Source organism: Acinetobacter sp. GW821-FHT09D10 (assembly GCF_059416285.1).
Genome location: NZ_JBWKOW010000003.1, coordinates 57,672 through 173,014 on the forward strand (window position 1 = coordinate 57,672; position 115,343 = coordinate 173,014).

The following is a 115,343-nucleotide window of genomic DNA, read 5'->3' on the forward strand; positions in this document are numbered from 1 at the left end:
GAACAAATTGCAGCTGAAGCTAAAGCACGTGCAGAAGCTGAAGCTAAAACACGTGTAGAACAGCAAACGCGTGACACTGCACAGCAAAACGCGCGTCTTCAAACAGAGCAAAAAGCAAAAGCAACTTTAGATGCTATGCGTGTTGCTCATCAACAAGATAGCGCTGCACAGACAGCTCCTAAAGCTGCTGTAGTCGTGAAAAGACGTGGTGGTGGTACAGTAAAACCTGCACCAAAACCAGCAGAAACATTAGAGCAAAAGAAAGCGCGTGAAGCACAAACAGCTCAGTTAAAAGCGACTGAAGAAGCTGCGCGTCGTAAAGCGGCTGAAGAAGCTCAGCAACGTACACTTGAACAAATGCGCAAAATGGCGTCTAAGTATTCAAATGACGAAGCTACTACTACAATTCGTGTGATTGATGACTCTCCACTTGCTTCAGGTCTAGTTGGCCAGGCTTATGAAGATTCATTTAAGCAAGAAGACCGTGAAATTAAACGCGGTGGCGCAACTACTAACCCACGTGCGGGTAAAAAAGGTGGTCGTCGTGGTCAAGAAGAGCAAAGCTTTGTTAACCATAACAAACGCGGTTTAAAATCAAGCCAAGCAAATAAGCATGGATTTGAAAAGCCAGTTAAAAAGCAAGTTTATGATGTAGAAATCGGTTCAAGCATTGTTGTTGCCGATCTTGCTCAAAAAATGGCGATTAAAGTACGTGAAGTTATCAAATCACTTATGAAAATGGGTGAGTTGGTTAATCAAGAACAAGCTATTGATCAAGATATAGCAGCACTTGTTGTTGAAGAAATGGGCCATAACCCTGTTTTAGTTTCTGATACACAAGCGGAAGATAACTTGCTTGAAGCGGCTGAAGAAGCACGTGGTGAGCAAACAACTCGTCCGCCAGTTGTTACCATTATGGGTCACGTTGACCATGGTAAAACATCATTGCTTGACCGTATCCGTCGTTCGAAAGTGGCGGCAGGCGAAGCAGGTGGTATTACCCAGCATATTGGTGCATATCACGTTGAAACAGACAAAGGAATCATTACATTCCTTGATACACCAGGACATGCTGCGTTTACTTCAATGCGTGCACGTGGTGCTAAAGCAACGGATATCGTTGTATTGGTTGTTGCAGCAGATGACGGTGTAATGCCACAAACTGCAGAAGCAATTGACCATGCGCGTGCAGCAGGTACTCCAATTATTGTTGCAATCAACAAAATGGATAAAGAATCTGCTGATGTAGACCGTGTGTTAAATGAATTAACAACGAAACAAATCGTTCCAGAAGAATGGGGTGGTGATGTTCCGATTGCTAAGGTTTCTGCACACAGTGGACAAGGTATTGATGAACTCCTTGATTTAATTCTTATTCAGTCAGAATTGATGGAATTAAAAGCATCTGCTGAAGGTGCTGCGCAAGGTGTTGTTATTGAAGCGCGTGTTGATAAAGGCCGTGGTGCAGTAACTTCTATTCTTGTTCAAAACGGTACATTAAACATTGGTGACCTTGTTCTTGCAGGTTCATCATATGGTCGTGTCCGTGCAATGTCTGATGAAAATGGTAAGCCTATTAAATCAGCAGGACCATCTATTCCAGTAGAAATTCTGGGTCTTCCAGATGCTCCAATGGCAGGTGATGAAGTTCTTGTTGTAAATGACGAGAAGAAAGCACGTGAAGTTGCGGATGCTCGTGCTGACCGTGAACGTCAAAAACGTATTGATCGTCAAAGCGCAATGCGTCTTGAAAATATCATGTCGTCAATGGGCAAAAAAGATGTTCCTACAGTGAACGTTGTTTTAAGAACTGACGTACGTGGTACTTTAGAAGCATTGAATGCAGCTTTACATGAATTATCTACTGATGAAGTAAAAGTTCGTGTAATTAGTTCGGGTGTTGGTGCGATTACTGAGTCTGATGTGATTCTTGCTGAATCTTCAGAAGCTGTATTGTTGGGCTTTAACGTTCGTGCTGATACGACTGCTCGTCAGAGAAGTGATCAAGACGGTATCGATATTCGTTACTACAGCATCATCTATGAATTGATTGATGATGTGAAAGATGCCATGAGTGGTAAACTTGCTCCTGAACATCGTGAAACTATCTTAGGTGTTGCTGAAGTACGTGAAGTATTCCACTCAAGTAAGTTTGGTGCAGCAGCAGGCTGTATGGTACTTGAAGGTGTATTGCATCGTAATAAGCCGATTCGCGTATTACGTGATGACGTGGTTGTGTTCCAAGGTGAGCTTGAATCTCTTCGTCGCTATAAAGAAGTGGTTGAAGAAGTTCGTGCCGGTATGGAATGTGGTCTTGCGGTGAAAGGTTATAAAGACATCAAAGTGAAAGATAAGATCGAAGTCTATGATGTTCAATTGATTAAACGGAGTCTTTAATGGCGGGTAGCCAACGCTTAAAGCGCATGGCGGATTCAGTACAACGTGAGTTGTCTGAGCTGATCCGTCAGGAGCTTAAAGATCCTCGCTTAGGTGGTCTAGTGACCATCTCTGCGGTGAAAGTCAGTGCAGACATGGGTTATGCTGAAGTTTATGTCACTGTAATGGGACGTGAGCTTGGTGATGAGCAAAGTGAAGCAGCAAATAAAGAAACTTTAGACGTATTAAATAAAGCTTCTGGTTTCTTGCGTCATGAATTGAGCCGTCGTATCAAGACACGTATTACGCCAAGATTGCGTTTCCATTATGATAAGACTAATGCGTATGGTAACTATATGTTTGGTCTGATCGAGAAAGCGGTAAATGATTTACCGAAACGCGAGTCAGATGACGAACAGTAATATAAATTAAAAATAAAAAAGCCACCTTTGGGTGGCTTTTTTATTGGTTGGTTTTTTCGCCTACTCTTTAGGAGGGTCCATAGGAGGTTTATTTTGCGAGAAACGCTGTCCAATTTTATAACGATCCCAAGGCAAAGGGCGTTCAATTGCTTCAGGAACTTCTCCACTAAGCGAGCGCAAACGTAAATGTAGCGCAGCTTGAGCAATTAAATTTGCTGAAACCGGTGCGGTAATAAAAGCTAAAAGTGTAATCAGTAGCTCGGCAAAACCAAAGCGACCTTGAAAAGCAAAAAAGATCATGGAAGCAATCAAGAAGCTGCCTAATCCTAACGTACTCGATTTTGTGGGTGCATGTAAGCGCATGAATAAGTCAGGTAAGCGGACCATACCAATTGAGCCGACTAACATAAAGAAAGCGCCAAAAACCAGAAAGACCGAAACAATAATTTCCATTACAAACTGCATTTTGATCTCTCCTTAATCGACAACATGGCCGGTTGTGAAGTAACGAGCTAAAGCTGCTGTAGACACGAAGCCTAGCATAGCAACCAATAGCGCTCCTTCAAATAAAGAGGTCGTCATCCAGTAAATGCCTAGCACAACAATGAGGCAAGTTGCATTTAAGAAAAGAGTATCGAGTGCTAAAAGTCGATCTACAATTGATGGACCGATTACCATTCGGAAAAGACAAAGTAGCATAGAGATTGTAATGGCAATTAAGCTAATACCTAGAGCATAGGGTAGGATTGTCATACACTTGCCTCCGTTTCGCTTTTTACATCAAAAATTTCCATAAGTGGAATTTCATAGCGTTGTTTGATATCTTGAATGTCAGATTCGGTATCATCCGTGCTCAAGGCGTGAACCAAAATATCTCCACGTTCCTGATCAATACCCGCAGAGACAGTACCTGGCGTTGTCGTAATGATCATCGCCAGTAATGTATTGACCTGCTCATGTTCCGTTTCTAGTGGCACACGATACCATTTAGGGTGTAAATTTTTGGTAGGCCCTAAAACGAGCTTTGCTACTCGAAAGTTAGAAATGACAATATCCCAAAGAACTACAAAGCATAATTTAACAGCAGGTTTCCAGTGAATATGCGGTGTGCGGGTAATGAACGGTTTGACTAAACGAGGAATAATCAAGCCTAAAAGCACAGCCGTCAAAAGATCACTGGCATCAAGACTATGTGACAGCATGAGCCAAAACAAAACAATAAGAACTGAAACAAATGGATGTGGAAACCAGCGTTCAAGCAAATGAGATAACTGCATTGTTATGGCTCCATAGGTTTCAATTGACTTTCATCAATAATGGTAGGCGTTTGTAGTTTGTCCTGTTGCTGAATTTGTCGATGTTTATATTCTGAAATATGTTCACCATTGAAGGTATCTTTCGAAATAATATCAGGAATGAGGTAAGCATTATGATCTTCAACTTCACCCCCATATTTAGTTTCTGGTAGGTAAGCGGGATCAAATGGTTGCACGCTGATAAACTCACCATTTTGATCTACTTTAAGAATAGTACGTTGGTAAAGCGCATGGTCTTGGATCTGCTGGGCAGTACTTAATGTGTAATGCTGAATAGGTGCAGCAAATACGACATAAGCCATTAAGCCAGCAAGTAATACATAGATGACTTTATCATTGCGGGGTGGTGCTCGTTCTGGTAGGGCCTGATAAAGAATATAAGCAGGATGGATTGGATCTTGTTCAGGAGGTGTTGCTCGCCAGAACAAGATAAAACCAACACGTGTGAGAGCAATAATACTTAATAGGCTTACAACAAGCACAACACCAATAATCCAGCCTTGGTAGCTGGTTTCAACTGTCGCTTGCAAAATAAATACTTTTCCAAGGAAACCACTAAAAGGTGGTAAACCTGCGAGCATCATGGCAATCAAGAAATAAGTCAGCATAGCCGCTTTTTCTTGTTTGATTCTTGGAGCGACTTTTAAGTGATCTTTAAAATCTCCACGTTGTGAGGTTATCCATCCACAAAATAGATAAAAAGCTGCTCCAATCAGCGTACTGTGCACTAAGTAATATAATGCGCCAGACCATGCTTGTGTATTCGACATGGCAATTGCCGTGAGCAAGGTGCCAATTGAAGAAAGCACCATAAACCCGACAAAGCGACGTAATCGATCTGCTCCAATTGCTCCAATCACACCATAGAGTGATGTAATTAAACCAATCGGAAGTAACCAGCTTTTTAAGATTTCTTGGCTAAGCACATCGTCAAATACAGTTCCATTCACACGCAAAATCGAATATATACCGACCTTGGTCATAATGGTGAAAATTGCAGCCACAGGTGTACTTGCAACAGCATAAGTTTTTGGTAGCCAAAAACCTACAGGAAGCATGGCTGCTTTAATGCCAAACACGACAAATAAAAGTAAGGCACCTGCTACGGCTAATTTATGTTGATCTGCTTCGAGTGTGGGGATAAGACGTGAAACATCCACCATGTTGAGGCTACCCACACTACCATAAATCATACCAAGGCCAATTAAGAATAGGGCAGAGGCTAATAGATTGATAATGACGTAGTGAACACCCAGCTGAAAGCGTGGCTTGCCTTGCCCATGTAAAAGCAGAACATACGAAGCCATCAACAAGATTTCAAAAAAGACGAAAAGGTTAAATAAATCGCCTGTTAAAAATGCTCCGCAGATACCCATTAACAAGAAATGAACCATGGCATGAAAGTAGCGACCACGGGTATCCCAATTGTCGCTTGCATACCATAAAACCGGCACTGCTAATGCATAGGTCAGTACCAGCATAAAAGCAGAAAGACGATCTAATACGAGTACAATGCCAAACGGTGCTGACCATTCACTCAGTTGGTAAATGGTAATCTGGCCAGTGCTTGCAAAGCTCAAATATACAATTGCGGTAATTAATCCAGCAATTGCTGAAACAAGACTAATGCCACGACGCCATGGTTGTCGCCAGTCATCTTTTAAAGCACCAGCTCCAGGGTTGCCGAGCAGTAATAATATAAAAGCAGTAAATGCCGGGATGAGAATGCTAAAAATAGGCGCATGTTCTTGCCAGAAAGATAAAAAATCAAACATTACGGCTCATCCTCGCGTGGGTCGTATGTTGGAGAGATGTCTTCTTTAGCATCAACATGATCACTACCTGACTCATAACGGCTACGCAGCGCCAGTTGTACAATAAAAGCTGTGGTTGCAAAACCGATCACAATGGCTGTTAACACCAGCGCTTGAGGAAGTGGATCGGTTATTTTTGTTGTTTCGGTTAAAATTGCTTGTGAGCTGATTTGTAATCGGCCCATAGCAAATAAAAATAGGTTTACAGCATAGCCAATTACAGCTAATCCAAGTACGACAGGGAAAGTACGAGCACGTAAAATCAGATAAATACCTGTGGCAACAAGTAAACCAATAGCAGAAGCCAATAAGAATTCTAAACTGATCATGATGATTCCTCCCGATGTGGTACTACAGGACCAGACATACTTGAGTGGCGAGAGTCTCCCAATACAGAGATGAGCAACATCGTTGCACCAACAACGGTGATATAAACACCTAAGTCAAAACTTGCAGCTGAAGCCAAATGTAGTTTTCCTAAAATTGGTAATTCAACATACACGTGCGCGCTGGTGAGGAATGGGCGTAACCAGAACCATGCTGCTACACCAGTAAGCCCAGCAATTGTTAAACCTGAACCAATCCAGACTTCGTAAAGACGCCCTGATTTTGCTTTGAGTAATTGTTCAGTTTGGTCTTGACCTAGTGCAATATATTGGATGATTAGCGCCATTGAGGTAATTAGACCTGCAATGAAGCCACCGCCCGGATAGTTATGGCCGCGCATAAAGATATAAACACTCACGACAAGCGCTAATGGCAATACCCAAGAGGCTGTAATACGGAACATGAGCGGAGATGGATTAAAACGGTAGGTGAGGCCTTGGGTCATGGTTGTACCATGTACACGCATGCCATCCATGAGGCAAAGTGAACCAATAGCCGCAATTCCTAGTACCGTAATTTCACCAAAGGTATCGAAACCACGGAAGTCAACTAAAATGACATTTACAATATTTGAACCACCACCGAGTGGTAAAGATTGCTGGGCAAAGAACCATGAAATCGAATTGTGATCACGGGTTAAAATCAGCCACGTAATCCAGCCTATTCCTAAGCCTCCAACAATAGCTAAAGCGGCATCTCTTAAACGTCTTGAGCGAAGAGACTCATAAGGCGTTAGCTGTGGAAGTAAAGATAAACTCATTAATAAAAGAACAGTGGTTACAACATCCACAGTAATTTGAGTCAATGCCAAATCTGGAGCTGACATGGTGACAAATACCATCGTTACAACCAGACCAATTGCACCACTAATGAGGACTGCCTTAATACGCTCATGGTGGAACCAGAGCATCATCCAGCAACCCGAGAATAAGGTTAGCCAGAGAACGATGGCAATCCATGGAGCATGAGTGAGTTCACGTGTGCCTGTAGTAAGCCCTTGATTAAGTAGCGGCATGGTGACCATGATGATGCTAAAAGCAATGATCAAGAACAAGTAACTTTGCAATGAGCCATTTTCAGTTTTTTGTTTGATTTTTCGGCTGGTGAGCAACAGATGTTTTAAAAATAAATCAAATAAAATACGGCCTTGTAACCTGCCAAGACGTGGGTCAAGGTCAATTTTACGAATCATGCCATCTTTTGCCAAAGCAAAATAGAAGAGTGAACCGCCCACTAACGCAATAATACTCATAATGAGAGGAGCATTGAATCCGTGCCAGATTGCAAGATGAGTTCCTGCAAATTCTGGTTGCATCAAGCTTGCTCTCGTTACGCTATTGACCAGTGGTTCTACCAATAAAGAAGGTAGAATTCCAACCAAGATACATAGCACAGCAAGAAGAATGGCTGGCGAACGCATGCCGATCGGGGGTTCATGTGCATTTTTATTTGGAACTTGTTTACCAATTGGGCCATCAAAAAATACGCCGTGCACTAAGCGAATTGAATAACTTACTGCAAAAATACCAGCCAGAGTTGCAATAATGCTGGCAAAGATAACAGTTGAACCTGAAAGATTCGCCAATAGCTCGGTAAAGAACATCTCTTTAGAAATAAAGCCATTGGTGAGTGGTACCCCTGCCATAGACGCAGCGGTGATCATGGTTAATGTGGCTGTAAAAGGAAGTAATTGCCAAATACCACTGAGTTTTCGAAGATCACGTGTACCAGTTTCATGATCAATAATCCCTGCAAGCATGAAGAGCGCTGCTTTAAATGTCGCATGGTTAATAATATGAAAAATGGCAGCAGCAACTGCTAAAGGCGAACCGATGCCTAGCAAACAGACAATAAGCCCTAAATGGCTAATTGTTGAATACGCCAGTAGCCCTTTTAAGTCTTCTTTGAAAATGGCAAAACATGCTGCCATACAAAGTGTAAATAGGCCGACAAACGTCACGATATTGTGATAGATCGCAGCCCCTACAAAAATTGGCAGTAAGCGCGCAAGTAGAAAGATCCCGGCTTTTACCATGGTTGCAGAGTGTAGGTAGGCAGACACCGGAGTGGGCGCAGCCATTGCATTGGGTAACCAAAAATGAAATGGAAACTGAGCACTCTTTGTAAATGCACCAAGCAAAATAAGCAATAACATTGGAATAAATAGAGAATGGGCTTGAATGGCATCTTTCATGCCCATGATGTCATTAATTTCATAGGTTCCAGTGATTTGTCCTAATAGAACAAATCCACCCAATAACGCCAAACCGCCCATCCCTGTAATGGTGAGTGCCATTCGAGAGCCGCGTTGAGCAGCTTCATAATGACTCCAATAACCCACTAATAAAAAAGATGAAATACTGGTGAGCTCCCAAAAGACTAATAAAATAATAAGATTATTAGAGAGCGAAATACCCAGCATTGCTGCCATAAACAGCATGAGTAAAGCATATAGTTTGCTTAAAGAATTTTTAGGGCCAAGATAGTAGTAGGCGTATATATAAATGAGTGTACCGATACCGGTAATAAGTAGAGAGAATAGTAAACCAAGAGCATCGAGTCTGAAGCTTAGATTAATTCCTAATTGAGGTAACCAATCCCAGCTCTGTTGAATGCTTGCACCACCAAGCACAGTTTTTGCTTGAGCCAGTAATAAACCAAAACTGGTTAAACTGACTCCGATTGCCCCTAAAGCCGTTACTCCACGTGAGAACCGTTGAAGCAATGAAACAAGGGTGGTGCCTAATATTAACGGTAATAAGATAATTATCGGTAGCACACTCGTATCCATATGTGATTTAGGCCGAGACCTAAAAGTGAAATTTTAATTTCAGAACAGATAGGAATTCAAAGAGATTTCCAAGGCTTGTATTCTGAAAAGCCCAACCAAATTAGAAAATAAAGCGAGAAACAAGTTGTATTGCGCAACTTGAAGAATAAAAACGCAAAATGAAATTTATTGTACACTAAAAAAGCAGTAAAAATCTGATGTTATTACATGTAGTAACAACATCTAGTGATTTTAGAGCCTAAAAATCCTGCTTAAACTCTATATTGTGTGAAGCCGAATTTCATTATAAAAATAGAGTAAATAGGTCATAAAATTTAAACAGAAGGGCTTTCTTCTGGTGTGTCTCCAGCATGAATCATGCGGAGCAATTCATTTTTTTGTTGCTCATTTAGATTTTGGATTTGCTGAAATAAAACACCAATTTGTGCTGGAGATGGTGTTGGATCAATTAAGCTAAGAGGTTGTGCCTCTATAGACTGCGTTAATGGTTCGCTTCTTTGCAGCAATGTATAGATGTTTTCAAGCTGTTGCTTAGTTGTATTTAAATCAAGATGGCTAATTTTACCATTTTCTAATTTTAAACATTGATAGTTGGAAGCATGTTCAAGTAATTCCTCACGACTTCCTGTTGCAATAATTTGTAAGCGTGGGAATGCCTGATGAAGCCGATTCAAGATTTCTGTGCAATGTGTGGAGTCGAGCTGTGCATCAATCTGATCAATCAATAAAACCCCGTCACCTTCGAGGCAAGGATTTAAACTTAAGGGATTAAGTAAACAGAGTCTACGCGCTACATCGCCTACCAACGCAATCCAAGTTTTTGTGGTGTTGGAAAGCTGCTGAAACGGCAGGGTTTGACCTTCATAGTCAACCATGAGCTGGAGCCGAGGTTGATATTGCAAATATAGATCTTTCAGTTCAGGCAAAACAATATTTAATGCATTTTTAAGTGCATAGAGATTCGGAGAGGTGAGCTGTTTAGGCTGCCCAGATAACTCTTTTTGAAGCTCATTTAATAGTTCTGTTTGATCTTGCTGATCTGATTGTTTGGAAATAATACGTTGTACGAGATGTGCAGCTTGAGCATTTTCGATATCGCTAATTTCGCGTAGCCATTCAAAAAAACGGGTAAATGTTGTAAATGGCAGTGGGCTAATGTCATAGGCTGAAATGGATTGGGTAATGCCGGGTAAATTTTTATTCAGCAGATTAATATCATTTACAAATCGCTCGGCTGGGTAGTAAGCGACTAAGGGCAGTCCTTGTAGTGGATCTTTTTTTGTGACTTGTTGATAAAGGGCCATAGTTTGATCAAGTTGCTGCGTTTCAACTTGGCTTATCCCAATACCACTTGAATTTAGAGTTTTAAAAAGTTTCCAGCTACATAGTGAAGAATCCACCTGTTGGGCAGAGGTAGATTCTGGTAAATGACCAATTTCTGCTGGAATTTGAATGGTCACTTCGATTCTTGATTGTAGGCGCGACTGAGTAATGTCTTGATCAGGCATGACAATACCAGGGCTACGTAAATCTTTAAGACGGGCAGGGAACCAAGTTAAAGCATGGTAAGTATGTTTGAGTAACATACTTTTACCAGTTGCTTGTTCACCTAAAATTAAGGTAATAGGCTGTTTTTCATATTGAAACTGTATTTTAAGATCTTGAAATAAAGCAATATGTTTAAATTGGATCGATTCAAGTTTCATAGGCTCACCTAAGTATGAGCGCTTCAACCAACCGATTGACGAAGACTTAAAGGCGCCCTTAGTTTTAATTGTTGTATCAGATCATAAAGATGATGAATATTTAGACTTACTTTAGCACGAGTACAGGCAACGTAAAGTAATCTTAACTCTTCATCTGTAATCTTGTGTTCTAAGCCATTAATTTTAAATTGATAGTCATCTTCAATATGAACACGGTTCCATTCTAACCCTTTAGCTTTGTGGGCTGTAGAGATGACATAATCAGCTTGCTCAATGGGTGTAATCTTTGCAAGTGCTTTCTTTAATGGGTCAGTGCCGTGATCATCAACCAATTTAACCAAAGGTTTAATGTCACTACCTTCATTGGTTTCACAGTATTCATGAACATCATGCCATGAATTGAACCATGCTAACTCAGGAACATCGGTGACACGTTTGCCTTGTTTCAAGAGGCTTGCAGCATCTACAAAACGGTTTAGTTTTTGATGGTCTGCTTGCAAACTCACTTTATCGCCATGAACTAATCCTGCCAACAAAAGTTCCATTGCACGGGCATTGGTGCGGCATAAAATTGCGTCACGCATTTTAGTGTGAGGTTTATTAACTACACTTGATTTCTGGTTCGGATTGCCAAGTAGAGGAACAGTCTCATTTAAGCCGCCCAGCAAAGCATTGGCAACGTCAGCAATCGTTTCCCCAAAACGAAAAGACGTGGTTAGACGAGATTCAGGTAATGGTAATTGCTGCATAGCATTAATCGCACCACGCCATGCATAAATTTGCTGATGAGCATCGCCAACATAAATGACCTGCGTATTTTTTTGTCGAAGCAAAATACCCAGCATTAAAGGGTCGGCATCTTGTGCTTCATCAAATAACACATAATCACTAGGAATGTTCGGTTCAGATAATGCCCAAAGTTTAAGGTAAATATCATGGCCAATTCCGGCTTGATGATTCGGGTCAATTGACTCTAGCCAACGACGTTCCACAGCAGGATAAAGATGCTTTTGTAATTCGATAATATCATCTGGATGTAACCAATTCGGTGCTTGAATATGGCGAGGTGCAGGGTATTGAGAACTCGTTGAACAGAAGTAACCCACCGCATTTGCGACAAGACTTGCTAGTCGGCTTGGCATTAAGACATATTTCTCGTAACGCCCACCCATCATTCGTCGTAAAGTAATCGGCTCTAGTCGATATTCTTTAGCAATAAAACTTGGACTTAAGCGCGGTAGACGTAATTTGTCAGTTACACCACGGGGCACACTACGAAAGGCAAGTGAGTGAAAAGTACGGCAGTCCACATTACGATGAAATTTGTTTTGAGCTTCACCAGCAATCGCTTTGTTAAATGCCAAATACATACCGCGCCGCTCAGGCATGGCATCGCTAATCATTTGTAAAGTAGTGGTTTTACCTGTACCTGCATAGGCAATCACTTTAAATGATTGCCCAAGACGTGCGTTGTCTATGGCAATCGCTTGCTCATAGGTAGCTTTAGGTTTTTCAATATTCGACACTGAGTGATTTTATACCTTGTTACGGTTAGCTTTTTCAACTAAACCAGATAAACCCTGACGACGAGCTAATTCGTCAATAATAAGTTGTGGATTAAGATCGAAATAACCCAACATGACAATAGTATGGAACCACAAATCCGCTGTTTCATAAACGAGATCGTTTAAGTGAGCTTCTGAATCTTGAACTGCAAAATCTTTAGCAGCAATAATGGTTTCTACACTTTCTTCGCCGACTTTTTCTAAAATTTTATTGATGCCTTTTTTATAGAGGCTGGCAACATAAGAAGTATCTGCTTTCGCTTGCTTCCGCTCTTGCATCAATTGACCTAAATGAGCAAGTACATCAACCTGTTCAGTGGTGTGGGCGTGATCGTGAGCTTCTGTTTTAGCATTTTCACCGTAAATTGCAGTAGGGTCTTTTAACTGTGCATCGACAATTTCCCAGCCCTGTGGGGTAAGTTTACGGTAGAAACAAGACTCACGACCTGTATGGCATGCAATACCGCCGTGTTGTTCAATTTGTAACACAATGACATCGGCATCGCAGTCCAGACGAATTTCATAAACTGTTTGGAAATGGCCTGATTCTTCACCCTTGTGCCAGAGTTTTTGGCGAGAGCGAGAGAAGTAAACGGCCTGATTTTTTTCCGCTGTTAACGCGAGTGCTTCACGGTTCATCCACGCCACCATCAAAATGCGTCCGGTTTGATGATGTTGAGCAATGGCAGGGATAAGACCTTGTTCGTTAAATTTTACTTCATCGAGCCATTGCGTGTTATTCATGAGGAATCACCAAAGAAATATGAACTATAAATTGATTTAAGTCAGATGCTAAAAAATAGCTTGTATAGTGTACGGCATGAACGTCACTTTGCGGAAAAATTCTTTACGCTTTTTCTCTGTGTCAGGCTAACAAACAGCTTACTCTCATTACTTGTCAGTACGTTATTTAGATATTTCTGAAGTGAGAATATTGGAAATCTCAATCAAATTTTGATCTGGATCACGTATATAAACTGAGAGAATAGGGTGCATTGCACCAGTACGTTCAACGGGGCCTTCTTCAATTTGAATATTTAACTGATCAAGGTGTCCAACCACTTCTGAAATAGGAGTATCTGAAATAAAACACAGATCAGCAGATCCAGGAGTCGGTTGTAATGCCTTAGGTTCAAATTCATTGCCTAGTTGATGCAAATTAATTTTTTGATGCCCAAACTTTAAAGCTTTTCTGTCACCTTTAAACGTAATGACCTCAAACCCTAATACTGTTTGATAGAAATTACAGGTGTTTTCAATATCTGCAACGGTTAAAACGAGATGATCAAGGTGGCTGATTTTCATATATAACTCGCTATTCTTTTGTGAGGTTAATAGTCGGGAAGAGATTCACTTTTTGAATTAAGTACATTTTCTTTTTCGCAATATTGAGCAATTTTCTGATAATCAAGTTGTTGAAATGGACCTGTTTTTAAGCCAGAAACTGTGATTGCCATTTCTTTTCGAAAATAAGGGATCTGATACATCCAAGGGAAAACGAGATCTCTTACACCTCCCGCCCACCAATGGTCAGATTGATAAAGTGGTGTTAATAAGCGACTGAGGAATTGATAAAACTGGGTGGAAGAGCAGCGATGTTGATGATAGTGCTGCCAGAGGAGTGACCAGTTAATATTTTGGTTCTTTTGGGCAAGTTGCAATGATTGAGAAAAAGCCCAAGCATCCAGTAAAGCCATATTTGCGCCTTGTCCCAGTTGAGGGCTCATAGCATGAGCAGCATCACCAATAACACCAATTCGGCCTTGCCCAAATTGAGTCATCACCACATCACGGTATTGGGCAGATAGCCATTTAGGTTGAATTTGATTGTTGTACAAAATCTGTTTTAACCATTCTGCTACATCAGGCCAGCGCTCTGAAACTTGGTTTAACCAAGTCTGTTTTGACTGCTCATCTTTCAAAAATGTAGGTAATTGTGCAGTAGGCAGGCTCCAAAATACACTCGCAAGTCGTTGCTCGGGTGCAGAAGGGATTGCCCCTGTAGGTAAAATCCCCATCATGATTTTGGAGCGATCATAAAATTGATGCAGAATTTGGGGATTCAGTGCTAAACATTCAGGCACGATACTCCAAGCAGCACCCCATGGATAAGCTTGATCGACTTTTACCCATGCTTTTGGTCGCAATTGACTACGAGCGCCATTGGCAATTAAGACCGCATCAAAGCAATCATCAAACTTTTGGTTGTGATTAAAGCCAAAGACCCTAATTTCATTAGGGTGTTCTTCAAGTCTTTCAATTGTGTGGTTCAGACGCCAAGTAATGTGACTTGAATATTGAGAAAGTTTTTGAGTAAGAACGTGACATAAAGTAGAACGGTGAATACCTAAACCATAAAGATTTGTTGAAGCTTCATGATAGTGACTATTTACTAAAAGGCGTTTATCAGGAAGTTGCCCTTCTAAACCTGTGACTTTTGCACCTAGTGTTAAGGCTTCATCAAGTACACCAAGATGCTCAAATACGGCTAACCCTGCAGGTTGGAGTAAAAGACCTGCACCTACCGGAGATAATTCATCAACTTGTTCAAAAATAGTCACATTATTGCCTTCGCGGGCGAGCAAAATCGCAGTTGCTAAACCTGCTGTACCAGCACCGATAATGGCAAAATGAGGTGTTTTCATTGTTTATTCTTTTGAAGTATTTATAGGTTCAATTTAACAATGAACTTATCAGTGATCTAGAAAATTTTTTTAAAATTAAATTATTGTCATAGAAAAATCCCTTGCGATTGCAAGGGATTTAGAATTTATTTCAATATACGCCAAAGCGCTAATAAGCTACTCAGCACAATCAAAATAACCGAAACAAACCAAGGACTAATAATAGCGATGGTGAGCAAAATCAGCATAGTACTGCCGAACATCCAACTGCGGCGTTGTTGATGTTCCATTTGCAAACGAAGTTGCTGCATTTCGCGTAACTGACGGTCTTGCCAAGCAGACTGATTTTTTAAACCATTTAAACTATCAACAATTAAGCTTGGGAAATCTTGAGCACCTAAAAGCAGGTCAGGTAGTTGCTGCCCTAACTCTTTTATATTTTTGACTGGGTTCATGTTGGCTTTGACCCATTCAGTCAAAATTGGTTTTGCCAATTTCCAGATGTCGAGCTGCGGATAAAGATCGGTCCCTAGGCCTTCAACATGCACTAAAGTCTTTAGCAACAACATGAGTTGCGGTGGAATCTCTAAATGGAAGCGACGGGCAATATCCATCACTTGAATTAAGATGCCAGCAAAATCAAGTTGATCCATCGGTTTAGACACCATTGGTCCAACGGTGCGACGCATTTCACGCGATAGCGCGTCTTGGTCTGTACCCGGTGGAATCCAGCCAGCTTGGTGCACAATTTGAATGAGCTGCATAAAGTTGCTGTTCATTACAGCAAGCAACATGCGGGCAATCGTCATCTGGTCATGCTTAGATAACTCGCCCATAATTGCACAGTCCAACGCAATAAAGCGTGGATTGCTTGGGTTAATTGTTTCTACAAAGACATTGCCGGGGTGCATATCGGCATGGAAAAAGTTATCGCGGAATACTTGCGTGAAGAAAATGGTTAATCCTTTTTCTGCAAGTTGTGCGCGGTCCATGCCTAGACGGTCAAAAGTCGCCGTATCTGAAATAGGAACACCTGTAATACGCTCTGCCACCATGACATCTTTGGTGTCCATGTAGACTTCAGGCACATACATCATGGTTGAGCCAGTAAAATAATGGCGCATACGACGGGTGTTATCTGCCTCAATACTCAAGTCCAGCTCATTTAAGATAATCTGGCGATAGTCTTGAATAATTTCGCTTAAATGCAACGCACGCGCAGCTTCAAGGCGGCTTTCTAGTGTGTTGCCTAACCACGCCAAAATTTCAAAGTCTTGCAAAATTTGGTTGCGAATGTCAGGACGAGTCACTTTAATAACGACTTCACGACCATCATGCAAAGCAGCAGTATGAACTTGTGCAATTGACGCAGCAGCTAATGGCTGATCATCAAAGCGAGCAAACAAGGTATTTACGTCAGCTTTTAACGAATCTTGAATACGTTGTTTGGCAACATTGCTATCAAAAGGTTTTACCTGATCTTGAAGTAAGACCAATTGAGCGAGTATTTCAGGTGGAATCAAATCACGTCGGGTTGACAGTAATTGCCCAAGCTTAATTGCAAGCGGCCCCATCTCTTCCAAAGCTTCTTTGAGCTTTAAAGGATTTTTACGTTCACGACTAGACCATGCGGCTGGGTGCATTTTAATAACACTTAATGCACGTTGAGCTTTAACTGGTAATTCATCCGCAGGGAACAACGTATCGAGTCTATAGTGCGCTGCAATACGCCAAAGTTCGAGTAAACGTGAAACGTGCGGAATCATATACAGTCTTACCTAGTCTTGAGAGGGTTGTAGTTGTGCGTTGAGTTGCTGCAATCTTGCTTCTAGACGGTCAATGTCTTGATTAAGCTTGCGCGTTGCTTGGCTTAAATCGTCCATTTCCCAGCGAGGGGCAAATAGACCGCTATCTTCTTTTAATGCATCTTCAGCAAAAAATAGATGACTTTGAAGAGAGCGTTTTAAATGTTTTGGTGCAAGCTGAATCTTGCCAATTTCGTGGGCAAGTTGAGGACCCACCCATCTTGATAAGTGCGCAGCTAAATCTGGTTCAGCTTGTTGCATGATTTTTTGAATATCCTGTAACAGGTGATAATCACCTTGCAATGGGATATTGCCAATCTGATCTGGATCGCTGACCAATAGTTTGATCAGCTCAATGACATCTTTAACATGCAAAGTTGCTGTAGCTTCAGAAATTTTGAACTGCTCATCAAAAGGGCGTTGTTCAAAAATAGAAGGCTTTTCACTATGCCCTGTTGCGGTAGGTTCAAGACGTACTTTTTCTTGATCAAAGAATACATCAACAGAAAGTTGCGGACTGTTGATTACGACACGCAACATTTTGCCCTGTAACTGATTAAGCTGAATGCGAGTAACCGCATCAAGATCGATCAGATGATGAATGATACGTTCGACTGCACCGAGTGCCAGAATCGACCACATATCGTTAACCCTTACAGTTTGAAGCCACGGTGAACGGCAACGATACCAGCAGTAAGGTTGTGATAGTCACAGTTCTGGAAGCCAGCATTTTCCATCATACCTTTTAAGGTGCGTTGGTCTGGATGCATACGAATTGATTCAGCCAAATACTTATAACTCTCTGAATCATTGGCAACTAATTTACCCATAATCGGTAAAGCAGTGAATGAGTAGAGGTCATAAAGTTTTGAGAATGGCTCAAATACAGGCTTAGAAAATTCAAGAATAAGCAAACGACCGCCTGGCTTTAACACACGGAACATAGAAGCAAGTGCTGCATCTTTATCAGTCACGTTACGTAAGCCAAAACTAATGGTGAGTAGATCAAAGCTGTTATCTGCAAAAGGTTCTAACGTTTCTGCATTGGCAAGTACGAAGTCGACATTGGTACAGCCTGCATCAATCAAACGGTCACGGCCTACATTGAGCATAGATTCGTTAATGTCTGAAAGAACGACATGGCCTTGAGGACCAACTTCACGGCTGAATACTTTCGCTAAATCGCCTGTACCACCAGCAATGTCCAACACATGTTGACCACGGCGTACACCTGACATGTTGATTGCAAAGCGTTTCCAAAGGCGGTGAATACCAAATGACATCAAGTCATTCATCAAGTCATATTTGCTTGCAACCGAATGGAAAACTTCTGCAACTTTTTGAGCTTTATCTTCAGTTTTAACAGTCGAGAAACCAAAGTGTGTGGTTTCTCCCACGTTGCCAGTATTGCCAGCACCACGTGGTAAATTGTATTTCGGTACAGAACCGTTAACCGGTGTATCAGTTAAGGTTTGTTGTAAAGTTTGTTGTTGCCCTTGAGGGGTACCTTGCGGTAAAGGTGAGCTTAGGAAAGGGCTAACTTTGTCTGAACTTTGTGCCTGCTCAGTTGGAGATGTTGGCTTTTGGTTTTCGTTAGACATATTGTCTCTCCTAGACTCAAACTCAAGTGAAACGGAATAAGTTCTGCATGATGACAGATTTTGTCTATTTTTACAGGCATCATCATGCAAATATAATGAATAAAATCTCAACTTCGTAAGGTTGATTTTTTCTCTGTGCCGACCTTATCACACTCTAAACGGATTCGGATGCCCTGAATGTACATTTTCAATAATCTGGCGTTCTTTTTCAGTAAAAGTCTTGATAAACGTCTCGGCTGATTTTAACGGTTTCATCGCGCTAAAACCATCTTGGATAAAATCATACATCAATTCGAAGTGATATTTTTGGGCAATGCCTTTACACATTTTAAAGGCCGTAAACATCATAAATGAGCGCATATATTTATCGAGTGCTGTACCTAAATCATCAAGAAGAGCAAGTTGTTGATAACGAGCTTCTGCCTGATCAAGTTTGGTTAGGGTTAAGCGCATGATTTCATCGGTTAATACCGTGTCAGCCGGATAATCCTCAAGAAGCTGTATCGCCACTTGTTCATCAAGCTGAGTGGCAAGCACCGCCAAACTTACCGATTTAGTTCCAGTTTTAATCGCATTCTCAGGCAATACTTTTTCGGCTTTATGTGCATATTTCAATAGGCGTTCAATTTGCGTTGCAAGGGCATCAAACTCTGGACCACCATATAAACGATTTAAAAAATACTCTGCCATCAGTTTATGTTCAGGCAAGTTGAAAAATTCATGATGTGTATCTTTCATCCGCTCTTTTAGCCATGTTTGTACATCTTGCAAACGTTGGGCAAGCACCGGATTGTCGTGATAATTAAATGTTTTATATTGTTGTAAAAGTTCATCAAAAGCAGCGAGTTTAGACATGTAAGACTCTAATATTGGGCTATTTACAAAAAATCATAAGAGGCATTGTAACCTTGTACTATGGCGAGAAGATGTAAAAAAAATGATTCATGCGTCAATTTTTAGATGGAATTTGGACGCAATGACATAATTTGTATAGCAATTCATCATTTAACCGCATAAGTTGAATATCAACGAAATTAAACAATAAATGATTAGAGTCGTGGACTATGAGTGAACAACAACCAAAATTTGAAATTCGAGATGAAGAACAACTTTCAGTCGATTTGATTGAAGCACAATATGCTCTAAAAGAAAGTCGAGGGAAGCCGAATGCTAAAAGTACACTCATTTTAATGAGTGGTATTGAACTGGCTGGAAAAGGGGAAGCCGTTAAGCAGCTTCGCGAGTGGTTAGACCCAAGATATTTAAGAGTAAAAGCAGATGCACCACGTGTGCTGACAGATACAGAAGCATTTTGGCAATCTTATTCGGAGTTTATTCCTACTGAAGGTCAAATTGTGGTGATGTTTGGCAATTGGTATAGTGATTTGCTTGTTACGGCAACGCATGTGTCTGAACCTTTAGATGAGACGCGATTTGATGCTTACGTTGAAAGTATGCGGGCATTTGAACAAGATTTAAAAAATAACTATGTTGATGTGGTCAAAGTCTGGTTCGATCTTTCATGGAAATCACTGCAAAAACGTTTAGACAAAATTGATCCGTCAGAGCAACATTGGCATAAGCTCCACGGCTTAGACTGGCGTAATAAAAAACAATATGACACTTTGCAAAAGTTACGCCGCCGTTTTACCGATGATTGGTACATTATTGATGGCGAAGATGAAACACAACGCGATCAGTTTTTTGCTCAATACCTTTTGCAACACATGCGTCAACTTCCTGACCATGAAACTGAAGTTAAAGGAAAATGGCAACAAGCTAAAATTCCAGAGAGTTTATTAAAACCTTCTAATGAGCCACTTGAAAAAGCTGAATATAAAAAAGAGCTCGATAAACTAAGCAAAAAAATTGCTGATGCAATGCGTTTTGATAAACGCAATGTCGTGATTGCTTTTGAGGGAATGGATGCTGCTGGTAAAGGCGGTGCAATTAAACGAATTGTTAAAAATCTAGACCCGCGTGAATATGATATTCACTGTATTGGAGCACCTGAACGGTACGAGGCACGTCATCCTTATTTATGGCGTTTTTGGAACCGTATTAATGAGGCTGAAAAAATCACGATCTTTGATCGGACATGGTATGGGCGAGTACTCGTTGAACGTGTTGAAGGTTTTGCTTCGCCTTTAGAGTGGCAGCGTGCCTATGATGAAATTAATCGTTTTGAAAAAGATTTATTTGATAGTCAAACAATTGTGGTAAAAATTTGGCTGGCAATTAGTAAAGATGAACAAGAGCAACGTTTTAAGGCCAGAGAAGAGACACCGCATAAACGCTTTAAAATTACCGCAGAAGATTGGCGTAATCGTGATAAGTGGGATGACTATTTAAAAGCGGCAGCAGATATGTTTGAGCGAACCAGTACTGAGTATGCGCCTTGGTATATTGTCGCAACTGATGATAAATATACTGCACGTCTAGAAGTATTAAGGGCAGTTTTAAAACAGCTGAGAGCAGATTAAGCTCTCAGCCATAAGGTATCTACTAATTTACAATAGTGGTACGGCTTTTTTGCTGAATACGTTTTGCAAGATTGTAACTGTCATTCAGGTGAGTTTCTGCTATTTTTTTCATCATGAAATAGCCTAAACTTGCTGCTACAATTTGTCCGCCTAGCGGTATAAATTTAGTCACCTGTTTCGTTACGATTTTGCCCAAAAAACCATTAAATGTTTTTTTAACAGTAGTACGCGCCACTACAAAACCTGAAAATTCAAAACCGCGTTTACGTAATTCATCCCAATGAATTGTTTTAGTTTTTGGGTCGTAAACACTAACGTGCTCAGGTGCTAAGCCAAAACGGGAATTGATATCTGGAATAAGGTACGACAAAATTCCCAAATCTATCACCACGTCTAAAAAAGGAATGGGTACAATTGCCGCTCCTGCTGAGACGTAAGCTCTTTTTTTGATGAGGTCATGACACTCATCGCGAATTTGTTCCAGATTTAGGCTAGGATCAATATAGTCAGGAATGTTATCAATTTTCATAATGTCTACCTGTGTAAGTTTCTTGATGGCGTCATTTAAACCAAGTGTAAGTGACACCTAAAGTTAAATTATGCTGTGTTTAAACCAACGTGACATAGTCAGATTCAGTTGTATAGTAATGAATGTTTATGATTTTGTGCATAAATTATGCAAGCAGGATATGAAATAAATGGGGATTCATGTTATTCAAAGCCAACGTATTGATGTGTTGTTGCAAGGTGTATTAGCGTCTACATCGCAAACTTCAACGCATCCTTTACAGGTTTTGAAAACACAGCATTTTGTTGTTCCAAGTCCTGCGGTTGAGCAGTGGCTAATACAGAAACTTGCAGAACAACAAGGCATGAGTGCCAATTACCAGTTTCATCAACGGGTACGAGGTTTCCAGTGGTATGCCTATCAGCAAGTTTTAACTGCCCATAAAGAACAGGTTCGTAAAGCGAACATCCCCCGTTTAATTTTTAAATGGCGGGTCCATCAGGCTTTGTATGAATTTATACAATCTGATGCAATTAGCATAGATATCTCACATCCTCTCCATTCTATTGTTCAGCGCATTTATGACAGCGCAGACCGACTTGAGAAAGGCATAGATAAACAACTAAAAAAACAAAAAATGCTGTATTGGGTAGCGGAGCAGGTTGCCGATCTATTTAGTAACTACATGATTTATCGTGGACAGTGTCAGCGTGGTTGTGAAAATAGTTGTACGTGTCCAGAGAACTGGTTGGCTGCTTGGGGGCAAGGGCGAGCGCTCGATATTGAAAAATATATTGTGCAAAAAGACGAAGAGGTTACTGCTTTTGCATTGCATCAAACTCAAGAGTTAGAACGTTGGCAGCGGTGGTTGTGGCAGCAACATTTTCATGATGACTTTTTGCAGATGCAGCAAATTGATGCGCTGTTTTGGCAAGAAATCGAACATTCAGATCGCAGTAAATGGGCTATTTCAAGATTACCTCATCAGGTGGTGATCTTTACATTATTGGATTTACCGCCAAGCCAGTTACAGTTCTTGCGCCGTTTAGGGCAATATATTGATGTGCTAATTTTGCACTATAACCCTTCGCAAGAATATTGGGCAGATAGCGTCGATCCACTGTGGAAACAGCGTTATGACTTAGGGGTGAAAGAGCGCTTTATTGCGAAAAACCCTAAGGCAACGGATGCTGAAATTAGCGATTTCTTTAATAAATTTACACTCAACTTTAATGCTGAGGCACGTGAGTCCAGACATCCACTGTTAACAAGATTGGGTAAACAAGCCCGCGACCACTTTTCGCTATTATCAAATTTATCTACGGGTGAAGAGGGTAAATGGGTTGATGCTTTTGTGGATGATTTCCCTGAAAATTTACTCGGTAAAGTTCAATCCGATATTTTGCATTTGGTGGAACCCCAAGCTAAGCAATATGAGCTTGCTCCAGACGATGACTCTATTCAGATCCATGTTTGCCATTCTACTTTACGTCAGCTTGAAGTACTAAAAGAGCAATTGATTGGTTGGTTGGCCCAAACATATGAGCAGCCGCGTCGTCCAAATGATATTTTGGTTTTAGTTCCTAATTTGACCGACATAGAGCCTTTAATTCGGAGTGTATTTCCTGCAACTGCCACTGAGCAGGGTGTGCATTTACCAGTTAAAATTGCAGGAGTTGCCTCACTCGATGCATTAAATGCTTGGCGTGCCGTGATTGGACGTATTCAGCTCATGCAAGGACGTTTTAGCTTTGATGATTTTGCTGACTGGTTAAGCTTGCATGCGTCTCAGCAACGATACGAACTTGAATATGTTCAGGTTGAGCGAATTTTAAATTTACTTGCCGATGCAGGGTTTAAACGAGGGCTTGATGCAGAGCATCTCAAGCGCAGTTTGTGTGAGGGTGATGACGATTATCGATATAGCTTTAAATTTGCTTTAGAGCGATTGGCGCTTGGTATTGCTGTGCCTGTACATGAGACATTTAATCAGGTGCTGAGTTATGCCAAAGTTCAACCCGGTGATTTTGAATTGATTGGTACACTCATTCAGATTTATCAAGATTTGAATGAGCGCCGTGATTGGTTAACTCTACATGAACAGGGGCAAGTCTATACGGTTGAATATTGGCTCCAAGTACTGGGTAAAGATATTGTCGAATTTGAGCAGGTGGGTGTTGCTGCTTTAAAAGCTGTTCGGGAAATTGTCAAAAAACAAGAACGAATGTTGACGCTCGCAAGCTATTACGCAGAGACAGAAACAGGAACTTTGCGCAAAATTACGTTGCCTTTGCCTTATATTATTGAAGAAATTCAACGGACCTTAGAAAGCCAAAGTGCACAAGCGGAACCGACTGGGCAGATTACCTTTGCCCAAATTGGACACATTCGGCCATTACCTTATCGCTTAATGGTCATGTTAAATCTTGATGCAGGGCAATTCCCAAACCGTGATACACACGTTCCATTTGATTTGATGGATGCATTGCGTCAACAGTTAGGCGACCGCTCTCGTCTTGAAGATGATCAGGGTGCTTTTTTAGATGCTTTATTATTAGCCCAAGAAAATTTATGGCTGTTTTATAACGGGTTTGATGTGAACGATGGCGAGGTGAGAGAACCTTCCAGTATTCTTCAAGAGTTCCGTGAACACCTTGCCTTGATTGTAAAAGCCGAAGACGATGTACCTGAAAATGTAGTTGTTGAAGGGATCGAGATCCCAGTTCAGTTAAAACAACTGTATCACCTCCATCATTTACAGCCTTTCGATCCGAAAGGTTTTTCTGTAGAAAAAAGTGGTGTTCGTTACCAAGATCATTGGTTTAAGGTTGCTTCACAAATTCAGCAAGTCTCAGGAAATCGTCAACCTTGGGCGAATACGACCTATCCGCTGCAAGCCCCTGAGATGTTGGTTTTAGATAGCCAGCAATGGATACAGGATGTGACGTTCCCCGCACGACTATATTTGAAAACCTTGGGTGTCGAAAACTTAGGAAGTGTCGGACTGCTCGACCAAAATGAACCCTTATTACTAGATGGTTTAGGTCGTTATGCAATTCGACATTTTTTACAGCAATCGGATCAACAAGCACAACCTGAGGTATTACTTGATCAATTGCCTGTTGGTAAAGTCAAATATAGCGCGTGGCAGCAAGGTGTTTTTGAACAAGAATGTTTGCTTGAACGCCTCCATCATTATGCACCAGCGGTAACTGAAACGACCCAGCGAGTTTGGCGAATTGCTAAACAGCTTCATATGAATATTACTGTTCCAAAGTCTGAAACTCAGGATTGGGTCAGTATGGAACCTTCAAGCGCGCGGGCAAAAAGACGTGCGAAAGTCTGGTTAGAATACCTACTCTGGTTGGCTTATCTTAATGAGGGAAATGCAGGAGCTGAAAAACGCCGTATTGTGATTTTTAGTGATCAAACCGTGATTTGTAGTGGAGTGAGTTCTGAACAGGCTCGGCAATATTTACAACCATGGTTTAAAATCTGGCGTTACGCACAACAACAACCACTAGTTTTGCCAGCAGCCTTATTATTAAAACCACTAGAAAAAGCCAAAGCATATCAGTGGGAAACAGTAAATCAGGCAGAAAAAGCAAAACTGGATGAGAAGAGCTATGCTGAGCTGTTAAAATACTGGAATGAAACAGGGTCATTTACCACGATGGATATGACTCAAAATGAAGCTTGTAAGCTGCATAAAGACTGGAGCTTTATTTTACAAGAACAAGATGCGCAAGCTTTGCTTCAACATGCTTGCGATGAATTTGCGTATGATCTGTATCATCCAGTTTTTCAATTTCAACATTCGGAGTAAGACATGAACTCAAGAGTACAGGTGTCTTATCAACCTATTATTGATATTGATTTTAGTGGATTACACTTAATTGAAGCTTCAGCAGGTACAGGAAAAACTTATACTTTATCGAGCTTGATGGTCCGTATTTTTCTTGAAAAATACTTACCTCGACAAGTGATTGCGACCACGTTTACCCGTGCTGCCGCTGCTGAGTTAAAAAGTCGTATTCGTGCCCGCTTGGTCGAAACGTATCGTTACTTAGAGACCAAGCGCAGTTTTACAGAACACGAATTAATTACGCAGGCCGAGCAAGAGCCTGATTTGTTACTCCAACACATTTTAAAAAGCTTTGCGACGCGTATTGCCTATGCGTGTGAGCGTTTAAAACTGGTTATAGATCAGTTAGACGAGCTATTTGTTGGAACACTCGATAGCTTTAGCCAAAAACTATTACGTGAGTTTGCTTTTGAGAGTGGCAAAATTGAACGTGCTCAAATTACCGACGATGCAAAAACCTATAGCCGACAACTCATTCATGATGTTTTACGTGAATGGATACAGTCTCAGCCTCAAACCGTGATTGATGCTTTGTATCTGGCAGGTGAACTCAAGAGTGTAGATAGTTTTGTCAAATTAGTAGAAGACTCGCTTAATTTTAGTTCTGCACATTTTAAACTTCCCGCAAAACCCACTATTCAATTTGAACAACTTGCACAGCTCAAACAGCTAGCGACAGAAATTGACTTAAGCCTTTTAGAGCACTATTACCAGCTCGATGGCGAACATTATAAGCATGTGAGCGGTACGGTATTTCGAAACGGCGCTTTTAATAAATTATTTAGTGAATGTTTACCGCAGATACTGCAAGTTTTAACGCAAAGCGACAGTATTTTAGTTTTTGATGGATCGCTATCAGCACAGCGTGAACTTGTTTTTAAGTTTTTAGGTCAAATTGCCGATCAGAAAGTTTTTAAAAAATGTCCGGCCGAAATTTCAGATGGATTCTATCAACACCCTACAGTTCAGCAGATCCAGCAACTCTTTAGCCTGCTTAAAAACTATGCTGAGCAGTTCGACCAGCTTCATATTTATTTGAAGGCCTATTTGTGTGTCGAAGTTAAAAAACGACTACCGCAGGTTTTACAAAATAAAGGCGAAACGACCTTTTCTCAGCAAATCCGTACACTGTCTGATGCTTTAAAAGGCGAGCAGGGGCAACGTTTTGCAGTATTTGTTCAGGCGCGCTATCCCTTAATTTTGGTCGATGAGTTTCAGGACACTAACCAAGATCAAGACGATATGCTGGCTAGTATTTGGCGTCATCCGCAGCGCTATCAAAAAGGCTGCATGATTATGGTGGGTGACCGAAAACAGGCAATTTACGGTTTCCGTGGTGGGGATATGCTCACCTTCCTAAATGCCTATAAAGATATTCAAGCCAAACATGGGCGCGAATATAAGTTAATTCATAACCACCGTTCGGTAGCCGATCTGGTTGAAGTTGTTGATGCGTTATTTCAACGGCAAATCGATTTTGGTGAACAGGTTCAATATGACCCAATTCGGGCAGGGACTCGGCCTCATCCTGCGCTGATTGAACACAACAATAATAATCCTCATCCTTTGCGCTGGCTGATGCTTAAAGATAAAGGAACAGAGGCTCAGCAAGTTGCATGGAAGATTCGGGATTTACTCAACCGTTCTCATGAGGGTCATTTATATTTTCAAAAAGATTCTCAGACTCAAACCTTAAACGAAGATGATATTGCGGTATTGTCTCGTAATCATGATGGGCTTGATAAAGTTCAATATGAGCTAGAGCGTTTAGGCATTCGGGTTAATCGTCCATCGAAACGAAGTGTTTTTGATTGCACGATTGCTCAAGACGTCGGTGCTTTATTGACAGCAATACTTCATCCTTATGATGAGGCTAAAGTGAAACGCGCTTTAATTAGCCGCCTGTTTGCCATGGACTTGAAGCAACTAATGCAACTTGAGCAGACAGCAGAAGGCTTAAGTCAGTTCATGACTGGTTTTGATAGCATTAGAGAGCTGTGGTCTAGTCAGGGCTTTTTAGTTGCATGGCAACAATGTTTAAGCCAGTTTGATATCTGGCAAAATTTGGTGGCTGCTCAAAGTAAAGATAATGAACGGGTTGTGGTGAACTTGCGTCATTTAACTGAAATTTTGAGTCAGCACAGTGAGAAATACTCAGGGGCACAAAACCTTTATCATTGGTATCTCAAACAGTTGCGTTCTCCTCTTGATCGTGATTGGGAGCTGGAACGTAAATTGTCGAGTGAAGCTGGCGTTCAGCTCATGACAATTCACCAGTCAAAAGGACTGGAGTTTAAGATTGTTTTTTTGTTGGGGGCAGACAAGCCGTTTCGAGAAAATAATAAAACTCTGAATTTTTCCACCCAAGATGTAGTCCAGCCAGACTCAAGTCAGATGTTAACTCAACGTGTAGTTGCCATTGCTGACAAGACATATTTGAATGAAATTGAACTTAAGCAGCATGAAGAAAGAGCGCTCGCTGAACAGAATCGCCTTTGGTATGTGGCTTTAACGCGAGCAAGCCACCGCGTGTATGCCATTTTACAAGATGCTGATGCTAAATCAGTTTCAGGCTTAGCTTTCTGGAAAAATAGGAATGAGCCTTTTCAGCACCATTGCTGTACAGATGAAATGGTTTTGGAGCAGATGCCTCAAGCAATTCATTTAGCTAAGCAAACCAGTATTATTGAACTACAAGCACAACGGTTTCCTGAACAACGTTTTTATTCTCGTGGTAAAACCAGTTTCAGTTACTTGGCGCAGCATTTAAAACATAAGGTTGGCACAGATTTATTGGCGAGTCAGAGCAATGATGCTGTATTAGCAGAAGATGAGTTAGACTTAATTAACACTGCTGAAGCAAGCAGTGCTCAGCCGATTGACTGGATAAAGAGTAACTTTCCGCGAGGAACGCTTGCTGGTAATTTCCTGCATGAAATTTTTGAGCATATCGATTTTCAATGTTCAGATGACTGGGTCATAGAAATACGTCGTCGTTTTAAAAATGACTATAGTAGTCTCTGGCTAGATTTAATCAGTAAATATAAAGAGAGCTTTCCAGAGGAAGAAGACGCCGAGAATCTGCTTTATCAGTCAGTTGCACAGTGGTTGCAAGATGTTTTACGAACGCCACTCTATCAGGGCTTCCGATTGAACCAACTCCAACCAGAGCAGCATTTGTCGGAGTTTCCTTTTTATTTGGCATTGTCGGATCGGGTTTTAGCCATGACTCGTGTTCAGCAGCTCTTTGCTGAATATGGCCTAAATATGCCGGAGCTACTTGAAGCGCGTTCGGCCCGTTATCTCAATGGTTCTATCGATTTGGTTTATTTTGATGGACAGCGCTATCACATTGCCGATTATAAAAGTAATTATTTAGGAGAAGATCTTGCAGATTATCGTAGCGATAACATTGCACAAAGCATGTCTTTGGCAAGCTACTGGCTACAGGCAGGTCTATACTTGGTGGCATTACATCGCTATTTGCAAGTCAAAATGCAGGATTACCAAATTGAGCAACATTTAGGTGGGGCGACTTATCTTTATTTGCGTGGCATGAATGGTGAAGCAGAGCAGGGGTATTATTACTGGCAACCTAGTATTGAGTTTATTCTGCGTCTTGATGCCATTTTGGGGTATTTTGCTGAGGATAAAATCGCATGAAAAATGCTGATAAGTTAGGTAATTCTAAGATTAACAAATATTTGGCATGTGGATAAACCTGTCTACAACCATGTGGACAAGCGTGTGGAAAACTAGGTGGATAAGTGTGTGGACAATCTAAATAGCCCTGAACAAGCTGATTTAAGCTGGTTAACAACGTGGAGTAACTTCTTAAATCAGGCTCCATTTACTGAGCAATCACAAGTGCCAGATACCGCTTCTTATTTGCAGCAGCTTATTGAAGCTAGCTTGCAAGGTGATAGCTGTATCGATGTCAGTCCAGAGCAAATTGCAGCACTTGGTCAACTTGCTATATCAGCCGATCAAGCGACTTCAAAAGTTGCACCATGCGTCTACGATGAGCAGGGGTTGGCATTATACCGATATTGGCACCTAGAGCAACGCCTTGCAGAACAAATTTGTCGATTAAAGCAACAATTAATTCAGCCTGTATCTTGTGATGACTATATAAGCTTACTCACAGACCCTCATCAGCAGGCAGCTTTACAAATGGTTGCTCGGCAGAGCCTCAGTATTATTACGGGTGGGCCGGGTACAGGTAAGACCTATACACTTGCACGTATTATTGCTGTACTTAGCCAAGCAATTCCGCATATTCGTGTGGCGATGGCTGCTCCAACGGGTAAAGCGGCACAGCGCATGCAAGAAGCGCTACAAAACTCATTTAATGACCCTAAATTGCTTGAGTCTGGATTAATCAGTGAAGAGCTCAGAAATCAGGGAACACAAACGATTCATCGGTTGTTGGGAATGGGGCATGGGCAAATTCCTCGGTTTAATCAAAAACAACCGCTTCCTTACGATGTGATTGTGGTGGATGAGGCCTCCATGCTGGATTTAAATCTAGCCACTCTTCTGTTCGAAGCTGTGCCAGAGTCTTGTCGAATTATTTTATTAGGAGATGCAAATCAGCTCGCTTCCGTCGATGTAGGGGCAGTACTTGCTGATTTGCAACAAATACAGGCACTAGCAGACAACAGAGTACAATTACAAACCAGTCGTCGTTTCGCTGAAGGGGCGTTGATTGGGCAAGTTGCTAAATTTATTCAGGCACAAACCTATCAACAAAATCATGAAGTGGTTTTGCAGCAGTTTGAGATTGATATTGTTGAGGTTTCTGAATTAAAGCCTATAGTTTTACAAAATGACATGCCAGATGTGGTTCAGCTTGAGTATTTACCGGAAGGGAATCACACAGAAGTCGAAATTTATTATCAGAAACTCATGTTAGGTTTCCAAGGCTATGTAAAGAGCCTAAAAAATTATTTAAAAGAAGAACGCTCGATTGAACAGGTTCAAAACGTAGTAAGAGCATTCGATGACTACCGTATTTTAACGGCGGTCCGTCATGGCCCATTTGGCTTACAACAGTTAAACCAGTATGCGCAGCGCTGGTTACAACAACAGTTATCAATAGTTACAGTGGGTGGATGGTATGTAGGTCGTCCGGTGATGATGACTTATAACGACTATCAACTTGGTATTTCAAATGGAGATATTGGCCTGTGTTTTGAGCATAGAACTCAGCCACAGCAATTTGAAGTATATTTTCCAAGTTTAAATAAGTGGGTGGCGGCAAACCGATTACCTAAAAGTATTCAAAGTGCATTTGCTTTAACAATTCATAAGTCGCAAGGATCTGAATTTACACACACTGCTGTGGTTCTTGATCAGGCTGCAAAGAATTTATTAAGCCAAGAGCTCATTTACACTGCGATTACACGAGCTAAAAAAGTAGTGAGTCTTTTGGTTCATCCAGAAGCTTTAGTTCAGGCATTTACAGTTCGTACTACACGAAAAAGTGGTTTAGTTCAGAAAGTTAATCGGTTAGTTCGTTAAGACAAACTTAATATTTTTACCCTTGTAAGAAAAAGCTTACATAGATTCGAGATATTTGCTGCTAGAGTACACCCCACGTTTTTGAGATTATAAACACACAACGAGCTTGGCACGGAATGTCGGGCAAAATCGCACAATAATAATAGCTTAAGTCGAGAGACTGCGAACTTACAATGATGTAGGTGTATAAAGAGGAAACTTACAGCCGCTAAGCCTTGTAGTTTTGGGAGAGACTACAGGGCTTTTTTATATTCACGTTTTAATTTACTTCTAAAAAATTATCAAAAAAGATCTGTTTTAGACCTCTATTTAATATGTTTTCTTTTAAAAATTAATATCAATATATTTATCTGTAATATGATTTTTAAACAGCCATTTTTCCTGTGAATTGTTAAGTTATATGTTATACAGAACTGTACGTTAAATGTTAAAAATGGTTATTTACTAAATATTATACAGACCTGTACGTTTTTACTTACATGATGATAAGAAAAATACTACTTTTCTTCATAATTGGATGTGTCACAATACATCACATAAGGAAATAGAAACAAAGACACTGGAAGTGAGTTAAAACAACAAGAAGGATGTGACTAGCATCTCACCAACGATAATAAAAACAGAAATAACACGATAAACAAAAACTACAGCGCAAAAAACCCAAGCAGAAATGCTTGGGTTTTTTATTTGCTTTTACACTAAGTTAGTTTCGTGTGAGTCGCTACCAAACAAAGATCGGCGCTGGTCTCTAGGGATGCGTGGACATTGTGTTGAAATCTGATAAAGCACGTTGGCTAAAGCTGGAAGGTGTGTTCCAACTACAGATTTGCCCGTTGTTAACAGAGACACACTAATATCTCTTTCAGGGTCGGCCCAACATAGAATATTGGAGAACCCTAAATGGCCAAAAGCTTGTCCTGTCATTGGACCAAAAAGACCTACAGGGTTACTACCTAACATTGGTCCTAAGGCATAGCGCATTGGAATTAATAAAGTACGATCAATGTTAACGCCTGTAGTCGGCAGTGTTGCCCTGAAAATCGTTTTCTCATTGAAGATTTGCTGACCGCCATAGCTTCCTCCACTTAAAAGCATTTCAAAGAAACGTCCAGCTTGTTCTGCGCTGGTATAGATGTTTCCGGCTGGGCAAATTGTGTCCATAAAACGGTTATCGTTAGTGACATCAACTGCAAGTTGTAACCCTCCACCTAATACATGGTTCAGGTAGTGGTCGGTACCAAGGCGAGGGTGTAGACCCGTTGCACAGTTTAAAGCAACCTCTGAGCGGTACTCTGGTTTTAAACCATAGTTGAAATAAGGCATTCCCATCGGTTTTTCGATAGTTTGATGCACAAATTCACGTAAATCTTGCCCAGTTACTCGCTCAATCACTTCTCCTAAAATATAACCTGCCGTAACAGCATGATAGGCAAGGTGGTTACCAGCAGGGGATACAGGCTTGGCAGCATATAAACGTTTTAAAATTTGATCTTTATCGAAGAGTAATTCTGGTGTGACATCGCCGTCTATATAGGGAATGCCGCCACGATGTGCTAATAAATGAAAGATAGTCGCACGGCGTTTACCATTTACGCCATATTCCGGAATATAGTAGCTCACAGGATCAAGCAAATTGATTTCGCCTTTTTCATCTAATAGATGAATTAACATGGCGGTGATCATCTTTGATGCTGAAAACAGGCAAACAGGTGTATCTGGAGTCGCAATCAAAGCATTCTCTTGTAGTCCTGCTGGAGAGTTCCCCTGAGCATATCCAATGCTTCTGTTCAGTAGAACTTTACCTTGTCGACGTAGACAAAAAGTAATGAGTGGATAATTTCCGGTTTTATATAATGCTTCTACACTGTTCCAGATTTTTTGAATCTGGCGTTCAGTCATTCCACCCTGTTCAGCAGCAACCTCATCTTTACGACGAATAACTTGCTCAATATTGTCCGGTACTGGACAAGTGTTGGTTGAAAAAATTTTCACACGTTCCTCGCGCTTATTTCTTTTTATTCAAGGGTAGTGTGCAGCGTTAATATGCTCATGTCAGTGTCTAAAATGACAAGTTACTGAAAACTATTTTGCAATCCACCTATAGATACCTTAAAATAGGCGACTTGCTGTAGTGATGCACGGCAGTCAGTTGCCTCAACTGATTCATATCGTTTACTTTTTTTAAGCATCTCGGAGAAATCGAATGGCTTTAACTAATGCAGACCGCGCAGAGATCATTGCTAAATTTGCTCGCGCTGAAAATGACACTGGTTCACCAGAAGTACAAGTAGCTTTATTGACTGCTCAAATCAATGATTTACAAGGTCACTTTAAAGCTCACAAACACGACCATCATAGCCGTCGTGGTTTGATTCGTATGGTTAACCAACGTCGTAAATTGCTTGACTATTTAAATGGTAAAGACCACGGTCGTTACACTGCTTTGATCGGTGCTTTAGGTTTACGTCGTTAATTCGATTTTCACTTTGTTTTCGCTATTTCGCATGTCGCAATGCTTTATCGCTGAAAAGAGAGTTTCACTTAATTTTAGATTAAGTGATTTTTAGAAGGGGCGCTTGTGCGCTCCTTCTTTGCGTTTAACTTTTAACATTATTTAAAATTTTTGGCCTAGTGTGATGGCTTCTAAGCTTTGTCATTTATCTACCAATCGGTGTAGTCTGAATGCCAAACCTTAGGGGTCTCACTAGAATAAAATTAGGAAAATACAATACATGTCAATGTTTAATATCGTTCGTAAAGAATTCCAATATGGTCAACACACTGTTGTTTTAGAAACAGGTCGTGTTGCACGTCAAGCAAATACAGTTTTAGTTACAATGGGCGGCGTAACTGTTTTAGTTGCAGTAGTTGCTCAACCTAAAGCAAAAGCGGGTCAGGACTTCTTCCCGTTAACAGTTAACTATCAAGAAAAACAATATGCTGCGGGTCGTATCCCAGGTGGTTATGGTAAACGTGAAGGTCGTCAGTCTGAAGCTGAAACTTTAATTTCACGTCTTATTGACCGTCCAATTCGTCCATTGTTCCCAGAAGGTTTCTATAACGAAATCCAAGTGACAGCGACTGTTGTTTCTTCTGATAAGACTATGGATGCTGACATTGCTGCAATGATCGGTGCTTCAGCTGCAATGTCAATTGCAAGTGTTCCATTCCGTGGTCCAATTGCAGGCGCACGTGTTGGTTTAATCAACGGCGAATACATTCTTAACCCAACCCACGAACAATTGAAAGAAAGTGATCTTGATCTTGTGGTTGCGGGTACTGAATCTGCAGTACTGATGGTTGAATCTGAAGCGAAAGAACTTTCAGAAGACCAAATGTTGGGTGCTGTACTTTTCGGTCATGACGAAATGCAAATTGCTGTTCAAGCAATTAAAGAATTTGCTGCTGCTGCTGGTGCAGTTGAATCAACTTGGGTTGCTCCAAGCAAAAACGAAGCTCTTCTTGAGCAATTAAAAGCAGCTTTCGAAGCTAAAATTTCTGAAGCATATACGATTGCGGTTAAACAAGATCGTTATGCAGCACTTGATGCACTTTATGCAGAAGCTGTAGCTCAGTTCGTTCTTGAAAATGACGAAACTGGTATTGCTGACGAAGTAAACGAATTATTTGAAGAACTTAAATACCGTACAGTACGTGACAACATCTTGTCAGGTAAACCACGTATTGATGGCCGTGATACTAAAACTGTTCGTGGTATCGACGTTCAAGTTGGTGTATTAGACCGTGCTCACGGTTCTGCATTATTTACACGTGGTGAAACTCAAGCGTTGGTAACAACAACTTTGGGTAATACTCGTGATGCACTCATGGTTGATACATTGTCAGGTACTAAAACTGACAATTTCATGTTGCACTACAACTTCCCTGCATACTCTGTAGGCGAAACAGGTCGTGAATCTGGTCCTAAGCGTCGTGAAATTGGTCATGGCCGTTTAGCACGTCGTGGTGTTCAAGCAGTTCTTCCTGCTGCTGACCGCTTCCCGTATGTTATTCGTATTGTATCTGACATTACTGAATCTAACGGTTCATCTTCAATGGCTTCTGTATGTGGTGCATCATTATCACTTATGGATGCGGGTGTTCCACTTAAAGCACCAGTTGCTGGTATCGCAATGGGCTTAGTGAAAGAAGGTGAGCGTTTTGCAGTACTTTCTGACATCTTGGGTGATGAAGATCACTTAGGTGATATGGACTTTAAAGTAGCAGGTTCTGCAAACGGTATTACTGCACTTCAAATGGACATCAAGATTGAAGGTATTACTGAAGAAATTATGGAAGCTGCATTAAACCAAGCATTTGCTGGTCGTATGCACATCCTTAACGAAATGAATAAAGTCATTTCACGTGCTCGTCCTGAAATCAGCGCTCATGCACCGACATTTGAAGTCATTAACATCAATCCAGACAAGATCCGTGATGTTATTGGTAAAGGTGGTGCAACGATTCGTGCCATTACTGAAGAAACTAAAGCTGCAATTGATATTGAAGACAATGGTACAGTTCGCGTATTTGGTGAAACTAAAGCTGCTGCTCGTGCTGCGATTGCAAAAATTCAAGCACTTACTGCTGAAGTTGAACCAGGTAAGATCTATGACGGTAAAGTAATCCGTATTGTAGAATTCGGTGCGTTTGTAAACATCATGCCGGGTACTGATGGTCTTCTTCACATTTCGCAAATTTCAAATGAACGTATTGCGAACGTAACTGATGTTCTTAAAGAAGGTCAGGAAGTGAAAGTACAAGTTGCTGATGTTGATAATCGTGGTCGTATTAAATTGACTATGAAAGACATTGAACAAGCATAATTGTTCTAGTGACATGAAAAAGTCCGCTTGATGCGGACTTTTTTTATGGCATGATGCAAGTAATACAAAAAAAGATCGTTGTGGTATGCAGGTTTATTACTTTTATCGCCATCAAGCTGAGGGTTATGTCTTTTTAAGCCGTGAACAGCATAGTGAGCATGTCCTAGAGTTTTTCTGGATTGATAGTCTCAGAACGGACGTGGTTAACCATAACGAAGAATGGCAACAAGAGATTCAAAAGCTTTCAGGCGTGGTTATTAATGAGTTTCATATGCGGGATATTGCGAATATTGAACATCCTTGCGCCTTTGACACGCTTGAAGAATATGACCTATTAATTTTTAAGAAGCTGGTTACGCCTGATGATGAAATTAAACCTGCTGAATCCCAAGACAGTGTTTTTGGTTTGGCAACTACACCAATTAGCTTTATTTTGACGCCAGATGTGCTGATTAGTGTGCGTGAGCAGGGAAATAAGTCGATTGAAAATTATGTTCAACGTCTTGATAACATTTTATGTAGAACTTTAGAAGAGCAAAATAAAACCCGTAAATTACCAAATTCACCGATCGATTTATCGTTACGGCTGTTAAACAGTATGATTGATGGCTATCTTGATATCCGCTCGCCATTGACGAGAAGAGTCGAGCATTGGCAACAGCAATTGCTTCAGGGTAATCGTCGTTTTAAACAATGGCATCAATTATTTCATGAGAATATGGCATTTCAGCAAGTGGAAAATCTATGTGAGGAGCAAATTGAAAGCTTGCAAGAGTTTAGAGATGAAATCGTTGAAAATTACCACCATGTGATTGGCAAGCATATCCATAATTCACAAGATATTTTACTGGTACGTTTAAATGATTTAATGAGTCATGTTGAACGTATTCAAAAACATACTTTGCGATTGCGTAGCGCAATTCAGTCCGCAATTGATCTGCATTTTTCAGCCATTGCGAACCAGACCAATGAAAACATGCGGATTCTTGCAATTATCACCGCCGTTTTTGCGCCTCTTACCCTTTTAACTGGTATTTATGGAATGAATTTTGAGTTTATTCCTGGTCTTAAATCGCCAGTTGGTTTCTGGATTATGCTCGGGGTCATGCTGCTGAGCACCATTGTACTGTTGTACTATTTCTATCGGCAGCATTTGGTGGGGCGAGGTGAACGAAGCGTCATTGATTTATTGGCCCAGCAACACCGTCAAGATCGGATGAATTTATTTTGGTTTTTGGAATATGAACCGATTAAGCAGACTTTGAAGGAAGTGGAGAAGATTACTCGGTTGAAATAATTTTTATTTTTGCACGACGGAGTCTTCTCATTAATATATCAAATAGTTATAGCTAATTCGTTACTTTGGTTTCGCCCAAAGTAACCAAAGGCATTTGTCATCCTTAGAACCTGTTCACTACCAGCATCTAACTAATTTTATTGCAAAAACAATATTATTTAGATAATGGGCAGGCTAAGGATGACCTTTAGCTCAAGCTATGCTTCAAAAAATCTTAATGAAAATGCTTCAACTCTTTCCTTAATTGCTGTACTTCATCAATCAAATCTAACATCACTGCAACTGCTGCCAAACTTGCGTCAAAGTCACGTTGTAGACGATAGGCTTTACGGGCGCGAGAGACATCTTCGCCCATAAACTGATGGGTTTCAGGTGCGGTATTGACCGATAAAATATCATATTCAATTAACTGAATAATCCAGTCGGGACTTTGACCACAAGCTTGTGCGAATTGTTGTAGATCAAATGTGGATTGTTCATCAACGACCTCAGCACTAAAGGTATGGCCGTCATATACAATTTCTCGATAATGAATGGTTGTCATAATCTTGCTCCCTAATGAGATGAACGAGGTTCGAATGAAGCAAAGGCTTCTGCCAGTTGCTGATAGGCTTGTTTTTCTTTTTCAGAATGTGCAGGTGGAAATACAATATTTAAGATTAAGTATAGATGCCCTGGTGTTTTATTAGGTATCCCTTTGTCTTTTAAACGTAGCTGTTGTCCTTGTTTTGCATTGTGAGGTAAATTGACATGCAAAGATCCAGCTGGTGTTTTTACTTCAATACCTTGACCTAGCGCTGCTTCCCACGGAGCGACATCTACAGTCAAATATACATCACTGCCTTCGACATGAACGCGGTCTGTATCTTTATACTGGATTTCAATATAGAGATCGCCGTTAGCACCTCCATTGATACCACTTTGTCCTTGTCCACTTAAGCGGATTTGCTGACCTTCTTTCATGCCTTTTGGTATTTTGACTTGAAGGGTTTTACGTTGAACTTCAGGTTCGCCATAAGCATTTACGGTCGGAATTTGCAGGGTAATTTGTTGCGTTGATCCATGATAGGCAATATCAAGATCGACCTCTATGCTGGCATGTTGATCTTCACCGCGATAACTACGCTGTTGTCTCTGATGTTGCTGTTGACCACCACCAAATCCTGCACCAAAGCGACCAAATAAATCTTCAAAACCGCTAAAATCTGCTTGTTCACCACCAGTAAAGCCTTGACGATAAAACTGTGCTCCATCAAAACCACCTTGCGCAGCACCTTGACCAAAGTTATTAAAACCTTGTGGATGATCTAACATCTGATCATATTCAGCTTTTTTTTCTGCATTGCTTAACGTGTCGTAGGCAACATTAATAGCCTGCATCTTTTCTTCGGCATCTTTTTCTTTGCTGATGTCAGGATGATATTTACGAGCTAATTTTCGATAAGCTTTCTTAATTTCATCAGCAGAGGCTTTGCGTGTAACCCCTAATTCTTCATAATAATTTTTAGCCATAATGTTTTATCAGGATGGTGTGGTTTATTTCATTATGAAACGATTTTTAGAGTTTTCAATAAGCTAGATTGTATAAGAGTTGTTCTATTAAAAAATAAAATTGAAAGAAAGAGGTATAGATGGATTAGGGCTATACCTCTCATTATTTAGATAAAAGTTTGGTACAAGCCGTAAATAGCAATCAATAGAAGTAATAGGCCACAAAGTCCTAATATTTTTGGATATAAATGGCTATTAGAAAGACGGCGGAAAAATACATAAACCAGAGATAAAGTTAAGAAGTCTAAAACAATCCATGTCAGCGTGAGTATGGTTAAACTTAGGTTGAGCTGTGGTGTAATAGAAACAAATTGCGGGAAGAATGCCGAGAAGAAAATAATATCTTTCGGGTTGGAGATTCCGACAAAAAAGCCCTTTTTGAAGCCCCCATTTTGTGCCGAAACTGTTTGTATTGCTTCGGGATGAGGTGCCTGAATGACTTCTTTAAGAATAGTGAAACCTAAATATCCAATATATAGACAGCCTAAGATACGGATAATATTGAGATAACTATCGTTAACACTCAGTACTCCCTTTAAAACGAGTACCGAAATAAAAATTAAAATAAGTGAGGCTAAATTGGTCCCAAAAATCGTTTCAAGTGCTTTTCTATATCCACCTTTAAGTCCAGCGCTTGCAACTAAAATCATGACAGGGCCGGGGGTAGCAATCATAATAATGACGCTAAAAATAAATAGAAAATAATCAAAATAATTCATGGAATATAAGTATCTTATTTATCAGGCTATAAAGTAATCTTATATTATCTTATTTAAAATAAGATATTGAAAATGATCATCAAAAAAATAAGGATAAATAAAAAGGCGGTATATCCGCCTTTTTATAAAGTTTAACTACTAACTCAAATGCTCACCAAATAACGCTAAAGCTTCTTCAGCGGTAAAGGTATATTGCGTGTTACAGAACTGACAATCCATACGAATAGGGTTCTGGTCTTCTAATGTTTCATGAACAGCATCTACACCAATTTGAATCAGCGCATTAGCACAGCGTTCTTTTGAACATGTACAGCCAAATTTGAGTGCTTCAATTTCTGGTAAACGAACTTCTTCTTCATTATATAAACGATATAAGATTTCGGTTGCATCTAAATTGGTGAGCTCTTCAGCTTTTAATGTTTCGGTCAACATGGTCAAGCGTGGCCATAAATCTTCATCAACCAGCTTTTGCTCTTCGTCATCATGACGTGGTAAAAGCTGAATGAGTAAACCACCAGAGCGCTTAGCAGTACTCGCTAGCACAATTCGAGTTGGAATTTGTGCAGATAAGTCGTAATACTGCATGAGGCAACCCGCTAAATTTGCCTGATCAAGAGGTACAATACCTTGATAACGCTCGCCAAATTCCGGTTCAATATTGATAAATAAAACGGGATTAACTAAAGCGCCGAGAACTGTACTGCTGTCTGTTGCTTCAATGAAGCGTGGATCAGTTTCATAATCGGCGAGAGCACGAACTTCACCTAAATGATTACATTCAGCCATTGCCCACTTAAAGGTGCCGCTAGCCTGGATTTGCAAGCTGATACGGCCTTTGATTTTTAGTGTACTTGCAAGTAATGCAGTCGCACTCAACATTTCACCTAGCAGAATTTTAACCGCAGGCATATAGTCACGTTGAGCTAAGATAGTTTGTAGTGCTTCTTCTAGATGAACGACTTCCCCACGAACTGGAAAGTTCTCTATATAAAAGCGTTGGCGTAAATCAGACATAATATTCTCCAGGGCCCTAAGCAGATTATAACAATTTCTTTTTAATCAAGCTTCGGGAATGCAGCGAAGCCGCAAGTAGGACAAAGGACAGCTTGGTGTCCATTGTCCAATTATTTAGGCAATGTGAATAAGTCCTTAATATAGCCATTTTTTGAAATCTCAAGTTATTCTAGATGATCTCGTGTAATGTCGATGCGATTTGGTTGTAAATGACGCTTTAAATTCACATCGTGTTTTGATGTGGCTTGTTGTTGAGCATCACTTTCAAATAGATGTTCAAGTTCGGCTAGAGCGTTACGATGTGTCTCAAAGATCTTTTGTTCATCAGTATAAATACTTTGCTGTTGTATGAGCAATTTCTCATCATAATCCCGAAAGATTTCGATATTGTTATAGGCTTGCTCGTCAGAGATACCGAGTTCTCGTAAGGCGCGATAAGCCATTCCTAATGAAGATAAATACGTCTCACGCCAAATATATTCAACACCTACATCTCTTAAAAGATGTACATGATGGCGGTCACGAGCGCGAGCCAATATTCTTAAGTTTGGATAATTTAATCTGAGATGACGTGCTACATTCATAGAGTCTTCAACATCATCAATCGCTAAAATAAATACTTTGGCTTTTTCAATACCCGCAGAACGCAGTAAATCTGGTTGGGTCACATCGCCATAATATAGTGATCCGCCATATCGTCTGACAAAGTCGACTTGATGAAGATTGTTGTCAATTGCGGTAAACCCTAGATGTTGCAGGCGGGCAATACGCGCAATAATTTGTCCAAATCGACCAAAACCAGCAATGATAATCGGGTTTTCTTGCTGAGGAATTTCATCATACTCAGGCGGGCGTTCTTTATTAAACAGTGGAATGACCTTGTATGCCATCAACCAGTAAATCACTGGCGTGAGTACCATGGACAAAGTCACAATAAGCGTCACAGGTTCTAATAAAGCTTGAGTTAAAATCTTTTCACTTTTAGCTAAGCTTAAAATGACGAAAGCAAATTCACCGCCTTGAGCTAAACAAGTTCCTAATAGTAGGCTGTTATTCCAACTGTATTTTTTATAGCGTGCAATGGCGGTCAATATCAGCGTTTTAATCACCAGTAAGCCGATTGCTCCACCAATAATAAGCCAAGGCATTTCAATGAGTAGTGACATTTGAGTAGTCATACCCACAGTCATAAAGAATAAGCCAAGTAGTAGGCCTTTAAACGGTGCAATACTGGCTTCAACTTCGTGACGAAATTCGGAATCTGCTAATAATACGCCTGTGAGGAAAGCACCTAATGTCGTGCTAATACCTAACGTATCCATCAGCAAGACAACAGCAAGAATAATAAATAATCCTACCGCCGTAATGAGTTCAGTTGCTCCACTTTTGGCAACAAAACGGAAGAACGGACGCATCACATAACGGCTAAAAAGAAATAAGCCAGTGAATGTTGCGATAATAGCCGCAAAATAAGCCACACCATGATGGGTAGATTCTGTTCCTGCGAGTAATGGAATAATTGCAAGTAGTGGAATCGCAGCAATATCTTGGAATAGCAAAATTGAGAAAGACTGCTGACCATAGGTCGTGTTGAGTTGCTGTTTTTCAGTCAGAAGCTGTAATACAAAGGCTGTAGAAGACAGTGCCAGCGCAAAACCAATCACAAAACTGACAGCAAGTTGCTGTTGAAATAGTAATAGTACGATCAGCATAAGAACGCCACCGCTAATAAGAACTTGCAGACTTCCCATCACAAAAATGGAGTCGCGCATTTCCCACAAACGCTGTGGTCTTAATTCTAAACCAATCAGGAACATCAATAAAATGACACCGAATTCGGCAAGTTCCATAATTGCTTCAGGGTCATGAGCAATATTTAAAACGCTAGGACCCAGAAGTATTCCTGTAAATAAATAACCTAAAACTGTTGCAATCCCTAGGCGTTTGCCAAGAGGGACTAAAATCAGAGAAGCTCCAAGAAAGATAGTTGCTTGCAGTAGGAATGACATCCATTGCCTCGAATGTATTAGTCTCTTTTAAGTGTAAAACGAAAAAGACGTCTTCACACCATGATATTCAAATCATCTAATTAAATTCTTGCGGATCGACATCAATTGATAGCCTGAGTTGATGCTGTCTTGGGGCATGAACCAATTGAGACCACCATTGTCGTAAGTAAAAATGTAGGCGAGCACGGTCAGCAGATAAAATCACCATATGGGCACGGTAGCGTCCCGCTTTACGTTCCATCGGTGCTGGAATAGGTCCCCAAATATCCACAATCTCACCAGCCACTTGACGAAGTTGCTCGGCAGCTTCATTTAAAAATTGTAAGGTATAGTCACGATCTTTCGACTCTGCACGTATGAGTACTGCATAGCGATAAGGCGGCAGCAAAGCAACTTTACGTTCAGCCAGCGTTTGTTTGGCAACCGCGCGATAATCTTTTTCGATGAGTGTGGTTAGTAACGGATGATCAGGTCTTAAGGTTTGTAAATAGACATGGCCTTTGTGTTCACCACGACCTGCACGACCAGCGACTTGCACAATCAGCTGCGCCGTACGTTCTGGTGCACGGATGTCTACACTGAGTAAACCTGCATCAATATCTAAAATGGCAACTAATGTGACATGTGGAAAATGATGGCCTTTTGCCAACATTTGCGTACCGAGCAAAATTGTTGGCTTGTTTTGATGAATACGATCATAGATTTTTTGCCAGCTTCCGACACGACTGGTACTGTCACGATCAACCCGAATCACGTCATGCTCTGGAAATAATTCTTGTAAGTGTTCTTCGACCTTAGCTGTGCCTGCGCCTAGTGTTTTTAAGCTCTTTTGCTGACACTCAGGACAATGATCAGGTAAGCGATGAATGGTTCCGCAGTGGTGGCAATGTAAATAAGAATAAGGCTGAGTATGCAAGGTAAAATGTGCATCACAATGTGGACAATTGGCTTGCCATCCACAGCTTTCACAGACCAGTACAGGTGCATAACCACGACGGTTTAAAAAGATTAAAACCTGTTCTTTTCTAGCTAATGTATGTTTGATTTGTTCAATGAGAGGCTGGCTAATTCCATGCTGTTTTTTGACAATTTTAAGATCAATCAAATGCATTTTAGGCAAAAGTGCATGTCCAGCACGTTTGTTGAGTTGCAGTGAAGTTAACTTGCCAGTTTCGACCAAATAATAACTATCGATACTTGGTGTTGCCGAACCTAAAATAACAGGGCAGCTTTGTAAGTGCCCTCGGTACAGTGCGACATCACGTGCATGGTAACGGAAGCCTTCTTGTTGTTTATAAGACAGGTCATGCTCTTCATCTAAAATGATTAAGCCCAAACGTGGCAGCGGTGTATAGATGGCAGAGCGTGTCCCTAAAATAATAGATGCTTTTCCGGTCTGTGCCTGCTGCCATGCTTGTAACCGCTTGGAGTCATTGAGGCCAGAGTGCAATAAAGCAATATCACAATTAAAACGAGACTTAAAACGAGAAATGGTTTGAGGGGTTAAACCAATTTCTGGCACCAAAACCAGTACTTGTTTACCTTGCTTTAGCACCTCATGCATGATGTGTAGATAAACTTCGGTTTTACCGCTCCCCGTTAAGCCATCTAGCAAGAATGCTTGGTATTGATGCTGTGCTTTAATAACCTGTTGGGTTGCTTGCTTTTGGTCTTCATTTAGCGTGAGCGGCATTTGTGCCAATTGAACAGGTGTAGGGCTAAAGTCGTGTGGTTCAAGCGTACATTCAACCAAACCTTTCTTTTCTAGCGCTTTAAGTGTTGCCGTTTCTACACCACTTAAATTGAGAATGTTCTCTGTTGTTCCGGCCGGATGTAACTTTAAAATCTGATAAGCATCTTGTTGCTTCACCGAACGTTTAAGCAGTGCTTCAACATTGTTGCAAGGAGTAATTTTCCAAAGATGGAACAAAACGTCCATCGGTTTGCCCTGACGCAGTATGGCCGGGAGGGCGGTTTGCATGACCTCGCCAACTGGAAATTGGTAATATTGTGCGGACCATGTCAATAAACTTAAAACTTGTTCATCTAAAATAGGTTGTTCATCTAAAAGTTCAGAAATGGCTTTAAGCTGAAATTTGCCTGTAAATGGCTCATGTGGATTCACTTTTTCAGTGATGATACCAATTAGGTTTTGTCGCCCAAATGAAATAGCGACGCGTGAGCCTACTTGAGCCCGTTCATATTGTGCTTCGGTGAGTGTATAGTCAAAAGTGTCGTACAGATGCACAGGTACGGCAACACGCACACGATAAACAACTGAATCAGGCTTTGGCGTTATGGTCATAGAGGCTCATTTCGTCAATTTTAAAAAACGGCATAGCGTCGTGAAGAGGACTTGGGTATTCTACACAGGCTATAGAATGAATATGAATGATTGCGTAGCATAGATGCAACAGCAGCGACTATTATTTTTGGAAAATTAGAACATTACCATGCCTGCATATCAATTTACTGCCATTGATGCTTCAGGGAAGCAGCAAAAAGGAGTGCTTGAGGGAGACTCAGCACGCCAGATTCGCCAACAATTACGCGATAAAGCATGGACACCAATTAGCGTTGACCCTGTTGAACAAAAAGATAAGCATCAAAGTCAGGGGTTATTTCAAAAAAAGTTCAGTGCCTATGATTTGGCACTCATGACCAGACAACTTTCTGTTTTGGTTGCAGCCGCAATTCCTTTAGAAGAAGCTTTACGTGCGGTGAGCAAGCAAAGTGAAAAAGCGCATGTGCAAAATCTTTTATCGTCTGTTCGTTCGCGAGTTATGGAAGGGCACTCATTGGCTCAAGGTATGCAGCAATCTGGACGTTTTCCAGACCTCTATATTGCAACAGTTGCTGCAGGTGAACGTTCGGGGCATTTAGATCTGATTTTAGATCAGCTCTCGGATTACACCGAAAACCGTTTTGCCATGCAAAAGAAAGTTCAGGGTGCCATGATTTACCCGATCATTTTAATGCTGATGTCATTTGCTATTGTGATGGGCTTAATGACTTTTGTTGTGCCAGAAATTGTTAAAACCTTTGATCAAAACAAAGATGCACTGCCGTGGATTACGGTCGCTTTAATGAAAGCGAGCGATTTTATTCGTCATGCGTGGGTGTTTATTATTATTTTTGCAGTTGTGGGAATTGTCGCATTTGTACGGTTTTTAAAAACTACGGCTGGGCATTATGCTTTTGATCGATTAACACTCAAATTGCCATTATTCGGTAAACTGTCACGTGGTATTAATTCTGCACGATTTGCCAGTACCTTATCTATTTTGACCCGTTCAGGCGTGCCGTTGGTCGATGCATTAAAAATTGGTGCAGCCGTCACCAATAACTGGGTCATCCGTGATTCAATTGCCCAAGCGGCTGAGCGTGTTACAGAAGGTGGTAACTTGGGTACGCAGCTTGAGCGCAGTGGTTATTTCCCACCAATGATGGTACAAATGATTCGAAGTGGTGAGGCATCAGGTGAGCTCGACCGCATGCTAGAACGAGCATCGACCATGCAAGACCGTGAGGTTACAACATTTATTTCAACCTTACTGGCATTACTTGAACCGCTTATGCTGGTTGTAATGGCAAGCATTGTACTGGTTATTGTAATCGCGGTTATGCTGCCAATCGTAAATATGAACAATATGATTTAATAACTTTGATATTAGAGATAATGATGAAAGTAAAAAATATTCAAAGCGAAACAGCGATGGAACAATACAGTGAATCTGCGGTTTCAAATCAGTTTGAGCCAACGTGCCATTCCGAGCATAGCTCTCCATCTTGCGTTCGGGCAAAGCTTCGCTTTGCTAATCCTCACTCAGGCTTTACCCTGATTGAAGTTATGGTTGTGATTGTAATTTTAGGTGTGTTAGCAGCGCTAATCGTACCAAATGTCATGGGGCGTAGTGAAAAAGCTAAAATTGATACCACTCAAATTACATTAAAAGGTGTAGCTGGTGCTTTAGATCAGTACAAGCTCGATAACGGTCATTTCCCAACAATGCAAGAAGGTGGATTAGATGCTTTAGTGAATCAGCCTGCTACAGCAAAAAACTGGATGCCGGGTGGATATGTTAAAGGTGGTTATCCTAAAGATAGTTGGAAAAATGATGTTCAATATGTAATTCCAGGTGCAGATAGCCGAGCTTTTGATTTGTACTCGTTTGGTGCAGATGGCAAAGAGGGCGGTGAAGGTAATGATGCAGATATTTATTACCAACCTTAATTAAAATATAATGGAGATTATCAATTCGGTTAAAAAGATAAACCGATAAATACGAATTGATAATCTTTCTTAATCACGAAAAATATAGTAAGTTTTTGAAAAATATAAAATAAAGTTAATAGTTATATTTGAGACTTATAATAAGAATTATTCCCATATTTAATAGTTACAAGAAAGTTAAAATGTAGAGAAAAATAAGCTATATATTTAAATAAAAGCTTTGCATAATAAATAAAAAGCACTTTATTACATTAAAAGGAGAGATTAAATGAAAGCATTTCTCATAGTAGATGAACTGACTCAGTTTCATTGGGTAATGCTGAAGTCTGTCCTATTGATTTTGGGTTTATTGCCGATTGCCGAAGTTTTTTTAAAGCTATGGCTTAATACTGAGGGAAGTAGCCAAATCATGATTGGTTTCTTTGCATTAAGTATTGTGAGTGCATGGTTAATGGTGAGCTTCTTTACTGCATTAAAAGCGAGTGTCTGGCAAGCTAAACAAATATCCACTAAATATGAGCAATTGCTTTTTAAAGCCTATCGTTATGTGCCGATGGTCTTTTTATCGAGTCTAGTTGCATATTTATCTCTGCAATTCTCGATCGCTTTTTAATAATATTTTAAAACCAAATTTTTAGATAAAACGTAGACTGAATATCTACGTTTTATTTTTTTAATTTAAGCAGGCTGTTGTACTAGCATTGCTGTAATTTTACGAACGATAGGCAGGATGAAAAGTAGCGTTGGGAAAGCAATTAACCAAGAAATAGCCCATGCAGACATCCATACATAAATGGAAAATTCTTCTAATCCCAAACTTCGTAATGTACTAATCATTGAAACCACAAACGTCATAATGATCGATAGAAGAAAGGGTAAAACAATAGATGTATCGCGATTTGGAAGTTTTTTAAAACTAAACAAAGATTTTGAGTTTTGCATTTTGACTCCGTAAACCAACAAACGCCAGTGCCATTCAAAAATATAAAAATATTTTGAACAAATAGCTCCAAGCATTGTTGGAGGTATGTTGGCACGTTGATTGACGTAAACGTTTACGGCTTTTTGATGAGCAGATTTAATTTAGCACGAATTTTTCAAACTGAAAATAAAAAGAAGGTGTTTCTTTATTTGTACATATTATATGCTTCAAATCAGATGTTTAAGAACATGAGAAAAAGTAAATGGAACAAATCGAGTGGAATGATTTTTTAAAAGTAGAGCTTCGCGTGGGTAAAATTATTGAAGCTGAAGTTTTCGAAAAGGCACGTAAACCTGCCTATATTCTGCATGTAGATTTTGGCGAAGAGCTAGGGATACGTAAATCGAGTGCGCAGATTACTAAACTTTATCAGCCACAAGATTTAGTTGGTAAGTTGGTGGTTGCTGTAGTGAATTTTCCCAAAAAACAAATTGGACCTATTCAGTCAGAATGTTTGGTGACAGGATTTCACAATGCAGATGGTGATGTAGCACTTTGTATCCCAGAGTTTGAAGTGCCTCTGGGTACAAAGTTATTGTAAGTTAGCGGCGGGATTTAAAAGAAACGTCAACTTTACGCGGACGATAAACCCAACCTAAAACCAGCAGTAATACTGCAAATCCTAAAACTGGATAATCACCTAAACGGTTATAAAGGGTTTGACCTTGCATGGCTGGTAAATCGCCTCTCAAGACAAACTCTTTATCGATCGGTGCTTGTTCAGTGATATGACCATTTTGATCAATAAAGGCAGTTACACCTGTATTGGTTGCACGGATAAACCAACGGCCATTTTCTTTAGCTCGCATTTGTACCATTTGTAAATGTTGCAATGGGCCAGCAGTGCCAGTAAACCAAGCATCATTAGATACAGTCACTAAGAAGTCGCTGTCTTGTGCATTACGTCGGGTGAGGTTTGGATAAGCCACTTCATAACAAATCGCAGCAGCAAGCGCGTGCCCTTTAATCATAAGTGGTTTCTGGTCCCTCTCGCCACGTGTAAAACCGCTCATGCTAATATCATTTTGCATGGCCGGTAATACCCAAGAGAGTAGACCTGAAAGAGGGATGTATTCACCAAACGGAACAAGACGCTGCTTTTTATAGAGACCACTGGCATCGCTTCCAGAAGCCATAATACTGTTGTAATACAGTGGGCTACCAACTTCATGTGATTTGGTAACATCCCAGTAAGGAATTCCGGTTACCCATGCAGTGTGGTTCTTTTTAGCTTGTGCATCCATTGCATCCAAAAACGGTTCGATATCGGTTTGGAAGAGTGGAATTGAAGATTCAGGCCATACAATTAGGTCACGGCCCCATTCAGATTGAGTCAAACCAGCATAAATTTCTAATGTTCTAACTTGATATTCGGTTAGCCATTTTAAATCTTGTGGAATGTTACCTTGAATGAGAGAAACACTAAGCGGCTTAGCAGCTTTAGGTTTTACAAACTGTATATATGATGCTCCCCACGCGCCTAAAACTAACAGGGCAGAAGGGATAACCCAGAAAATACGCTTACGTAGAACTTCAACTAAAGCACAGGCTAATACAATGACGACGAAGGAAATTGCATAAATACCGAATAGAGGCGCATAACCATCGAGTAAACGTTCGGTAAACGCATAACCTACAAACAGCCATGGAAAACCTGTAAATACCCAAGTTTTTGCCCACTCAAAAACAATCCAGAGTGGTGCGAAAGTCAGCGGTGTTTCAGGGAAGAAACGTCGGTAAACCCAAGTCTGGAATGCGGTAAACAGGCCCATGACAAGGGCCATAATGGCAATCATACAAACGCTTAGAAACGCATTGGTATCGCCATATACATGAATGGACGTGTAGAGCCAGAAAGCTCCCACAAACCATAAACCGAAACCATAGCTCCAGCCAATAGCAAAAGCTTGTTTGGCTGAACGTTTATGTAATGATGCATAGAGTAGGGCAGGAGATAATATTGCCAACCACCACCAATAATAAGGTGCCAGTGAAAAACTGAATACGGCACCTGAAAATAAAGCAATGAGTAAAGGAAAAATTAAAGGAAGCTGTTTTTGTTGTTGCGAAGAATCTAACAGCTTTTCAAAGTATGCTCTCATTGACGTACAGCTCGAATCAGATGAATAGTGCGGGCATCTGCTTCAACAATTGTAAATAACCAATTTCCAAGCTCAACAGTTTGACCTTGTAAATCACTTACCAGACCAATCTCTTGAAGCAATAAACCGCCGACAGTTTCTACTTCATCGTCAGAAAAATCAGCATCTAAAACAGTATTGAAATGTTCGATTGGTGTAAGTGCTTGCACCATCCATGCATTTGCTACCGTATGGTCATTGTCCGGAACAATGTACTGAGCATCTTCATCAGCAGTGTCATGTTCATCTTCGATTTCGCCAACGATCTCTTCAAGAATATCTTCAAGCGTAACAAGACCTGCGGTTGAACCATATTCATCAATCACAATCGCAATGTGAGTCTGAGTATGTTTCAACATGCGTAGTACCTGATCGGAACGCGCACTTTCTGGAACAAATAAGGGTTGACGCATAAGAACTCGAATATCGACTTTGGTATTCGGTTCAGTCAGAAATGGCAACAAATCTTTTGCGAGCAAAATCCCGACAACATTATCAGGCTGATCAGAAGAGAAGACTGGAAAGCGTGAGTGAGCAGACTCGACCAGTACATCAAGAATATCAAGTAACTGATCATCTTCTTGCAAACTGATCATTGCTGTTCGTGGTGTCATGACTTCACGAATTTTTGTAGCAGGAAGGTCAAGAACACCTTCAAGCATGGCAACAGTATCTGGTTCTAAAAAGCGGCGTGAATTTTGGACTAATTTTAATAATTCATCACGGGTTTCTGGTGCTGTACCTAACCATTTACGTAAGCCTCGCATTCCCCACGATGGACTTGGTTCCTCTTGCATGATCTTTCCTAAAGACTCAATCTATCAAATGAATACTTTGAATCATACCGAAGAAAAGATGCATATGCATCTATAAAACCAGCTAAAAGACAAAACGCATATTGTTATGTAAAAGCCAGTTACAGTTAACAGGTCAGTAATTTGTTTATGCTAAAATGTGAAAATTCTATTTGTTCGAGTTTGTTATGTCGGAACAATCCATTTCACCTACTGTCCAAATTAATACACGTGGTTTACGTTGTCCTGAACCTGTCATGATGTTGCATCAAGCCATCCGCAAATCTAAATCTGGCGATGTGGTTGAAGTCTTCGCAACAGACAACTCGACCTCGTGGGATATTCCTAAATTTTGTATGCATTTAGGCCATGAGTTGCTTTTGCAAGAAGAACGCTTAGATGAAAATGGTCATAAAGAATTTCATTACTTAGTGAAGAAAGGGTAATAGAATAATAAGGCTTCTAATAAAGACTATTAGAAGCCATTAATAATTCAAATTTAATTTGAAATGATAATTTTTTACAAATAAGAATCATTATATAATCTATAAAGTGATGTATATAAATGAAGCATAAAAATGAAGCATAAAAATGAATGAATATTTTGTGAAACGAAGCTTATTTATTTTTCTTTGGTTTTTCTGCATTGCTGGTTTATTACATATAGAAACTTCTTGGTTATCTGAAACTGTTGCTACCATTATTTTAGTTACTATTATTATTTTTGGCTCAATTCTATTGGGTTATAGAAATACATATTTTGCTCCCGAACCAAAAATAAAGATGAGTCTGATTTTACATACAAGCTTTATGGGGCTTATGTTAATTATTGATTTATTGTTTGGTAAATCGGATTGGTACTTCGATTTAGCGCGAAACTTTGGTTTTCTTGGCCTATTTTTATTAGGCACATTTATTTTTTATAAAAAGAATCTTAATTTAAACGTAGCAAAAATACCGCCTTTTCAATAAGCGAATTCCAATAAAAAGCCCCGAATAATCGGGGCTTTTTATATTACATGTTTGGATAGTTAGGACCACCACCACCTTCAGGTGTTACCCATGTGATGTTTTGAGATGGGTCTTTAATGTCACAGGTCTTACAGTGAACACAGTTCGCTGCGTTAATCTGGAAGCGTTTAGAGCCATCATTATCTTCCATGATTTCGTAAACACCAGCTGGGCAGTAGCGCTGTGCAGGCTCATCCCATTTCGGTAAGTTCACATTCACTGGAATTGAAGGATCAGTCAACTTCAAGTGAGCTGGCTGGTTTTCTTCATGAACCGTGTTTGAAATAAACACAGAAGATAAGCGGTCAAAAGTCAACTTGCCATCTGGTTTTGGATAGTTTGGCTTGAAGCTGGTTGCATCAACGGTTTTCAATGCAGCGAAATCTTGCTTCAAGTCATGCAAAGTAAATGGCACTTTAAAGACATTCTGGTCGATAAAGTTAAATGCACCACCAATCCACTGACCAAATTTATGCATTGCTGGGCCAAAGTTACGAGAGTTGTAAAGCTCTTCTTTTAACCAGCTGTTGTTAAATTTGTCAGTGTATGACGTTAATTCTTTAGTGAATAAATCTTCGCCTTCGGTAACACGTGCAATGGCAAGGTCACCGCCTTTTTCTACACCGGCAGCAATGGCTTCAAATACAGCCTCACCACATAACATGCCTGATTTCATGGCAGTGTGAGAGCCTTTGATTTTTGCAAAGTTTAAGAAACCTGCATCATCACCAATTAAGCAACCGCCTGGGAAAGTCAATTTAGGTAATGAGTTAAAACCGCCTTTCACTACGGCACGTGCGCCGTAAGAAATACGCTTACCACCTTCTAAATACTGTTTAATCAGTGGGTGAGTTTTCCAGCGCTGCATTTCCATAAATGGATACATGTGTGGATTTTCATAAGACAAGTCCACAATCATACCCAAAGTCACTTGGTTGTTTTCAGCGTGGTATAACCACCAACCACCAGAAGAAGCTGTTTCAGCCAATGGCCAACCTGCACCGTGCATGACTAAGCCCGGTTTATGTTTTGCAGGGTCGATTTCCCAAAGCTCTTTAATCCCGATGCCGTAGTGCTGAGGATCAACATTTTTATCGAGGTTATATTTTGCAATCAGGCGCTTGCCTAAGTGACCACGGCAACCTTCAGCAAAGAGGGTGTATTTAGCGTGAAGTTCATAGCCTGGTGTAAAGTTATGCGTTGGTTCGCCATCTTTACCAATACCCATGTCACCAGTTTGAATACCTTTTACAGTACCGTCTTCGTGGTAAAGCACTTCAGATGCAGCAAAGCCAGGGAAGATAGATACTTCTAATTCTTCAGCTTTTTGACCTAACCAGCGAACCACGTTACCTAAAGAGATAACATAGTTGCCATCGTTATGCATGGTTTTAGGAACCATCCAGTGAGGCACTTCTTTAGATGTGGTGTCTGATAACAAGAAGAAAGTTTTGTCTTCAGTTACAGGTACGTTTAAAGGCGCACCTTCTTCCTTCCAGTTCGGGAAAAGTTCGTTGATGGCACGTGGCTCAAGCACAGCACCAGACAAGATATGCGCACCTACTTCAGAGCCTTTTTCAACTACACAAACAGAAAGATCGGGTAAGTTATTTTCAATCGCTAATTGACGGATCTTAATCGCAGCAGATAGACCTGCAGGTCCTGCACCTACGATGACAACGTCAAACTCCATCGATTCACGTTCGATGTGTTCCATGTAGGACTCCTCAATACTTAAAGGTGGCAACCGTCATATTCAGAAATTCGGTGCTGCCGTGAGTGTTTTAATCCATAGGCGCAAATATGCTATTGTGCCTTTTATCGTTTTGGCTAGTATAGTTTTAAACCATGATCTAGCCAATTGGCTGAGTCGTCATATTTTTTCGTCAGCAAGGCATAAACTATGGTAAATCAAAATAATTCCCCATCGGATATGGGAAAAATACCGTTATCTGATGATAAAAACTTAATGAACATTGCACAATACTTAAAAGGTGTACAGCAAAGTCACAAAAGGTCAATTCCACCTTTAGAGCAGTGGCATCCAAAGCATTGCGGCAAAATGGATTTGACGGTTAAAGCCAATGGAGAATGGTGGCACGAAGGTCAATTGATTAAGCGCCAAGCCCTATTAGATCTATTTACCAAAGTCCTATGGAAAGAAGAGGGTAAATTCTACCTGAAAACCCCCGTAGAACAAATTGAAATTGAGGTCGAAGATGAACCTTTATTAGTCAATCAGGTAGATCAGGTTGAAATTTCAGGTGATCAGTTTTTACAACTGACTACGACGAATCAAGATGTGATTTTGGTCGATGCTGAACATCCAATTTTTATGCGTGAATATGACGGGGAATTGCGTCCTTATGTGCATGTACGTTTTGGAATTAACGCCCTTATTCAACGTCAGTCTTTTTATCATTTAGTGAACTATGGAACACTCATTGAAAAAGAGAATGGTGAAACCATTTTAGAGTTAAAAAGTGGTAATTTGCTCTTGCAATTAGGCACTTGAGGTTTAAGCTTTAGGAAGTGAAAATTTCCGACACTTCAGTACAGCCATGACAGCCATACAACCTCTATTTACCGATCTAGAACCTATGCCTAACGCATCTGCTGATGCTCCAATTGGTATTTTTGATTCGGGAATTGGAGGAATGTCAGTTGCAGCAGAAATTGCCCGATATTTGCCAAACGAACGTATTGTGTATTATGCCGATACTGCCTACGTTCCTTATGGCCCACGTTCTGATGAAGAAATTAGAGAGCTCACGGCGCGTGCTGTTGACTGGTTATACCGTCAGGGTTGCAAAATTGCGGTTGTAGCATGCAATACCGCTTCAGCATTTAGTCTTGACCATTTACGCGAGCATTATGGTGAACACTTCCCAATTGTTGGGTTAGTTCCAGCATTAAAACCTGCCGTATTGCAAACACGCTCTAAAGTGGTTGCCGTGTTGGCGACACCTGCTACTTTTCGAGGACAACTCATTAAAGATGTTGTTGAAAAGTTTGCTATTCCAGCGGGTGTTAAAGTGATGACTTTAACCAACCTCGAACTTGTTCCTTGTGTGGAAGCAGGGCAGCAAATGGGGGAGGCATGTTTAAACGCATTAAAAGAGGTTTTACAGCCTGCCGCTGAGCGAGGTGCAGACTATTTAGTGCTCGGTTGTACTCATTATCCTTTCTTAAATGAAGCAATTCATCATCTTTTTGATAACCAATTCACACTGGTTGATTCGGGATTAGCAGTAGCCCGACAAACAGCCCGTATTTTAATAAAAAATGCGTTATTATGTGACCAAATAGGTCAGAATGTTGCACGTATTGAATGTTATGTCAGCGGAAATAATGCCGAGGCACTGCAACCTGTTTTACAACATATGATTCCACAAGAGTTAACTTGGACACTTCATAATCTGAACTAATTTTTTGGCATCGTTTAGAAAGTAGTGTTTTTTAGATTTATTATTTTATTTGGGGCGGTTCATGATCTTGGCTGATATTAAGTCAAGTACAGGTCATGGAGCGAAAGGGTATTGTTATGCTCGATACACGCTATCAGATTTTTATTTCAACGTCTGGCCGCGATATGCAGCCAGAGCGAATGGTTTTGTCTCAAACCTTGGTGGGGATGAGTTTCTTTGCTTGGGGACTAGAACATCGAACACCTTTAACCACTACACTTGCACGTCGACAGATTGATGAATGTGATTATGTAATCCTACTTTTAGGCAGCCAGTATGGGGAACAAGCGATTTCTGGTGTGAGTTATCTGTCTTTAGAATATGAATATGCGTTAAGTCAGGCTAAACCTATTATTGTGTTCATGCATGAACAGCCTGAAAACCGTGAAATAGATTTACAAGAAACACATCCACAACTTAAAGATAAATTTCTCGCATTTAGAAAAAAATTATTACACGAAGCAGAGCATATTTTTTACTTTAAAACTCCACGTGAACTGGAGTTGGCTGTCCGTTTAAATATCCCTTTAATGATTGAGCAGTATGGGGGAGAAGGCTGGGTTCCTGCACATCAAGCTCATCACTTAGAAGATGAAATTAAGCTATTAAAAAGTAAAATTTCGCAGTTAGAGCAGAAACTAATCGAGCCGTCAACAAAGTTAAACGAAGTTGCGCCGCAAGATATTTTTGCATTTGAATATCAGATTCGAGCATTTCAGGATGGCAACTTTAAAGAGCTTAAACGTCAACGACAAATGACTTGGTCTCAGTTGTTAAGCGTGCTGGCAAAGCGCTTTGAAACAGCGATGCCAGAAGAGAATTTTGCAGCGTGTCTGAATGAATATTTAAATCAGGCTGGCTTAGAAGATGCTCGTCAGGAATTACCTCGTGCGCATGCGGTTGCCTGTGCACAGATTAATCATAAGGCACTGTTCCGAATTAAAAATCAAATGCAATCACAAGGCTGGATTGTTCCAACTCAAACCGAACAATCATATGGCTTATGGAAACTAACCACTAAAGCTCAAAAGATATTGCTGAGCTATAAATGGAATCATCGGGGCGTTCGATTAAAAGCTTAGAGCGATTCAATTTATATATGACAATGAAAACTGTTACATTAGTGTCATAAGATGAACTGAAAGGCATTTACACATGTCGTTTGAACAAAAACCGAAAGTTACTGTCATTTTAGCGAATTTAGGCACACCAGATGAGGCGACTGTGCCTGCGGTGCGCCGTTTTTTAAAACAGTTTTTATCTGATTCACGCGTGATTGAAATACCGAAACTGATCTGGTGGATAATTTTAAATCTGTTTGTTTTGCCTTTTCGCCCGAAAAGAGTGGCGCATGCCTATGCCTCGGTATGGTCCGCAGATTCGCCAATGCGTGAAATTGTGTTTGAACAAACCAAACGTGTGCAGGCTTATTTAGAGCGTGAAAATAAACAGTTTGATTTAACTGTGGTACCCGCAATGACCTATGGAAATCCGGGGATTGATGCAGTTTTAGAAAAATTGGCGGCTAACCCGCAAGAACATGTCATTTTATTACCTTTGTTTCCTCAGTATTCCGCAACATCTACAGCGCCGTTATATGATGCGTTTGCCAAATGGATTCCTAAACAGCGGAATTTGCCGGGGCTGACGATTATTAAAGACTATTATCAGCATCCAATGTTTATTCAGGCATTGGCAGAAAGCGTTTTAGCTTACCAAGAGCAGCATGGCAAACCTGAAAAACTATTGATGTCATTTCATGGAATTCCACAGCCATATGCAGACAAAGGTGACCCTTATGCAGACCGTTGTCGAATCACAGCAAAGTTAGTCGCTGAAGCCTTACATTTAAAAGATGATGAATGGGCAATTAGCTTCCAGTCACGTTTTGGAAAACAAGAATGGGTGAAACCTTATACCGATCAGCTTTTACAAGATTTGGCGCAGCACGGCGTTAAGTCTGTTCAGGTATTAAGCCCAGCTTTTTCTGCCGATTGTCTAGAAACGCTTGAAGAATTAGCGATTCAAAATGCTGAACTATTTCAACAAGCCGGCGGTGGAAGCTATGCTTATATTCCAGCTTTAAATAGCGATCAGGCTCATATTGATTTGCTTGCAGGTTTAGTTCAGGCTAATCTTGATGCCCTTACTTATACCTTAGCCCACCGTTAATTGTGTTTTAGCCAGAGGTTTTTATGCTGCAAGTCAAAATTGTTCCAGTTACTGCATTTGCTCAAAATTGTTCCCTCGTTTGGGACAGTGAAACGAAAGAAGCAGTTTTGATTGATGCTGGTGGTGACGCTGCTGTTTTGAAAAAAGAAGTTGAAGCTTTAGGTCTAAAAGTGAAGGCCCTGTGGCTGACTCATGGGCATTTAGATCATGCTGGAGCGGTGGGTGAGCTTGCTAAAGAATGGAGCGTTCCAGTTATTGGTCCACATAAAGAAGATCAATTCTGGTTAGACATGATTCAGGAAGTATCAGCACGGTATGGCTTCCCAATTCCGCAGCCTGTTAAAGTCGATCAATGGCTTGAAGGTGGCGAAGTGCTAAAACTGGGTGAAGATGAGTTTGAGGTGCGCTTTGCACCGGGGCATACACCAGGACATGTTGTTTTCTATAATAAAAATCATGGCTTACTTTGGACAGGCGATGTTCTGTTTAAAGGTTCGATTGGACGAACAGATTTCCCGCGAGGCAATCATGATCAGTTAATTGAATCGATTAAACGTGAATGTTTTAGTTTGCCAGATGATACTCAGTTTATTTCTGGACATGGCCCGATGAGTACCATTGGCTATGAAAAACAATTTAACCCGTTTGTCGCTGGTAAAGCAGGTTAATCCTCATAATCATCTTCATTTTGACTACCCTTGTTTTGCTGAGGAGCATCTTGGGTAGGCAATTTATATTCATCGTTTGCCCAAGCGCCTAAATCAATTAATTTACAGCGTTCTGAGCAAAACGGGCGAAACTCATTACCTTCCCAAACACTTGGTCCACCACAACGTGGGCAGGGAAATGTACGTGGCATATAGCGATATCCTCAAAGTGAAGAGAAATAGATTAGGCAAAAGTCAGGTGAGTTGTTAGACTTATGCCGATTTTTATTTAGTTTGATGTGATTATGCCGATTCGTCAATTTCAAGCACAACGTATGCAAGCGCCTCGTGATTTTACCCCAATTGAAAATACACCGATTTGTGTTGAAATTGGTGCTGGCAAGGGTAAACATGCTTTGCTCTTTAGCGGCCAACAGCCACAGCATACGTTATATGCAATTGAACGAACCCGAGAAAAATTCTTGGCAATGCAAAAACAGCATGGTTTGGAACCAAGAGATAATTTGGTACCTGTACATGCAGATGCTTTACCTTGGGTTGTACACGCTTTACACCCTGCTCAAGTTGAACATTTCTTTATACTCTATCCAAATCCAGAACCACATAATCCGGCACAGCGCTGGTTGAATATGCCTTTTTTTGAGTTCTTAATCTCACGCCTGCAAACAGGTGGAACCATTACATTGGCAAGTAATATTCCTGAATATATTGAAGAAGCAGAACAGCAGTTAATTCATGTGTGGAAGCTGCCTTATCAAAAAGAAAAAATTGCCCAAACCTCTGCACGTACTCATTTTGAAATTAAGTATTTAGAGCGTGGCGAGCTTTGTCAGCAACTCATTATGACCAAGCCTGAAGGCTACAGCACACGTTTTGATGATTTTGCGCCGCTGCAAGGGCAAACACATGGCGAATAAGCGGGTTGCTATTATTGGGGCAGGCCCAGCAGGTCTTATGGCTGCTGAAGTATTAAGCCAATATGCTTATGATATTGATGTGTATGAACAAAAGCCTTCAGCTGCGCGTAAGTTTCTTATGGCAGGTAAAACAGGGTTAAATATCTCACACGCTGAACCATTAGCACAGTTTATTGAGCGTTACGACCATTCAGAATGGCTAAAACCTTGGGTTGAAAAGTGGGGTGCCCTCTGGATTCAAGACTGGATGAAAAGTATTGGAATTGAGTCTTATGTGGGCAGCTCTGGTCGTATTTTTCCGGTCGAAATGAAAGCAGCGCCTTTACTGCGTGCTTGGCTAAAACGCTTGGCAGAGCAGCAAGTTAAATTCTTTTATCGTCATCGTTGTATTGATTTGCAAGGTACAACAGTGACTCTACAAAATCAGAATAATCAAAACGCTGAAACTTTTACCCAGCAGTATGATGCTGTGGTATTGGCATGTGGGGCTGTGTCGTGGTCACAATTAGGTAGTGATGGTGCATGGCAGCAATGGATTCATCAATCTAGTATTGAGCCTTTCCAGCCAAGCAATGCAGGGGTGTTGCACGCTTGGTCTACTTTTATGGAAAGTTGTTTTGGTGAACCCTTAAAACGCGTCCATGCATGGGTCGATCCTAGCCAAATTACACATGGTGATATTGTGATTACTCACTATGGTTTAGAAAGTGGGGTCATTTATAAACTCGGGCGTGCTTTACGAGAACAGCAAAAACAAGGACAAAGCTTAAATCTATTTTTAGATTTATTGCCTGATGTAGAGTTGTCACAGTTAATTAAAAAATTGCAGGCTGGCAAAAAACAATCGCTCACCAATATCTGGCGTAAAGCAGGCTTAGACACAGCCAAAATTAACTTAATTAGAGAAGTCGTTGATAAAGCGCTATGGAACCAACCAGACGCTATGGCTCAGCAAATCAAAGCGCTTCAAATCAAGTTAGAGGGCTTTAGACCCATTGAAGAAGCGATTAGTTGTGCAGGAGGTATTAAGCAAGAAGCACTTTCCGAAAGTTTAAATCTCAAAGAAATATCAGGGGTGTTTTGCTGCGGTGAAATGCTGGATTGGGATGCACCTACAGGTGGTTATTTACTTACAGCATGCTTTGCCACAGGACGAGCTGCGGGACAGGGCGTGCATTCATTCTTGGAGCGATAAGTGCTTCATTTGGCGCTATGTTTGATAGGTGAAAAGTGTTATTTTTGACCGATTAATAATAATAGGAGTTGCGATCACATGTCTCAAGCATCACCAGTCTATCAGGGAAGTTGTTTATGCCAAGGTATTCGCTATGAAATTAAAGGCGATATCGGAGATATTATTCAGTGTCATTGCCAACGATGCCGAAAAGCCAATGGAACAGCATTTGCCACGAATGCTCCTATTAAAAGTGCAGATTTTAAAATTACCCAAGGCGAAGAATTAGTCAAAAAATTTGCTGTGGAAGGTGTGTATCGTTGGTTCTGTAGTGAATGTGGTTCACCTTTGATTAGCTCGCGTGATGGACAGCCTGAACTATATCGTTTAAGAATTGGTACTCTGGATACACTATTAGATCAAAAACCAACGATGCATATTTTTGCTGCTTCAAAAGCAGAGTGGGATTGTATTCTGGATGATTTGCCGCAGTATGCTGAACGTCCATGATTTAAAAAAGTATATTTCAATCAACTTTTAGATGGACTAATATAATTAAAATAGGGAGATGGCATTCTTCCCTTGAAAAACCGCCGTATTGGCTAATGATGCCTACGTTACCCTCATGTATTTATATCGCTGGGTACGTAGGTTATTGCGTACTTTGCTTATTTTTGGAGTACGCCATGTCACATTTACCTTCATGTTTTTTTACTCTTTTAGCGTCTATCTAAAGGGGTGGTCCTATGTATTACTCTCTACTTTCAATTGCTCTAGGTTCCGTTCTAGGGGCATGGTTACGTTGGTTTTTAGGCTTAAAGCTCAACCCGATTTATCCTCAAATTCCACTGGGTACTGTCACCGTTAATTTAGTAGGTGGGTTTATTATTGGTTTTGCGATTGCCTACTTTGCCCATAGTGATTTAAGTCCAAACTATAAACTTTTTGTGATTACTGGTTTTTGTGGTGCTTTAACCACCTTTTCAACGTTCTCAATTGAGATCGTCACGTTGTTGCAAAGTGGTAAATTGGGAATGGCGATCTTGGGGATTTCTATTCATTTAATTGGGTCGTTAATTTTTACGTGTTTGGGTTTGGCGACTTATTATTGGGTAGCAGGCAACTGATTATTCAGATGTTTAAGGCACGATATATATGGCACGGCCTCTGTTTTACAATATTCTCCAGCACTATTTGTATAGGCATACCTTACTTTTGAAAGATCAAAAGTAAGCAAAAATCTTTTGTTTCGCTGATGCTACATCCTTATAGCACAGCGAAACAGCGGCATCCTTGCCGCTTGTCACGATAGTAAATGACTAATTATTATTTAAATTATAAAAAGAAAATTATCTGATTTATTCTTTGATTTGATACGCGTTAAAGTCATCAACAGCCTGACTGAAATCAGAGATATATTGTTTTTGCAAAATATTGGATAAGTACAAACAGATAACAGGTTCTGTTGATGAAAATGGTTTTGCCTACTTTTCCCAAAAGAAAAGTAGGTCGAGCTGAAGGCTAATCTAGGTATAAAATCTAACTGAAAAAACTCTGTTGCGACAATCCTATGATTTGAGGCATTAGCTACTAAAGCTTATTATTTTTCAGCTAAAGCCTGACCTTCAAACTTTACACCATCCCAACCATTTTGCATAAACTGACGGATATTTTGGTGATCAGTTCCCTCAGGTGTAGCCAATACAGATGCATAGTGTTCTGCAAATAAACTTAAAGTTTGTGCTTGGTCTAAATCTTGTAATTTGGCAAAAGAGAAAACTTTTGCACTGCCTTGATTTTCAGTAGCAGCGTTATGCTGTGCGCCATTTTGAAAAGCTGTTGGAGTATGTTGGTAGCGTGCTTCAATATGAGCTAAAACGTCTGAAAATTTTGCTGTGCCTGCTTGTAATTGGGCAAGTAACTCTTGTGCCATTATCTTAAACTTCCTATCAAATGAGGGTTTAAGCATAGCATCGAATAGAAGCTTTGGAAGCTTGGCGAATACAAAAAATTGATGAGTTGTGGAAAAAATAAGAATAGTTTTTACATAAGTTGTGGATAAGTTCTCTTTTATACACAACATAAAAAGATCGAAAAAACGGACATAAAAAAAGAAGCCTAAGTGGAGGAGATAGTCTTAGGCTTCCAATGATTTAAGTGTATTGATCAAACCTTAACGTAAGATTAACTCTTACGATTAAAGCGAGCGAAACGTTTATTAAAGCTTGCAACACGGCCTTCGTTACTTGCTTGACGTACTTCACCTGTATAGAAAGGGTGTGATGCACTTGAAATATCAAGGGTGACATAAGGATAGACTTGACCTTGATATTCTTTAGTTTGTTTCGTCTGGAGAGTACTGCCAATTAAGAAGTACACATCTGCATTGGTATCATGAAATAACACTTGTTGATAAGCAGGATGAATATCTTTACGCATGAGAGATTGTCCTAAATTATTTTTGATTAAAGAAATGTTATAACATAACAATTAAAAAGTCAATGTATCCCCTAAAGGTCACACTGACTCAAAATTTAATTAGCTAGATGGCGGGACCAGTTCTTCAAATAAATCACTGAGATTGTCATGTACTTTTAAGTGAATCAGGTTCCAGTAGTGTCCTGAAATTGTTCTATTGACCATCAGCGTATCTGGTGAAGGTTTAAAGACATCCCAATACTTTAAAGATTTTTTCACAAGCAACATGCCATCATGATGTGATGAGTTCTCGGCAAAATCATAAGTGGTATTAAGCGGGCGTAATAACACTTCAATCCATAGCTTATAAAGATCACTTGGGAACTTGCCTTTTTCAGCAATGGAGTGTAGTTCGAGTAGCTCTGTTTCAATCAGATCAATATTTTCATGGCGAGCTGCATTCACTAAACGCTTGAAGTGCTGAACGATTTCATTTGAAAGGGTTTTAACACTACCATAGTCATAAATAATTACACTGCCGTCTTGGCGGAAAGCGAAATTTCCAGGGTGAGGGTCACAGTGAAAACGTTTTAAAAAGAACATTTCCTGACCTAAAGCACGTATTAGGCGGTTTCCAATTGTATTTCGAATTTCGAGCGGCCAAGAACTTGCAGTTTCAATGCTGTCACCTTGTTCGAGGCTTAGGGTCAAAATACGTCTTGAAGAGTAATCTTTATAAACAGTTGGAATGATAATTTTGTCATCTAACTGACTATGGAATGTTTTAAAGACCTCAAGATTTTGAGCTTCAATTTCATAATTGAGTTCTGCTGAAAGGCTATCCTGAATTTCTGCAAAAAGCTGATCTTGTAGCTTTTTATCAATTTTAAGTACGCCCATTAAGCGAAGGGCTAAACGTACTTGTTTTAGGTCACTTTCACAGGCTTCATCAACACCTGGATATTGCACTTTAACCACGACTTGTTCGCCACTAGGCAGAGTAGCTTTGTGAACTTGCCCAATCGATGCAGCAGCAAAAGGTTCACTATCAAAAGATTTAAAAGCCACATTAAGCGGTTTCCCAAGCTCTCGTTCAATTTGCTGTTGAATCGCAGCAAAAGGCATGGCTGGGGCTTGGCGTTGTAACTTTGAAATTGCTTTAGCGACTTCAGGCGGGAAAATATCTTTATATTGCGATGCAATTTGCCCGACTTTCATGACGGCACCTTTCATTTCTCCTAAGGTGTCGGCAATTTGCAAACCAATATCCTGAAATAACTTGGTTTTTGAAGCCAGCTTTTGCTCTTCATCTGCGGTCAAGTTTCGAATCGAGTTAGAAACGGTTTTCGTTGCAATGCTCGCGGTCATTCCTGCAAGTTTCATAAAACGTTTGCCTGGTGAACTTGCATTCTTTGCCATATCTTCGATACCTCATTGACTACAACATAATATTGCTTAGTTTTGATCATAGGTGACAAAGCTTAAAAAGCCTATACGAAATTGTTTATCTCATGTAAGAAAATTTTCGAAAAACAAAATGTTATTTTTATAGTAAAAAATATGAAAAGCTTGTGAAAATCCATTTCATAAACAAAGCTTTAATATCTATAAAGTCTCTATTTTTTTAGTGCTAATGTGAATGACAGGTTAAATAAATATAGAGATAACAAAAGCTATGACAAGTTTAAATTCGGCCCATGGACGATCTCAAGCGGTTCCTTTATCTGTATTTGAGCAGTCGAAAGATGCACATATTATTCGCTCCGATGAAGAGGCAATCCAGATTGCAAAACAACTTGCACAAGAGTTTGCACAAGAGGCATCAGAGCGAGATAGAGAGCGCCGTTTACCCTTAAATGAAATTCAACAGTTCTCACAAAGTGGATTATGGGCCATTACAGTTCCCAAGCAGTTTGGTGGTGCACAAGTCAAATATCGAACGTTGGCTGAGGTCATCAAAACCATTGCGAGTGTTGACCCCTCTCTTGCGCAGCTTCCTCAAAATCATTTGGCTTTTATTGAACATTTGCGTCTTGATGCAGGCCCAGAACAACAACAGTTTTTCTTTAATTTAGTGTTGAGAGGAATCCGTTTTGGAAATGCCTTTTCGGAAAAACATAGCAAAACGGTTGCTGACCTCACTACAACATTACGAAAGACTGAGCATGGTTATGAAATTAATGGCAAGAAATTCTTTGCAACTGGTGCCTTACTAGCACATTGGATTCCGATTGTCGCGGTGAATGAACAAGGGCAGCCTTATGCAGCACTAGTCCCTCGGGAAACTTCAGGGGTGAATATTATTAATGACTGGTCTGGTTTTGGGCAACGAACTACGGCTAGTGGCACTGTTGAACTTAATCAGGTTCCAGTACGTGAAGAATATTTAGTTCCGATTTATCAGGCTTTCGAGCGTCCTACTCCAGCAGGGGCAATTTCACAATTTATTCAAGCTGCTGTCGATGCAGGTATTGCACGTGGTGCCATTGAAGAAACAATTCACTATGTCAAAAATCATAGCCGCGCATGGGTCGACTCAGGTTTGGAAAAAGCCAGTGATGATCCTTACACGATTGCAAACATTGGTGATTTAAAAATAAAACTGCGTGCAGCAGAAGCCGTATTAGATTTGGCAGGAGATGCGATTGATCAAGCGATTGCCGACACGACAGAAGAGCATGTAAACCAAGCGACATTGCTGGTTGCTGAAGCAAAAGTACTCACCACAGAAGTTGCGATTTTAGCAGCCAATAAGCTTTTTGAGTTGTCTGGAACAAGATCTACTTTGTCTGAGCTTAATCTAGATCGCCATTGGCGTAATGCTCGTACCCATACCTTGCATGATCCGGTGCGCTGGAAATATCACATTGTCGGTAATTATTACCTCAATGGCGTGCATCCGCCCCGTCATGCATGGAGTTAAATTGAAGAAAAAATAAGATTAGGAGAATAAAGATGACAATTACCCAAATTGAATTAGAAGAACTGTCCGTAGGCGCTGATTATGAAAAGGTAGCGAGTAGATTTCGTCCAGTTTTTGAAAAAATTGCACAAGGCGCAATTCAACGAGAAAAAGAACGAATCTTACCTTTTGAACCGATTCAGTGGTTAAAAGAACTGAAATTAGGTGCGGTACGTGTACCTGTTAAATATGGTGGAGATGGGGTGTCATTACCGCAACTTTTCCAGCTTTTAGCAGAGTTAGCACAAGCAGACTCGAATATTGTGCAAGCTTTGCGTGGACACTTCGCTTTTGTTGAAGACCGTTTAGTTGCCCATAAAGAGCATTCGCAGGAGGTTTGGTTTCAACGCTTTGTACAAGGTGATTTGGTCGGGAACGCATGGACCGAAGTTGGAAATGTACAGATAGGTGACGTCGTTACACGAGTAACCAAAGATGCTTCGGGCAACTTGGTGGTGAATGGTGAAAAGTATTATTCAACTGGAAGTATCTTTGCAGACTGGATAGACCTATTTGCTTATGATGAAGTGAATGACCGCCATGTAATTGCTGCTATTTATCGCCATGAAACAGGGGTAAGTGTGATTGATGATTGGGATGGTTTTGGTCAAAAGACAACGGGCAGTGGCACCTTAAAAGTACATCAGGTTCATTTGCCAGCTTCGCACCTCATTCCATTTGATCAGCGTTTTAAATATCAGACTGCTTTTTATCAGGTCGTACACCTTGCAACCTTAACCGGGATTGCACAGGCAGCTGTAGAAACTTTTAGCCAAGAAATTCGTGAGCGAAAACGTATTTTTAGTCATGGTAATGGTGATCTGGTTCGTCACGACCCACAAGTTTTACAAGTGGTGGGTAAAGCCTCTGCTCAAGCCTACGCAAGTCAGGCAATTACCTTAAAAACGGCGGAGGCATTACAAAAGGCTTATGAAAGTCACTTTAGTGAGTTAGAGGTAAAAGAACATCAGTTTAATGTAGATGCTGAGCTTGAGTCCGCACAAGGGCAGGTGGTGATTTCTAACTTGGTACTGGATTTAACCAGCCAGTTATTTAATGCTTTAGGCGCGTCAGCAAGTAGTCAGGTCAAGCAACTCGACCGTTTCTGGCGTAATGCGCGAACAGTGTCTTCACATAATCCACTTATCTATAAAGAAAAAGTGATTGGTGATTGGGAAGTGAACCGTACGGATTTACCTTTTGTCTGGCAAATTGGAGCAAGTCCTAGAGCAAAATCTGCATAGTGTAAAAGAGCCGATATTTTATCGGCTCTTTTTTATTAGGTTTGGCTTAAACGTTTGGTATTTAAATAAAGCCGTGAGAGTAATAAGACACAGGCAATGCTTAAACCAATAATTAAGCCTAGCCATACACCTGCTACCCCCCAATGGGTATAACGTGCTAAATAAAGTCCGATAGGAAAAGCAACCACCCAATATGCCATGAGCGTAATCCACATCGGTGCTTGAGTATCCTGCATACCTCTTAAACAGCCTGCGGCACTTACTTGTAACGCATCCATCAACTGATATGCCATTGCAAACCAGAGTAAATACATCGCAACAGGAGCTACGGTTAAGTCTTGAGTATAAATCGAGATAATTTGTTCACGGCCTAGAGCAATAAAAGTCATGGTTAATATGGCAAAAAATATTGCTGTGCTCAGACCAATCTTTTGTACCTGATACATTGCAGCCCAGTTCTTTTCACCATAATAAGTACCGACACGGATGGTTAAGGCAATGGCTAGTGAAAGCGGAATCATAAACAGCACAGAGGTAACGGAAATTGCGACTTGGTGTGCGGCAATAAACACTTCTCCAAGTGGGCTAAGGACCAATGCACCTGTACTAAAAATACTAATCTCAAAGAACACAGCTAAACCGATTGGTAGACCAAGCTGTAAAATTCTTTTAACCCAAGCCATATTAATTTTATCAAATCGGCCAAAAATAGACGTGTTTCGATAAGCTGAGGCTTTATAAATATAGCTAGCTAAAGTAATCAGCATTAGCCACTGTAAAATGGATGTTGCAAAACCACAGCCCGCGCTACCTAATGCAGGTATTGGTCCTAATCCATGCATAAAAATCATGTTAAGAGGGATCAATACAACTAAAGCTAACATGCTAATAGCTGTGACAGGGCGTGGATGGCCTAATGCTTCTGAATAGCCACGTAGCGCTGCGTACATGGTCACAGCTGGCATACCCAAACCAATTGCATGCAAGAATAGACTTGCTTTAGGTCGTAAGCTCTCTGGTACACCGAACACATGCAAGAAAAACGGCATAAGCTGCAAAATGAGCATTGCCAGTACACCTAAAATGACGGCAACCCACAATGACTGGCGAACAACGACAGGGATCTGCTCTGTATTTCTTGCGCCTTTTGCTTCGGCTACCAAGGGTGTAGTTGCAATCATAATGCCGCTGAACAGGAGCATGATTGGAACCCATAAACCGACCCCTAAAGCAATTGCTGCTAAATCGGTTGCAGATAAATGCCCAGCCATAATAGTGTCAATTAACCCAAAGCCTGCTTGAGCAAACTGGGTAATTAAAATCGGTAGCATTAAGTGGAAGAGTTGTTTTAATTCAGACCGAAAAGATGTGACATTCGACACAAAAGGTACTCTTTATAAATATAAAAATGAAGCTAACGCTGCAAAGTGAGTAGCACACCGACAAAGATGATGACTCCACCAAGAAACCGTTGCCATGTAACAGGTGTCTTTTCTGTGCCCAACCAACCAAAATGATCAAGTAACATAGAAATAACTATTTGCCCAAAAATGACTAAACCTGAAAAGGTTAAAAAACCAAGTTTAGGTGCAGTATAAATGCTCATGCTAATTGCATAAACCCCAAGAAATCCTCCAGTCCATAGAATCCACGGAATATTTGATATTTCACTTAAAGTTGGCTTTTCAGCACTTTGAAAGAAAACCATGATTGCTAAAACAATAGTTCCTACAAGAAAGGATAAGAGGGCTGCTTGTAAGGGCGTGTGTAATTGTTCTCTCAATTGTGCATTGATGGCGGTTTGAAAAGCCATGGCAATACCGATTCCCAGAGCTAAGGGTAAAAATAGGAAAAATTGGCTAGAAAATTTCATCATTTTTATCAGTATTTAAGTATGTTTAAAAACAGTCTAAAGCAATTAAGGTATGTTTTCATAAGCCCATTGATGCAGTCATGTTAAAATAGAAATATTGTGTAAATTGGACCTGTTCCTTGGCTGTATTAAACCCTGCTTCTATTCCTTTATCTTTGTATATCCACATGCCTTGGTGTGTGCGTAAATGTCCATATTGTGACTTTAACTCGCATGCCGTACCAGACGGAGCACTTTCTTCGGAACTCGAGCAAACCTATTTAAAAGCGTTGGTAGCCGACTTTGAAACTCAACTAGAGATGGCACAAGGGCGTTCGATTCACAGTGTATTTATTGGTGGTGGAACACCTTCACTGATTTCGGCACAGGGTTATGTGTGGTTATTTGCAGAGCTTAAGTCATTACTTAAGTTTGAAGATAGCTGTGAAATTACCTTAGAGGCAAATCCAGGAACGGTAGAGCATGACCCGTTTGCAGGATATTTAGAGGCAGGCATTAACCGGTTGTCTATTGGAGTCCAGAGCTTTGATGCCAATCATTTGCAAAAGCTTGGACGTATTCATTCTGCAAATAATGCAATTGAAGCGATTCAACAAGCAAAACAGGCTGGCTTTAAGCGAGTGAATGTAGACTTAATGCATGGTTTACCTGAGCAAACGCTAGAACAGGCGCTTTACGATCTACAGTTAGCTGTAGAAAGTGGCGCAACACATATTAGTTGGTATCAACTCACCATTGAACCGAATACCGTTTTCTTTCGTACCCAACCTGTTCTACCGCAGGATGAAATGCTAGAAGACATTCAAGAGCAGGGTGAAGCATATCTTAAGGCAAATGGTTTTATAAACTATGAAGTTTCGGCATGGCGTAAAGAGCTGCCTTCAACACACAACTTAAATTATTGGGAATTTGGCGATTATCTTGCGATTGGTGCGGGTGCACATGGCAAAGTTACACGACCAGATGGAGTGTATCGTTTCCAAAAAACTCGTTTGCCAAAAGACTATTTAGCCAAGGTTCCAGCTGAACATTTGCAAATGAAAAAGATTGAGGCAGAAGAGCTGCCATTCGAGTTTATGATGAATGCTTTGCGTTTAAATGATGGTGTAAAAGCTGAGTTATATGAACAGCGTACAGGTTTAAGCCTAGAAGGTTTAGATGAGGTACTCACTTCTCTACGAGCTAGAAAACTACTGGTAGATGATGTTTCCCGTTTAGCCTGTACAGAGCAAGGCCATATTTTCTTAAACTCAGTGCTAGAAGAATTTTTATAATGAAGCAAAGTAAAAGCCGCATCATTAGATGCGGCTTTTTTGATTTTAGCGAGTGGTATAACCACCATTTGCAAAAATAGTTTGACCGGTAATCCACCAACCGTCGGTCACTAAAAAGCGAACTAATGGCTCAATATCTTCTATTTTAGTAAGACCACCTAAAGCTGAAGCCGATTTATGGTAAGCGACTGCCTCGGCAGATTCCTGGCCATAAAAGAAGGGTGTATCCATAGGTCCAGGCGCAACAGCAGTCACAGAAATCTGGCGGTCTCCAAATTCTTTTGATGCAGCGCGGGTGTAATGCTCAACAGGGGCTTTTAAGCCTTCATAGGTTGAGTACAGCCCAGTGTAGGCTGCAAGAAGCGAAGTAACGATTGAGCAGATTTTTCCGCCGTCATTTAAATGCCGACCAGCCGACTGAATAAAGAAATAGGCAATTTTGGAGTTGATATCGCTCATGCTATCAAACTCTTGTTCTGTGGTTTCCAAGAAGGATTTTTTCAAAACCTTTCCAACCGTATTAATCGCAATATCAATTCCACCAAAATGCTGTTTGGTGTCGATAAAGAGTCTTTCGATATTATCAATATGCGTTAAGTCTGCCTGAATTAAAACGGCATCTACACCTAAAGCTGTTACATCTGCGAGCGTCTGCTCTGCATCTGCCTGAGTTTCAGCGCTATTGTAATGAATTGCGATTTTTGCACCTTGTTCTGCAAATTTACGGCTAATGAGTCCACCTAAGTTTTTTGCACCGCCTGTAATCAGTACCACTTTATCTTTAAGAGTATGAGTTGCCATGATGATTGTTCCTATGATGACTTGTTCTAATGTGTTTTTAGTCTAGATTGGCGGTAATTTTTGATCAATTATGCTAGTTTGGTTTAACTATTCAGAAAATACGAACAATTAAATGGATCGGTTGCAGCAGTTTTTTATTTTTACGGAAGTCGCTAAACGACAAAGCTTTAGTGAAGTGGCAAATCAGCTCGATTTACCTCGATCGACAGTGACCAGTGCTATTCAACAGTTGGAAACTCACTATGGTGTTCGGTTATTTCATCGAACCACTCGTAAAGTAAGCCTTACGCAAGATGGGCAAAGGATATTGCCCGAATGTCAAAATCTATTATTTGATTATGAGCAATTAGAACAACTTATACAGACGCAAAAGCAGCATTACCGTGGCACATTAAAAGTTTCAATGCCCAGCCGAATCGTGCATCAAGTGATTATTCCAGAACTTCCCGCTTTTTATAGCCGCTATCCAGATATCCATTTACAACTGAATAGCTCAGATGACATTACTGACTTGATCGAGAAAGGGATTGATTGCGTTGTTCGGGTGGGGCAGCTAGACAATAGTAGTTTGATCGCGAAGTTTGTTGGCAACTTGATTATGGTGAACTGTGCAAGTCCCGATTATCTGGAACATTATGGTATTCCTGAACAATTAGAACATCTATCTCAGCACAAACTCATTAACTACGGAGGAGCGGTAGGGGAAAAACAAGGCGTATTTTTATATCAAGATGGAACAGTGATGATGGACAGTGCTTTGAGTGTAAATAATACCGAAGCCTATATTACTGCGGCTTGTGCGGGCTTAGGGATTATTCAACTACCTTACTATGATGTTCAGGATAAAATTGAGCAAGGAACTCTGATTGAAGTGTTAAGTGCACATACGGCTCAATCTTTGCCACTTAATATTTTATATCCGAATCGAAGTTATATTCCTAAACGGTTAGAAATTTTTATGGAATGGGTTAAAGATGTTCTATATAAGAGATGCATCGTCATCTTTTAGTCATGAAATTAAAATACGATAACAATAAAAAAAGCCTCTCGCAGTGAGAGGCTTTTTAGAATTTGGTGGGTCGTCCGCGATTCGAACGCGGGACCAACGGATTAAAAGTCCGCTGCTCTACCAGCTGAGCTAACGACCCAAATAGGTCAAAACAGATAAGTGGTGGGTCGTCCGCGACTCGAACGCGGGACCAACGGATTAAAAGTCCGCTGCTCTACCAACTGAGCTAACGACCCGTATCGTTTTGATGTCGCGTATTTTAGCAAGTTATTCAACTAACACAAGAGGTAAATCAAAAACATTTGCATGATTGCCTATAAAAAGCACGATTTCCTCTTGTTTAGCTAAAAAATGAACTAAAAACGGTATTTATATGCCTGAATGTTGTCAAAAATTTCAGTTGTGACGTCACAATAACTGTTCGCACCAGGTAATAAAGCGAGTAAACGTTCAGAAGTTTTGCCTGGATTAAACGAATCTTCCTTCAATTTATTCTTTTGATATTTAAAAGTACCTGTTGTTTCAACTTTAGCCTGCACACGTAAAAACACGGGTACTGCGTAAGCCGGTAGGCATTTTTTAAATATCGTTACCATTTCTATTAAATCAGAATCATTTAACTCGGCCCCATCAGCAAGTGTGATTGCTGCCATACCAGCACGACCATTGGTATTTGGAATTTCTACACCATAGACCACTGCTTCAGCGATCTTGTCGTATTCACAAACCATGTTCTCAACTTCAGTCGTAGATACATTTTCGCCTTTCCAGCGGAAAGTATCTCCTAAACGGTCAACAAACTGGGCATGACGGAAACCAATATTACGAACAAGGTCACCTGTGTTGAAATATGAATCACCTTTTTTAAAGACATCTTTCATAATCACAGATTTATTCTTTTCTGGGTCTGTATAGCCGTCAAAAGGCGAGCGACTGGTAATTTTACCAACGAGCAAACCGATTTCACCTGCTTTAACTTTTTTACACCAACCCTTTTTATCGCGTACAGGTTCGTTTTTCTCTTTATCAAACTCAATAATCGCGTATGGCGTAGGAGAGAAGCCTACTGTGTTGTCAAAGTTAAAAATATTACTAAACCCGACATTGCCTTCACTTGATGCATAAAGCTCAAGAACTTCTTGGACACCAAAACGTTGTTTGAACTTATCCCAGATGTTTGGACGCATGCCATTACCAATCATTTTGGTTACGCGGTGGGCACGGTCAATGTCTGTAGTAGGGGCATCCATTAAGTAGCGGCAAAGCTCTCCAACATATCCTATTGCAGAGGCATTAAATTTCTGAACATCTTTCCAGAACGCACTGGTTGAATATTTACGTCGAATTGCAAGGGTAGAACTTCCTGCAATCACCCCACACCAGCAAACTACGACACCCGTTGCATGGTAAAGTGGTAAGGTTACATACATCACATCATCTGGACCAAGGTTTAAAATGTGACCATAGGTGCCATATGCGAGCGTCCAGCGACTGTGCTTGAAAATAACAGCTTTTGGTAAGCCTGTTGTGCCCGAGGTATAAATATAAAACAGGCCATCATTCCCATGAACAGACTGGGTAGTCGATGGGTTAAATTTTGGAAATTGATCAATTTCTATTGCAAGATTGGCATAACCTTGAGGTGCTGTTCCTGCATCTTGACGTGTAGCCTGATCTGCAAACCAATGGAAACGGTCTTTAGGAACATTTAGGTCCTGACGAATTTCATCAATTACAGCTCGAACTTCTTCACCTGCAATGACGGCAATTGGTTTGACAAGATTGATACTATGAGCGAGGACCTTACCTACTTGAGAGGTATTAACAAGCGCAATAGTGACCCCGATTTTAGCTAAACCTACAATAGTGGCAATAAGTTCAGAACGGTTCTCAACCATTACTGCAATCACGTCACCTTTACGTGCGCCGAGAGAGAGATAGTAATGAGAAATCTGGTTAGCCCATTCGTTTAAAGCTTCATATGAGTAACTTTGATCTTCAAATAATAATGCAATACCTTGCGGATTTCGCTTAACAGCTTTTTCAAAAGCTACACCTAATCCCGTTGGTGTATTTGCTGTTCTTAAGTAAGCCTGTTTAAGACCATTCAGGATATGGGGTACTTTGGGGATGAAGCTAGGAAGTCTTGTTGCAACATCACCAAGCGTAATGATATCGGTCTGTGTTGTCTGGCTCATATCAATCCTATTTATTTTTCGATCAATCCAAAAAAGGTTGCGTTGGCAAAAGTACAGTATTTTTCATGGTTCACCATGCTTTTAAAACTTTTCTTCTAGTGCAATCAACCTAATTGGTTAAAAATAACAAAAAAAACCTAGTCATCGAAATGACTAGGTTTGTTTAAATTAGCTGCAATTGAGCAAATGATTTACTCAGCTACAGGATTTGCTTTCTTTGGTGGACGACCACGAGGACGACGAGGAGGACGATTTGGTTTGTCCAGATCAGCCTTAGAATCTTCTGATTCAACCTCTGCATTAACTTCTACGGGTGCTACAGCTTGTTCAGTGGCTGCTTTGGCTTTTGCTCTCGGTTGTTTCACAGCCGGAGCTTCAACCACAGTTGTCGCTGGTGCTTCTTCTACGCTTGTTTCACCTTGCGCTACTTCAGTCACCTGATCAAGCTCAAGCGGTTGTTGTTTTGACTCAACAGGTGCTTGCGTTTCAGCAACAGGAGCAACAACAGTTTCTTCAACAGCCGGAGCTACAGGAGCAGCTTCTTCTGGTGCAGAGTGTTGTTGTTTAACTTGCTCAAAAGCTTGTTCAGCAGCAAGTTTTGCTAAACGACGACGTTCACGTGGATCATTAGCAACACGTGGTGTCGACTCTTTTTGTGGCGTCAATGCAAGTACAGGCGCAGGCTCTGCTTCTTGTGATGGTTTATTGCTTGGAAGCTCTGCATCACGAGTAACAGGCTTCTTGTCTTCAGCATCAGACGCGACTTCTGTTACTAGAATACTTGCGTACTGTTCTGCAAATTTTAGCAATGCACGATTAAACGTTGGAACTAAACCAAACTGTTCAATCAATACTGTGCAGTCTTCACCATAAACATGGCGAATCAAGCTACCAATCGTATATTGCGCCAAAGTTGGAATTTGCGATGGGGCAATAGAAGGTATCGCAGCTTTAGCACGTTTTGCGTTGCGTTGTTCACGGCGACGCATACGAGGATCATTACTCGCACGTTGAATTTGCGGTTGATTTTTGTTGTGTGCTGGAGGAGGAGTAGTTTCTTCTGCTTCAGCAGTTACTGCCTCTTCTACAACAGCAACAGGTGCTGGAGCTGACTCTTGAACGACTTCAACAACAGGTGCTGTTTCAGTACGTTTAACAGGCTGCTCAGGAGTTAAAGCGATAATTTCGCTTTGTGCCTGATCAACATTGATCACTAAGGCTGTATTCATGACTTCATGCTTTGGAGCATCGATCAAATCAACCTTAATTTGTTTCTCATCAACAACTACTGGTGCCGGCGCATTTTGATTTTCATTTAATACGCTTGGATCGCGGTGGCGATTTGGACGGTTCGGACGTTGTTGATTATTACGGTCACGACGCGGCACGGCATTTTCAGTTTGTTGTCCATCATTTTGATGTTGTGGATGTGGCTGATCAGGGTGCGGACGTTTTTGTTGACGTTTTAACTCACGTTGTTCTTGACGTGATAACTGTACAACTTCTTCATGAACCTGTTGTGGTTGTTGCTGCTGTTGTTGTTGTGGCTCTTGAGTATGGTGATGTTGTTCACGTTGCTCTTTGTGCTTACGTTTTTTGTTGTTTGGACGTTGTTGTACTTTCTCGTCTTTTTCAACATTCTCACGAACTTCCTGTTTAGCAGGAGATTGCGAAATATAAGCATTGTTAGATGGCGCCGAAACAACTTCAGCAACTGCTGGTACTACGACTTGTCCAAACTGGCCACGGCTTACAGCGCCAGTATTCACCATTTGTTCAATTGACGCAGCAGCGTTCTGTGCCGAACGAGATTGGTCAACAGTTTTAGCTTGTTTTTGAACAAAAAGGTTCTCTAACCATGCACAAGGGCTCGCTGCTTTTTGAGTGCTTGGTTGAGCAGCAGAAGGTTGAGCTGGTTGATTTACTTTCTTTTGACCGGCTGTGTTGTTTGCAGCAGGAGATGCATGAGTATGGCCATGATCAGCTTCTTCTAAATGCCATTCAGAAGATTCATAACCTAACTCTTTCTCGCTTGAACGAGTTGCTTCAGTACGTTCGTAGCTAGATGGTGCAAATCCATCTGGATTGTACTGAATTTCATAATGAGGTGTTTCTAAGTGTGGGTGAGGTAAAATAGTCACACGAACACTAGAAGTTTGTTCTAAATAAACAAGGCTATGGCGTTTTTCATTGAGTAAGAACGCTGCAATTTCAACAGGAACTTCTACTTGTACTTCACCATGACGTTCACGAAGTGCAATTTCTTCTACTTTACGCATAATTGAAAGCGAAAGTGAGCGTAAGTCACGGACCATACCTGTGCCATGACAGCGTGGGCAAACATATCCAGTTGCTTCTTCAAGTGATGGACGTAAACGTTGACGGCTCATTTCCATTAAGCCAAAACGAGATAATTGGCCAAACTGGATGCGTGCACGGTCGCTTTGTGTTGCTTCACGAAGTTTTGCTTCAACCATACGTTGGTTGCGTTCTTTAGTCATGTCAATAAAGTCGATCACAACTAAACCGCCAATGTCACGAAGACGAAGTTGGCGAGCAATTTCTTCTGCTGCTTCTAGGTTTGTATTAAGCGCAGTTTCTTCAACGTCATGTCCACGAGTCGATTTCGCAGAGTTAATGTCGATTGAAACTAAAGCTTCGGTCTGGTCAATTACGATTGAACCACCAGAAGGAAGTTTTACTTCACGCTCGTAAGCAGTTTGAATTTGGCTTTCAATACCAAAATGAGCAAACAATGGCTCGTTTAAAGTATAAGTTTTAAGTTTGTCTAATTGACGAGGCATTACTGCTTTAACGAAGTTGTAAGCTTCGTTATAGGCTTGTTCGCTATCAATTAAAATTTCTGCAACGTCATCACGTAAGTAATCGCGGATAGCACGAGTTACTACACCAGCTTCTTGGTGAACAAGCATTGGAGACGGACCAGAACTTGCTGTGCCTTGGATTTGTGCCCAAAGGTCAAGCAAATGCTGTAAATCTAACTGTAATTCTTCTTGAGTACGGCCAATACCTGCGGTACGCACAATAACACTCATGCCGCGAGGTAAATTTAAAGAAGCTAAAATTTCTTTTAATTCTTCACGTACAGAACCTGAAATTTGACGGCTAATACCACCGCCTTTCGGGTTGTTTGGCATAAGAACCAAATAACGTCCTGCAAGTGAAATGAATGTAGAAAGGGCAGCGCCTTTGTTACCACGTTCTTCTTTTTCAACCTGAACAAGTAATTCAGTACCTTCAGTGATGAGTTCACGAATGTTTGAAGTTTGTCGTGGGTCTGCTTGGAAATAGCTGTTCGCAATTTCACGCATAGACAAGAAGCCTTGACGGCCTGCGCCATATTCAACAAACACAGCTTCTAAAGAAGGTTCTACGCGGGTTACATGGCCTTTATAGATATTGGATTTTTTCTGTTCTCGGGTACGATTTTCTAAATCAAAATCGTAAAGACGATTACCAGTGATAAGTGCAACGCGGACTTCTTCTGCGTGAGTTGCATTAATCAACATACGTTTCATGGGTGTGACACCTAATAGTGACCCACACAAACATATCGCACAAACTTAAAGGTTCTGAACGAACATCGAACATGACGGATCATTTCCCAGATCTCAAAATATTTGTGGTCTGAGTCATCTGTTACCGGCTACATTTAGCCTGAACTTCGATTCTCGTCTGTGATGTAGGCAATACTGCTTCAACCTTTAAATCGGACTTCCTTAGTGCTTCACTGGCGGGTGAGCGGTACATTGGTTAATGACTTTCACTGTCATTGAGCGCGAAGTGACTTCTTTTTAGAAGTTTGATACGGAATGTTCATCGTATCGGTGCTTTCGGCAGTTCCAATGCATCAACGCTTTAGCCTGAAGGCAACATTAAGGAGCGATTTGTCTGATGTGTATCAGTTTACGTTCCATAACCAACTAGAGTTGGTAACATATTTTTTTGAACAAACTGAATTAAACGCAACAGTTTGTCATTTTGCCGATATAATAAGCCTTCGGCGTCGGCATAATTCTTTAGGACCTATCCGAGCTGATGGTGAAAGCATCATTTTGATTGAGGTTTCAATCAGGGAAATTCCCTATTAGATGTTCACTTACGGCGGTATCCGTGCGCTGACTATATCAAACCTTGCAGCATCTGCCTATGGGCTAAGCTTAGATTTCTTGCGAAAAAACTAAGCTAAACGGTCATTTATTAATCAAATTTAGCAAAATTTCAGGTTTAAATATTAGTATGAATTCTACACAGCAATGGCAAAGTGTCACTTGGTTTGAGGTGGATGAACATCAAGCAGGACAGCGAATTGATAATTTCCTGTTCTCGCGTTTAAAAGGTGTACCTAAAAGTCGTATTTATCGTTTGATTCGTGAAAGTCAGGTTCGAGTAAATAAAAAACGTGTTAAAGCTGAGACTAAACTTGAGATTGGCGATCAGATTCGTGTTGCTCCAATTCGTTATGAACAAAAAGATGAAACAGCCGCTCCTGTCAGTGACAATGTAGCACAAAGCTTATTAAGCCGTATTGTCTATGAAGATGAAGGTCTATTAGTTGTCAATAAGCCTTCAGGTATTGCTGTCCATGGCGGCAGTGGTATGGCATATGGTTTGATTGAGGCATTACGCGCAGCGACTGGCAAAAAATATTTAGAACTTATTCATCGTATTGACCGTGATACTTCAGGTCTGGTCATGATTAGTAAAAAACGTAGCACTTTAAAACTACTACAAGATATGTTGCGTGAGCACAAAATTCGTAAGACCTATGCTGCGATTGTTAAAGGTCAAGTGAGCCTAGATAAACAACTCATTGATGCGCCTTTATTGCGATATGAGTTGGCAAATGGTGAGCGTCGTGTACGTGTAACTAAAGATGGTAAACCAAGTAAAACTGAATGGGTTGTAGCAGAGCGCTTTAAAAATGCAACATTGATCCATGCATCACCTTTGTCAGGCCGTACTCATCAGATCCGTGTGCATGGTTTAAGCATTGGCCACCCGTTGATTGGCGATGATAAATATGGGCACACGACTGCGTACACTGGGCCTGAAGCACGTCGTTTATGCTTACATGCGATGCGTTTAGATATTCCGGGTTATCCACCGATTGAAGCACCGTTACCAGAAGACATGACCCAGTTATTAAAGGCTTTGAGAGTGGCAAAATGAGTCTAAAAACCGAATTAGTTATTTTCGACTGGGATGGGACTTTATATAATTCTGTTGGACAGATTGTTGCTAGCTTGCAGCATGCGGCAGAGCAGCATGAATTACCTTTAACCGATGAAGCCGCAAAAAGTATTATTGGTTTAGGCTTGCCTGAAGTCATGCAAACCTTATTCCCAGAAGCACCTGAGTTGCATGATTCAATTTTAAAAGCGTATGGTGATCACTATATTGCGAACTCTACAAATGATGCATGGTTCGATGGTGTTGCTGAGCTCTTACATGACTTAAAAGCTCAAGGTTTAAAACTTGCAGTCGCAACGGGTAAAAACCGTCGTGGGTTGGATCGTGTAATCGCAAAAACACAAAGTATTCATCTTTTTGATGTGACTCGAGCAGCTAATGAAACTCGATCAAAACCAGATCCACTCATGTTGCAAGAAATATTAACAGTCACTGGGGTGAGTGTTGAGCGTGCTGTAATGGTTGGTGATAGTAGCTATGACCTTGAGATGGCTCAGCGGTTAGACATGCCACGAATTGGTGTTGGTTATGGGGTTCATTCGATTGAAGTGCTACAGCAATTTAAGCCTTTAACGATTGCTAAAGATGTTCAAGAGCTTCATCGCTTCCTAAACGGTTATGCTCAGTTACCTGCTATAGATTTAGTGTAATTTAAAGCGGTACGAGGGGGATTTATTCCCCCTTATTTGAATTTAAAAAACAATAAGAAGAGAAAAATGAGTCGTTCTATTCGCCTATTAAACCTTTTACAACAACTTCGTGAAGCGCGTTATCCAATCACAGCACAAGTTCTCGCTGAGCGTATGGGAATTAGTGTGCGAAGTATATATCGAGATATAGATAGTTTACGTGAGCAGGGCGTAGAAATTGAAGCATCGGCAGGTATAGGTTTTCAGCTTAAAGAAGATATTGTATTACCACCAATGACGCTCAATGAAAATGAAGTCGAAGCTATTTTTTTGGCATTGTATTGGTTGAAGAGTGTGCCAGATCAATCGTTACAATCGGCATCTACATCAGTATTAGCTAAATTGAATTCTGTTTTACCTGAACATCGGCAATATTTATTACAGCAAACGACTTTAAGAGCGTTTAATACATGGCTGCCTGTGGATGAAAATCGAGTCGAACAGGTACGTTTAGCTATTCGGCAGCAAGTCAAAATTTCGATGCATTATCATGATGAGCAGCAACGAAGTAGTGTTCGAACCTTGTGGCCTTTTGCTTTGGGATACTTTAATGACAAAATTGTGTTGGCCGCGTGGTGTGAACTCAGGCAGGATTTTCGACATTTTCGACTCGATCGTATTCAACAGCTGAGTTTAAGCCAAGAATTATACCCATCATTTAAGCAACAACTATTTCAGCAGTGGTGGGCACAAGAATCGCAGACTACTGACAAAAACTGACAAAGAGGTTTTGTAGACTAGGACCCACGATAAACAAGGAGCAATAAAAATGAGCCTTAAACTTTATACTAACAAAGAGTCACGTGGTGTTGTGATCGACTGGCTTTTAGTCGAACTAGGTGTTGAGTGTGAACGCATTGAAGTTGCATATAAGACTGAAATGAAATCACCAGAATATCTAAAAATTAATCCTTTTGGAAAAGTGCCAGTATTGGTGGACGGTGATGTGGTGATTTATGAGCTAGGCGCAATCTGTGCTTATCTGGCTGATAAATTTTTCGACAAGGGGCTGGCTCCGGCATTAGATGATCCTAAACGTGGTTTGTACTATCGCTGGTTATTTGTGATGGCAGGTCCATGGGAAGCTGCAGGCGTTGATAAAGCCCTCGGAATAGAGGTATCTCCTGAGCAAAAAATGTTTGTTGGCTATGGTGATTATAACGATGCTTATCAAGCTTTAGTGCAAGGCTTGAGTGAAGCAAATCCGTATGTATGTGGCGAACAATTTACAGCAGCAGATGTAAGTGTTGGAGCAATGCTCTTATGGCAATTAAAAATGGGCGCGATTGAATCCCATCCGGCCATTACGCGTTATGTTGAAACCATCAAACAACGCGAAGGCTTAAAGCAAAGCAGTATGGGCACGTTGGCGTAAAGTTAAGCTGTTAAGAGTCACTCATTTGGGTGACTTTTTTATTTTCGAAATACAAGTTTTAGTTGGTAAGAAAGCCAGCAGCAACGTTAATACAAATCGCTAAAATTGTGGTGTTAAAACCAAATGACAACACGGCGTGAAATAGGTTTAAAAGCCGCATATGTTTGGTGGTAATTGACACATCGGCAGTTTGAGCAGAGGTACCAATAATATAACTAAAGTATAAAAAGTCGGGATAAGTTGGATGTTCTGTTCCGGGGAAGTCTAAACCGCCATTTTCTTCATTTCTAGACAAAGCCATATAGAAATCATGTGCGTAATGTAGAGCAAAAACGCTATGCATAAATAGCCATGCAGAAACAATTGTGAGTAAAGCTAAAGCTACATGCCCTAGCTTTGCAGAACTCTCAGAAGGAAGCTGTGAGAGTTGGATTAAAATAGCGACTAAACACATGGCTAAGGCCAATAAAACAATCAGCATAATGACCCATTTGCTTTCATCTTGTTTTTTGGCTTGCTGTTGCATTTGTGAATGATCGCAACTTTTCATAAGTTGCAAAATATATAATAGATATACGCTAACAGAAGCATTCCAGCTGACTAATAAAATCGTTGACCATTGCCATGAAGTTAACCACGTCAGAATCATTGCTGTGATAAATCCCATGAATAAAGCAATAAAGAAGTGAGGGCGGTTTCGTACACTACGTCCAAGATGTTGAAATACTGCAACCATTTTCCTAATCTCCTTTTACTACATGGTAAATATATTATTTTTTATTAAATGGTGAAAATAATATCCAGTTTTATATAGGTTTTATTCCAAAATTTTCAATTATATTTAAGAGATATTTACTTTTACCAAGTAGGTAAAATAGAACAAAAGCATGGGCTAAAATGTTTATAAAAAGTATAAAATAAATAAAAATAATATTTACTTATACTTTTTATAAAGGTGTTCTTATTAATCATCTGCTTAAAAATAAAATATAGATTTTCTGATTAAGTGTGAGTTAAGTTTTTATCTAGATGAAATACTTTAGTGAGTTGGTCAATGAATTTTTGGACGCCTAAAGACTGTGAGTTTTTACGGTAATTTACGAATAAATCTAGTGTTGGTAACTCGATATCAAGCGGGCGGACTACCGTATTTTTGATTCCTAAAGGTGCCACGTAGGCAGGTAAAATTGTACAACCTAATCCAGAACCAAGAGAGTTAATATTAAACAACATGCTATCTGCTTTTTGAACAATATTGAGGTCAATATTGTGAGTTTTGGCAAAGTCTAGAATAGTGTTATGTAATGTTTGTGACTGCTCGGCAGCAGGAATAATAAAATCAACGCCGTGTAAGGCATGGACAGGAATTCGGTCATATTGTGTAAGTGGGTGATTTTTAGGAAGTAAAAAAATCAAGGGTTCAGTCAAAACAAATTGGCTTTGGATATCATCACTATCTGTATTTTCTCGGGTAAAGGTAATGTCTAACTCACCTTTTTTTAGGGCTTTAAGTTGTTCAGTATTGTTTAGGTTAGATAATTCAATGATGAGATCGGGGTGTTGTAATCGCAGATTAGGAAGAACGTAAGGGAAAATTTTCATTTCTGCAATGGGGACAAAACCGATACGCAACAGTTGCTGTTTAGCCTTAGAAACCTGCCTTGCCAGAGCAACTGCTTTTTCAGCTTGAGCAAGGGTTAGGCGAGCATGTTCTAAAAATACTACGCCTTCTTCGGTTAACTCAACTTTACGTTTAGTGCGATTTAAAAGTCGTACCCCAACATCTTCTTCTAAATCTTTAATCTGTTGGCTAAGGGAGGGTTGTGCGGTAAAAAGTTTAAGAGCGGCTTTACTAAAATTTAATTCTTCAGCAACGGTAATGAAATATCGGAGGTGGCGTAGTTCCATAAGACTAATCCAAAAAATGTCTTACTATGATTTATGTGAAGTATAAAGCATAAAGGGATATAGCGTGAAGATACTTTAGGTATTTATAAAATAAATGGAATTTTAATTTTCATTAAGGATTTAATATGGGAAGCATGGTTTTAATAATTCATAAAATATATTAATTGTTAGATGTTAAATGCATTATCTTTACTTAATCAAAGAAATATTTAAATGTTTTAAACATTAATATGATTAATTCTCATATTATGCAAAAGTGGAGAGTAATAAAATAAATTTATAAATGTACTTTTGTCAGAACTATTAATCTGAAATTGTTACTAAATATTTTCTCTCTATATGTTGAAGACTCTTTAGGCTGAAAAAATTAGGACTAGGGTAGTGGGGCACCGTAGTTCTATGGCTACTTTCGGTAGCTTACTTATTGTTATGTTATACAAGTGCTCTTAATAAGAATGGTAATTATCGACGCATAAACTCAACACATCTATGCATTTTTTATGGCAAGCTAATTCAACTTATGTTGGCTGTGACCACAATAAAAGGGATATTTATATGATAAATAAGTGTAAGTGCCATAGCTTAATTTGTTTTAATTGTTAAGATAGAAACCTGAACACATCCATTCTGCCGATGCTAAAGCATAGAAAAGCCCATGAAAGACAAGCCGACATTAACATATCAATTGCCGACTCAGTCCTGTTGGACGCATACATGGATAAAACCTCCTTTTTATCATCCAGAGTCAGGGCGTGAATCAGATACACGTTTTTATAACCAACAACCTAAATTACCGGCTAGAGGCTCAAAAGAGCTATTACGTTGGTTAGCCACTCGTGAGTCTTATACATGGAATGTTGATATTCAAAGTGAATATGAAACCCGTATAAATACAGCTGTGGCTTTACCTCAAAATCGACCCCATGCAGATTTGGATGATTGGCAAGTTTGGTTTGTTGGGCATGCTACAGTACTCATCCAGATTGGACCTTATAACTTTATTACTGACCCAGTATGGTGTGATTACGCAAGCCCTTTACATGGGCGTGGACCACGCCGTGTATGCCCTGCGGGTTTTGCGTTAGAGCAATTACCGACTATTCATGGTGTTTTACTCAGCCATAATCATTATGACCATATGGATTTGGCTACACTCGATTGGTTGCATAAAAAATTTGCAATGCCGATTTACACAGGATTGGGGAATGGTTTTTATCTACCAAAAGAATTTCATGTGATTGAGATGGATTGGTGGCAAGAAATTCCCTATCACGAATTAAGAATAATCTATACACCTGCACAGCATGGATCGGGCCGTGGTCTACGTGACCAAAATAAAGCACTCTGGGGAGGCTTTTCGGTTGTTGCTAAAACAGGTCACTGTTTCTTTGCTGGGGACACTGGTTATGCAGGGCATTTCAAACAAATACATGCACGTTATGGGGCGCCACGTGTTGCTTTGCTTCCAATAGGTGCTTATGAGCCACGTGCCTTGATGAGCTATGTCCACATGAATCCACAAGATGCATTACATGCACACTTTGATTTGCAGGCCCATCGTTCTGTTGCGATTCATTATCGGACTTTCCAGTTGACTGATGAAGGCCGGGAAGATCCGGAACATGCTTTAGGACAAGCAATTAAAGCTTCGTCAAAGCTTGCTAATCCTTTTTACTGCATTCGTGAAGGACATAAATTGACTGTGTAACCCCTAGATCACTTTATATTTAAATTTAAAAAGCCAGTTCAATTTGAACTGGCTTTTTATTATTTTGACTTAAATTAAGCTAAGTCAAAACGGTCAAGATTCATGACTTTAGTCCATGCAGCTACAAAGTCTTGAACAAATTTTTCTTTACCATCTGCCTGAGCATAAACTTCTGCTAAGGCACGCAAGATTGAGTTTGAACCGAAGACTAAATCATTACGTGTTGCGGTAAATTTTACTGCACCTGTTTTACGGTCTTTGCCTTCAAATACTTCGCTTGACGAATCAACAGGTGCCCATACCGTAGACATGTCGAGTAAGTTCGTAAAGAAGTCTGTGTTGAGTACACCAACTTGCTGAGTGAATACGCCGTGTTGTGAACCATCCCAGTTGGTACCCAGTACACGTAAACCACCAATTAATGCAGTTAATTCTGGTGCAGTCAAAGTCAGTTGTTGTGCTTTATCAATTAATAATGCTTCAGTTGGTGCACTAATTCCCTCTTTTTTCCAATTTCTAAAACCATCAGCAAGGCCGAGGAGTAATTGGAAAGATTCGACATCAGTTTGACTTTGTAAAGCATCAACACGACCGGAGGCAAACGGAATGCTAATGTTGAAACCTGCCGCTTGAGCAGCTTGCTCAACACCAACGTTACCTGCGAGCACAATTAAATCAGCTAATGACAATTGAGTTGATGCTTTGATTTCTTCAATTTTACTTAAAGTCGTAACCGCTTTTTGGTTTACCTGCCAATCACGTTGAGGCGATAAAGCAATACGTGCGCCGTTTGCACCACCGCGTTTGTCTCCACCACGGAAAGTTGAGGCTGAAGCCCAACCAAGAGAAACCAACTCTCCAGCAGATAGTCCCAGCGCAACAATTTTCGCCTTAGCATCAGCAATGCTAGCAGAAGATGGTATAGCGCTGGCAGTCGGTAATGGATCTTGCCAAATTAAGTCCTCAGCAGGAATTTCTGGACCTAAATAACGTGCTTTTGGACCCATATCGCGATGAGTTAATTTAAACCATGCACGGGCAAAAGCATTGGCGAAAGCTTGTGGGTCGTTATGGAAGCGACGAGAGATCTTTTCAAACTCAGGATCAAAACGTAAGGTCAAATCTGTAGTGAGCATCGTTGGCTTACGTTTAATTGATGGGTCGAATGGATCTGGGATGATCGCTTCAGCATCTGCTGCTACCCATTGAATTGCGCCAGCAGGTGAACGTTCTTGTACCCACTCGTATTTGAATAGGTTTTCAAAGAAGTAATTGCTCCATTGTGTTGGAGTTTGCGACCAAATAACTTCTAAGCCAGAAGTGATCGCGTCTTTACCAACACCTGTGCCAAAGCTATTTGACCAGCCAAAGCCCATTTGTTCAATTGGTGCTCCTTCAGGATCAGCCTGAACATGGTCAGCAGAGCCAGCACCGTGAGTTTTACCTAAGGTATGACCGCCAGCAATCAATGCAACAATTTCTTCATCATCCATTGCCATGTTGCCGAAAGTCGCACGAATAAATGGTGCAGCCGATTTTGGATCGCCACTGGCTTGTGGACCTTCAGGGTTCACATAAATTAGACCCATTTCAGTTGCAGCTAGATTGCTGCCTTCCAATGCTTCAGAGTTACGATGAGCTAACCATTCTTTTTCATCGCCCCAGTTTACATCGTTGTCTGGTTCCCAAACATCTTCACGACCCGCACCAAAACCAAAGGTGCGGAAGCCAGAAGATTCAAGCGCAATGTTTCCAGCAAGAATAAATAAATCTGCCCACGATATTTTTTGACCGTATTTTTGTTTAACTGGCCATAGCAAGCGGCGTGCTTTATCTAAGCTCGCATTGTCAGGCCAACTATTTAAGGGTGCAAAACGTTGTTGACCGCGACCAGCGCCACCACGGCCATCACCCATACGATATGTACCAGCAGCATGCCATGCTAAACGAATAAATAAGCCTGTATAATTTCCCCAATCGGCTGGCCACCAATCTTGGGAATCGGTTAACACATTTTTGATATCAGCTTTGAGTGCGTAGTAGTCAATTTTTTTAAATTCTTCGCGGTAATTAAAATCTTTACTAAGTGGATTAGAACGTTCTGAATGTTGATTGAGCAAGTCAACGCGTAATTGTTTTGGCCACCAATGTAAACTAGGTGTACCACCACCGACCGTTACTTCCGGTTTTGAGTTATGACCTGAAAAAGGACATTTTGATTCGTCTGACATGGCTATATTCTCTCTGGGTAATAATTATTGAGCTCTTGATAAACTAGTAGGGCTCATTTTCCTGGACTTCTGGGTTAAAAACTCATGTTTATCAAATAAAGAAATGAGTGAACAAATGGTGAGAGAAACCGTTTAAAAATTCTTTTCACTGAGATGTTAGCTCATTATTTTTTATTTAATAATGCATCAGATTCCTTTAATTGTTATTCCTCCAATTTACTGTATGAAGGTGAAAAAACAAGAGGAAAAATAAGCTGAAGGCTGTAAATAATGATGCATAGAATTACCTCTTCAATTGTTGGAACAACGTAAGATCTTTTAATAACGCTCTTTAAATATACTAGAAGTAGAAGTCTTATTTTTCAAATGGATTAAATTGTCAGTATTGATTTGAAAAACCGATTGTATTTTTGTTTAATTTAAAAAGTAGGGTAGAACTGAGAGTGAAAAGAAATTTTTATATTCAGTAATCGTAGAAGCTATCTAAAATAAATAAAGGAGAGCATTGCTCTCCTTTATTGTTTATATATTAAACATTTACGATTCGATTTGATTTGACCATATCTGCTAAACCGTGAGTTTTAAAGTAGTACTCAAGCCAGCTTTTCACAATGAGTGGATTATTCATTTTCATGACATCATCAAGTAGTTTTTGTGCATCTGTCATAGGTACATGACAAATTGCTTTTCGTACTCGCAAAATGTTACTCGAACTCATTGAGAGAGTATTAAAGCCCATTGCCATGAGCAGAATTGCCGATAATGGATCACCTGCCATTTCACCACAAATACTAATAGGTTTTTTGTATTCATGACATTCTTTAACTAAACGAGTTAAAGCACGTAGAACGGATGGGTGGAAGTGCGAGTAAACGTTTGCCACATGTGGATTATTACGGTCAACTGCAAGTAAATACTGAGTTAAGTCATTTGAACCGACCGAGAAGAAATCGACAAGTTCAGCAAACTCATCAATTTGTAGTAGTACGCTTGGTACCTCAACCATAATTCCAATTTTTGGCTTGGTAATTTTAACCTGCTCTTCTTCTTGTACTGCCATCCAGTCACGCTCAAGTAAATAAAGTACTTCTTCGACTTCACTTACTGTAGTCACCATTGGCAATAAAATATGCAAATTATTTAAACCAATACTTGCTTTGAGCATTGCGCGAATTTGTGACGAAAAAATCTCGGGATGATCGAGCGTGAAACGAATACCACGCCATCCTAATGCCGAGTTTTCTTCTTCAATACTGAAATAAGGCAAGTCTTTATCGGCACCAATATCCAGAGTTCGCATTACCACAGGTTTGTTGGCGAAGTGACTCAATTGTTGACGATAGATTGCACGTTGTTCTTCTTCACCAGGGAAACGTTCCCGTAACATGAATGGAATTTCACTTCGGTATAGACCAACACCTTGAGCTCCGCGTTGTACACCGCGAACCACATCAATCATGAGGCCTGTGTTTACATAAAGTGGAACAGACACACCATCTGGAGTAATCGCTTCTCTTGTCTCATATTGTTTGAGATCTTTTGCGATCTGCTCATCTTCTTTTTGAATTTCTTTATAACGTTGGCGTAAACGACGTGGAGGATTTACAAAAATACGGCCTTGATAGGCATCCACAATCATTTCTGCATCATCGAGTGTGTTAACTGGCAGCTCAGTGACACCAACCACAGTTGGAATTCCTAGTGCTCGAGCCACAATCACCATATGTGAATTTGCTGCGCCTTCGGATGTCACAATCGCTGCAATATTGTCTACAGGCAGTTCGACTAGTGCCGCAGTACTAATTTCTTCACCAATTAAAATACTGTCTGGACTGAGTTCACGGTGGCTAGAGTCTTCTTCTTGCAAAGAGGCTAAAATACGTCGGCCTAAATCTTTAAGATCAGAAACTCGCTCACGAAGATAGTCATCTTCCATTTGTGCAAATAGGGCAGTGTGCTTTTCAATTACACGGCGTACTGCACCTTGTGCCCAATGCCCGTCACGAATGAGTTCTTTAATTTCTGCCGGTAATGCATTTTCATCTAGCATTCTTAAGAAAACACTAAATAAAGCGCGTTCTTCTGCCATTAATGAATCATGCATTTTTTCATCTAAAGAACGAATCTCTGAACGAACTGATGAAATGGCTTGATCTAAAAGTCGAAGTTCATGACTAATATCTTCTGCTTCACGGTCAGGTACTGAAGCTAAATCTGCAGGTGGATATAAAATAATAGCGCGACCTAAAGCAACACCGCCTGCACCTGAAGCACCTTGAAAGGTTTTATAGGCAGGTCCATTGCTTGGTTTACGAAATACGTCAATATTTCCAACTGCGTGAGCGTGGGCAATAACACCGGAAAGCTGGGCACACAAAGTAACTAAAAATGACTCGGCTGCTTCGCTAAAATCTTGAGGAAGTTTGTTTTGTACAACCAAAACACCCATAACCTTACGGCGATACATGACAGGTACGCCAAGGAAGGAGTTATAAATTTCTTCGCCAGTTTCAGGTAAATACAAGAAACGCTCATGTTTTGGGGCATTGTCAAGGTTAACTATTTCTTCACGTTGCCCGACCAGACCCACCAAGCCTTCACCGAGTTGCAGTGAAACATGTCCCACAGATTCTGGATTTAAGCCCTTTGAAGCCATCAAAACATAGCGCTGATTTCGTTCATCGAGTAAATAAATAGAGCAAACATCCACTTTCATGGCCTCAGCAACCTGATTGACCATGGTGTCTAATGATTCATGCAAACTGACGGACGCATTAACTTCTTGGACAATGCGCCGTAGAGTGTCGAGTTGCATGTTTGACATGGATGTATACTCCAGTATTTTTTTAGACTATGAATGTATTTATAACAGCACTTTCAATAAAAATCATTTGCTAGATAAATGATTTTTAGGGTAATTGTTGCATTGGCAACTGTGTACACAACTCCACCATGGCTTTGCGATAAACATCACGCTTGAAGTTCACCACTTGTCCAAGAGGATACCAATAGCTAACCCACTGCCATTCATCGAATTCGGGTGGGTCAGAGAGGTCTAACTGAATATTTCTTGCATGCGCAGTCAATTTCAGTAAAAACCATTTTTGTTTCTGTCCGATACATACGGGGTCAGAGTCTGACCGAATGTACCTATGTGGCAAACGATAACGCAGCCATCCTTTGGTTTGCGCAATAATCTGGACATGTTCGGGCAATAAGCCGATTTCTTCTCTCAGTTCTCGAAAAAGTGCCTGTTCAGGGGTTTCTCCAAACTGAATGCCTCCTTGTGGAAACTGCCAAGCATTGTGACCAATGCGCTTTGCCCATAAAACCTGTCCATCATCGTTTGCCAAAATGATCCCGACATTCGGTCGGAAACCTTCTGAATCGATCATTTGGCTACCTAAATATTGTCTATATCGTTGACTTTAATCGCGGGGACAAACACTTTTTTATGTCCAGCTCGAAAAGATCAAAGTAAAATGTTTAAATTGCTACGATCTTAACGAATTTCTATCGACTAGCGGAGATAGATTTACATTTTTTTTCTTAAATTTCAGTTTAAACGAGAATTTTCATGAAACTGGCGTTGTTTGATTTAGACCATACCTTGTTAAATACGGATTCAGACCACTCATGGGGTGAATTTTTAGTCAATGAAGGTTTGGTTGATCCGGTTCATCATCGTCAGATGAATGATAAATTTTATGAAGATTACAAAGCAGGGCAACTTGACCCATATGCTTATAATGAATTTGTCTTTGGATTTTTAACAAAGCACGACAATAACTACTTAACTGAGCTTCACCAATTGTTCATGCAAAAAGTGATTCGCCCACAAATGCGTCCAAAAGGTTTTGATGCAATCAAAAAGCATCAAGATTTAGGTCATACAATTGTGGGTATTACGGCAACAAGTGATTTTATTACTGCGCCTATTTTCCGTGAATTTGGTATTACCGAAATTTTGGCAACCAATGCTGAAGTTGCGGATGGGAAATATACGGGTAAAGTTGCGGGCTTGGCGTGTTATCAAAAAGGTAAACTTGCGCGTCTCGACGACTGGTTGGCTGGACGCAGCGTATCTGAATCTTGGGCATATTCAGACTCAATCAACGATCGCTTTTTGCTTGAATATGCGACCCATGCGATTGCTGTAAATCCTGATGATCGCCTTGAAAAGCTGGCCCAAGAAAATAGCTGGGAAATTCAAGACTGGTCGATTTAAGTTTGGGGAGTTAGAAGAGTAGCTTGCAAAGCTTTGAGGTCTTCCAACTCCTAATTAATTATATTTAGAAATCATTTTTTGAATGTTTTTTATAAATCTTGTTCTATAAAGTAGATATAAATATGCCCAATAAAAAATAAATTTTATCTTGGTAAAGGTTTAAGAATATAAAAAATTCTAATTTAAAAATGAGGGAATAATGCCAAAAACGCCACAAATTAAATTACCAAAACAACTTTGGAATGATGAAAGTATTGATTTAACACGTCATAGCTATCAGGGGAAATTACTTAATAAAAGCGAAGGCTTCAAATTAGGTAAGGCTCAACGTAAAAAAGTTCCGAGAGAACAGCTGTCAGAGCTTTCTGAACGACCAAAAGGTATAACTGCTTTAACAATCTATGATTGGAGTAATCAAGGGCGTTTAGAGCAGCTCAAACCAATTCGTGCAAAACGAATGAGCGTTTCACCGTTTACATTTTATCGTGGTATGCCTTCTTTGATGCTATTTGATCAAGCTTGGGAGCAGGTAAATTCAGGTTTATTTCAACAGATTTGTGGCGATTGTCATTTAAGTAATTTTGGTGGGTTTGCTAGCCCGGAACGCAACTTGTTGTTTGGAATCAATGATTTTGATGAGACTTTGGTTGCCCCATTTGAATGGGATTTAAAGCGTTTAGCTACCAGTTTTGTGATTGCGGCTCGTGATATAGATCTTGCGGATAAAGTGGGTTTAAAAGCAATTAAAACGATGTTGAATAGTTATCGTCAGCACTTATTAGAAAATGCGAACCTTTCGCCTCTACAAGTTTGGTATGAAAAAGTTGATGCCAGTACCTTATTAGAAAACACTGAATGCCGAAAACTGAGAAAGAAACGCGCGAAGCATCTTGATTCAGCACAGAAGAGAAATGCATATTCTGTTTTACCGAAGCTCACACAGCAAGATCAAGATACAGGATTTCGTCATTTTGTGGATGATGCACCGTTATTATGGCATCCAAAGGCAGATGAACCGTTTAGTAAAGATGTTGATGTATTCTTTCAGCAATATCGTGATTCTTTGAAATATGATCGCCAAGTACTTTTTGATCGTTATCAACGGACTGATGTGGCTTTGAAAGTGGTTGGTGTTGGAAGTGTTGGTACACGATCCGCGATTGCATTATTTCAGGATGCAGATCGGGAACCGCTAATTTTACAAATGAAAGAAGCGAATCCATCGATTCTTAGTCCGTTATTTGTAGAAAAAGTAAAACATGAAGGCGAACGCGTGGTACATGGTCAGCAACTCATGCAAGCTGCTAGTGATATCTTTCTTGGATTCTCTTCAACCCCCAATCAACATTTTCATGTACGTCAGTTACGTGATATGAAAATCTCGGTTGATCTTAGTGATATGGATGATGAGTATTTCAATGAGTATGCTGAAAGTTGTGGTTTGGCTTTAGCTCATGCCCATGCTAAGTCTGGAGATGCTGATGTACTTATGGGATATCTTGGAGAGGGCGGTACGATCGTAGAAGTATTGCAAAGGTATGCAGAGGAGTATGCAGAACGCAATTTAAATGACTATCAGCAATTTATGAATGAAGTTGCAGAGGGTAAGATTCAGCTTGCTGGAGATGATGCGCTTTAAGAATAAGTATGCTGCTACAGATGACATGAAATAATTCGAAAGGTTAGAGAAAAAATGTTTAATAAAATTATGTCTGGTTTGGGTCTTCAAGTCGTAACGGTAGAAACCGTTTTACACAATCCAAACTTGCAAGCAGGCGAGACACTGCATGGGGAAATTAGCTTCAAGGGGGGATCATCTGATAAAGAGATTAATGGTCTTTATTTGAAGTTGATGACAATGGCAGAAGTTGAATCTGGTGACCATGAGTTTAATCAACCTTTGGTCTTACAAGAGTGGTTAGTGAATTCTCGATTTTTATTGCCAGCACATCAAGCTCACTCTTTCCCTTTCAGTATTCAATTACCCTTTGAGACACCGATTACCGAAGTCGCTTGTCGAAGAAATGGTACACGTGTTTGGATTCAAACTCATATGGATGTTGATTGGGGATTAGATGCAACTGATCGTGATTATTTAAAAGTGCTGCCAACTCCCGCTATGCAAATGTTTTTACAGGCTATGCAGCGATGTAGCTTTATTTTATCAACAGTTGATGTAGAAAAAGGTCAACTTACAGCACGAAATTTTAGATCAACAATTGGTTGTTACCAAGAACTTGAATTTGTCTCTTCACATATGTTTAGTGGATTTAATGAGGTTGAGGTTTCTTTCGTGGCTGAACCTAATCAAACTCACGTTATGCTTGAAGTTGACCGTCATTTTCGATCAGATCAACTCTTAACAATGACCATTCCACATCATATGCTTGATGAAAATCAAATTGTGCAACAAATTCGAAGCCTATTGCAGCTTGGATAATTTAAATTCTGCGCATCAAATGAGAGTTTTTTATCAACTTGAAAAGAGCCTTATATTTAAATCGCTTTTGCTGCATTGAGAGTAAGGGCGATTTAAATCGGTCCTGATGATGTGTGGAGGATATGATGGATAATCAGAATGAGACCGAAGAAAAGAAGACCCGTAAAGGTAATCTTCTTGAAGAATTTGGTGGGCAACTGATTGACGGTTTCATCACACTCATTGGTGAACTCTTTATTTACATTATTTTTTTATTATTTTCAGGTACTTTACTCGGTATTATCTTTGCCGCTATTTTCTTTGGTTGGGGTGTATTATTTTTACTATTACCTTTTGCTGTTCTGGTTTATATCCTTTTTAAAAAAATATAGTGGCTAATCATTCAACTACTCTTGCATCATTTTAATCAGTTCCTGCATAGCTCTAGATTGAGTGCGCGCAGGATGCCATACCATGCCTAATTGGCGATTCATTTTTACATCTAAATCAAGTTGTTGCATATCCTGATTCAACAGAGTTTTTGGTAAAACTGACCAACCTAAACCAATAGACACCAGCATACGAATAGACTCAAGCGGGTTGTTACTCATGGTGATTTTTGGTTTAAGCCCTTGTTTTTCAAACTCGGCTAAAGTGATTTGAGCAGTGTAAGTTTGTGCAGCGGGTAACAAGCTCGGATATTCAATTAAATCTTGTAAGGTCAGATTCTTTTTTTGTGCCAATGGATGAAAAGGGGCAGCAACAAAAACTAAAGGATCATTCCAGATGGTAATGTAGTTAAGGCGCTCATCACCTGAAGGAGGAAGTGTTAAAAATGCTAACTCTAAATCACCAGCAAGCACTTTTTCATGCGCTTGCTCTGAGTCAACAAAATGCACGTCTAAAGTGACTTGCGGAAATTGCTGAACAAAGTGTTTAAGGGGCGCGGGTAAATGATGCAAACCAATGTGGTGACTGGTTCCAATTTTTAAACGGCCTTGTATCTGTGTTTGCTCATGGCTTAGGGTGTGATGGATATCTCCAAGCTCATTTAGCCAGTTTTTAACTTTTGGTAATAATGAATGAGCGGCATGTGTTGCTTGAACGCCTCGGCCTGCCGACTCAAATAGTTTGACACCAAAATATTCTTCTAAGCTGTGAATCCGTTTGGTTACAGCAGGTTGAGTAATAAATAATTGATCTGCTGCCACAGAGATAGACCCTGTTTCCATAACTTTTACAAAAGCTTCAAAGGCTGCAAGATTCATAATACAACTCAACTTGGAATAGAAAAATCGAGGGGCTAAAGTTGCCAAGCCAAAATCGTATCATGCTTGCAGCAAAACGAGTTAGAAAGTTATGAATTACCGCACTAATCTTAGCCTAAGCGGTTGTCTCTTTCTCAGCTAAGGCTGAAATGCGGCGGTCTTTAGCAGCCCATACTTTTTCATGAAAGAAAAAAGCAAATGCTTGTACGGTTGGCTCAAGCATACTTAATGTTAAAGCCATCCAGATGTTACCTGTTACAAAGTAGGCAACTATCATTGCTACGCTAATATGCATAATGTAATAGCTGAAGGTTTTCTTTAAGGTACGTTGATTATTTACAACGAATTTTTGAATATTAGCCATGATCATTCTCTTTAGCCACTTTGGATATTTTTAGTATAGAGATGAGAGTATAAGATTAAAAATTGATTATGCAAATGATAATCATTAACAAAAACGATTTAGTAAATTTGATGTGTATAGTAGGGATTATGATTAATTCCAAAAAGTTTTCTAATTTATAAAAATGATAAATTAGATTTATGTGAAACTCTGGCTATAATCGAAGAAAGATTAGAATTACCCAGTCCAATGGAGCAAGACGACATGGCAGGCAAAACCTTATATGACAAATTGTGGGATGACCACGTTGTTTCACAGCGTGATGATGGCTCATGTTTACTTTATATTGACCGTCATTTATTGCATGAAGTGACTAGTCCACAAGCATTTGAAGGTTTGCAACTTGCGGGTCGTCAACCATGGCGTTTAAGTGCAAACGTTGCTACACCAGACCATAACGTTCCAACATCTAAAAAGGAACGTGAGCAAGGCATCGCGGGTATTGAAGATGATACGTCTCGTATTCAGGTTCAAACCTTAGATGACAATTGTAAAGCCTTTAATATTGTTGAATTTAATATTAATGATATCCGTCAGGGTATTGTGCATGTCGTTGGCCCAGAACAAGGTTTAACTTTACCGGGCATGACCGTAGTGTGTGGTGATTCACATACAGCAACACACGGCGCTTTTGGGTGTTTGGCACATGGTATTGGAACTTCTGAAGTTGAACATGTGTTAGCAACACAATGTTTGATTCAGAAAAAATCTAAAAATATGTTAATCCGTGTAGATGGCGTATTAGGCAAAGGTGTGACACCAAAAGATGTGGTGTTGGCAATTATTGCTAAAATTGGTACCGCAGGTGGTACAGGTTACGCGATTGAATTTGGTGGTCAGGTGTTCCGTGATATGTCGATTGAAGGACGTATGACGGTATGTAACATGGCGATTGAAGCGGGTGCTCGTGTAGGCATGGTTGCTGTCGATGACAAAACCGTTGAATACGTGAAAGGCCGTAGCTATGCGCCAAAAGGCGAGCAGTGGGAACAAGCAGTTGCTTACTGGGACACTTTGCATTCAGATGAAGATGCTACCTTTGATGCTGTAGTTGAATTAAATGGCGCAGAGATCGAACCACAAGTGTCTTGGGGAACTTCACCTGAGATGGTTATTCCGGTAACAGAAGCTGTACCAACTTTAGAACAAGCTAAAGATGACGTTCAACGTAATGACTGGACGCGTGCTTATCAATATATGGGTTTAAATGCAGGTCAGGCATTAGCTGATATTCAACTTGACCGTGTCTTTATTGGTTCTTGTACTAACTCTCGTATTGAAGATATCCGTGCTGCGGCTGAGGTGGTTAAAGGCCGTAAAGTGGCATCTAGCATTAAGCAAGCCATGATTGTTCCGGGTTCAGGTTTAGTTAAACAACAGGCAGAAAAAGAAGGCTTAGATAAAATCTTCTTGGAAGCTGGTTTTGAATGGCGTGAACCGGGTTGTTCAATGTGTTTAGCAATGAATGCAGATAAATTACAACCAGGTGAACACTGTGCATCGACGTCTAACCGTAACTTTGAAGGTCGTCAAGGCAATGGTGGTCGCACTCACTTGGTGAGCCCAGCAATGGCGGCAGCGGCTGCAATCGCAGGTCACTTTGTTGACGTTCGTTCATTTTAATTCGGTCTGGAGCAAACCATGAAAGCTTATACAGTTGAACAAGGTATCGTTGCACCATTAGATCGTGCCAATGTTGATACAGATTTAATTATTCCCAAACAGTTTTTGAAATCAATCAAACGTACTGGTTTTGGCGATAACTTATTTGATGAACTTCGTTATTTAGATGAAGGCTATCCGGGACAAGATAATTCAGTTCGTCCAAAAAATCCGGATTTCATTTTGAACCAGCCACGTTATCAAAGAGCAAATGTTTTAATTGCTCGTACTAACTTTGGTTGTGGTTCAAGCCGTGAGCATGCGCCTTGGGCATTGAATGAATATGGTTTTCGTACTGTTATTGCGCCAAGCTTTGCTGATATTTTCTTTAATAACTGTTTCAAAAATGGCATGTTACCTGTCATTTTATCAGAAGAAATTGTTGATCAGTTATTTAAAGAATGCGCTGCCAATGAAGGATATCAATTAACAATTGATTTAGCGGCTCAGGAAGTGCGTACCCCAACAGGTGAAGCTTTTAAATTTGAAGTTGACCCATTTCGCAAGCATTGCTTGTTAAATGGCTTGGATGATATTGGTTTAACGCTTCAAAACGCGGATGCAATTCGCGCTTATGAAGAAAAAACTAAACAGGTTCGTCCTTGGGTATTCCAAGAGTTAAATTAACCTTTTGGTACATTTTAAACATAGCCATGGCGTAGTGTTCAAACTCTTGCTAACATGCTAAAGCATAAAAACACCTTAAAATTATGCACTAGATGAGGATTGGGCTTGAACAATGAAGAGGAACGTTACTCATAGCTTTTTGTTGAGCCTGTGCGCAATAACACTCAGTGCTTGTCAGAGCACGTACAATGTAGTGGATACTGTCCGTATTAAGCAGGCTGAACAAGAAAATTTGGGGCAGAATGCAGCAATATATTGTTCGGGTGCGAAGAGTTGTGAATTTGAACGACTAAACGATATTACTGTAGTGGATGCGCAAACACGACGAATTAGTAATCAGGCAATTCATCAAGGAATTGTACGGTTGCACGGTTCAGTGCTCGGGCAAACCAACAGTTTATATTTATCTGTGCCTGCTAAACAATATGAAGTGGTGATCCGTTTTTATCCGATTTCTCCAGATCGGGCCGAAACAATCCATGTGATTCACCAGTTTAATGCAAACCATCGCTATACATTTAAAATGTACCGAGACAAAACTAATCGTTCGGGTAGTTTGCTGAATGTTTCTGTACCAGATCCATTATGTGTCGATTTAGAGCAAGATGAGCGTGTTATTCGCCGTTTTTGTCGACCATTTGATGTAACAACAGGGCTAGGCGAGTTCCTTGAACAGAAAAAACTAACACCGCGGTAGTCATAACACTGCTTGTTTTTTGGAAAATGGAAAAAGTTCATGTCTAAACAGATTTTAATTTTAGCTGGTGATGGTATTGGTCCCGAAATTGTTGGGGCAGCAGAAAAAGTATTAAATACAGTAAATGAAAAATTTAATTTATCGTTGACTTGGGAACATGGCCTATTGGGTGGTGCGGCAATTGATGCACATGGCGAACCGTATCCAGCTGTAACGAGTGAACAGGCAAAAAAAGCTGATGCAATTTTACTGGGTGCAGTAGGCGGACCAAAATGGGATGCGATCGAGCGTTCTATCCGTCCTGAACGTGGTCTTTTAAAAATTCGTAGTGAACTCAACTTGTTTGCTAACTTACGCCCAGCGATTTTATATCCGCAATTGGCAGATGCTTCTAGCTTAAAACCTGAAATTGTTGCTGGTTTAGATATTCTGATTGTTCGTGAGCTTACTGGCGGTATCTATTTCGGTCAGCCACGTGGTATTCGTGAACTCGAAAACGGTGAAAAACAAGGCTATAACACTGACGTTTATTCTGAAAGTGAAATTAAGCGCATTGCAAAAGTTGCTTTTGAACTTGCAGGTTTACGTGGTGGTAAAGTTTGTTCGGTCGATAAAGCGAACGTTTTAGAAGTAACAGAACTTTGGAAGCAAACAGTTACTGACTTGCAGCAAGCGAGTTATTCAAACATTCAGCTTTCACATATGTATGTAGATAATGCTGCAATGCAGCTTGTGCGTGCACCAAAACAGTTTGACGTGATCGTAACAGGTAACTTGTTTGGCGATATTTTATCTGATGAAGCGGCAATGCTTACAGGCTCAATCGGCATGTTGCCATCAGCTTCTTTAGATGAAAATGGCAAAGGTATGTATGAACCTTGTCATGGTTCTGCACCTGACATTGCTGGCCAAAATGTTGCCAATCCATTAGCAACTATTCTTTCTGTTGCAATGATGCTTCGTTATACATTCCGTGAAGAAGCTGCTGCAAAAGCAATTGAAGATGCTGTAGGTCAAGTACTTGATCAAGGCTTACGTACAGCAGACATTATGTCTGAAGGTATGACAAAAGTGGGTACAGCCGAGATGGGCGAAGCAGTTGTTGCTGTGCTTGCTTAAAAAATACTTCGCTAAAAAACGCAGCTTTAAGCTGCGTTTTTTTATGGTTATGTTTTAGCAGGCTTTGCCTTCATATTGAATAGATTCGGCAATATCATTTTTAAGCTGAAAAATAACTTTGCAGTTGAAATTCACATCGTAAGAATTGCTACCCAGATTACCTGACTGTATAGCGACAGAATTACCTCTCATATCGACATTAGTCACCATCGGGATTGGGATGTTTAATGGACGTAAAATCGTATAGATGAGTTGATTGGGTGTTTTCTGTGGAACATTAGCGACTTGAAAACCAAGACTACGTAGATTGATGTCTTGTCGAATAGTTGCAGAAGATTTACCTAGAAAGTTCTTTAAATACTCTTGTAAATCTATAGATTGGCGTGGATGGCTAGTGCAACCGTTCACATTCATTATGATCAAACAAAGTAGGCCAATTTTACATCGGGTATCTATATTCATTTTTATCTCAATAAAAAATTATATTTATTATTAAGGAACAATAGGTTGGATTTGAATGCTTGTAAAGTAAAAAAGGAAGATTATGATAAATGAAAGGTGAACTTACCTTTAGACTTATCCTTACATTCAAATCGTTCTAATAATAATTTTGTAGAAAACGAAGGGAAAATACGATGAGAAAAATTGCTTTTGCATTTTTATGCAGTTTAGGAATGACTGTCGTCTATGCAGATAACTGTGATAGTGCCCGCAATACTTATGATGATATTTACTGTACAAATAAAATCTATGCGAGTGCTGATGCGGATCTGAATAAGAATTATCAAGCATTGCGAGTAAAGTTAAATACCACGCAAAAAAATATTCTTAAGAAATCTCAGCTCGCATGGATACGTCAACGTGATGCTGAATGTACAGATTCAAATAGAAATAGCGTAGACGTGCAATGCCGTTTACAGACAACGCAGGAAAGAAACCATTGGCTGCAAGAAAGATTGCGTGAATGCCAAACGGTGGGATGTAAAACCAGTCGCTTAAGTGAATAAACAACGCAATAAAAAAGCCACATCATGAAGTGGCTTTTTTGCATTCACTAATTAGCGAGCACGGTACGTGATACGACCTTTAGTGAGGTCATATGGAGTCATTTCGACTTTTACACTGTCGCCAGTAAGAATACGAATATAGTGTTTACGCATTTTACCAGAAATGTGTGCAATAACTTCGTGACCGTTTTCAAGACGTACACGGAACATCGTATTAGGAAGCGTTTCGGTGACAACGCCTTCGAACTCAATGAGTTCCTCTTTATTGGCCATAGCCTACCTGATGATCAAATTGGAAAGGCGCAAATTATAGTCAATTTATTTAAAAAAAACAAGATAGACATACTTCTACTCAAGCATCTGGTTAAAGTATGACTAATAAAAAAGATGTAATTTTTTTCACAAAAGAAGTTTAATTCTGTTGTCAGTTTGGTCAATCAACGCTAATCTAAAATCATAGTTATTAGGGACTGTTAATTGCGTAAAAGTCAACGGCCCTAAATATCAATGAAGTATCTACATGGAAGGGCACTGCGTGGGTCAGCTAACAGATGCATCAGTTGTATTACGCTTTGGCTATCAAGCGATTCGTCGTGCGGGATTGCCAACAGAAGAAATATTAACCAAAGCGGGAGTTGCTTTAAATCAGGTTGATACGAATGCACGTACACCGTTAAGTGCACAGTATGCCTTTTGGACTGCCGCTCAGGAAGTCAGTAAAGATCCAGATATCGGACTGCATTTGGGCGAACATTTGCCTTTATATCGTGGTCAGGTCATTGAACATCTATTTATTAGTAGTGAAACCTTTGGTGAGGGCCTAAAGCGGGCTTTGGCTTATCAGCGACTCATTAGTGATGCCTTTGATGCAAAACTAGTGATTGAAGAAGGGCGCTGTTATTTAACCAATGGCGAGCAGATCGGTGCTGATAATCTTGTTAATCGGCATTTCTCTGAATGTGCAATTTCGGGCATCCTTAGATTTTTTAAATTTATTACCGAAGGGCAATTTCATCCGATCTTTATCGATTTTAACTTCAGCGAAGGAGCAGCTGAAGATGAATATTTCCGCGTATATGGCTGTCCGGTTAGTTTAGGTCAAAAAGAAACACGTTTATATTTTGATCCCGCTATTTTAGATTTTCAGCTTTGGCAAGCAGAGCCTGAGTTATTGCAATTACATGAGCAGCTTGCGATTGAAAAACTACAGGAATTAGCGCGTTATGATTTAGTGGGTGAAGTTCGTAGAGCAATTGGTTCAACGTTAGAAAGCGGAGAAACAACCTTGGAAACGGTTGCTGCTCAGTTGAATATTACCCCACGCCGCTTACGCACTCAGCTAAGTGAGGCGAATACCAGTTTTCAGCAAATACTTTCTGACTATCGTTGCCGTTTAGCTAAAAAACTTTTGGCAAATACCAATGAAAGTGTTGAACGTATTGTGTATTTAACAGGCTTCTCTGAACCGAGTACTTTCTATCGCGCATTCAAACGCTGGACAAATGAGACACCTGTTGAATACCGGAAACGTAAACAGCATCGCTAAATAAGTATATATAGAACAGGCTAAGCTTACTCAGGTAAGTTTAGCCAATGTGGTCCAAGTGGTGGCTGAGGCAAATCAAACTGCTCAGGATAGTTACACTGAATAAAATAAAGACCGTCGGGTGGGGCGGTGACTCCTGCCGCTTTACGATCTTGTGCAGCAAACATTGCATCGATATGATCAACTTCATACATGCCTTGACCAATTTCGAGTAAACATCCAACAATGTTGCGAACCATATGGTGTAAAAAACCATCTGCTTGAATATCTAAAACCAAATAGCGTCCATGTTCAAATAAACGGCAATGTTTTACATGTCGAACAGGCTGATTTGACTGGCAGGCCGCTGCACGGAAGCTTTCAAAGTTATGAGTACCTTCAAATTTACTAGCAGCTTCAATCATCTTTTTCACATCTAACTGTTGGTAAATGTGAGTAACCTGTCTATGCAATAGTGCAGGGCGATGAGGAGTGTTATATATAATATAGCGGTAACGTCGAGCAGTCGCTTTAAAACGAGCATGAAAACTTTCATCCATCAGTTTAATCCACTGAATGGAAATATCTTTAGGTAGCTGGCTGTTTGCCCCTCTTAACCACCCTGTTTCTGGGCGAATGGCATGCGTGTCGAAGTGTGCCACCATATTTGTCGCATGTACTCCTGCATCGGTACGACCAGCACCATGAAGTGCTATAGGCTCATTTGCGATTTTGCTAAGCACACGTTCAATGGTTTCTTGTACGCTGGCAACGCCTGGCTGTTGTGTTTGCCAACCTCGATATTGAACTCCGCTAAATTCAATACCGACTGCATAACGTTGCATGGCTTTACCTCTATTTAATGCAAATTTTCGTTCCAATGGCTGAGCCACTGTTCTGGGGTTGAGTATTTTAAATAGATTTGAAGTGCTTTTGCATAGAGATCTGCATGACTGTGTGCATCACTAATGACAATTTTTGCAGTTTTCGTCCACTCACTAATTGCATAGCGTTGATCAATACCACCAAACGTAACTTGAGTCGTAAGAATCGGAACGCAGCCATGTGTATAGAGCTCATCTAATGTTGCGAGTAGTTCCTGATTAACAGCTATATTTCCAGTACCAAAACCTTGCAATACTAAAAATTGAGGTGGGGCTGGCAGTAAATTTCGTAATTGTTGAACGAGCTGAGTAGTCGCAATAGGTTGCATCATCCAATTCAAAATTTGAAAAGATGCTGCACGCTCGATTTGCGAATCTTGCAAAATTAAACCGTTTTGCTGAGGTGTAAATTCAGACTCAGCTTTAAGACCGGAAAAAGCGTCAAGTTCAGTCGTATGTGTCTTTAAAACAGTTTGAGCATGAAATACTTGATGATGAAACGCAAGGTAAGCACCCACAGGTAAGCTAATCACCTGTTCTAATGCAAGATATAAATTATCAATTGCATCAGTAAACTCACGGGTATCATTTCCTTGAATATTCAGGAGAGGATATTGACTACCAGTAATAACCACATGGCAACTCTGACCTAGAAAACGAGCTAGAGTCGCAGCAGCATAACTGAGAGTATCTGTACCATGAATAACGACGAAGTGCTGATAGCCTTCAAGTTGTAGTTGTTGTATGCGTTGAATAAGACGTAGCCAGTCGGGCGCTGTACAAGCACTGCTATCTACAATATTTGGGGCAGCAAAACAGTCGACCGTTAAGTGAGGTGGTATAACTTTTTCAAGTTGAGGTAAGAATTGGTCATATGGCATAGGTGCTAAAGGTTCACCTACACAGCCAAAAGTACCACCCATATAAAATAAGGCTATTTTTTTCATCTTTTTCAGGCACAAAAGCAGTCATCTTTGACTGCTTATGGTAAAACGATCAGCCTTAAGATGCTATGTGATTTAGTAGATTTTTCGCGCGTTGTTGTTGCTCTGTGTTGAATTTTTGCTCATTACTTGCCAACAAGGCGTGCGCTGCTGGGTAAGCACCTAACTTGATGTATTGCTCTGCAAGTTTTAAGTCGAGTTCATTTTCATCTAACTGTTTTAATTCTGGAAAAGCTTGGACAAGTGGGTCGTTGTTTTCAAGGCTAAGTTCTGATTCATTTAAATTCGGTTGATTATCTTCAGACTCTATAGGATTTAAAGAAAACTCAAGGGTTTCAACTGATAACGGTTGAGTTTGAATATTTTCTTCTAAGTCGATTTCATGAGAGTTATTGCTTTGTGAAGCAGAGTCTTTGTCTATTGAAAAATTACTAAAATCAAGATCAATGTCTGGCGTAGCGGTTGTATCAATTTTGATTGTTTCAACAGTCAATTCAGAGCTAGTCTCAAGAGACTTTTCTGTTTTATTTGGGATAGACTCTAAATCAAATGAAAACTCTAAAGTATTTAAGTCATTTGTTTTACTGGCTGTTTCAGTGTTAATTTTATCTTCAGGTTTAGCAGAATCGACTTCTGTTGTTTTTTGCTCAAATGAGAAATTAAATTCCAGAGGCTCAACTTCAACAGCAGGTTCTTGCTTTACAGGTGTATAGTCTTTCTGCAAGTCATCAAAAGAAGCTTCAGGAGAACTTGTTGTTAACTGGTCAAACTGAGCTGTTGTGTCTGGTGTATTTTTTTGCTCTTCGTATGTTTGAGCTTGAGGGAAATCGATAGCATCAGGTTGTCTTGATGACTCATATTCTTTTTGTCTAGTTTCAGCTTGAGTCACTATTTCATGTAATGCCAGACTTCGAATATGACTAATCAGTTGTGTTATGGCAAATTCATCTTTCTGTGCAATATGGACTTCAAGCAATAATAAATAAAGCTCATGTTGAGTATTATCTTTTTTTAGCGCCTGATTTACTTGAGCTTCAGCGGCTGAATATTGCTTTTCTTGAATGAGCTGTTTGATTTTTTGACGTACAGCTTCTGGCACAGGGCTGCTTTGTGGAATAGGTGGAAGAGTTTCTTCTACCACATTTACTTTACTTTTTTCACGCGAGTTTTTACTCGATTTAGAGTTTACTTTTTTATTGGTTTTTTTATTTACCGTTTTAGGGGAGGTGGCCTCTTGTTTCTGGCTATTCTCGCGTTTTTTTAAAATAACAGCGACCACGAGCAATATGATGAACGGAATCACATATAACATTACTTTCCCCTTAAAAAATAAATATTTGCAATATAAAGCGAGCTAACTCTGGTTTTAACTTAATGTTTTTGCTTGTGAGCGTTTTGCTGTGCTTGTAACTGCTGTTGTAACTCTGCCAAACGCGCATTCAAAAGTTGAATACGTTGGTCTTTTAACCGTAAAGTTTGATTTAATTTGGTTACATTCCTTTGTAATGTAACGTTTTTTTCTCTTTTTGTCATAACTTTTACTGCTAACTCAGTATTGTTTTGACTTTGTTGTGTGCTCTTTTTAGCACTTCCATGTGTAGAATTTTGGCTGTTTTCAGCCACGATACTCATTTCTGCTTGTTGCAAACGGTATTTAGCTTTGCCAGAAGGCGATTTTGCAGTATGCGTTATTTCTGTTTTTGATTTATTTTGCTGAGTTTTAGAGACAGGAGTATGGGCGAGTTTTAGAGCAATTCCCTGACGTAAACGGTTTACATCACCTTGGATAAAAGCATGCTGGTTTTGTTTTTGGATATCGTGCATGACTTTCGCAACTGGCTGTTTGGTTTTCGCTGCAATACGATTAGCAATGCTCCATAGAGACTCATTGTGTTGTACTACATATTTACCTGAAGTTACTGGTCCTCTGGACGGACTTAGGGTTTGTTTCTTTGCAGCATTTTGACTGAGATTTCTGGATGGAACAGATTTCTTTTGTACTGCTAACTTTTTAACAGGCGTTTTTGGCGAATTATTTGCATCTGACTTATTAATAGCAGATGTAATTTGATTTTTTGTTGCTGCCTGATCAGGAATAGTGCTTGTTACAACTTGTTGAGCCGAAGAGTTTTCGCTAAGTGGGGCAGATGAATTTGTATTTATCGATGGGACAGTCCCAGACTTGATATTCAGGTTTTGTTCACTATTCGAGTTAGTGGTAGCTAGGGCAGGAGCAGATGAAGTATATCGGGTACTTTCCGGCAGATTTAAAGCAATATCTTTTTCATTCACAATAAGCTGAGGCGATAAAGTACTTTCGTTATTTTCGGTCTTTTTTATAGTAGAAGGCTTAATTACAGTCTTGATATGCTGTAAACGAGTTGCAGAACCTTCACTGATTTTTACAACAATATTGAGTTCAGAATCATTAACAGGTCGGGATGAGGTAATAACAATAACCCCAGAGCCTTGACCATTTTGGCGTGTATAAAAATTAAGATTTCCCGGAGGTTGATGAGTCACACCCAAAGCACTTAAATCGTCGGGGGTTGCTAAACTGACTTGCAAAGTGGAATTGGGATCAGCTTGCTGGAAGTTCATTTCTGCATATAACAAATCGCCGGGTGCGGACTGAATTTGTATAGGGTCTAATGTAATCGCATAAATAGAAGGCGAAGACATAATGGTGAAAATGGCAATTTTTAATTTGTTATAAACAGTCATCTCAATCCATGACCTAATAAGTCGTAAAGTCGTTCAAAATTATACAATAATGAAATGTAAATAAATTGTAAATTTTTCACAAACCAGTTACGAAAAAGCCGATCTAATGTGATCGGCTTTTTGTTTTGACTGAATAATTCAGACCAAATTATGAGCTTTTGTATTCTACTAAGATACGTAACATACGACGTAAAGGTTCAGCAGCACCCCAAAGTAACTGATCACCTACTGTGAATGCGCCTAAATATTCTTTACCCATGTTAAGTTTACGCAAACGACCGACAGGTACAGTTAAAGTACCGGTTACAGCAACAGGTGTAAGGTCAGTCATAGACGCTTCACGAGTGTTTGGTACAACTTTTGCCCATTGGTTTGAAGTACGAATCATATCTTCGATTTCATCAAGCGGGACATCTTTTTTCAACTTGATCGTCAATGCTTGAGAGTGACAACGCATCGCTCCAATACGGACACAGTGGCCATCGATAGGAACAATTTGTGAATTACCCAAGATCTTGTTGGTTTCAACCTGACCTTTCCATTCTTCTTTTGACTGACCGCTTTCAAGTTGCTTATCAATGTAAGGAATCAACGATCCAGCTAATGGCACACCAAAGTTAGCAGATGGGAAACCTTCGCCACGTTGTAACTCGGCAACTTGACGGTCAATATCCAAAATTGCAGATTTAGGGTCATCTAGCAACGTTTTGGTATTGTTATATAAGTATCCCATACCAGTAATTAGCTCACGCATGTTTTGTGCGCCAGCGCCTGATGCTGCTTGATAAGTCATAGCAGTCATCCACTCCACCAAATTGTTTTGGAAAAGTGAACCTACGCCCATCAACATAAGCGATACAGTACAGTTACCGCCCACAAAAGTTTTGGTGCCGTTAACCAAACCATCTTTGATGACGTTAAGGTTTACTGGGTCAAGAACGATGATCGCATCATCTGACATACGTAAAGTAGAGGCTGCATCAATCCAGTAGCCATCCCAACCAGTTGCTTTTAACTGTGGGAAAACTTCAGACGTATAGTCACCACCTTGACAGGTAATAATGACATCCATTTGCTTCAGACTATTAATGTCTGTAGCTTCCATAAGTGCTGGGGCAGTCTTACCACCAAATGAAGGAGCTTCACCACCTGCATTACTGGTAGAGAAATAAAATGGCTCAATATGAGCAAAATCATTCTCTTCAACCATACGTTGCATAAGGACGGAACCGACCATCCCGCGCCAACCGACCAGACCTACTTTCATGTCATTTTGCCTCGGTGCGTTAAAATTGTTAGGGGGAGTTGAGTGTATCAAAAGTGTCCACAACTGCAAGCGTTACAGAAACAAAACACCATGTTTATTGAGTAGAATATCTTGTTTATGTTACATACAAAATTGATAAAGATGACAAAAACTTTAAAAACCAAATCATCTTAAAAGAGAAAATTCAATGATTTATATCGAAGTTCTAGCCGGTCTGGTGATTTGGTTAAGTTTCTGGTCACTTATTCCTCGTGATGAGTGGTGGTTTCGAGGTGCTGATTTCCCCCGTTTGCAGATTTTATTTGTTGGACTATTAGCCTTTGTAGGTATGCTGTTTTGGCCTACCGAATGGAATCTATGGCGTGAAATATTGCTTGCTGTACTCATCGCGGCCATCGCCTATCAGCTTAAAATGGTTTTGCCTTATACCTTGTTCTGGAAAAAACAGGTTAAACAGGTGAAATCATCTCAATTAGACCCGCAAAAGCAAATTTCATTAATTGTATCGAATGTTCTAACCCCTAATGATAAATATCATTTACTTCTTGAACAGATCAATACATTGAAACCAGATTTATTGCTTACATTGGAAAGTGACAAGACATGGGAAAATGCTTTAAAAGAAATTGAAGAAGATTATCCTCATCGTGTTCCAGTGCCTTTAGATAATTTATATGGAATGCATCTTTATAGTCGCTTACCTCTATCAAATACCGAAGTTAAATTTATTTTAAGTGATGAAATTCCATCAATTCACACCACTGTAACTTTACGTTCGGGCATGCCAGTTCAGCTATATTGCCTGCACCCAAAGCCACCGAGTCCAACCGAGGCGAAAGATTCGACTTTACGTGATGCAGAGCTTTTAATTGTTGGGGATCAGATTAAAGACTTAGATGAAAGCTGCATTGTGATGGGGGATTTAAACGATGTGGCATGGTCACGTACTACACGTTTATTTCAACGTATTAGCGGATTACTTGATCCACGCGTTGGTCGTCATTTTATTAATACTTTCCATGCTGACTATCCGTTATTACGTTGGTCTTTAGATCATATTTTTCATAGTACCGATTTTGGTCTGGTCAAAATGAAACGGTTGCCACATATTGGATCGGATCATTTTCCAGTATATGTCGTTTTGCAGACCGGTCGGGTATTTGAACAAATTCAAGAAGAATTGGAACAAACTCAAAACGATGAAGAAGAGGCCCAAAGTGCTATACAAGAAGGAATTGCAAAGGCTGAAAAAGAAGAAAAAATAGTGACTGATGAAATCGTACAGCCTTATAAAGAGAAAAGTATATAAAGATTAAATGTAAGCAATATCGTACAAAGATTTGAGTCTAGGGCGAATAGGCAGAGGGTTACAAAAACCTTATTCTACATTCATCGGCACACGGAAACGGGAATGGACGATCCCACGTAAGGATACACTAAGCTGATATGGAATAGCATCACGGATAAGATGTTGGAACGGAAACGATAAAAATAACGATTAACCTGAAAGCACAACCTCATTTACCCGAGTTTTGCAGGACGCAGAACTCGGGTTAATATTTTATATATACATGATTTCATTCACTGCAAATAAAAGAAATATTGTTAAGTTAATCTTAATTTAAAAATCTATTTAACCATATGTAATAGTTCATAAGTTCTTTATATATCTGAGCAATTTTAAATGAAAAATAGATAAAAAATTTTTTTTGATAAGTTTTTGTTTTTATAGATTATTGATGAATAAATATAGGCTTTGATCTATTTAGATATAAATTGGGGTTGTTTAATTGGCAAATCTCAATAGAATGTGCCGATCGTTGACATGTTGGATCGTCAACAGGCATTGTTGTTTATTTCGCCGGATCGGCGAGTTGTGATTTGTTTGTGCATTTAAATTTCTGTTTGGAAATTATTGTACATATTGAGGTTTCACTCTTAGTTAGTGGTCTTCTCCCTCTCATATTTGATACTTTGCGGTGCATAAGGATTGTCTTATGAAGAATTTTAAATTTAGCCTTGCTTGGCAAATTTTAATTGCTTTAGTCCTAGGGATAGCTGTAGGGGCTGTTTTACATAATCAGCCTGAAATAAAAGATAGTATTGTGAATAATGTTCTTACGCCAATGGGTAAGATCTTTATTAGCCTGATCAAAATGATTGTTATTCCAATCGTTTTCTCTACCTTAATTTTAGGTATTGCAGGTGTTGGCAGTACGAAAAGTTTAGGGCGTCTTGGTTTTAAAACCATTCTCTATTTTGAAATTATTACCACGATTGCCATTTTAGTTGGTTTGGTTGCGGCAAATATCTTCCATCCTGGTTCAGGCATTGATATGTCTCAACTGGTTCAAACCGATATTTCTCAATATAAGAGTACAGCTGAAGAAGTTGGTTCTCAATCGCATGGTTTGGTACAGACAGTTTTGTCAATGATTCCAACCAATATTATTAACTCGATGGCACATGGCGAAATGTTGCCAGTGATTTTCTTCGCCGTGTTATTTGGTATTGGTTTATCTTCATTGCCAGAGAAGACCAAAGATCCATTGTTAAGCGTATTTCATGCTGTGTCAGAAACAATGTTCCGTGTGACACACATCATTATGAAATATGCACCATTTGGTGTGTTTGGTTTGATCGCTGTAACTGTTGCGAACTTCGGTTTCGCATCATTAATTCCATTAGCTAAATTAGTGGTATTAGTTTACGTAGCTATCTTATTCTTTGCTTTTGTGGTTTTAGGAATCACTGCAAAAATGTTCGGTATCAATATTCTTATTCTAATGAAAATATTGAAAGATGAACTGATCTTAGCTTACTCAACAGCGAGCTCGGAAACTGTTCTACCGCGTATTATGCAAAAAATGGAAGACTACGGTGCACCAAAAGCAATTTCTAGTTTTGTAATTCCAACGGGTTATTCATTTAACCTTGACGGTTCAACACTTTACCAAAGTATTGCAGCTATCTTTATTGCGCAGCTTTATGGTATTGACATGTCAATTGGTCAACAAGTTCTTTTAGTTGTAACCTTAATGATTACTTCTAAAGGTATTGCTGGTGTTCCTGGTGTATCATTCGTGGTGTTATTAGCTACGTTACATACAGTTGGTATTCCACTTGAAGGCTTAGCATTTATTGCTGGTGTTGACCGTATCATGGATATGGCGCGTACCGCATTGAACGTTGTAGGTAATGCACTTGCAGTACTTGTGATTAGTAAATGGGAAAAACAATACGACAGCGAGAAAGCAGCAGCTTATGAGGCAACTTATAAATAATCTGCCTCGTTATTGTAGTAAAAACCCGCGTTGATCGCGGGTTTTTTTATGAGGTTATTTCAATATAGATTCATATAGTGCCAGTGTCTGATCACACATGTCTTTCAAGCTAAACATGGTGACTGGGGCAACGACTTGAGGCTGTTCAATATGCTTTTCCACTGTTTCCAGTAAAGCCTTTTCATTTCCCACTTCAACAAGACCTTGTGGATACACATTAGATAAAATCTCGGCAACACCTCCACGGTTCCAGCCAATGACTGGCGTACCTACTGAGAGCGCTTCTAAGGCTGTTCTGCCAAATGTTTCTGCTTGATTGGATAGAGACAGCACAATATCGCTAAAAGCGAGCCATTCACGTATATCTGAGCGATGTCCTACGAAGGTAATTTTATCTACGAGTCCTTTACTTTGAATGGTGCTTTGCAGCTCACTTAAATAGGCCTGTTTTTTTGTATCAGCACCGCCGACAACAACCGCATGTAGTTGAGGATATTGCGACTGAAGCTGTTGCATCAGTTCAATTAAACTTTCATGGCCCTTTAAACGCGTAATACGGCCAGGTAAGCAAAGTAAAAACTTATTTTCGAGCTCAGGAAAATCATTAAAAACTTGATTAAACCATTGTGCTGGAGGGTGATAGTTATGCGGAAAAGCAGCTGGGTCAATCCCTCGATAAATCCGCACAATATCTTGTGGTGGGCAATTTTTATAATGGTCAGTGATGTATTTGACCACGCTATCAGAAACAGCAATGACTTTCTCGGCTTGAGTCATAATTGCGCTATAACGATTGACTGAGTAGAAGCCATGCACCGTGCTAATGAGGTGAGGACGTTTATGTGTAGGTATTTTTCTTAAAGCAAAATGAGTTAACCATGCAGGTACACGAGAGCGTACATGAACAATGTCGGGTTGATGCTGTTCAATAAGCTGGCGTAAAGGCCGAATCTGCCACAAGCTTGATAAAGATTTTTTATGAATAGGCAGTGTCAAATGAGTAGAACCTTCAGCTTCGAGCTGTGAAACTAAGCGCCCGCCGTTGGATACAACTAATGACTGATGTCCTTGTGCAACAAGCGCACGTGCGATTTCAAGTGTGCCGCGTTCTACGCCACCGCTGTTGAGTTCTGGGAGAAGTTGCATCACTTTCATTATTTTTTGCCTTTAGGTTGTAGCAAAGCGGAGTCTTGCAGTTTATTCATTCAATATTTGGAGTTTACTCCTTACTTTTGTTTTGGCAAAAGTAACAAAACCATTTGTTGGACTAACGACACATCCATGATGTCGTAGTCCAACGGGCGACATCCTTGTCGCCTTCGCACGATAGTACATACTGGATATTATTTAGATGTTTATAACTATGATGCGGTAATTACAGAAGATTATTTAATAGATTTCTTCATATCCTTCAGGACGTGTCTTAAATCTGCGGTGGAACCACATATATTGAGTCGGTGCGATTCGAAGCTGATTTTCAATAATTTTATTGACGCGTGTTGCATCATCAACTTCATCATCACTTGGCATATTGTCGACTGCGGGTTCAATCAGAACATGATATTTGGGGTTCTTAATATCCCCATGACGGTAGAAATATAAAGGCACGGCGACTGCTTTTGAGATTTTCAATAAGCGGCGGTGTGCAGTGACTGTGGCAGCAGGTACACCAAAGAAAGGTGCCATAACACCTTGTTTGAGTCCAAAGTCTTGATCTGGGCTATACCAAATTGCATCGCCATCTTTAAGATGACGAATTAAACCACGCATATCATCATGATCGATTTGTGCTTTATAGATGGTGCCACGGCAACGATAAATAAGCATATCGAGTAATGGATTATTTTGAGGGCGATAGACAACATCAGGTTCAAAATATTGAGCACAAAGATAGCCGCCTGCATCAAGAAGCGTGCTATGAGTCCCCAGTAATAAAACACCTTTGCCTTGAGCTTGGGCATTGGTAATGTGTTCTAAACCTTCAATGGTGACTCGGTTTTTAAACCAGCGCGGGTTGTACCATGCATTTAAGGTTTCAAACACCCCAAGCATCATATCGACAAAAACTTGTTGAGCTTGTTGCTGAACTTTATCGGCAGACCATTCAGGAAAGCAGACTTCTAAATTACGAATAGTTGTTTTACGGCGTGATTTTAGATATTTCCAAGCCAGATGAGCTACGCTATGCGCCAGACGCCATTGTATGGCCCATGGTAAAATAGCCAAAAGCATTAAAAAAACAATAGCAATCCAAACACCCCAATATTTAGGCAATAAAAAGGACCATTGAAATTCACCGGGCGTATAAGACTGCTTTTGGCTCATAACGATATAAAGATTTCAAAAAATTAAAACTGGCAAAAGTGTATCACGAACTGAATTTATCGTCGTAATACACTGTTCAATTGAGTGTTAAGAGATTTTGAAATAAGAAGGCTAGGTTATCGGCGATTTTCTAAAAGAATTTTAACAGCAAGTCCGGCTAATACAGTTCCCATGAGCCAGCGTTGTATATTTGCCCAAAGAGGCTTTTCTTGTAGAAAAAGTGCAATGCTACCTGCGGAAAGTACAATAAGAGCATTTACTGAAACGCTTACAAAAATTTGAATCGTACCAAGTTGGATTGATTGCCATAAAATACTGCCTTGTTGTGGGTGAATAAACTGTGGCAGTAAAGATAAATACATAATGGCAATTTTAGGATTAAGCAAGTTTGTAGCAAAACCCATTAAAAAGAGTTTAGCTGGGGAGTCTACTGATAAATCTTTTACATTAAAAATAGGGGAGGCATTTGGGCGTAATGCTTTCCATGCAAGCCAGAGTAAATAAATTGCACCCGCAATACGAATAGTGTCATAGGCGTAGGGAACAGCGACAATTAATGCTGTAATACCAAAGGATGCGCAAAGCATATAAAAGATAAAGCCTACAGCTACCCCACCTAAAGAGATAAATCCTGCTGTTTTCCCTTGGCAAATTGAACGTGAAATAAGGTAAATCATATTGGGGCCAGGAGTGAGTACCATCGCCAAACAAATTAGTCCAAATGCCAAAATTTGAGAAAGCTCCAGCATGCGAAATCACTCCAATATTATTATGCATATACATATAACATAATTATTTTTATAAGTCTTATATTCAAGCACAAGGCTATTTTAAAATACTAAAAATAGCTACGATATAATCGATTATCTTTATGTGATGTATCAGCTTTGATTTTAAAAAAGCTTAATATTCGCAATATAAAAAAGAGCCCCCTTAATTTAAGGAGGCTCTTTTTACGTTCTTTTTAGCAAAGTAAAGCTGATTAGTTTCCTTTACTCATTTGTTCAAGCACATCCCAACGTTCCAATTTTTCAAGTAATAACTCGTCAATTTCTGTGAGACGTTGGCTTGCTTTTGTTGCTGCGTCAGCATCTTTAACAAACCATGAACCATCTGCAAGTTTCTCAGAAAGTCCTGCTTGCTCCTTTTCTAAGTTTTCAATTTCAGCGGGTAATTGCTCAAGTTCACGCTGATCTTTATAACTAAGTTTGACTTTTTTAGCACTGTTCTGAGCTGCGGCTTTTTCAGCTTCAGCTTTTGCCTGAGCTTTTTTTACATCAGATTTCTGATCTACAACTTTATCATCTGGACGCTGTTGCAAATAGTCTTGATATCCACCGATGTACTCTGCAATGTTACCTTTACCATCAAATACCCACGTCGATGTTACTACGTTATCCATAAACGCACGGTCATGGCTAATGAGAAGCAAAGTGCCTTTGTATTCAGCTAACATTTCTTCAAGTAGCTCAAGGGTTACCATATCCAAGTCATTGGTTGGCTCATCCATTACAATTAGATTGGATGGTTTGAGTAGTAATTTAGCCAGTAAGATGCGATTTCGTTCACCACCAGAAAGTGCTTTTACTGGAGTACGGGCACGTTCAGGGGAAAATAAGAAGTCTTGAAGGTAGCTGTAGATATGACGACGGTTGCCATTTACATCAACGAAGTCAGAGCCTTCTGAAACGTTTGCCATGACTGTTTTTTCAAGATCTAAGGCATTACGTAATTGGTCAAAATAGGCAACTTCTAACTGTGTACCTGTTTTAACTGAACCGCCATGTTCGATTGTACCTAAAATAGCTTTAATCAATGTTGTTTTACCAACACCGTTATCGCCGACTAAACCAATACGGTCACCGCGCATGACAAGGGCAGAAAAATCTTTGATGAGTAGATTGTCATCATAAGCGACGCTTAAATGTTCGATATCGAATACTAATTTACCAGAACGATTTGCATCTTGAGTTGCCATACTCACTTTGCCTTGTTGTGAGCGGCGTGCTTTAGATTCTTCTCGTAAAGCTTTTAGGGCACGAACACGGCCTTCATTACGCGTACGACGTGCCTTAATACCTTGGCGAATCCAAGCCTCTTCTTCAGCTAGTTTTTTATCAAATAAAGCATTCTGTTTTTCTTCTGCTTCCATTTGCTGAGCTTTTAGCTCTAAATAACGTGAATAATTTCCTTCATAGCCTCGTAAAATGCCACGATCGAGTTCTACAATTCGAGTTGCAATGCTATCTACAAAAGAACGGTCATGCGAGATAAACAGAAGCGTTAAATTATTT

99 protein-coding genes, 2 tRNA genes, 1 pseudogene and 1 riboswitch (2 of these 103 cut by a window edge) are annotated in these 115,343 nt (G+C 40.1%); of the genes and pseudogenes, 46 read left to right on the top strand and 56 right to left on the bottom strand.

From position 1 onward, the window contains the following. Window positions 1-2,397, top strand: partial view of a translation initiation factor IF-2 gene (gene infB / locus AC07M3_RS09325; protein ID WP_198496444.1) — the 3' portion only. Its footprint begins 303 nt before the window's first position; only the last 2,397 of its 2,700 coding nucleotides appear in the window; its start codon lies beyond the left edge, outside the window; the stop codon is at window positions 2,395-2,397. Continuing rightward, entirely contained in the window at window positions 2,397-2,798 is a 402-nt protein-coding gene (locus AC07M3_RS09330) for a ribosome-binding factor A (protein ID WP_003654587.1), read from the top strand. Before infB ends, AC07M3_RS09330 begins: the two co-directional genes overlap by 1 nt. A 60-nt stretch (window positions 2,799-2,858) precedes the next feature. Here AC07M3_RS09330 and AC07M3_RS09335 read toward each other — a convergent pair whose 3' ends face one another. The 15 genes from AC07M3_RS09335 to AC07M3_RS09405 all read right to left on the bottom strand — a co-directional run bounded on the left by AC07M3_RS09335 (window position 2,859) and on the right by AC07M3_RS09405 (window position 19,262). Then, window positions 2,859-3,263, bottom strand: a complete 405-nt coding sequence (locus tag AC07M3_RS09335) for a Na+/H+ antiporter subunit G (protein ID WP_005037179.1) — start codon at window positions 3,261-3,263, stop codon at window positions 2,859-2,861. A gap of 12 nt (window positions 3,264-3,275) precedes the next feature. After that, the gene (locus tag AC07M3_RS09340) at window positions 3,276-3,551 is read right to left on the bottom strand and encodes a monovalent cation/H+ antiporter subunit F (protein ID WP_005037177.1); all 276 of its coding nucleotides are present in this window, start codon (window positions 3,549-3,551) and stop codon (window positions 3,276-3,278) included. Next, window positions 3,548-4,075 carry a Na+/H+ antiporter subunit E gene (locus AC07M3_RS09345; RefSeq protein ID WP_494567141.1) on the bottom strand — a complete coding sequence of 176 codons (528 nt, stop codon included), beginning with the start codon at window positions 4,073-4,075 and terminating at the stop codon, window positions 3,548-3,550. The genes AC07M3_RS09340 and AC07M3_RS09345 overlap by 4 nt, the downstream gene beginning before the upstream one ends. Before the next feature lie 2 nt (window positions 4,076-4,077). Then, window positions 4,078-5,889 (bottom strand): monovalent cation/H+ antiporter subunit D, encoded by a 1,812-nt coding sequence (locus AC07M3_RS09350; protein WP_494567142.1) that lies wholly within the window; start codon window positions 5,887-5,889, stop codon window positions 4,078-4,080. Continuing rightward, on the bottom strand, window positions 5,889-6,257 hold the full coding sequence (locus AC07M3_RS09355; protein WP_005037171.1) for a Na+/H+ antiporter subunit C: 369 nt from the start codon (window positions 6,255-6,257) through the stop codon (window positions 5,889-5,891). The genes AC07M3_RS09350 and AC07M3_RS09355 overlap by 1 nt, the downstream gene beginning before the upstream one ends. Beyond that, window positions 6,254-9,106 (bottom strand): monovalent cation/H+ antiporter subunit A, encoded by a 2,853-nt coding sequence (locus AC07M3_RS09360; RefSeq protein WP_281836757.1) that lies wholly within the window; start codon window positions 9,104-9,106, stop codon window positions 6,254-6,256. The genes AC07M3_RS09355 and AC07M3_RS09360 overlap by 4 nt, the downstream gene beginning before the upstream one ends. Window positions 9,107-9,420: 314 nt before the next feature. After that, window positions 9,421-10,812, bottom strand: a complete 1,392-nt coding sequence (locus tag AC07M3_RS09365) for an AAA family ATPase (RefSeq protein ID WP_494567143.1) — start codon at window positions 10,810-10,812, stop codon at window positions 9,421-9,423. A 23-nt stretch (window positions 10,813-10,835) separates the two neighbouring features. Next, entirely contained in the window at window positions 10,836-12,338 is a 1,503-nt protein-coding gene (locus AC07M3_RS09370; RefSeq protein ID WP_004640865.1) for a UvrD-helicase domain-containing protein, read from the bottom strand. 9 nt (window positions 12,339-12,347) lie between these two features. Beyond that, window positions 12,348-13,121 (bottom strand): bifunctional phosphoribosyl-AMP cyclohydrolase/phosphoribosyl-ATP diphosphatase HisIE, encoded by a 774-nt coding sequence (hisIE, locus tag AC07M3_RS09375; RefSeq protein WP_494567144.1) that lies wholly within the window; start codon window positions 13,119-13,121, stop codon window positions 12,348-12,350. A gap of 162 nt (window positions 13,122-13,283) precedes the next feature. Then, the gene (locus AC07M3_RS09380) at window positions 13,284-13,682 is read right to left on the bottom strand and encodes a VOC family protein (protein ID WP_494567145.1); all 399 of its coding nucleotides are present in this window, start codon (window positions 13,680-13,682) and stop codon (window positions 13,284-13,286) included. A 26-nt stretch (window positions 13,683-13,708) separates the two neighbouring features. Beyond that, window positions 13,709-15,022 (bottom strand): FAD-dependent oxidoreductase, encoded by a 1,314-nt coding sequence (locus tag AC07M3_RS09385; RefSeq protein WP_494567146.1) that lies wholly within the window; start codon window positions 15,020-15,022, stop codon window positions 13,709-13,711. 125 nt (window positions 15,023-15,147) lie between these two features. Next, a complete protein-coding gene (locus AC07M3_RS09390; protein WP_151743568.1) occupies window positions 15,148-16,767 on the bottom strand; it encodes an ABC1 kinase family protein in 1,620 nt (539 codons plus the stop codon). A 12-nt stretch (window positions 16,768-16,779) separates the two neighbouring features. Then, window positions 16,780-17,448 (bottom strand): ubiquinone biosynthesis accessory factor UbiJ, encoded by a 669-nt coding sequence (locus AC07M3_RS09395; RefSeq protein WP_494567147.1) that lies wholly within the window; start codon window positions 17,446-17,448, stop codon window positions 16,780-16,782. A gap of 11 nt (window positions 17,449-17,459) precedes the next feature. Then, window positions 17,460-18,407, bottom strand: a complete 948-nt coding sequence (ubiE, locus tag AC07M3_RS09400) for a bifunctional demethylmenaquinone methyltransferase/2-methoxy-6-polyprenyl-1,4-benzoquinol methylase UbiE (RefSeq protein ID WP_004640878.1) — start codon at window positions 18,405-18,407, stop codon at window positions 17,460-17,462. 147 nt (window positions 18,408-18,554) lie between these two features. Beyond that, a complete protein-coding gene (locus AC07M3_RS09405; protein ID WP_494567148.1) occupies window positions 18,555-19,262 on the bottom strand; it encodes a DUF8198 family protein in 708 nt (235 codons plus the stop codon). Window positions 19,263-19,471: 209 nt separating this feature from the next. Between AC07M3_RS09405 and pap the strand changes: the two genes are divergently transcribed. Further along, on the top strand, window positions 19,472-20,890 hold the full coding sequence (gene pap / locus AC07M3_RS09410) for a polyphosphate:AMP phosphotransferase (RefSeq protein ID WP_494567149.1): 1,419 nt from the start codon (window positions 19,472-19,474) through the stop codon (window positions 20,888-20,890). 22 nt (window positions 20,891-20,912) lie between these two features. On the opposite strand, the gene AC07M3_RS09415 is transcribed toward pap, so the two are convergent. After that, complete coding sequence (locus AC07M3_RS09415; RefSeq protein ID WP_005045071.1) at window positions 20,913-21,419, bottom strand: hypothetical protein; 507 nt, start codon at window positions 21,417-21,419, stop codon at window positions 20,913-20,915. Window positions 21,420-21,588: 169 nt separating this feature from the next. On the opposite strand from AC07M3_RS09415, the gene AC07M3_RS09420 reads away from it, so the two are divergent. The 3 genes from AC07M3_RS09420 to recD all read left to right on the top strand — a co-directional run bounded on the left by AC07M3_RS09420 (window position 21,589) and on the right by recD (window position 30,786). Then, on the top strand, window positions 21,589-25,224 hold the full coding sequence (locus tag AC07M3_RS09420) for an exodeoxyribonuclease V subunit gamma (RefSeq protein ID WP_494567150.1): 3,636 nt from the start codon (window positions 21,589-21,591) through the stop codon (window positions 25,222-25,224). 3 nt (window positions 25,225-25,227) lie between these two features. After that, window positions 25,228-28,926, top strand: a complete 3,699-nt coding sequence (locus AC07M3_RS09425) for a UvrD-helicase domain-containing protein (RefSeq protein WP_494567151.1) — start codon at window positions 25,228-25,230, stop codon at window positions 28,924-28,926. Between the two features lie 108 nt (window positions 28,927-29,034). Continuing rightward, entirely contained in the window at window positions 29,035-30,786 is a 1,752-nt protein-coding gene (recD, locus tag AC07M3_RS09430; RefSeq protein ID WP_494567152.1) for an exodeoxyribonuclease V subunit alpha, read from the top strand. Between the two features lie 693 nt (window positions 30,787-31,479). Here recD and AC07M3_RS09435 read toward each other — a convergent pair. Continuing rightward, the gene (locus tag AC07M3_RS09435; protein WP_494567153.1) at window positions 31,480-32,778 is read right to left on the bottom strand and encodes a serine hydrolase domain-containing protein; all 1,299 of its coding nucleotides are present in this window, start codon (window positions 32,776-32,778) and stop codon (window positions 31,480-31,482) included. A 211-nt stretch (window positions 32,779-32,989) separates the two neighbouring features. Between AC07M3_RS09435 and rpsO the strand changes: the two genes are divergently transcribed. The 3 genes from rpsO (at window position 32,990) to AC07M3_RS09450 (ending at window position 36,909) form a co-directional block, all read left to right on the top strand. Continuing rightward, on the top strand, window positions 32,990-33,259 hold the full coding sequence (gene rpsO, locus AC07M3_RS09440; protein ID WP_002114951.1) for a 30S ribosomal protein S15: 270 nt from the start codon (window positions 32,990-32,992) through the stop codon (window positions 33,257-33,259). Window positions 33,260-33,524: 265 nt separating this feature from the next. Then, window positions 33,525-35,612 (top strand): polyribonucleotide nucleotidyltransferase, encoded by a 2,088-nt coding sequence (gene pnp / locus AC07M3_RS09445; RefSeq protein WP_494567266.1) that lies wholly within the window; start codon window positions 33,525-33,527, stop codon window positions 35,610-35,612. A gap of 85 nt (window positions 35,613-35,697) precedes the next feature. Beyond that, window positions 35,698-36,909 carry a magnesium transporter CorA family protein gene (locus tag AC07M3_RS09450; protein ID WP_199989998.1) on the top strand — a complete coding sequence of 404 codons (1,212 nt, stop codon included), beginning with the start codon at window positions 35,698-35,700 and terminating at the stop codon, window positions 36,907-36,909. Between the two features lie 214 nt (window positions 36,910-37,123). Here AC07M3_RS09450 and AC07M3_RS09455 read toward each other — a convergent pair whose 3' ends face one another. From AC07M3_RS09455 to AC07M3_RS09480, 6 genes are all read right to left on the bottom strand, one after another. Further along, window positions 37,124-37,453 (bottom strand): chaperone modulator CbpM, encoded by a 330-nt coding sequence (locus AC07M3_RS09455; protein WP_003654629.1) that lies wholly within the window; start codon window positions 37,451-37,453, stop codon window positions 37,124-37,126. 11 nt (window positions 37,454-37,464) lie between these two features. Next, window positions 37,465-38,421, bottom strand: a complete 957-nt coding sequence (locus AC07M3_RS09460) for a DnaJ C-terminal domain-containing protein (protein WP_198079095.1) — start codon at window positions 38,419-38,421, stop codon at window positions 37,465-37,467. A gap of 146 nt (window positions 38,422-38,567) precedes the next feature. After that, window positions 38,568-39,179 carry a LysE family translocator gene (locus tag AC07M3_RS09465; protein WP_045436893.1) on the bottom strand — a complete coding sequence of 204 codons (612 nt, stop codon included), beginning with the start codon at window positions 39,177-39,179 and terminating at the stop codon, window positions 38,568-38,570. Window positions 39,180-39,317: 138 nt separating this feature from the next. Beyond that, window positions 39,318-40,193 (bottom strand): Hsp33 family molecular chaperone HslO, encoded by an 876-nt coding sequence (gene hslO, locus AC07M3_RS09470; protein ID WP_003654635.1) that lies wholly within the window; start codon window positions 40,191-40,193, stop codon window positions 39,318-39,320. Window positions 40,194-40,357: 164 nt separating this feature from the next. Then, on the bottom strand, window positions 40,358-42,202 hold the full coding sequence (locus AC07M3_RS09475) for a monovalent cation:proton antiporter-2 (CPA2) family protein (RefSeq protein ID WP_494567154.1): 1,845 nt from the start codon (window positions 42,200-42,202) through the stop codon (window positions 40,358-40,360). A gap of 76 nt (window positions 42,203-42,278) precedes the next feature. Beyond that, on the bottom strand, window positions 42,279-44,507 hold the full coding sequence (locus tag AC07M3_RS09480; RefSeq protein WP_494567155.1) for a primosomal protein N': 2,229 nt from the start codon (window positions 44,505-44,507) through the stop codon (window positions 42,279-42,281). 148 nt (window positions 44,508-44,655) lie between these two features. Here AC07M3_RS09480 and gspF point away from each other — a divergent pair, with 148 nt between their 5' ends. The 3 genes from gspF (at window position 44,656) to AC07M3_RS09495 (ending at window position 47,049) form a co-directional block, all read left to right on the top strand. Further along, entirely contained in the window at window positions 44,656-45,861 is a 1,206-nt protein-coding gene (gene gspF, locus AC07M3_RS09485; RefSeq protein ID WP_494567156.1) for a type II secretion system inner membrane protein GspF, read from the top strand. 23 nt (window positions 45,862-45,884) lie between these two features. Next, the gene (gene gspG / locus AC07M3_RS09490) at window positions 45,885-46,436 is read left to right on the top strand and encodes a type II secretion system major pseudopilin GspG (protein WP_494567267.1); all 552 of its coding nucleotides are present in this window, start codon (window positions 45,885-45,887) and stop codon (window positions 46,434-46,436) included. 268 nt (window positions 46,437-46,704) lie between these two features. Continuing rightward, window positions 46,705-47,049, top strand: coding sequence for a hypothetical protein (locus tag AC07M3_RS09495; RefSeq protein WP_494567157.1), 345 nt, complete (start codon window positions 46,705-46,707; stop codon window positions 47,047-47,049). 65 nt (window positions 47,050-47,114) lie between these two features. Here the strand turns inward: AC07M3_RS09495 and AC07M3_RS09500 are convergent, their stop codons facing one another. Beyond that, window positions 47,115-47,378, bottom strand: a complete 264-nt coding sequence (locus tag AC07M3_RS09500) for a DUF2798 domain-containing protein (RefSeq protein WP_494567158.1) — start codon at window positions 47,376-47,378, stop codon at window positions 47,115-47,117. A 242-nt stretch (window positions 47,379-47,620) separates the two neighbouring features. Between AC07M3_RS09500 and AC07M3_RS09505 the strand changes: the two genes are divergently transcribed. Beyond that, window positions 47,621-47,959 carry a tRNA-binding protein gene (locus tag AC07M3_RS09505; RefSeq protein ID WP_092710228.1) on the top strand — a complete coding sequence of 113 codons (339 nt, stop codon included), beginning with the start codon at window positions 47,621-47,623 and terminating at the stop codon, window positions 47,957-47,959. A 1-nt stretch (window position 47,960) separates the two neighbouring features. Here AC07M3_RS09505 and lnt read toward each other — a convergent pair whose 3' ends face one another. Beyond that, window positions 47,961-49,520 (bottom strand): apolipoprotein N-acyltransferase, encoded by a 1,560-nt coding sequence (lnt, locus tag AC07M3_RS09510; protein WP_133747562.1) that lies wholly within the window; start codon window positions 49,518-49,520, stop codon window positions 47,961-47,963. Continuing rightward, on the bottom strand, window positions 49,517-50,356 hold the full coding sequence (locus tag AC07M3_RS09515) for a CorC family transporter (protein WP_004794939.1): 840 nt from the start codon (window positions 50,354-50,356) through the stop codon (window positions 49,517-49,519). Before AC07M3_RS09515 ends, lnt begins: the two co-directional genes overlap by 4 nt. Before the next feature lie 185 nt (window positions 50,357-50,541). Between AC07M3_RS09515 and tusA the strand changes: the two genes are divergently transcribed. Continuing rightward, window positions 50,542-50,799, top strand: a complete 258-nt coding sequence (gene tusA, locus AC07M3_RS09520) for a sulfurtransferase TusA (protein ID WP_005037115.1) — start codon at window positions 50,542-50,544, stop codon at window positions 50,797-50,799. 145 nt (window positions 50,800-50,944) lie between these two features. Next, entirely contained in the window at window positions 50,945-51,325 is a 381-nt protein-coding gene (locus AC07M3_RS09525; protein ID WP_494567159.1) for a hypothetical protein, read from the top strand. A gap of 43 nt (window positions 51,326-51,368) precedes the next feature. On the opposite strand, the gene AC07M3_RS09530 is transcribed toward AC07M3_RS09525, so the two are convergent. Continuing rightward, window positions 51,369-53,081 carry an electron transfer flavoprotein-ubiquinone oxidoreductase gene (locus AC07M3_RS09530; RefSeq protein ID WP_009392990.1) on the bottom strand — a complete coding sequence of 571 codons (1,713 nt, stop codon included), beginning with the start codon at window positions 53,079-53,081 and terminating at the stop codon, window positions 51,369-51,371. 186 nt (window positions 53,082-53,267) lie between these two features. Here AC07M3_RS09530 and AC07M3_RS09535 point away from each other — a divergent pair, with 186 nt between their 5' ends. From AC07M3_RS09535 to AC07M3_RS09555, 5 genes are all read left to right on the top strand, one after another. Further along, window positions 53,268-53,879 carry a DUF1285 domain-containing protein gene (locus tag AC07M3_RS09535; protein ID WP_004640922.1) on the top strand — a complete coding sequence of 204 codons (612 nt, stop codon included), beginning with the start codon at window positions 53,268-53,270 and terminating at the stop codon, window positions 53,877-53,879. 46 nt (window positions 53,880-53,925) lie between these two features. After that, window positions 53,926-54,792: a glutamate racemase gene (gene murI, locus AC07M3_RS09540; RefSeq protein WP_494567160.1), complete on the top strand. Its 867-nt coding sequence runs from the start codon at window positions 53,926-53,928 to the stop codon at window positions 54,790-54,792. Between the two features lie 116 nt (window positions 54,793-54,908). Then, window positions 54,909-55,913, top strand: coding sequence for a DUF4062 domain-containing protein (locus tag AC07M3_RS09545; protein WP_494567161.1), 1,005 nt, complete (start codon window positions 54,909-54,911; stop codon window positions 55,911-55,913). Between the two features lie 73 nt (window positions 55,914-55,986). After that, on the top strand, window positions 55,987-57,003 hold the full coding sequence (gene hemH / locus AC07M3_RS09550; RefSeq protein ID WP_494567162.1) for a ferrochelatase: 1,017 nt from the start codon (window positions 55,987-55,989) through the stop codon (window positions 57,001-57,003). 23 nt (window positions 57,004-57,026) lie between these two features. Beyond that, window positions 57,027-57,671 (top strand): MBL fold metallo-hydrolase, encoded by a 645-nt coding sequence (locus AC07M3_RS09555; RefSeq protein ID WP_005045031.1) that lies wholly within the window; start codon window positions 57,027-57,029, stop codon window positions 57,669-57,671. On the opposite strand, the gene AC07M3_RS09560 is transcribed toward AC07M3_RS09555, so the two are convergent. Further along, window positions 57,668-57,862: a DNA gyrase inhibitor YacG gene (locus tag AC07M3_RS09560; protein WP_003654666.1), complete on the bottom strand. Its 195-nt coding sequence runs from the start codon at window positions 57,860-57,862 to the stop codon at window positions 57,668-57,670. The two genes, AC07M3_RS09555 and AC07M3_RS09560, sit on opposite strands and share 4 nt — an antisense overlap. 87 nt (window positions 57,863-57,949) lie before the next feature. Between AC07M3_RS09560 and AC07M3_RS09565 the strand changes: the two genes are divergently transcribed. The 5 genes and pseudogenes from AC07M3_RS09565 to AC07M3_RS09585 all read left to right on the top strand — a co-directional run. Further along, on the top strand, window positions 57,950-58,588 hold the full coding sequence (locus tag AC07M3_RS09565) for a class I SAM-dependent methyltransferase (RefSeq protein WP_080595440.1): 639 nt from the start codon (window positions 57,950-57,952) through the stop codon (window positions 58,586-58,588). Continuing rightward, window positions 58,578-59,783, top strand: a complete 1,206-nt coding sequence (locus AC07M3_RS09570) for a TIGR03862 family flavoprotein (protein WP_494567163.1) — start codon at window positions 58,578-58,580, stop codon at window positions 59,781-59,783. The genes AC07M3_RS09565 and AC07M3_RS09570 overlap by 11 nt, the downstream gene beginning before the upstream one ends. A 78-nt stretch (window positions 59,784-59,861) precedes the next feature. Continuing rightward, window positions 59,862-60,272, top strand: a complete 411-nt coding sequence (locus AC07M3_RS09575) for a GFA family protein (protein ID WP_494567164.1) — start codon at window positions 59,862-59,864, stop codon at window positions 60,270-60,272. Window positions 60,273-60,317: 45 nt separating this feature from the next. Then, window positions 60,318-60,384, top strand: a riboswitch (Fluoride riboswitch). A 124-nt stretch (window positions 60,385-60,508) separates the two neighbouring features. Then, window positions 60,509-60,889 carry a fluoride efflux transporter CrcB gene (gene crcB, locus AC07M3_RS09580; RefSeq protein ID WP_454667488.1) on the top strand — a complete coding sequence of 127 codons (381 nt, stop codon included), beginning with the start codon at window positions 60,509-60,511 and terminating at the stop codon, window positions 60,887-60,889. 219 nt (window positions 60,890-61,108) lie between these two features. Further along, window positions 61,109-61,204, top strand: a pseudogene (locus AC07M3_RS09585) (hypothetical protein); the annotation flags it as partial. 158 nt (window positions 61,205-61,362) lie between these two features. Here the strand turns inward: AC07M3_RS09585 and AC07M3_RS09590 are convergent. The 3 genes from AC07M3_RS09590 to AC07M3_RS09600 form a co-directional block, all read right to left on the bottom strand. After that, window positions 61,363-61,695, bottom strand: a complete 333-nt coding sequence (locus tag AC07M3_RS09590; protein WP_004640939.1) for a HopJ type III effector protein — start codon at window positions 61,693-61,695, stop codon at window positions 61,363-61,365. A gap of 251 nt (window positions 61,696-61,946) precedes the next feature. Then, the gene (locus AC07M3_RS09595; RefSeq protein ID WP_003654672.1) at window positions 61,947-62,201 is read right to left on the bottom strand and encodes a type B 50S ribosomal protein L31; all 255 of its coding nucleotides are present in this window, start codon (window positions 62,199-62,201) and stop codon (window positions 61,947-61,949) included. A 99-nt stretch (window positions 62,202-62,300) separates the two neighbouring features. Continuing rightward, on the bottom strand, window positions 62,301-63,599 hold the full coding sequence (locus AC07M3_RS09600) for an ABC1 kinase family protein (RefSeq protein ID WP_045434837.1): 1,299 nt from the start codon (window positions 63,597-63,599) through the stop codon (window positions 62,301-62,303). Between the two features lie 256 nt (window positions 63,600-63,855). On the opposite strand from AC07M3_RS09600, the gene AC07M3_RS09605 reads away from it, so the two are divergent. Further along, complete coding sequence (locus AC07M3_RS09605) at window positions 63,856-65,103, top strand: SfnB family sulfur acquisition oxidoreductase (protein ID WP_494567165.1); 1,248 nt, start codon at window positions 63,856-63,858, stop codon at window positions 65,101-65,103. A gap of 32 nt (window positions 65,104-65,135) precedes the next feature. Beyond that, window positions 65,136-66,386: an acyl-CoA dehydrogenase family protein gene (locus tag AC07M3_RS09610; protein ID WP_003654675.1), complete on the top strand. Its 1,251-nt coding sequence runs from the start codon at window positions 65,136-65,138 to the stop codon at window positions 66,384-66,386. A gap of 35 nt (window positions 66,387-66,421) precedes the next feature. Here AC07M3_RS09610 and abeM read toward each other — a convergent pair whose 3' ends face one another. Continuing rightward, window positions 66,422-67,768 (bottom strand): multidrug efflux MATE transporter AbeM, encoded by a 1,347-nt coding sequence (gene abeM, locus AC07M3_RS09615; RefSeq protein ID WP_494567166.1) that lies wholly within the window; start codon window positions 67,766-67,768, stop codon window positions 66,422-66,424. Window positions 67,769-67,800: 32 nt separating this feature from the next. Beyond that, window positions 67,801-68,262 carry a DMT family transporter gene (locus tag AC07M3_RS09620; RefSeq protein WP_045434844.1) on the bottom strand — a complete coding sequence of 154 codons (462 nt, stop codon included), beginning with the start codon at window positions 68,260-68,262 and terminating at the stop codon, window positions 67,801-67,803. Between the two features lie 116 nt (window positions 68,263-68,378). On the opposite strand from AC07M3_RS09620, the gene hemW reads away from it, so the two are divergent. After that, on the top strand, window positions 68,379-69,533 hold the full coding sequence (hemW, locus tag AC07M3_RS09625) for a radical SAM family heme chaperone HemW (RefSeq protein ID WP_494567167.1): 1,155 nt from the start codon (window positions 68,379-68,381) through the stop codon (window positions 69,531-69,533). A gap of 45 nt (window positions 69,534-69,578) precedes the next feature. Here the strand turns inward: hemW and AC07M3_RS09630 are convergent, their stop codons facing one another. Beyond that, window positions 69,579-70,334, bottom strand: coding sequence for an SDR family oxidoreductase (locus tag AC07M3_RS09630; RefSeq protein ID WP_199990015.1), 756 nt, complete (start codon window positions 70,332-70,334; stop codon window positions 69,579-69,581). A 112-nt stretch (window positions 70,335-70,446) separates the two neighbouring features. On the opposite strand from AC07M3_RS09630, the gene AC07M3_RS09635 reads away from it, so the two are divergent. Next, complete coding sequence (locus AC07M3_RS09635) at window positions 70,447-71,343, top strand: LysR family transcriptional regulator (protein ID WP_494567168.1); 897 nt, start codon at window positions 70,447-70,449, stop codon at window positions 71,341-71,343. Window positions 71,344-71,406: 63 nt separating this feature from the next. On the opposite strand, the gene AC07M3_RS09640 is transcribed toward AC07M3_RS09635, so the two are convergent. The 4 genes from AC07M3_RS09640 to AC07M3_RS09655 form a co-directional block, all read right to left on the bottom strand. Then, a tRNA-Lys gene (locus tag AC07M3_RS09640) sits at window positions 71,407-71,482 on the bottom strand. 21 nt (window positions 71,483-71,503) lie between these two features. Next, window positions 71,504-71,579, bottom strand: a tRNA-Lys gene (locus AC07M3_RS09645). Between the two features lie 120 nt (window positions 71,580-71,699). Further along, the gene (locus AC07M3_RS09650) at window positions 71,700-73,541 is read right to left on the bottom strand and encodes a long-chain-acyl-CoA synthetase (RefSeq protein ID WP_494567169.1); all 1,842 of its coding nucleotides are present in this window, start codon (window positions 73,539-73,541) and stop codon (window positions 71,700-71,702) included. 191 nt (window positions 73,542-73,732) lie between these two features. After that, window positions 73,733-77,080: an Rne/Rng family ribonuclease gene (locus AC07M3_RS09655; RefSeq protein WP_494567170.1), complete on the bottom strand. Its 3,348-nt coding sequence runs from the start codon at window positions 77,078-77,080 to the stop codon at window positions 73,733-73,735. A 721-nt stretch (window positions 77,081-77,801) separates the two neighbouring features. On the opposite strand from AC07M3_RS09655, the gene AC07M3_RS09660 reads away from it, so the two are divergent. From AC07M3_RS09660 to AC07M3_RS09675, 4 genes are all read left to right on the top strand, one after another. Continuing rightward, on the top strand, window positions 77,802-78,734 hold the full coding sequence (locus AC07M3_RS09660) for an RluA family pseudouridine synthase (RefSeq protein ID WP_133747573.1): 933 nt from the start codon (window positions 77,802-77,804) through the stop codon (window positions 78,732-78,734). Further along, window positions 78,731-79,405 (top strand): HAD-IA family hydrolase, encoded by a 675-nt coding sequence (locus AC07M3_RS09665; protein ID WP_494567171.1) that lies wholly within the window; start codon window positions 78,731-78,733, stop codon window positions 79,403-79,405. Before AC07M3_RS09660 ends, AC07M3_RS09665 begins: the two co-directional genes overlap by 4 nt. A gap of 66 nt (window positions 79,406-79,471) precedes the next feature. Next, entirely contained in the window at window positions 79,472-80,164 is a 693-nt protein-coding gene (locus AC07M3_RS09670; RefSeq protein ID WP_092707211.1) for a helix-turn-helix transcriptional regulator, read from the top strand. Between the two features lie 49 nt (window positions 80,165-80,213). Further along, window positions 80,214-80,819 carry a glutathione S-transferase family protein gene (locus tag AC07M3_RS09675; RefSeq protein WP_494567172.1) on the top strand — a complete coding sequence of 202 codons (606 nt, stop codon included), beginning with the start codon at window positions 80,214-80,216 and terminating at the stop codon, window positions 80,817-80,819. A 58-nt stretch (window positions 80,820-80,877) separates the two neighbouring features. Here the strand turns inward: AC07M3_RS09675 and AC07M3_RS09680 are convergent, their stop codons facing one another. Continuing rightward, entirely contained in the window at window positions 80,878-81,555 is a 678-nt protein-coding gene (locus AC07M3_RS09680) for a DUF1345 domain-containing protein (RefSeq protein ID WP_494567173.1), read from the bottom strand. A 266-nt stretch (window positions 81,556-81,821) separates the two neighbouring features. Beyond that, window positions 81,822-82,727, bottom strand: a complete 906-nt coding sequence (gene hcaR, locus AC07M3_RS09685; RefSeq protein ID WP_133747578.1) for a DNA-binding transcriptional regulator HcaR — start codon at window positions 82,725-82,727, stop codon at window positions 81,822-81,824. Between the two features lie 655 nt (window positions 82,728-83,382). Between hcaR and AC07M3_RS09690 the strand changes: the two genes are divergently transcribed. Continuing rightward, complete coding sequence (locus AC07M3_RS09690) at window positions 83,383-84,435, top strand: MBL fold metallo-hydrolase (protein ID WP_017388447.1); 1,053 nt, start codon at window positions 83,383-83,385, stop codon at window positions 84,433-84,435. Window positions 84,436-84,509: 74 nt separating this feature from the next. On the opposite strand, the gene katG is transcribed toward AC07M3_RS09690, so the two are convergent. From katG to AC07M3_RS09705, 3 genes are all read right to left on the bottom strand, one after another. Next, window positions 84,510-86,666 (bottom strand): catalase/peroxidase HPI, encoded by a 2,157-nt coding sequence (katG, locus tag AC07M3_RS09695; protein ID WP_494567174.1) that lies wholly within the window; start codon window positions 86,664-86,666, stop codon window positions 84,510-84,512. A gap of 529 nt (window positions 86,667-87,195) precedes the next feature. Next, a complete protein-coding gene (ptsP, locus tag AC07M3_RS09700) occupies window positions 87,196-89,490 on the bottom strand; it encodes a phosphoenolpyruvate--protein phosphotransferase (protein ID WP_092707223.1) in 2,295 nt (764 codons plus the stop codon). Between the two features lie 85 nt (window positions 89,491-89,575). Next, on the bottom strand, window positions 89,576-90,061 hold the full coding sequence (locus AC07M3_RS09705) for an RNA pyrophosphohydrolase (protein WP_003654696.1): 486 nt from the start codon (window positions 90,059-90,061) through the stop codon (window positions 89,576-89,578). A 182-nt stretch (window positions 90,062-90,243) separates the two neighbouring features. Between AC07M3_RS09705 and AC07M3_RS09710 the strand changes: the two genes are divergently transcribed. The 4 genes from AC07M3_RS09710 (at window position 90,244) to AC07M3_RS09725 (ending at window position 93,705) form a co-directional block, all read left to right on the top strand. After that, the gene (locus AC07M3_RS09710) at window positions 90,244-90,894 is read left to right on the top strand and encodes an HAD family hydrolase (RefSeq protein ID WP_045126237.1); all 651 of its coding nucleotides are present in this window, start codon (window positions 90,244-90,246) and stop codon (window positions 90,892-90,894) included. A 199-nt stretch (window positions 90,895-91,093) separates the two neighbouring features. Then, entirely contained in the window at window positions 91,094-92,533 is a 1,440-nt protein-coding gene (locus tag AC07M3_RS09715; RefSeq protein ID WP_494567175.1) for a DUF2252 domain-containing protein, read from the top strand. 54 nt (window positions 92,534-92,587) lie between these two features. Then, a complete protein-coding gene (locus tag AC07M3_RS09720; RefSeq protein ID WP_494567176.1) occupies window positions 92,588-93,334 on the top strand; it encodes a sporulation protein in 747 nt (248 codons plus the stop codon). 125 nt (window positions 93,335-93,459) lie between these two features. Beyond that, complete coding sequence (locus AC07M3_RS09725) at window positions 93,460-93,705, top strand: hypothetical protein (protein WP_416659413.1); 246 nt, start codon at window positions 93,460-93,462, stop codon at window positions 93,703-93,705. 15 nt (window positions 93,706-93,720) lie between these two features. On the opposite strand, the gene AC07M3_RS09730 is transcribed toward AC07M3_RS09725, so the two are convergent. Beyond that, complete coding sequence (locus AC07M3_RS09730; RefSeq protein ID WP_003654705.1) at window positions 93,721-94,581, bottom strand: LysR family transcriptional regulator; 861 nt, start codon at window positions 94,579-94,581, stop codon at window positions 93,721-93,723. Between the two features lie 115 nt (window positions 94,582-94,696). Beyond that, window positions 94,697-94,951: a DUF2061 domain-containing protein gene (locus AC07M3_RS09735; RefSeq protein ID WP_003654707.1), complete on the bottom strand. Its 255-nt coding sequence runs from the start codon at window positions 94,949-94,951 to the stop codon at window positions 94,697-94,699. Between the two features lie 237 nt (window positions 94,952-95,188). Between AC07M3_RS09735 and leuC the strand changes: the two genes are divergently transcribed. The 4 genes from leuC to leuB all read left to right on the top strand — a co-directional run bounded on the left by leuC (window position 95,189) and on the right by leuB (window position 99,089). Further along, window positions 95,189-96,607 (top strand): 3-isopropylmalate dehydratase large subunit, encoded by a 1,419-nt coding sequence (gene leuC / locus AC07M3_RS09740; protein WP_005037045.1) that lies wholly within the window; start codon window positions 95,189-95,191, stop codon window positions 96,605-96,607. Window positions 96,608-96,625: 18 nt separating this feature from the next. Continuing rightward, window positions 96,626-97,273: a 3-isopropylmalate dehydratase small subunit gene (leuD, locus tag AC07M3_RS09745; RefSeq protein ID WP_494567177.1), complete on the top strand. Its 648-nt coding sequence runs from the start codon at window positions 96,626-96,628 to the stop codon at window positions 97,271-97,273. A 112-nt stretch (window positions 97,274-97,385) separates the two neighbouring features. Beyond that, entirely contained in the window at window positions 97,386-97,970 is a 585-nt protein-coding gene (locus AC07M3_RS09750) for a hypothetical protein (protein ID WP_045126242.1), read from the top strand. Between the two features lie 39 nt (window positions 97,971-98,009). Then, complete coding sequence (gene leuB / locus AC07M3_RS09755; RefSeq protein WP_003654715.1) at window positions 98,010-99,089, top strand: 3-isopropylmalate dehydrogenase; 1,080 nt, start codon at window positions 98,010-98,012, stop codon at window positions 99,087-99,089. 54 nt (window positions 99,090-99,143) lie between these two features. Here leuB and AC07M3_RS09760 read toward each other — a convergent pair whose 3' ends face one another. Beyond that, window positions 99,144-99,551, bottom strand: coding sequence for a hypothetical protein (locus AC07M3_RS09760; RefSeq protein WP_494567178.1), 408 nt, complete (start codon window positions 99,549-99,551; stop codon window positions 99,144-99,146). A gap of 173 nt (window positions 99,552-99,724) precedes the next feature. Here AC07M3_RS09760 and AC07M3_RS09765 point away from each other — a divergent pair, with 173 nt between their 5' ends. Further along, a complete protein-coding gene (locus tag AC07M3_RS09765; protein ID WP_133747584.1) occupies window positions 99,725-100,096 on the top strand; it encodes a lysozyme inhibitor LprI family protein in 372 nt (123 codons plus the stop codon). A 51-nt stretch (window positions 100,097-100,147) separates the two neighbouring features. Here the strand turns inward: AC07M3_RS09765 and infA are convergent, their stop codons facing one another. Then, window positions 100,148-100,369 carry a translation initiation factor IF-1 gene (infA, locus tag AC07M3_RS09770; RefSeq protein WP_001284370.1) on the bottom strand — a complete coding sequence of 74 codons (222 nt, stop codon included), beginning with the start codon at window positions 100,367-100,369 and terminating at the stop codon, window positions 100,148-100,150. A 262-nt stretch (window positions 100,370-100,631) separates the two neighbouring features. Here infA and AC07M3_RS09775 point away from each other — a divergent pair, with 262 nt between their 5' ends. Next, a complete protein-coding gene (locus AC07M3_RS09775; protein ID WP_151743532.1) occupies window positions 100,632-101,642 on the top strand; it encodes an AraC family transcriptional regulator in 1,011 nt (336 codons plus the stop codon). A gap of 26 nt (window positions 101,643-101,668) precedes the next feature. Here the strand turns inward: AC07M3_RS09775 and truA are convergent, their stop codons facing one another. From truA to asd, 5 genes are all read right to left on the bottom strand, one after another. Beyond that, complete coding sequence (gene truA / locus AC07M3_RS09780; protein ID WP_494567179.1) at window positions 101,669-102,466, bottom strand: tRNA pseudouridine(38-40) synthase TruA; 798 nt, start codon at window positions 102,464-102,466, stop codon at window positions 101,669-101,671. Between the two features lie 14 nt (window positions 102,467-102,480). After that, a complete protein-coding gene (locus AC07M3_RS09785) occupies window positions 102,481-103,452 on the bottom strand; it encodes an asparaginase (protein WP_494567180.1) in 972 nt (323 codons plus the stop codon). A gap of 55 nt (window positions 103,453-103,507) precedes the next feature. Then, complete coding sequence (gene fimV / locus AC07M3_RS09790) at window positions 103,508-104,761, bottom strand: T4P machinery localization factor FimV (protein WP_494567181.1); 1,254 nt, start codon at window positions 104,759-104,761, stop codon at window positions 103,508-103,510. Between the two features lie 59 nt (window positions 104,762-104,820). After that, complete coding sequence (locus AC07M3_RS09795) at window positions 104,821-106,173, bottom strand: type IV pilus assembly protein FimV (protein ID WP_494567182.1); 1,353 nt, start codon at window positions 106,171-106,173, stop codon at window positions 104,821-104,823. Between the two features lie 148 nt (window positions 106,174-106,321). Next, window positions 106,322-107,440, bottom strand: a complete 1,119-nt coding sequence (gene asd, locus AC07M3_RS09800) for an aspartate-semialdehyde dehydrogenase (RefSeq protein ID WP_004794839.1) — start codon at window positions 107,438-107,440, stop codon at window positions 106,322-106,324. Window positions 107,441-107,627: 187 nt separating this feature from the next. Between asd and AC07M3_RS09805 the strand changes: the two genes are divergently transcribed. Together AC07M3_RS09805 and gltP are read left to right on the top strand one after the other, a co-directional pair. Beyond that, window positions 107,628-108,749 (top strand): endonuclease/exonuclease/phosphatase family protein, encoded by a 1,122-nt coding sequence (locus AC07M3_RS09805; RefSeq protein ID WP_199990031.1) that lies wholly within the window; start codon window positions 107,628-107,630, stop codon window positions 108,747-108,749. A gap of 688 nt (window positions 108,750-109,437) precedes the next feature. Beyond that, window positions 109,438-110,724: a glutamate/aspartate:proton symporter GltP gene (gene gltP, locus AC07M3_RS09810; RefSeq protein WP_092707243.1), complete on the top strand. Its 1,287-nt coding sequence runs from the start codon at window positions 109,438-109,440 to the stop codon at window positions 110,722-110,724. A gap of 54 nt (window positions 110,725-110,778) precedes the next feature. Here gltP and AC07M3_RS09815 read toward each other — a convergent pair whose 3' ends face one another. The 4 genes from AC07M3_RS09815 to AC07M3_RS09830 all read right to left on the bottom strand — a co-directional run. Then, window positions 110,779-111,879, bottom strand: coding sequence for a glycosyltransferase family 4 protein (locus tag AC07M3_RS09815; protein ID WP_494567183.1), 1,101 nt, complete (start codon window positions 111,877-111,879; stop codon window positions 110,779-110,781). 234 nt (window positions 111,880-112,113) lie between these two features. Continuing rightward, window positions 112,114-113,049, bottom strand: a complete 936-nt coding sequence (locus AC07M3_RS09820) for an LpxL/LpxP family acyltransferase (RefSeq protein ID WP_045434903.1) — start codon at window positions 113,047-113,049, stop codon at window positions 112,114-112,116. 116 nt (window positions 113,050-113,165) lie between these two features. Beyond that, window positions 113,166-113,798, bottom strand: a complete 633-nt coding sequence (locus AC07M3_RS09825) for a LysE family translocator (protein WP_017388434.1) — start codon at window positions 113,796-113,798, stop codon at window positions 113,166-113,168. 233 nt (window positions 113,799-114,031) lie between these two features. Continuing rightward, a protein-coding gene (locus AC07M3_RS09830) for an ATP-binding cassette domain-containing protein (protein WP_092707249.1) crosses the window boundary here: on the bottom strand, window positions 114,032-115,343 show its 3' portion. 599 nt of this gene lie beyond the right edge of the window; only the last 1,312 of its 1,911 coding nucleotides appear in the window; its start codon lies beyond the right edge, outside the window; the stop codon is at window positions 114,032-114,034.

Coding starts and splice junctions, on each gene's coding strand:
- AC07M3_RS09715 (WP_494567175.1), top strand. CDS start 91,094: ATGCCAAAAACGCCACAAATTAAATTACCAAAACAACTTTGGAATGAT.
- AC07M3_RS09515 (WP_004794939.1), bottom strand. CDS start 50,356: ATGCAAGAGGAACCAAGTCCATCGTGGGGAATGCGAGGCTTACGTAAA.
- lnt (WP_133747562.1), bottom strand. CDS start 49,520: ATGAGAGCATACTTTGAAAAGCTGTTAGATTCTTCGCAACAACAAAAA.
- AC07M3_RS09785 (WP_494567180.1), bottom strand. CDS start 103,452: ATGAAAAAAATAGCCTTATTTTATATGGGTGGTACTTTTGGCTGTGTA.
- gltP (WP_092707243.1), top strand. CDS start 109,438: ATGAAGAATTTTAAATTTAGCCTTGCTTGGCAAATTTTAATTGCTTTA.
- AC07M3_RS09535 (WP_004640922.1), top strand. CDS start 53,268: ATGGTAAATCAAAATAATTCCCCATCGGATATGGGAAAAATACCGTTA.
- AC07M3_RS09720 (WP_494567176.1), top strand. CDS start 92,588: ATGTTTAATAAAATTATGTCTGGTTTGGGTCTTCAAGTCGTAACGGTA.
- pnp (WP_494567266.1), top strand. CDS start 33,525: ATGTTTAATATCGTTCGTAAAGAATTCCAATATGGTCAACACACTGTT.
- AC07M3_RS09460 (WP_198079095.1), bottom strand. CDS start 38,421: ATGGCTAAAAATTATTATGAAGAATTAGGGGTTACACGCAAAGCCTCT.
- hcaR (WP_133747578.1), bottom strand. CDS start 82,727: ATGGAACTACGCCACCTCCGATATTTCATTACCGTTGCTGAAGAATTA.
- infA (WP_001284370.1), bottom strand. CDS start 100,369: ATGGCCAATAAAGAGGAACTCATTGAGTTCGAAGGCGTTGTCACCGAA.
- AC07M3_RS09815 (WP_494567183.1), bottom strand. CDS start 111,879: ATGAAAGTGATGCAACTTCTCCCAGAACTCAACAGCGGTGGCGTAGAA.
- ptsP (WP_092707223.1), bottom strand. CDS start 89,490: ATGTCAAACATGCAACTCGACACTCTACGGCGCATTGTCCAAGAAGTT.
- AC07M3_RS09680 (WP_494567173.1), bottom strand. CDS start 81,555: ATGGTTGCAGTATTTCAACATCTTGGACGTAGTGTACGAAACCGCCCT.
- asd (WP_004794839.1), bottom strand. CDS start 107,440: ATGAAAGTAGGTCTGGTCGGTTGGCGCGGGATGGTCGGTTCCGTCCTT.
- AC07M3_RS09420 (WP_494567150.1), top strand. CDS start 21,589: ATGGGGATTCATGTTATTCAAAGCCAACGTATTGATGTGTTGTTGCAA.
- AC07M3_RS09595 (WP_003654672.1), bottom strand. CDS start 62,201: ATGCGTAAAGATATTCATCCTGCTTATCAACAAGTGTTATTTCATGAT.
- AC07M3_RS09390 (WP_151743568.1), bottom strand. CDS start 16,767: ATGATTCCGCACGTTTCACGTTTACTCGAACTTTGGCGTATTGCAGCG.
- AC07M3_RS09705 (WP_003654696.1), bottom strand. CDS start 90,061: ATGATCGATTCAGAAGGTTTCCGACCGAATGTCGGGATCATTTTGGCA.
- AC07M3_RS09465 (WP_045436893.1), bottom strand. CDS start 39,179: ATGAATTATTTTGATTATTTTCTATTTATTTTTAGCGTCATTATTATG.
- AC07M3_RS09335 (WP_005037179.1), bottom strand. CDS start 3,263: ATGCAGTTTGTAATGGAAATTATTGTTTCGGTCTTTCTGGTTTTTGGC.
- AC07M3_RS09570 (WP_494567163.1), top strand. CDS start 58,578: ATGGCGAATAAGCGGGTTGCTATTATTGGGGCAGGCCCAGCAGGTCTT.
- hisIE (WP_494567144.1), bottom strand. CDS start 13,121: ATGAATAACACGCAATGGCTCGATGAAGTAAAATTTAACGAACAAGGT.
- murI (WP_494567160.1), top strand. CDS start 53,926: ATGACAGCCATACAACCTCTATTTACCGATCTAGAACCTATGCCTAAC.
- AC07M3_RS09480 (WP_494567155.1), bottom strand. CDS start 44,507: ATGACCATAACGCCAAAGCCTGATTCAGTTGTTTATCGTGTGCGTGTT.
- AC07M3_RS09380 (WP_494567145.1), bottom strand. CDS start 13,682: ATGAAAATCAGCCACCTTGATCATCTCGTTTTAACCGTTGCAGATATT.
- katG (WP_494567174.1), bottom strand. CDS start 86,666: ATGTCAGACGAATCAAAATGTCCTTTTTCAGGTCATAACTCAAAACCG.
- AC07M3_RS09690 (WP_017388447.1), top strand. CDS start 83,383: ATGAAAGACAAGCCGACATTAACATATCAATTGCCGACTCAGTCCTGT.
- AC07M3_RS09600 (WP_045434837.1), bottom strand. CDS start 63,599: ATGGCAAAGAATGCAAGTTCACCAGGCAAACGTTTTATGAAACTTGCA.
- AC07M3_RS09345 (WP_494567141.1), bottom strand. CDS start 4,075: ATGCAGTTATCTCATTTGCTTGAACGCTGGTTTCCACATCCATTTGTT.
- crcB (WP_454667488.1), top strand. CDS start 60,509: ATGTATTACTCTCTACTTTCAATTGCTCTAGGTTCCGTTCTAGGGGCA.
- AC07M3_RS09630 (WP_199990015.1), bottom strand. CDS start 70,334: ATGGCAACTCATACTCTTAAAGATAAAGTGGTACTGATTACAGGCGGT.
- truA (WP_494567179.1), bottom strand. CDS start 102,466: ATGCAACGTTATGCAGTCGGTATTGAATTTAGCGGAGTTCAATATCGA.
- AC07M3_RS09590 (WP_004640939.1), bottom strand. CDS start 61,695: ATGGCACAAGAGTTACTTGCCCAATTACAAGCAGGCACAGCAAAATTT.
- AC07M3_RS09675 (WP_494567172.1), top strand. CDS start 80,214: ATGAGCCTTAAACTTTATACTAACAAAGAGTCACGTGGTGTTGTGATC.
- tusA (WP_005037115.1), top strand. CDS start 50,542: ATGTCGGAACAATCCATTTCACCTACTGTCCAAATTAATACACGTGGT.
- AC07M3_RS09425 (WP_494567151.1), top strand. CDS start 25,228: ATGAACTCAAGAGTACAGGTGTCTTATCAACCTATTATTGATATTGAT.
- AC07M3_RS09670 (WP_092707211.1), top strand. CDS start 79,472: ATGAGTCGTTCTATTCGCCTATTAAACCTTTTACAACAACTTCGTGAA.
- AC07M3_RS09450 (WP_199989998.1), top strand. CDS start 35,698: ATGCAGGTTTATTACTTTTATCGCCATCAAGCTGAGGGTTATGTCTTT.
- AC07M3_RS09330 (WP_003654587.1), top strand. CDS start 2,397: ATGGCGGGTAGCCAACGCTTAAAGCGCATGGCGGATTCAGTACAACGT.
- AC07M3_RS09340 (WP_005037177.1), bottom strand. CDS start 3,551: ATGACAATCCTACCCTATGCTCTAGGTATTAGCTTAATTGCCATTACA.
- AC07M3_RS09655 (WP_494567170.1), bottom strand. CDS start 77,080: ATGAAACGTATGTTGATTAATGCAACTCACGCAGAAGAAGTCCGCGTT.
- AC07M3_RS09475 (WP_494567154.1), bottom strand. CDS start 42,202: ATGTCATTCCTACTGCAAGCAACTATCTTTCTTGGAGCTTCTCTGATT.
- AC07M3_RS09385 (WP_494567146.1), bottom strand. CDS start 15,022: ATGAAAACACCTCATTTTGCCATTATCGGTGCTGGTACAGCAGGTTTA.
- AC07M3_RS09555 (WP_005045031.1), top strand. CDS start 57,027: ATGCTGCAAGTCAAAATTGTTCCAGTTACTGCATTTGCTCAAAATTGT.
- AC07M3_RS09495 (WP_494567157.1), top strand. CDS start 46,705: ATGAAAGCATTTCTCATAGTAGATGAACTGACTCAGTTTCATTGGGTA.
- AC07M3_RS09610 (WP_003654675.1), top strand. CDS start 65,136: ATGACAATTACCCAAATTGAATTAGAAGAACTGTCCGTAGGCGCTGAT.
- AC07M3_RS09650 (WP_494567169.1), bottom strand. CDS start 73,541: ATGAGCCAGACAACACAGACCGATATCATTACGCTTGGTGATGTTGCA.
- AC07M3_RS09825 (WP_017388434.1), bottom strand. CDS start 113,798: ATGCTGGAGCTTTCTCAAATTTTGGCATTTGGACTAATTTGTTTGGCG.
- leuC (WP_005037045.1), top strand. CDS start 95,189: ATGGCAGGCAAAACCTTATATGACAAATTGTGGGATGACCACGTTGTT.
- leuB (WP_003654715.1), top strand. CDS start 98,010: ATGTCTAAACAGATTTTAATTTTAGCTGGTGATGGTATTGGTCCCGAA.
- AC07M3_RS09605 (WP_494567165.1), top strand. CDS start 63,856: ATGACAAGTTTAAATTCGGCCCATGGACGATCTCAAGCGGTTCCTTTA.
- AC07M3_RS09665 (WP_494567171.1), top strand. CDS start 78,731: ATGAGTCTAAAAACCGAATTAGTTATTTTCGACTGGGATGGGACTTTA.
- hemH (WP_494567162.1), top strand. CDS start 55,987: ATGTCGTTTGAACAAAAACCGAAAGTTACTGTCATTTTAGCGAATTTA.
- AC07M3_RS09405 (WP_494567148.1), bottom strand. CDS start 19,262: ATGTCTAAACTCGCTGCTTTTGATGAACTTTTACAACAATATAAAACA.
- AC07M3_RS09730 (WP_003654705.1), bottom strand. CDS start 94,581: ATGAATCTTGCAGCCTTTGAAGCTTTTGTAAAAGTTATGGAAACAGGG.
- pap (WP_494567149.1), top strand. CDS start 19,472: ATGAGTGAACAACAACCAAAATTTGAAATTCGAGATGAAGAACAACTT.
- hslO (WP_003654635.1), bottom strand. CDS start 40,193: ATGTCTGATTTACGCCAACGCTTTTATATAGAGAACTTTCCAGTTCGT.
- AC07M3_RS09750 (WP_045126242.1), top strand. CDS start 97,386: ATGAAGAGGAACGTTACTCATAGCTTTTTGTTGAGCCTGTGCGCAATA.
- gspF (WP_494567156.1), top strand. CDS start 44,656: ATGCCTGCATATCAATTTACTGCCATTGATGCTTCAGGGAAGCAGCAA.
- AC07M3_RS09735 (WP_003654707.1), bottom strand. CDS start 94,951: ATGATCATGGCTAATATTCAAAAATTCGTTGTAAATAATCAACGTACC.
- AC07M3_RS09395 (WP_494567147.1), bottom strand. CDS start 17,448: ATGTGGTCGATTCTGGCACTCGGTGCAGTCGAACGTATCATTCATCAT.
- AC07M3_RS09805 (WP_199990031.1), top strand. CDS start 107,628: ATGATTTATATCGAAGTTCTAGCCGGTCTGGTGATTTGGTTAAGTTTC.
- AC07M3_RS09530 (WP_009392990.1), bottom strand. CDS start 53,081: ATGGAACACATCGAACGTGAATCGATGGAGTTTGACGTTGTCATCGTA.
- AC07M3_RS09350 (WP_494567142.1), bottom strand. CDS start 5,889: ATGTTTGATTTTTTATCTTTCTGGCAAGAACATGCGCCTATTTTTAGC.
- AC07M3_RS09725 (WP_416659413.1), top strand. CDS start 93,460: ATGGATAATCAGAATGAGACCGAAGAAAAGAAGACCCGTAAAGGTAAT.
- AC07M3_RS09820 (WP_045434903.1), bottom strand. CDS start 113,049: ATGAGCCAAAAGCAGTCTTATACGCCCGGTGAATTTCAATGGTCCTTT.
- AC07M3_RS09760 (WP_494567178.1), bottom strand. CDS start 99,551: ATGAATATAGATACCCGATGTAAAATTGGCCTACTTTGTTTGATCATA.
- leuD (WP_494567177.1), top strand. CDS start 96,626: ATGAAAGCTTATACAGTTGAACAAGGTATCGTTGCACCATTAGATCGT.
- AC07M3_RS09360 (WP_281836757.1), bottom strand. CDS start 9,106: ATGGATACGAGTGTGCTACCGATAATTATCTTATTACCGTTAATATTA.
- AC07M3_RS09710 (WP_045126237.1), top strand. CDS start 90,244: ATGAAACTGGCGTTGTTTGATTTAGACCATACCTTGTTAAATACGGAT.
- AC07M3_RS09635 (WP_494567168.1), top strand. CDS start 70,447: ATGGATCGGTTGCAGCAGTTTTTTATTTTTACGGAAGTCGCTAAACGA.
- AC07M3_RS09365 (WP_494567143.1), bottom strand. CDS start 10,812: ATGAAACTTGAATCGATCCAATTTAAACATATTGCTTTATTTCAAGAT.
- AC07M3_RS09560 (WP_003654666.1), bottom strand. CDS start 57,862: ATGCCACGTACATTTCCCTGCCCACGTTGTGGTGGACCAAGTGTTTGG.
- AC07M3_RS09620 (WP_045434844.1), bottom strand. CDS start 68,262: ATGATGAAATTTTCTAGCCAATTTTTCCTATTTTTACCCTTAGCTCTG.
- rpsO (WP_002114951.1), top strand. CDS start 32,990: ATGGCTTTAACTAATGCAGACCGCGCAGAGATCATTGCTAAATTTGCT.
- AC07M3_RS09505 (WP_092710228.1), top strand. CDS start 47,621: ATGGAACAAATCGAGTGGAATGATTTTTTAAAAGTAGAGCTTCGCGTG.
- AC07M3_RS09795 (WP_494567182.1), bottom strand. CDS start 106,173: ATGACTGTTTATAACAAATTAAAAATTGCCATTTTCACCATTATGTCT.
- gspG (WP_494567267.1), top strand. CDS start 45,885: ATGAAAGTAAAAAATATTCAAAGCGAAACAGCGATGGAACAATACAGT.
- AC07M3_RS09525 (WP_494567159.1), top strand. CDS start 50,945: ATGAATGAATATTTTGTGAAACGAAGCTTATTTATTTTTCTTTGGTTT.
- AC07M3_RS09355 (WP_005037171.1), bottom strand. CDS start 6,257: ATGATCAGTTTAGAATTCTTATTGGCTTCTGCTATTGGTTTACTTGTT.
- AC07M3_RS09455 (WP_003654629.1), bottom strand. CDS start 37,453: ATGACAACCATTCATTATCGAGAAATTGTATATGACGGCCATACCTTT.
- AC07M3_RS09575 (WP_494567164.1), top strand. CDS start 59,862: ATGTCTCAAGCATCACCAGTCTATCAGGGAAGTTGTTTATGCCAAGGT.
- ubiE (WP_004640878.1), bottom strand. CDS start 18,407: ATGTCTAACGAAAACCAAAAGCCAACATCTCCAACTGAGCAGGCACAA.
- AC07M3_RS09765 (WP_133747584.1), top strand. CDS start 99,725: ATGAGAAAAATTGCTTTTGCATTTTTATGCAGTTTAGGAATGACTGTC.
- AC07M3_RS09415 (WP_005045071.1), bottom strand. CDS start 21,419: ATGAAAATTGATAACATTCCTGACTATATTGATCCTAGCCTAAATCTG.
- AC07M3_RS09545 (WP_494567161.1), top strand. CDS start 54,909: ATGCTCGATACACGCTATCAGATTTTTATTTCAACGTCTGGCCGCGAT.
- fimV (WP_494567181.1), bottom strand. CDS start 104,761: ATGTTATATGTGATTCCGTTCATCATATTGCTCGTGGTCGCTGTTATT.
- AC07M3_RS09660 (WP_133747573.1), top strand. CDS start 77,802: ATGAATTCTACACAGCAATGGCAAAGTGTCACTTGGTTTGAGGTGGAT.
- AC07M3_RS09500 (WP_494567158.1), bottom strand. CDS start 47,378: ATGCAAAACTCAAAATCTTTGTTTAGTTTTAAAAAACTTCCAAATCGC.